Origin of the sequence: Microvirga makkahensis (genome assembly GCF_009830105.1) — a bacterium.
Taxonomy (GTDB): Bacteria; Pseudomonadota; Alphaproteobacteria; order Rhizobiales; family Beijerinckiaceae; genus Microvirga; species Microvirga makkahensis.
Window position 1 is genome coordinate 452,412 of sequence record NZ_WURB01000001.1, and the last position, 108,791, is coordinate 561,202.

119 protein-coding genes and 2 pseudogenes (2 of these 121 cut by a window edge) are annotated in these 108,791 nt (G+C 64.6%); 56 read left to right on the top strand and 65 right to left on the bottom strand.

All coding sequences use genetic code 11. The features are described from left to right. A protein-coding gene (locus GR328_RS02215) for a CAP domain-containing protein (RefSeq protein ID WP_160882875.1) crosses the window boundary here: on the top strand, positions 1 to 1,155 show its 3' portion. 12 nt of this gene lie to the left of the window's left edge; the window shows 1,155 of its 1,167 coding nt (coding positions 13-1,167); its start codon lies off the left edge, out of view; it ends in the stop codon at positions 1,153 to 1,155. Positions 1,156 to 1,273: 118 nt separating this feature from the next. Next, positions 1,274 to 2,347 (top strand): serine hydrolase domain-containing protein, encoded by a 1,074-nt coding sequence (locus GR328_RS02220; RefSeq protein WP_160882876.1) that lies wholly within the window; start codon positions 1,274 to 1,276, stop codon positions 2,345 to 2,347. Here the strand turns inward: GR328_RS02220 and GR328_RS02225 are convergent, their stop codons facing one another. Continuing rightward, positions 2,348 to 3,070 (bottom strand): LrgB family protein, encoded by a 723-nt coding sequence (locus GR328_RS02225; RefSeq protein WP_160882877.1) that lies wholly within the window; start codon positions 3,068 to 3,070, stop codon positions 2,348 to 2,350. Continuing rightward, a complete protein-coding gene (locus GR328_RS02230) occupies positions 3,067 to 3,474 on the bottom strand; it encodes a CidA/LrgA family protein (RefSeq protein WP_160882878.1) in 408 nt (135 codons plus the stop codon). Before GR328_RS02230 ends, GR328_RS02225 begins: the two co-directional genes overlap by 4 nt. A 215-nt stretch (positions 3,475 to 3,689) precedes the next feature. On the opposite strand from GR328_RS02230, the gene GR328_RS02235 reads away from it, so the two are divergent. Further along, positions 3,690 to 4,949, top strand: coding sequence for an MgtC/SapB family protein (locus GR328_RS02235; protein WP_160882879.1), 1,260 nt, complete (start codon positions 3,690 to 3,692; stop codon positions 4,947 to 4,949). Between the two features lie 399 nt (positions 4,950 to 5,348). On the opposite strand, the gene rpoD is transcribed toward GR328_RS02235, so the two are convergent. The 3 genes from rpoD to GR328_RS02250 form a co-directional block, all read right to left on the bottom strand. Continuing rightward, positions 5,349 to 7,340: an RNA polymerase sigma factor RpoD gene (gene rpoD, locus GR328_RS02240; protein WP_160882880.1), complete on the bottom strand. Its 1,992-nt coding sequence runs from the start codon at positions 7,338 to 7,340 to the stop codon at positions 5,349 to 5,351. A gap of 168 nt (positions 7,341 to 7,508) precedes the next feature. Then, positions 7,509 to 9,407, bottom strand: coding sequence for a DNA primase (gene dnaG, locus GR328_RS02245; RefSeq protein ID WP_160882881.1), 1,899 nt, complete (start codon positions 9,405 to 9,407; stop codon positions 7,509 to 7,511). A 379-nt stretch (positions 9,408 to 9,786) separates the two neighbouring features. Next, positions 9,787 to 10,218: an Lrp/AsnC family transcriptional regulator gene (locus GR328_RS02250; protein ID WP_160882882.1), complete on the bottom strand. Its 432-nt coding sequence runs from the start codon at positions 10,216 to 10,218 to the stop codon at positions 9,787 to 9,789. Positions 10,219 to 10,339: 121 nt separating this feature from the next. On the opposite strand from GR328_RS02250, the gene GR328_RS02255 reads away from it, so the two are divergent. Further along, positions 10,340 to 10,924, top strand: coding sequence for a cysteine hydrolase family protein (locus tag GR328_RS02255; RefSeq protein WP_160882883.1), 585 nt, complete (start codon positions 10,340 to 10,342; stop codon positions 10,922 to 10,924). Positions 10,925 to 11,053: 129 nt separating this feature from the next. Here GR328_RS02255 and GR328_RS02260 read toward each other — a convergent pair whose 3' ends face one another. Next, positions 11,054 to 11,641: a TetR/AcrR family transcriptional regulator gene (locus GR328_RS02260; protein ID WP_160882884.1), complete on the bottom strand. Its 588-nt coding sequence runs from the start codon at positions 11,639 to 11,641 to the stop codon at positions 11,054 to 11,056. A 147-nt stretch (positions 11,642 to 11,788) separates the two neighbouring features. Here GR328_RS02260 and GR328_RS02265 point away from each other — a divergent pair, with 147 nt between their 5' ends. Then, positions 11,789 to 12,544, top strand: a complete 756-nt coding sequence (locus GR328_RS02265; RefSeq protein ID WP_160882885.1) for an oxygen-binding di-iron domain-containing protein — start codon at positions 11,789 to 11,791, stop codon at positions 12,542 to 12,544. A 233-nt stretch (positions 12,545 to 12,777) separates the two neighbouring features. On the opposite strand, the gene GR328_RS02270 is transcribed toward GR328_RS02265, so the two are convergent. Further along, positions 12,778 to 13,236, bottom strand: coding sequence for a GatB/YqeY domain-containing protein (locus GR328_RS02270; protein WP_160882886.1), 459 nt, complete (start codon positions 13,234 to 13,236; stop codon positions 12,778 to 12,780). A 144-nt stretch (positions 13,237 to 13,380) separates the two neighbouring features. Between GR328_RS02270 and carA the strand changes: the two genes are divergently transcribed. From carA to GR328_RS02290, 4 genes are all read left to right on the top strand, one after another. Beyond that, entirely contained in the window at positions 13,381 to 14,580 is a 1,200-nt protein-coding gene (gene carA / locus GR328_RS02275; RefSeq protein WP_160882887.1) for a glutamine-hydrolyzing carbamoyl-phosphate synthase small subunit, read from the top strand. A gap of 319 nt (positions 14,581 to 14,899) precedes the next feature. Then, positions 14,900 to 15,274 (top strand): hypothetical protein, encoded by a 375-nt coding sequence (locus GR328_RS02280; RefSeq protein ID WP_160882888.1) that lies wholly within the window; start codon positions 14,900 to 14,902, stop codon positions 15,272 to 15,274. A gap of 74 nt (positions 15,275 to 15,348) precedes the next feature. Then, positions 15,349 to 15,897: a cupin domain-containing protein gene (locus GR328_RS02285; protein WP_160882889.1), complete on the top strand. Its 549-nt coding sequence runs from the start codon at positions 15,349 to 15,351 to the stop codon at positions 15,895 to 15,897. Between the two features lie 41 nt (positions 15,898 to 15,938). Beyond that, positions 15,939 to 16,640, top strand: a complete 702-nt coding sequence (locus GR328_RS02290) for a class I SAM-dependent methyltransferase (RefSeq protein WP_160882890.1) — start codon at positions 15,939 to 15,941, stop codon at positions 16,638 to 16,640. 57 nt (positions 16,641 to 16,697) lie between these two features. On the opposite strand, the gene GR328_RS02295 is transcribed toward GR328_RS02290, so the two are convergent. After that, on the bottom strand, positions 16,698 to 17,093 hold the full coding sequence (locus GR328_RS02295) for a GtrA family protein (RefSeq protein WP_343039257.1): 396 nt from the start codon (positions 17,091 to 17,093) through the stop codon (positions 16,698 to 16,700). Continuing rightward, positions 17,090 to 17,911, bottom strand: coding sequence for an SDR family NAD(P)-dependent oxidoreductase (locus tag GR328_RS02300; RefSeq protein WP_160882891.1), 822 nt, complete (start codon positions 17,909 to 17,911; stop codon positions 17,090 to 17,092). Before GR328_RS02300 ends, GR328_RS02295 begins: the two co-directional genes overlap by 4 nt. 203 nt (positions 17,912 to 18,114) lie before the next feature. On the opposite strand from GR328_RS02300, the gene carB reads away from it, so the two are divergent. The 3 genes from carB (at position 18,115) to GR328_RS02315 (ending at position 22,710) form a co-directional block, all read left to right on the top strand. Then, positions 18,115 to 21,585 carry a carbamoyl-phosphate synthase large subunit gene (carB, locus tag GR328_RS02305; protein ID WP_160882892.1) on the top strand — a complete coding sequence of 1,157 codons (3,471 nt, stop codon included), beginning with the start codon at positions 18,115 to 18,117 and terminating at the stop codon, positions 21,583 to 21,585. Between the two features lie 107 nt (positions 21,586 to 21,692). Beyond that, positions 21,693 to 22,169, top strand: a complete 477-nt coding sequence (gene greA, locus GR328_RS02310; protein WP_160882893.1) for a transcription elongation factor GreA — start codon at positions 21,693 to 21,695, stop codon at positions 22,167 to 22,169. Positions 22,170 to 22,203: 34 nt separating this feature from the next. Then, positions 22,204 to 22,710, top strand: coding sequence for a twin-arginine translocation signal domain-containing protein (locus tag GR328_RS02315; protein ID WP_205789667.1), 507 nt, complete (start codon positions 22,204 to 22,206; stop codon positions 22,708 to 22,710). Between the two features lie 13 nt (positions 22,711 to 22,723). On the opposite strand, the gene GR328_RS02320 is transcribed toward GR328_RS02315, so the two are convergent. Beyond that, positions 22,724 to 23,230 (bottom strand): Lrp/AsnC family transcriptional regulator, encoded by a 507-nt coding sequence (locus GR328_RS02320; RefSeq protein WP_205789668.1) that lies wholly within the window; start codon positions 23,228 to 23,230, stop codon positions 22,724 to 22,726. A 145-nt stretch (positions 23,231 to 23,375) separates the two neighbouring features. Here GR328_RS02320 and GR328_RS02325 point away from each other — a divergent pair, with 145 nt between their 5' ends. The 3 genes and pseudogenes from GR328_RS02325 to trxB all read left to right on the top strand — a co-directional run bounded on the left by GR328_RS02325 (position 23,376) and on the right by trxB (position 25,850). Further along, a complete protein-coding gene (locus tag GR328_RS02325; RefSeq protein ID WP_160882895.1) occupies positions 23,376 to 24,401 on the top strand; it encodes a mitochondrial fission ELM1 family protein in 1,026 nt (341 codons plus the stop codon). Continuing rightward, positions 24,401 to 24,580 (top strand): annotated as a pseudogene (locus tag GR328_RS27075) (thioredoxin-disulfide reductase); the annotation flags it as partial. The gene GR328_RS02325 and the pseudogene GR328_RS27075, both read left to right, overlap by 1 nt. A gap of 265 nt (positions 24,581 to 24,845) precedes the next feature. Then, a complete protein-coding gene (trxB, locus tag GR328_RS02335; RefSeq protein ID WP_160882897.1) occupies positions 24,846 to 25,850 on the top strand; it encodes a thioredoxin-disulfide reductase in 1,005 nt (334 codons plus the stop codon). Between the two features lie 342 nt (positions 25,851 to 26,192). Here the strand turns inward: trxB and GR328_RS27080 are convergent, their stop codons facing one another. Continuing rightward, positions 26,193 to 26,480 carry a hypothetical protein gene (locus GR328_RS27080; protein WP_246215627.1) on the bottom strand — a complete coding sequence of 96 codons (288 nt, stop codon included), beginning with the start codon at positions 26,478 to 26,480 and terminating at the stop codon, positions 26,193 to 26,195. 3 nt (positions 26,481 to 26,483) lie between these two features. Next, positions 26,484 to 26,894: a cytochrome c biogenesis protein CcdA gene (locus tag GR328_RS28725; protein WP_484502538.1), complete on the bottom strand. Its 411-nt coding sequence runs from the start codon at positions 26,892 to 26,894 to the stop codon at positions 26,484 to 26,486. Between GR328_RS28725 and GR328_RS26790 the strand changes: the two genes are divergently transcribed. Further along, positions 26,797 to 27,018, top strand: coding sequence for a hypothetical protein (locus tag GR328_RS26790; protein ID WP_205789669.1), 222 nt, complete (start codon positions 26,797 to 26,799; stop codon positions 27,016 to 27,018). The two genes, GR328_RS28725 and GR328_RS26790, sit on opposite strands and share 98 nt — an antisense overlap. 308 nt (positions 27,019 to 27,326) lie before the next feature. Here the strand turns inward: GR328_RS26790 and GR328_RS02350 are convergent, their stop codons facing one another. From GR328_RS02350 to GR328_RS02360, 3 genes are all read right to left on the bottom strand, one after another. Continuing rightward, positions 27,327 to 28,571 carry a MalY/PatB family protein gene (locus tag GR328_RS02350; RefSeq protein WP_343039258.1) on the bottom strand — a complete coding sequence of 415 codons (1,245 nt, stop codon included), beginning with the start codon at positions 28,569 to 28,571 and terminating at the stop codon, positions 27,327 to 27,329. Positions 28,572 to 28,674: 103 nt separating this feature from the next. Continuing rightward, positions 28,675 to 29,898 carry an MFS transporter gene (locus tag GR328_RS02355; protein WP_160882900.1) on the bottom strand — a complete coding sequence of 408 codons (1,224 nt, stop codon included), beginning with the start codon at positions 29,896 to 29,898 and terminating at the stop codon, positions 28,675 to 28,677. Positions 29,899 to 29,906: 8 nt separating this feature from the next. Further along, positions 29,907 to 31,226 (bottom strand): tetratricopeptide repeat protein, encoded by a 1,320-nt coding sequence (locus tag GR328_RS02360; RefSeq protein ID WP_160882901.1) that lies wholly within the window; start codon positions 31,224 to 31,226, stop codon positions 29,907 to 29,909. A gap of 145 nt (positions 31,227 to 31,371) precedes the next feature. Here GR328_RS02360 and GR328_RS02365 point away from each other — a divergent pair, with 145 nt between their 5' ends. Next, positions 31,372 to 32,169, top strand: coding sequence for an AraC family transcriptional regulator (locus GR328_RS02365; protein ID WP_160882902.1), 798 nt, complete (start codon positions 31,372 to 31,374; stop codon positions 32,167 to 32,169). Positions 32,170 to 32,764: 595 nt separating this feature from the next. Here the strand turns inward: GR328_RS02365 and GR328_RS02370 are convergent. Together GR328_RS02370 and GR328_RS02375 are read right to left on the bottom strand one after the other, a co-directional pair. Further along, on the bottom strand, positions 32,765 to 33,334 hold the full coding sequence (locus tag GR328_RS02370) for a pyridoxamine 5'-phosphate oxidase family protein (RefSeq protein WP_160882903.1): 570 nt from the start codon (positions 33,332 to 33,334) through the stop codon (positions 32,765 to 32,767). Between the two features lie 70 nt (positions 33,335 to 33,404). After that, complete coding sequence (locus GR328_RS02375) at positions 33,405 to 34,109, bottom strand: SDR family oxidoreductase (protein ID WP_160882904.1); 705 nt, start codon at positions 34,107 to 34,109, stop codon at positions 33,405 to 33,407. 129 nt (positions 34,110 to 34,238) lie between these two features. Here GR328_RS02375 and GR328_RS02380 point away from each other — a divergent pair, with 129 nt between their 5' ends. Beyond that, positions 34,239 to 35,156, top strand: a complete 918-nt coding sequence (locus GR328_RS02380) for a LysR substrate-binding domain-containing protein (protein WP_205789670.1) — start codon at positions 34,239 to 34,241, stop codon at positions 35,154 to 35,156. 261 nt (positions 35,157 to 35,417) lie between these two features. On the opposite strand, the gene map is transcribed toward GR328_RS02380, so the two are convergent. Continuing rightward, on the bottom strand, positions 35,418 to 36,167 hold the full coding sequence (map, locus tag GR328_RS02385) for a type I methionyl aminopeptidase (protein ID WP_160882905.1): 750 nt from the start codon (positions 36,165 to 36,167) through the stop codon (positions 35,418 to 35,420). A 1,085-nt stretch (positions 36,168 to 37,252) separates the two neighbouring features. On the opposite strand from map, the pseudogene GR328_RS02390 reads away from it, so the two are divergent. Next, positions 37,253 to 37,366 (top strand): annotated as a pseudogene (locus GR328_RS02390) (thioredoxin-disulfide reductase); the annotation flags it as partial. A gap of 129 nt (positions 37,367 to 37,495) precedes the next feature. Further along, a complete protein-coding gene (locus tag GR328_RS02395) occupies positions 37,496 to 38,386 on the top strand; it encodes a LysR substrate-binding domain-containing protein (RefSeq protein WP_160882907.1) in 891 nt (296 codons plus the stop codon). Between the two features lie 284 nt (positions 38,387 to 38,670). Here the strand turns inward: GR328_RS02395 and GR328_RS02400 are convergent, their stop codons facing one another. The 5 genes from GR328_RS02400 to GR328_RS02420 form a co-directional block, all read right to left on the bottom strand. After that, positions 38,671 to 40,395 (bottom strand): AMP-binding protein, encoded by a 1,725-nt coding sequence (locus GR328_RS02400; RefSeq protein WP_160882908.1) that lies wholly within the window; start codon positions 40,393 to 40,395, stop codon positions 38,671 to 38,673. Between the two features lie 143 nt (positions 40,396 to 40,538). Next, entirely contained in the window at positions 40,539 to 42,578 is a 2,040-nt protein-coding gene (locus GR328_RS02405) for an elongation factor G (protein ID WP_160882909.1), read from the bottom strand. Positions 42,579 to 42,729: 151 nt separating this feature from the next. Continuing rightward, complete coding sequence (locus GR328_RS02410; RefSeq protein ID WP_160882910.1) at positions 42,730 to 43,203, bottom strand: DUF992 domain-containing protein; 474 nt, start codon at positions 43,201 to 43,203, stop codon at positions 42,730 to 42,732. Between the two features lie 79 nt (positions 43,204 to 43,282). After that, positions 43,283 to 43,567 carry a hypothetical protein gene (locus tag GR328_RS02415; RefSeq protein ID WP_160882911.1) on the bottom strand — a complete coding sequence of 95 codons (285 nt, stop codon included), beginning with the start codon at positions 43,565 to 43,567 and terminating at the stop codon, positions 43,283 to 43,285. Beyond that, positions 43,567 to 44,769 (bottom strand): pyridoxal phosphate-dependent aminotransferase, encoded by a 1,203-nt coding sequence (locus GR328_RS02420; protein WP_160882912.1) that lies wholly within the window; start codon positions 44,767 to 44,769, stop codon positions 43,567 to 43,569. The genes GR328_RS02415 and GR328_RS02420 overlap by 1 nt, the downstream gene beginning before the upstream one ends. A 122-nt stretch (positions 44,770 to 44,891) precedes the next feature. Here GR328_RS02420 and GR328_RS02425 point away from each other — a divergent pair, with 122 nt between their 5' ends. From GR328_RS02425 to GR328_RS02435, 3 genes are all read left to right on the top strand, one after another. After that, on the top strand, positions 44,892 to 45,872 hold the full coding sequence (locus GR328_RS02425; protein WP_160882913.1) for a Bug family tripartite tricarboxylate transporter substrate binding protein: 981 nt from the start codon (positions 44,892 to 44,894) through the stop codon (positions 45,870 to 45,872). A 281-nt stretch (positions 45,873 to 46,153) separates the two neighbouring features. Beyond that, a complete protein-coding gene (locus GR328_RS02430) occupies positions 46,154 to 46,291 on the top strand; it encodes a hypothetical protein (RefSeq protein ID WP_160882914.1) in 138 nt (45 codons plus the stop codon). Between the two features lie 80 nt (positions 46,292 to 46,371). Next, positions 46,372 to 47,511 (top strand): PQQ-dependent sugar dehydrogenase, encoded by a 1,140-nt coding sequence (locus GR328_RS02435; RefSeq protein WP_160882915.1) that lies wholly within the window; start codon positions 46,372 to 46,374, stop codon positions 47,509 to 47,511. An 8-nt stretch (positions 47,512 to 47,519) separates the two neighbouring features. On the opposite strand, the gene GR328_RS02440 is transcribed toward GR328_RS02435, so the two are convergent. Both GR328_RS02440 and GR328_RS02445 read right to left on the bottom strand, forming a co-directional pair. Then, positions 47,520 to 47,840, bottom strand: a complete 321-nt coding sequence (locus GR328_RS02440) for a YnfA family protein (protein WP_160882916.1) — start codon at positions 47,838 to 47,840, stop codon at positions 47,520 to 47,522. Positions 47,841 to 47,859: 19 nt separating this feature from the next. After that, positions 47,860 to 48,201, bottom strand: a complete 342-nt coding sequence (locus GR328_RS02445) for a DMT family protein (protein WP_160882917.1) — start codon at positions 48,199 to 48,201, stop codon at positions 47,860 to 47,862. A gap of 183 nt (positions 48,202 to 48,384) precedes the next feature. Here GR328_RS02445 and GR328_RS02450 point away from each other — a divergent pair, with 183 nt between their 5' ends. The 3 genes from GR328_RS02450 to GR328_RS02460 all read left to right on the top strand — a co-directional run bounded on the left by GR328_RS02450 (position 48,385) and on the right by GR328_RS02460 (position 50,575). Further along, the gene (locus GR328_RS02450; RefSeq protein ID WP_160882918.1) at positions 48,385 to 48,774 is read left to right on the top strand and encodes a DUF3775 domain-containing protein; all 390 of its coding nucleotides are present in this window, start codon (positions 48,385 to 48,387) and stop codon (positions 48,772 to 48,774) included. A 221-nt stretch (positions 48,775 to 48,995) separates the two neighbouring features. Further along, complete coding sequence (locus GR328_RS02455) at positions 48,996 to 49,217, top strand: hypothetical protein (RefSeq protein ID WP_160882919.1); 222 nt, start codon at positions 48,996 to 48,998, stop codon at positions 49,215 to 49,217. A 302-nt stretch (positions 49,218 to 49,519) separates the two neighbouring features. Further along, positions 49,520 to 50,575 carry a DUF808 domain-containing protein gene (locus GR328_RS02460; protein ID WP_160882920.1) on the top strand — a complete coding sequence of 352 codons (1,056 nt, stop codon included), beginning with the start codon at positions 49,520 to 49,522 and terminating at the stop codon, positions 50,573 to 50,575. A gap of 62 nt (positions 50,576 to 50,637) precedes the next feature. Here the strand turns inward: GR328_RS02460 and GR328_RS02465 are convergent, their stop codons facing one another. Next, positions 50,638 to 52,821: an esterase-like activity of phytase family protein gene (locus GR328_RS02465; protein ID WP_160882921.1), complete on the bottom strand. Its 2,184-nt coding sequence runs from the start codon at positions 52,819 to 52,821 to the stop codon at positions 50,638 to 50,640. A 126-nt stretch (positions 52,822 to 52,947) separates the two neighbouring features. Here GR328_RS02465 and uvrB point away from each other — a divergent pair, with 126 nt between their 5' ends. Beyond that, positions 52,948 to 55,653: an excinuclease ABC subunit UvrB gene (gene uvrB, locus GR328_RS02470; protein ID WP_160882922.1), complete on the top strand. Its 2,706-nt coding sequence runs from the start codon at positions 52,948 to 52,950 to the stop codon at positions 55,651 to 55,653. Between the two features lie 32 nt (positions 55,654 to 55,685). Here uvrB and GR328_RS02475 read toward each other — a convergent pair whose 3' ends face one another. Both GR328_RS02475 and GR328_RS02480 read right to left on the bottom strand, forming a co-directional pair. Continuing rightward, complete coding sequence (locus tag GR328_RS02475) at positions 55,686 to 56,069, bottom strand: YbhB/YbcL family Raf kinase inhibitor-like protein (protein WP_246215628.1); 384 nt, start codon at positions 56,067 to 56,069, stop codon at positions 55,686 to 55,688. 677 nt (positions 56,070 to 56,746) lie between these two features. After that, entirely contained in the window at positions 56,747 to 56,905 is a 159-nt protein-coding gene (locus GR328_RS02480; protein ID WP_160882923.1) for a DUF3309 family protein, read from the bottom strand. Between the two features lie 303 nt (positions 56,906 to 57,208). Here GR328_RS02480 and GR328_RS02485 point away from each other — a divergent pair, with 303 nt between their 5' ends. Next, the gene (locus GR328_RS02485) at positions 57,209 to 57,412 is read left to right on the top strand and encodes a NepR family anti-sigma factor (RefSeq protein ID WP_160882924.1); all 204 of its coding nucleotides are present in this window, start codon (positions 57,209 to 57,211) and stop codon (positions 57,410 to 57,412) included. Next, on the top strand, positions 57,409 to 57,957 hold the full coding sequence (locus GR328_RS02490) for a sigma-70 family RNA polymerase sigma factor (protein WP_160882925.1): 549 nt from the start codon (positions 57,409 to 57,411) through the stop codon (positions 57,955 to 57,957). Before GR328_RS02485 ends, GR328_RS02490 begins: the two co-directional genes overlap by 4 nt. A 115-nt stretch (positions 57,958 to 58,072) precedes the next feature. On the opposite strand, the gene infA is transcribed toward GR328_RS02490, so the two are convergent. The 3 genes from infA to GR328_RS02505 form a co-directional block, all read right to left on the bottom strand. Next, positions 58,073 to 58,354 carry a translation initiation factor IF-1 gene (infA, locus tag GR328_RS02495; protein ID WP_009494617.1) on the bottom strand — a complete coding sequence of 94 codons (282 nt, stop codon included), beginning with the start codon at positions 58,352 to 58,354 and terminating at the stop codon, positions 58,073 to 58,075. Between the two features lie 92 nt (positions 58,355 to 58,446). After that, positions 58,447 to 58,656, bottom strand: coding sequence for a cold-shock protein (locus tag GR328_RS02500; protein ID WP_047188264.1), 210 nt, complete (start codon positions 58,654 to 58,656; stop codon positions 58,447 to 58,449). Positions 58,657 to 58,863: 207 nt separating this feature from the next. Then, the gene (locus GR328_RS02505; protein ID WP_160882926.1) at positions 58,864 to 59,124 is read right to left on the bottom strand and encodes an SMC-Scp complex subunit ScpB; all 261 of its coding nucleotides are present in this window, start codon (positions 59,122 to 59,124) and stop codon (positions 58,864 to 58,866) included. 173 nt (positions 59,125 to 59,297) lie between these two features. Between GR328_RS02505 and GR328_RS02510 the strand changes: the two genes are divergently transcribed. The 4 genes from GR328_RS02510 to GR328_RS02525 all read left to right on the top strand — a co-directional run bounded on the left by GR328_RS02510 (position 59,298) and on the right by GR328_RS02525 (position 62,315). Beyond that, a complete protein-coding gene (locus tag GR328_RS02510; RefSeq protein ID WP_160882927.1) occupies positions 59,298 to 60,101 on the top strand; it encodes a BON domain-containing protein in 804 nt (267 codons plus the stop codon). 163 nt (positions 60,102 to 60,264) lie between these two features. Beyond that, on the top strand, positions 60,265 to 60,639 hold the full coding sequence (locus tag GR328_RS02515) for a hypothetical protein (protein ID WP_160882928.1): 375 nt from the start codon (positions 60,265 to 60,267) through the stop codon (positions 60,637 to 60,639). A gap of 145 nt (positions 60,640 to 60,784) precedes the next feature. Next, on the top strand, positions 60,785 to 61,600 hold the full coding sequence (locus tag GR328_RS02520; RefSeq protein WP_246215629.1) for a nucleotidyltransferase family protein: 816 nt from the start codon (positions 60,785 to 60,787) through the stop codon (positions 61,598 to 61,600). Further along, the gene (locus GR328_RS02525) at positions 61,593 to 62,315 is read left to right on the top strand and encodes a metallophosphoesterase family protein (protein WP_160882929.1); all 723 of its coding nucleotides are present in this window, start codon (positions 61,593 to 61,595) and stop codon (positions 62,313 to 62,315) included. Before GR328_RS02520 ends, GR328_RS02525 begins: the two co-directional genes overlap by 8 nt. Positions 62,316 to 62,325: 10 nt before the next feature. Here GR328_RS02525 and GR328_RS02530 read toward each other — a convergent pair whose 3' ends face one another. After that, a complete protein-coding gene (locus GR328_RS02530) occupies positions 62,326 to 62,550 on the bottom strand; it encodes a hypothetical protein (RefSeq protein WP_160882930.1) in 225 nt (74 codons plus the stop codon). Positions 62,551 to 62,689: 139 nt separating this feature from the next. Between GR328_RS02530 and GR328_RS02535 the strand changes: the two genes are divergently transcribed. Beyond that, a complete protein-coding gene (locus tag GR328_RS02535; protein ID WP_160882931.1) occupies positions 62,690 to 63,271 on the top strand; it encodes a type 1 glutamine amidotransferase domain-containing protein in 582 nt (193 codons plus the stop codon). 76 nt (positions 63,272 to 63,347) lie between these two features. Here the strand turns inward: GR328_RS02535 and GR328_RS02540 are convergent, their stop codons facing one another. Both GR328_RS02540 and GR328_RS02545 read right to left on the bottom strand, forming a co-directional pair. Then, positions 63,348 to 64,388, bottom strand: a complete 1,041-nt coding sequence (locus GR328_RS02540) for a Tim44 domain-containing protein (protein ID WP_160882932.1) — start codon at positions 64,386 to 64,388, stop codon at positions 63,348 to 63,350. 121 nt (positions 64,389 to 64,509) lie between these two features. Next, positions 64,510 to 64,785, bottom strand: coding sequence for a DUF3072 domain-containing protein (locus GR328_RS02545; RefSeq protein ID WP_160882933.1), 276 nt, complete (start codon positions 64,783 to 64,785; stop codon positions 64,510 to 64,512). 185 nt (positions 64,786 to 64,970) lie between these two features. Here GR328_RS02545 and GR328_RS02550 point away from each other — a divergent pair, with 185 nt between their 5' ends. After that, a complete protein-coding gene (locus GR328_RS02550) occupies positions 64,971 to 65,369 on the top strand; it encodes a Y-family DNA polymerase (protein ID WP_160882934.1) in 399 nt (132 codons plus the stop codon). 486 nt (positions 65,370 to 65,855) lie between these two features. Here GR328_RS02550 and GR328_RS02555 read toward each other — a convergent pair whose 3' ends face one another. Continuing rightward, on the bottom strand, positions 65,856 to 66,743 hold the full coding sequence (locus tag GR328_RS02555; protein ID WP_160882935.1) for a branched-chain amino acid aminotransferase: 888 nt from the start codon (positions 66,741 to 66,743) through the stop codon (positions 65,856 to 65,858). 231 nt (positions 66,744 to 66,974) lie between these two features. Between GR328_RS02555 and GR328_RS02560 the strand changes: the two genes are divergently transcribed. From GR328_RS02560 to GR328_RS02570, 3 genes are read left to right on the top strand one after another with little or no spacing between them, the layout of a single operon-like run. Further along, complete coding sequence (locus GR328_RS02560; RefSeq protein WP_160883030.1) at positions 66,975 to 67,433, top strand: MarR family winged helix-turn-helix transcriptional regulator; 459 nt, start codon at positions 66,975 to 66,977, stop codon at positions 67,431 to 67,433. 40 nt (positions 67,434 to 67,473) lie between these two features. Beyond that, positions 67,474 to 68,193, top strand: coding sequence for a response regulator (locus tag GR328_RS02565; protein WP_160882936.1), 720 nt, complete (start codon positions 67,474 to 67,476; stop codon positions 68,191 to 68,193). After that, positions 68,190 to 69,557, top strand: a complete 1,368-nt coding sequence (locus GR328_RS02570) for an ATP-binding protein (protein ID WP_160882937.1) — start codon at positions 68,190 to 68,192, stop codon at positions 69,555 to 69,557. The genes GR328_RS02565 and GR328_RS02570 overlap by 4 nt, the downstream gene beginning before the upstream one ends. Before the next feature lie 148 nt (positions 69,558 to 69,705). Here GR328_RS02570 and GR328_RS02575 read toward each other — a convergent pair whose 3' ends face one another. The 5 genes from GR328_RS02575 to GR328_RS02595 form a co-directional block, all read right to left on the bottom strand. Next, positions 69,706 to 70,065: a tRNA-binding protein gene (locus GR328_RS02575; protein WP_160882938.1), complete on the bottom strand. Its 360-nt coding sequence runs from the start codon at positions 70,063 to 70,065 to the stop codon at positions 69,706 to 69,708. A gap of 19 nt (positions 70,066 to 70,084) precedes the next feature. Then, positions 70,085 to 70,786: a TetR/AcrR family transcriptional regulator gene (locus tag GR328_RS02580; RefSeq protein WP_160882939.1), complete on the bottom strand. Its 702-nt coding sequence runs from the start codon at positions 70,784 to 70,786 to the stop codon at positions 70,085 to 70,087. A gap of 118 nt (positions 70,787 to 70,904) precedes the next feature. Then, a complete protein-coding gene (gene proC / locus GR328_RS02585; protein ID WP_160882940.1) occupies positions 70,905 to 71,732 on the bottom strand; it encodes a pyrroline-5-carboxylate reductase in 828 nt (275 codons plus the stop codon). Between the two features lie 190 nt (positions 71,733 to 71,922). Then, positions 71,923 to 72,423, bottom strand: coding sequence for a type III secretion system chaperone family protein (locus GR328_RS02590; protein WP_160882941.1), 501 nt, complete (start codon positions 72,421 to 72,423; stop codon positions 71,923 to 71,925). Positions 72,424 to 72,669: 246 nt separating this feature from the next. Further along, positions 72,670 to 72,951, bottom strand: coding sequence for an accessory factor UbiK family protein (locus GR328_RS02595; protein WP_160882942.1), 282 nt, complete (start codon positions 72,949 to 72,951; stop codon positions 72,670 to 72,672). A gap of 137 nt (positions 72,952 to 73,088) precedes the next feature. Here GR328_RS02595 and lgt point away from each other — a divergent pair, with 137 nt between their 5' ends. From lgt to pgeF, 3 genes are read left to right on the top strand one after another with little or no spacing between them, the layout of a single operon-like run. Continuing rightward, on the top strand, positions 73,089 to 73,946 hold the full coding sequence (gene lgt, locus GR328_RS02600; RefSeq protein WP_160882943.1) for a prolipoprotein diacylglyceryl transferase: 858 nt from the start codon (positions 73,089 to 73,091) through the stop codon (positions 73,944 to 73,946). Continuing rightward, entirely contained in the window at positions 73,943 to 75,019 is a 1,077-nt protein-coding gene (locus GR328_RS02605) for a class I SAM-dependent methyltransferase (RefSeq protein ID WP_160882944.1), read from the top strand. The genes lgt and GR328_RS02605 overlap by 4 nt, the downstream gene beginning before the upstream one ends. Positions 75,020 to 75,031: 12 nt before the next feature. Further along, the gene (gene pgeF, locus GR328_RS02610) at positions 75,032 to 75,799 is read left to right on the top strand and encodes a peptidoglycan editing factor PgeF (protein WP_160882945.1); all 768 of its coding nucleotides are present in this window, start codon (positions 75,032 to 75,034) and stop codon (positions 75,797 to 75,799) included. Here the strand turns inward: pgeF and GR328_RS02615 are convergent. Continuing rightward, positions 75,789 to 76,547, bottom strand: a complete 759-nt coding sequence (locus tag GR328_RS02615; protein ID WP_160882946.1) for an SDR family oxidoreductase — start codon at positions 76,545 to 76,547, stop codon at positions 75,789 to 75,791. The genes pgeF and GR328_RS02615 overlap by 11 nt on opposite strands. Before the next feature lie 295 nt (positions 76,548 to 76,842). Here GR328_RS02615 and GR328_RS02620 point away from each other — a divergent pair, with 295 nt between their 5' ends. After that, positions 76,843 to 77,496, top strand: coding sequence for an outer membrane protein (locus tag GR328_RS02620; RefSeq protein ID WP_160882947.1), 654 nt, complete (start codon positions 76,843 to 76,845; stop codon positions 77,494 to 77,496). A 59-nt stretch (positions 77,497 to 77,555) separates the two neighbouring features. Here GR328_RS02620 and GR328_RS02625 read toward each other — a convergent pair whose 3' ends face one another. The 11 genes from GR328_RS02625 to uvrC form a co-directional block, all read right to left on the bottom strand. Then, complete coding sequence (locus GR328_RS02625) at positions 77,556 to 78,161, bottom strand: glutathione S-transferase family protein (protein ID WP_160882948.1); 606 nt, start codon at positions 78,159 to 78,161, stop codon at positions 77,556 to 77,558. 72 nt (positions 78,162 to 78,233) lie between these two features. Next, entirely contained in the window at positions 78,234 to 79,082 is an 849-nt protein-coding gene (locus GR328_RS02630) for a 23S rRNA (adenine(2030)-N(6))-methyltransferase RlmJ (RefSeq protein ID WP_160882949.1), read from the bottom strand. An 86-nt stretch (positions 79,083 to 79,168) separates the two neighbouring features. After that, positions 79,169 to 79,306, bottom strand: coding sequence for a hypothetical protein (locus tag GR328_RS02635; RefSeq protein ID WP_160882950.1), 138 nt, complete (start codon positions 79,304 to 79,306; stop codon positions 79,169 to 79,171). 99 nt (positions 79,307 to 79,405) lie between these two features. Next, complete coding sequence (locus GR328_RS02640) at positions 79,406 to 79,972, bottom strand: ribonuclease T2 family protein (protein ID WP_246215630.1); 567 nt, start codon at positions 79,970 to 79,972, stop codon at positions 79,406 to 79,408. Positions 79,973 to 80,058: 86 nt separating this feature from the next. Continuing rightward, complete coding sequence (locus tag GR328_RS27085) at positions 80,059 to 80,511, bottom strand: hypothetical protein (protein WP_246215631.1); 453 nt, start codon at positions 80,509 to 80,511, stop codon at positions 80,059 to 80,061. 83 nt (positions 80,512 to 80,594) lie between these two features. Next, positions 80,595 to 81,623, bottom strand: coding sequence for an extensin-like domain-containing protein (locus tag GR328_RS02645; RefSeq protein ID WP_160882952.1), 1,029 nt, complete (start codon positions 81,621 to 81,623; stop codon positions 80,595 to 80,597). A 440-nt stretch (positions 81,624 to 82,063) separates the two neighbouring features. Then, the gene (locus GR328_RS02650) at positions 82,064 to 82,297 is read right to left on the bottom strand and encodes a hypothetical protein (RefSeq protein ID WP_160882953.1); all 234 of its coding nucleotides are present in this window, start codon (positions 82,295 to 82,297) and stop codon (positions 82,064 to 82,066) included. A gap of 68 nt (positions 82,298 to 82,365) precedes the next feature. Beyond that, positions 82,366 to 82,824 (bottom strand): molybdenum cofactor biosynthesis protein MoaE, encoded by a 459-nt coding sequence (locus GR328_RS02655; RefSeq protein WP_160882954.1) that lies wholly within the window; start codon positions 82,822 to 82,824, stop codon positions 82,366 to 82,368. A gap of 3 nt (positions 82,825 to 82,827) precedes the next feature. Next, positions 82,828 to 83,079: a molybdopterin converting factor subunit 1 gene (gene moaD / locus GR328_RS02660; RefSeq protein ID WP_160882955.1), complete on the bottom strand. Its 252-nt coding sequence runs from the start codon at positions 83,077 to 83,079 to the stop codon at positions 82,828 to 82,830. Positions 83,080 to 83,083: 4 nt separating this feature from the next. Then, positions 83,084 to 83,662 (bottom strand): CDP-diacylglycerol--glycerol-3-phosphate 3-phosphatidyltransferase, encoded by a 579-nt coding sequence (gene pgsA / locus GR328_RS02665; protein ID WP_246215632.1) that lies wholly within the window; start codon positions 83,660 to 83,662, stop codon positions 83,084 to 83,086. 93 nt (positions 83,663 to 83,755) lie between these two features. Then, positions 83,756 to 85,771, bottom strand: coding sequence for an excinuclease ABC subunit UvrC (gene uvrC, locus GR328_RS02670; RefSeq protein WP_160882957.1), 2,016 nt, complete (start codon positions 85,769 to 85,771; stop codon positions 83,756 to 83,758). A 295-nt stretch (positions 85,772 to 86,066) separates the two neighbouring features. Between uvrC and GR328_RS02675 the strand changes: the two genes are divergently transcribed. The 3 genes from GR328_RS02675 (at position 86,067) to GR328_RS02685 (ending at position 88,891) form a co-directional block, all read left to right on the top strand. Continuing rightward, a complete protein-coding gene (locus GR328_RS02675) occupies positions 86,067 to 87,227 on the top strand; it encodes a benzoate/H(+) symporter BenE family transporter (RefSeq protein WP_160882958.1) in 1,161 nt (386 codons plus the stop codon). 62 nt (positions 87,228 to 87,289) lie between these two features. After that, on the top strand, positions 87,290 to 87,805 hold the full coding sequence (locus GR328_RS02680; protein WP_160882959.1) for a hypothetical protein: 516 nt from the start codon (positions 87,290 to 87,292) through the stop codon (positions 87,803 to 87,805). 153 nt (positions 87,806 to 87,958) lie between these two features. Further along, positions 87,959 to 88,891, top strand: coding sequence for a ribose-phosphate pyrophosphokinase (locus GR328_RS02685; RefSeq protein ID WP_160882960.1), 933 nt, complete (start codon positions 87,959 to 87,961; stop codon positions 88,889 to 88,891). Positions 88,892 to 88,918: 27 nt separating this feature from the next. On the opposite strand, the gene GR328_RS02690 is transcribed toward GR328_RS02685, so the two are convergent. Beyond that, positions 88,919 to 89,821, bottom strand: coding sequence for a DMT family transporter (locus GR328_RS02690; protein WP_246215633.1), 903 nt, complete (start codon positions 89,819 to 89,821; stop codon positions 88,919 to 88,921). Positions 89,822 to 89,957: 136 nt separating this feature from the next. Between GR328_RS02690 and GR328_RS02695 the strand changes: the two genes are divergently transcribed. From GR328_RS02695 to GR328_RS02725, 7 genes are all read left to right on the top strand, one after another. Further along, positions 89,958 to 90,497 (top strand): MarR family winged helix-turn-helix transcriptional regulator, encoded by a 540-nt coding sequence (locus GR328_RS02695; RefSeq protein WP_160882962.1) that lies wholly within the window; start codon positions 89,958 to 89,960, stop codon positions 90,495 to 90,497. Between the two features lie 158 nt (positions 90,498 to 90,655). Further along, complete coding sequence (locus GR328_RS02700) at positions 90,656 to 91,270, top strand: 50S ribosomal protein L25/general stress protein Ctc (protein WP_160882963.1); 615 nt, start codon at positions 90,656 to 90,658, stop codon at positions 91,268 to 91,270. 87 nt (positions 91,271 to 91,357) lie between these two features. Then, positions 91,358 to 91,981, top strand: a complete 624-nt coding sequence (gene pth / locus GR328_RS02705; RefSeq protein ID WP_160882964.1) for an aminoacyl-tRNA hydrolase — start codon at positions 91,358 to 91,360, stop codon at positions 91,979 to 91,981. 4 nt (positions 91,982 to 91,985) lie between these two features. After that, a complete protein-coding gene (gene ychF, locus GR328_RS02710) occupies positions 91,986 to 93,083 on the top strand; it encodes a redox-regulated ATPase YchF (protein ID WP_160882965.1) in 1,098 nt (365 codons plus the stop codon). A gap of 97 nt (positions 93,084 to 93,180) precedes the next feature. Further along, the gene (locus GR328_RS02715) at positions 93,181 to 93,345 is read left to right on the top strand and encodes a hypothetical protein (protein ID WP_160882966.1); all 165 of its coding nucleotides are present in this window, start codon (positions 93,181 to 93,183) and stop codon (positions 93,343 to 93,345) included. A 179-nt stretch (positions 93,346 to 93,524) separates the two neighbouring features. Beyond that, positions 93,525 to 94,202 (top strand): deoxyribonuclease V, encoded by a 678-nt coding sequence (gene nfi / locus GR328_RS02720; protein WP_160882967.1) that lies wholly within the window; start codon positions 93,525 to 93,527, stop codon positions 94,200 to 94,202. A gap of 37 nt (positions 94,203 to 94,239) precedes the next feature. After that, a complete protein-coding gene (locus GR328_RS02725; RefSeq protein ID WP_160882968.1) occupies positions 94,240 to 95,256 on the top strand; it encodes a MaoC family dehydratase in 1,017 nt (338 codons plus the stop codon). On the opposite strand, the gene GR328_RS02730 is transcribed toward GR328_RS02725, so the two are convergent. Next, on the bottom strand, positions 95,253 to 95,831 hold the full coding sequence (locus tag GR328_RS02730; RefSeq protein WP_160882969.1) for an HD domain-containing protein: 579 nt from the start codon (positions 95,829 to 95,831) through the stop codon (positions 95,253 to 95,255). The genes GR328_RS02725 and GR328_RS02730 overlap by 4 nt on opposite strands. A gap of 13 nt (positions 95,832 to 95,844) precedes the next feature. Further along, a complete protein-coding gene (locus tag GR328_RS02735) occupies positions 95,845 to 96,390 on the bottom strand; it encodes an adenine phosphoribosyltransferase (protein ID WP_160882970.1) in 546 nt (181 codons plus the stop codon). 52 nt (positions 96,391 to 96,442) lie between these two features. Here GR328_RS02735 and GR328_RS02740 point away from each other — a divergent pair, with 52 nt between their 5' ends. Then, a complete protein-coding gene (locus tag GR328_RS02740) occupies positions 96,443 to 96,634 on the top strand; it encodes a hypothetical protein (RefSeq protein WP_160882971.1) in 192 nt (63 codons plus the stop codon). Here GR328_RS02740 and GR328_RS02745 read toward each other — a convergent pair. The 6 genes from GR328_RS02745 to GR328_RS02770 form a co-directional block, all read right to left on the bottom strand. Then, the gene (locus GR328_RS02745; RefSeq protein ID WP_160882972.1) at positions 96,631 to 97,515 is read right to left on the bottom strand and encodes an S-methyl-5'-thioadenosine phosphorylase; all 885 of its coding nucleotides are present in this window, start codon (positions 97,513 to 97,515) and stop codon (positions 96,631 to 96,633) included. The two genes, GR328_RS02740 and GR328_RS02745, sit on opposite strands and share 4 nt — an antisense overlap. Before the next feature lie 287 nt (positions 97,516 to 97,802). Continuing rightward, a complete protein-coding gene (locus GR328_RS02750; RefSeq protein ID WP_160882973.1) occupies positions 97,803 to 98,411 on the bottom strand; it encodes a 2'-5' RNA ligase family protein in 609 nt (202 codons plus the stop codon). Between the two features lie 72 nt (positions 98,412 to 98,483). Then, entirely contained in the window at positions 98,484 to 99,368 is an 885-nt protein-coding gene (locus GR328_RS02755; protein WP_160882974.1) for a cytochrome c1, read from the bottom strand. Positions 99,369 to 99,391: 23 nt separating this feature from the next. Further along, a complete protein-coding gene (locus GR328_RS02760; RefSeq protein WP_160882975.1) occupies positions 99,392 to 100,672 on the bottom strand; it encodes a cytochrome b in 1,281 nt (426 codons plus the stop codon). A 24-nt stretch (positions 100,673 to 100,696) separates the two neighbouring features. Then, positions 100,697 to 101,260 carry a ubiquinol-cytochrome c reductase iron-sulfur subunit gene (gene petA, locus GR328_RS02765; protein WP_160882976.1) on the bottom strand — a complete coding sequence of 188 codons (564 nt, stop codon included), beginning with the start codon at positions 101,258 to 101,260 and terminating at the stop codon, positions 100,697 to 100,699. A 205-nt stretch (positions 101,261 to 101,465) separates the two neighbouring features. Then, complete coding sequence (locus GR328_RS02770; RefSeq protein WP_160882977.1) at positions 101,466 to 103,331, bottom strand: ABC transporter ATP-binding protein; 1,866 nt, start codon at positions 103,329 to 103,331, stop codon at positions 101,466 to 101,468. Positions 103,332 to 103,428: 97 nt separating this feature from the next. Here GR328_RS02770 and GR328_RS02775 point away from each other — a divergent pair, with 97 nt between their 5' ends. Together GR328_RS02775 and hemF are read left to right on the top strand one after the other, a co-directional pair. Then, a complete protein-coding gene (locus GR328_RS02775) occupies positions 103,429 to 103,908 on the top strand; it encodes a tRNA (cytidine(34)-2'-O)-methyltransferase (protein WP_160882978.1) in 480 nt (159 codons plus the stop codon). An 11-nt stretch (positions 103,909 to 103,919) separates the two neighbouring features. Next, entirely contained in the window at positions 103,920 to 104,816 is an 897-nt protein-coding gene (hemF, locus tag GR328_RS02780) for an oxygen-dependent coproporphyrinogen oxidase (protein ID WP_160882979.1), read from the top strand. A 113-nt stretch (positions 104,817 to 104,929) separates the two neighbouring features. Here hemF and GR328_RS02785 read toward each other — a convergent pair whose 3' ends face one another. The 4 genes from GR328_RS02785 to GR328_RS02800 are packed head-to-tail and all read right to left on the bottom strand — an operon-like array spanning position 104,930 to position 107,665. Continuing rightward, positions 104,930 to 106,177 (bottom strand): tRNA nucleotidyltransferase/poly(A) polymerase-related protein, encoded by a 1,248-nt coding sequence (locus GR328_RS02785; RefSeq protein WP_160882980.1) that lies wholly within the window; start codon positions 106,175 to 106,177, stop codon positions 104,930 to 104,932. Continuing rightward, on the bottom strand, positions 106,174 to 106,431 hold the full coding sequence (locus GR328_RS02790; protein WP_160882981.1) for a DUF6111 family protein: 258 nt from the start codon (positions 106,429 to 106,431) through the stop codon (positions 106,174 to 106,176). The genes GR328_RS02785 and GR328_RS02790 overlap by 4 nt, the downstream gene beginning before the upstream one ends. Next, complete coding sequence (locus GR328_RS02795) at positions 106,428 to 107,066, bottom strand: CoA pyrophosphatase (protein WP_160882982.1); 639 nt, start codon at positions 107,064 to 107,066, stop codon at positions 106,428 to 106,430. Before GR328_RS02795 ends, GR328_RS02790 begins: the two co-directional genes overlap by 4 nt. Beyond that, positions 107,063 to 107,665, bottom strand: a complete 603-nt coding sequence (locus GR328_RS02800) for a DUF1285 domain-containing protein (RefSeq protein WP_160882983.1) — start codon at positions 107,663 to 107,665, stop codon at positions 107,063 to 107,065. The genes GR328_RS02795 and GR328_RS02800 overlap by 4 nt, the downstream gene beginning before the upstream one ends. A 199-nt stretch (positions 107,666 to 107,864) precedes the next feature. On the opposite strand from GR328_RS02800, the gene GR328_RS02805 reads away from it, so the two are divergent. Continuing rightward, on the top strand, positions 107,865 to 108,791 hold the 5' portion of the coding sequence (locus GR328_RS02805) for an AAA family ATPase (protein WP_160882984.1). It continues 90 nt past the right edge of the window; the window shows 927 of its 1,017 coding nt (coding positions 1-927); the start codon lies at positions 107,865 to 107,867; its stop codon lies off the right edge, out of view.

Genomic DNA, 108,791 nt, shown 5'->3' on the forward strand with positions numbered 1-108,791 from the left:
ACGGCTTACGAGCAGCTCATGCTCGAACTTGTGAATTCCGCCCGGGCCAAGGCGGGCGTCCAGCCTCTGGCCTTCAACGGCTCTCTCAACAAATCTGCGGATGCTCACACGAATTGGATGATCGCGAGCGACACGTTCTCCCACACAGGCGTGAGCGGTTCGACGCCGACGGCCCGCATGAAGAGCGCGGGCTATATCTTCAGCGGCTCCTGGTCATCGGCGGAGAACATCGCCTGGGCCAGCACCCGCGGCCCCTCGGGATATCAGGACGAGGTGCAGCTTCTGCACACCAATCTCATGAACAGCCCAGGCCACAAGGCCAATATCCTGAACGGCACGTTCCGCGAGATCGGAATCGGTTTCAATACGGGCGATTATCGGGGCTGGAATGGCGCCTTCGTGACCGAGAACTTTGCGCGCTCCGGCACGAAGGCGTTCCTCACCGGCGTCACCATGGACGACAAGGACGGCGATCGCTTCTATGATGTGGGCGAGGCGCTGGGGAGCGTGACGGTTATTGCGGTGAGCTCCACCGGCGCGCGCTACACCACGGCCTCGGGGAGCGCGGGCGGCTACAGCCTCGCGCTGGCGGCCGGCACCTACAAGATCACTTACTCCGGGGGCGGCCTCGTCCCGGTCACGAAGCAGGTGACGATCGGCGCCAGCAACGTGAAGCTCGATCTCATCGATCCTGCCATGATCAAGACGGTCACCGGCACGACGGCTGCGAACATCCTTTATGGATCGTCGGGAGTGGACCTGATCAAGGCCGGCGCGGGGAACGACAAGCTCTATGGCAGATCCGGAAATGACACGCTGCGCGGCGATACCGGGAACGACACGCTCCACGGAGAAAGCGGCAGGGACAGGCTTGATGGAGGAGCCGGGAACGACTTTCTCATCGGTGGCGCCGACGCTGACGTCTTCCAATTCGCGGGACGATGGGGATCCGACAGGATCTCCGGCTTCCAGGACGGCATCGATCGCATCGACCTGCGCGGCAATTCCCTGAACTTCGGCGCCTTGTCGATCACACAGGTCAACGCCGACAGCGACGGGAGGGCGGACGACGTGATCGTCAAGGCCAATGGCCAATCGATCGCCCTGCTGAACATTCAGAAAGCCGTGATGGGCGTGACGGATTTCCTGTTTTAGAATCCTGCTCGGCGGTCTCGGAGCCCTTCTCACAATCCCGTGCAGGTCCAGCCGGAGGGAAACGCTCCGCGCCTGAAGCGTTTAACTGTCCGCACACGGAACGGATACCTGACGAAACATGCGGACATTCGATATCCTCCGGACGGGGGCTATTCTCCTCGTCCTGGCTTGGCCGTTGAACCTTGCGGCTCAGCCTTTGCAAAAGCCCAAGGCCGCCCCCGGGATCATGACGGCGACCCTCGAGCGCGCGAAGGAACTCGAGAACCTTCGCTCCCTCATCGTGTCGCGGCATGGGATCATCGTGGCGGAGCAGACCTTCGGCAACGCCAGCCTCGAGCGTCCGACCAACATCAAGTCTGCATCCAAGAGCATCCTCTCCGCGCTCGTCGGCATCGCCATCGAGCGCGGCATTTTCAAAGGTGTCGATCAGCCTGTCGCGGAACTTCTCGGCTCGAGCGTACCGCAGAACGCCGACGAGCGGGTCCGCCAGATCACCATCGGTCATCTCCTCTCCATGCAAGCGGGACTGGAGCGGACATCCGGACCCAATTACGGCGCATGGATCAGCAGCGACAACTGGGTTCGTTACGCTCTGACGAGGCCCTTCGTGGACGAGCCTGGCGGGCGCATGCTCTATTCGACCGGCAGCACGCACTTGCTCTCGGCCGCGCTCACGAAAGCCTCGAAGCGCAGCACCTTGGAGCTGGCGCGCGAATGGCTCGGCGAGCCTCTCGAAGTGATGGTGCCGCCATGGACCCGCGATCCGCAAGGCATCTATCTCGGCGGCAACGAAATGGCGCTGTCGCCGCGCGCCCTGCTGCGCTTCGGTGAGACCTATCGTCAGGGCGGCACCATCGAGGGCAAGCGCGTTCTGCCGGAAAGCTGGGTCAGGGAATCCTGGCAGCCCCGCACGTCCTCGCCGTTCACGGGCGACAGCTACGGCTATGGCTGGTACATGCGCGAGATGCGCGGACACATGGTCTACTATGCCTGGGGCTTCGGCGGGCAGATGGTCTACGTGGCGCCGAGCCTCGGGATGACGGCCGTCATGACCTCGGACCCGACGGAGCCCTCGCGAGAGGGCAATTACATCGGTCAGCTCCACGCCCTCGTGGCGGATTCGATCATTCCCGCCCTCGAAGCAGGGCCGGATGATCCGCAGGCCACGGGCAGCACCGTGCCGACGCCGTGATCATTCGACCATCCATTGCAGCACGAGCGGCAGCAGCAGGGCCGTGACAAGGGCGTTGAGCCCCATGGCGATGCCGGCAAAGGTGCCCGCGAGCGAGTTCACCTGAAAGGCCCGCGCGGTGCCGATGCCATGGGAGGCCAAGCCGACGGCGAAGCCGCGAGCCCGCCAATCCTTCATGCGTAGCGCATTCATGAGCGGCGTCACCATAACGGAGCCGACGACGCCGGTGAGCATGATGAGAATGGCCGTCAGCGCGGGATCGCCGCCCAACGTTTCCGCGATGCCCATGCCGACCGGCGCCGTCACGGATTTCGGCGCGAGCGAGACGAGAATCGAGCGGGGCATGTCGAACATTCGCGCCAAGGCCACCGCCGAGACGATGGCCGTGACGGAGCCCACGATCAGCGCCGCCGCCATCGGCACGATGGCGCGCAGCACGATGCGGCGGTTCTGGTAGAGCGGAATGGCGAGCGCGACGGTAGCGGGACCGAGCAGGAAATGCACGAATTTCGCGCCTTCGAAATAAACCGCATAGGACGTGTTCGTGGCCCAGAGCACGAGCGCGACCGCGATGACTGAGACCAGAACCGGGTTGCACAGGGGATGGCGGCCGAAGGCCTGGGAGATGCGGTCGGCGACCACGTAGGCGCCCAGCGTCACGACGAGCCAGAGCAGCGGCGTCTGCGAGAGATAAACCCAGAGGGAGAAGGCCTGATCCGTCATGGTTTCTCCTCTGCGCCGGTCGCGCCGGCATCATCCATCGACGAACCGCTCAAGCGCGACACGGCCACGAAAGTCACCACCGTGACGACGAGCGTGATGAAGGTGGAGACGACCAGGGCCGCGACGAGCCCCGCGCCGTACGCCGCCAGCACGTCGAGCCGCTGCACGACACCGACGCTCGCCGGGATGAACAGGAGCGACAGATGCGCAAGCAGTCCCTTGCTCGTGGAATCGAGGGCCCGTCCGAACTCGGGCACCGATTTCCTGATCCGGCCGCGCAGGCTCAACACGGCCAGCAGAATCAGCATCCCGAGGACAGGCCCTGGCACCGGCCAGCCGAATCCTCGCACGATCACCTCCCCGATGAGCTGGCATAGAAGGATCACGGTCAAACTGACGATCATGGGCGGTCCTTGGGGCGATACGCGAACGAAGGGATGGCAGGTCGTCCTATATACATTCCGCAGCATAGCCTGGCGGAAGGAATGAATACTAAGGTCGGGCTGACTGAGCCGCCCTCGGACTGTCTTCCAGAGCTTGGCTATGATACCTGCTCCATCGACGAGGCATGACGGCGCTCGTTCTGTAACGTCATGCTGGGCTGGGCGACGAATGTGGCATGAACGACACGTCCCTTCTCCTGCGTCTGGTGGTGGCCTTGGCCATCGGACTTCTCATCGGCCTCGAGCGCGGCTGGCGCCAGCGCGAGGAGGCCGAGGGCGAGCGCACGGCGGGGTTGCGGACCTATACGCTGACCGCCCTGCTCGGCGCTCTGTCGGCCCTCCTCTCGGCCGATACGAGTCCCGTTTTTCTCGGCCTCTCGTTCCTAGGCTTCGCGCTGGCGTTCGGCGCCTTCGCCTGGCTGGAGGCGAAGACCGAGCGGAACTTCAGCGTCACCAGTGTCGTCGCCGGTCTCATCACCTTCTCCCTGGGCGCCTACGCGGTGCTGGGCGATCTGCAGCTGGCGATCGCGGCCAGTGTAATCGTCACCCTCATCCTCGCCCTCAAGCAGCCTCTCCACACCTGGCTGAGACGCCTGACATGGCTTGAGATCAGGTCCGTTCTCATCCTGCTGGCGATGACGTTTCTCGCGTTGCCGCTTCTGCCGAACCGAACCATCGATCCTTGGGATACAGTCAACCCGTCCGAGATCTGGCTGCTTGCCATCATCATCGCGGCCATCTCGTTCGCCGGCTACGCGGCCGTTCGCGTCATGGGAAGCCAAGCGGGCGTCGCGCTCGCGGCACTCGCGGGCGGCCTGGCCTCCTCGACGGCGACGACCGTGACGCTCGCACGCATGGCGCGGGAGCACCCGGCGGCGAGTCCGCTGCTTGCCGGCGGCATACTCCTGTCGGGCGTAGTCATGGTCGCGCGCGTGCTAATCGTCGCGAGCGCCCTGAACCAGGCGCTCCTCATTCCCCTCGCGTGGCCGCTGGGCGCGGCGGGGCTGGTTCTGATCGCCGTGGCGGGGCTGCTCCTCCTTAGACACGGCAGAGGCAGCGAGGAGCATCCCCGGCTCAGCGTCAGAAACCCCTTCGATCTCGCCATGGCCCTGCAGCTCGCAGCGCTCATCGCGGTCATCAGCCTCCTGGCGAAGCTCGTCAGCGATGCCATGGGCGGCGCCGGTCTCACCCTCCTCGCGGCACTCTCGGGCATTGCGGACGTGGATGCGATCACGCTCTCGCTGGCGCGCCTGTCGCACGATGGCGTCACGATCACGACGGCGGCGCTGGGCATCGGCACCGCGACGGCGGTGAATACCCTGGTGAAGGCCGGAATGACGTTCAGTCTGGGAACGAAGAAGGCGGGATGGATCGTATCGGGAACGAGCATGGCTGCCATCGCGGCAGGCGGCCTGGCATTCGCCGTTTTCAACTGACGCGATGAAACATGACAGCAGGAGCAAGAACCCCTGCTCAGGCAATGCTCTCACAGCGCGGGCATGAAGCGGACCTGCGTGAGAAGTAGCGGACCCTGCACGGAGGACAATCCGCAATCAGATCCCTCTGATCCCAGAAGTTGTCCCAGTCCATCTTTTCCTCACGGAGTTCGACAGCAGCCTCAAGAGAATCGGCGTGAATGCGATGCAGGAACACTGGTTCCTTCAACCAACCTCCGACGGATTGCAGCCGATACACTTCGCTTGAGGAAGTGCAGGTCACACTGTCGTCGTCAAGATCGTACCATGCTTCAATAACCCTTTCCTCCAAGAGCAACTCCAGCGAACCCATTATCTCCAAGAAAAAGGCGGGCTCGAAGCCCGCCTTTTTCGATTGTCTCAGTTGTCGAGGAAGCTCCGCAGCTTGCGCGACCGTGAAGGGTGCTTCAGCTTGCGCAGCGCCTTCGCCTCGATCTGACGGATACGCTCGCGGGTCACCGAGAATTGCTGGCCGACCTCTTCGAGGGTGTGGTCCGTGTTCATGCCGATGCCGAAGCGCATGCGAAGCACGCGCTCCTCGCGGGGCGTGAGCGATGCGAGAACGCGCGTGGTGGTCTCGCGCAGGTTCGATTGGATCGCCGCGTCGATGGGCAGGATCGCGTTCTTGTCCTCGATGAAGTCGCCGAGGTGCGAATCCTCCTCGTCGCCGATCGGTGTCTCGAGGGAAATCGGCTCCTTGGCGATCTTCAGGACCTTGCGCACCTTCTCCAGCGGCATGGCGAGCTTCTCGGCCAGCTCCTCCGGGGTCGGCTCGCGGCCGATCTCGTGCAGCATCTGGCGCGAGGTGCGGACGATCTTGTTGATCGTCTCGATCATGTGCACCGGGATGCGGATCGTCCGGGCCTGATCCGCGATGGAGCGCGTGATCGCCTGCCTGATCCACCAGGTGGCGTAGGTCGAGAACTTGTAACCGCGCCGGTACTCGAACTTGTCGACCGCCTTCATGAGACCGATATTGCCCTCCTGGATCAGGTCCAGGAACTGGAGGCCGCGGTTCGTGTACTTCTTGGCGATGGAGATCACGAGGCGCAGGTTGGCCTCGATCATCTCTTTCTTCGCCTGACGGGCCTCGCGCTCGCCCTTCTGCACCATCATGACGATGCGACGGAACTCCTGGATTTCCAGGCCGGTCTCGCTCGCCAGATTGTGGATCTGCTCGCGCAGGTCATGGATGCCGTCCTTCGCGTTGGCGACGAAGTCCTTCCAGCCCCTTCCGCCGAGCTTGGAGACGCGCAGCACCCATTTCGGATCGAGTTCCCAGCCCTGGTAGTGCTTGAGGAACTCCTCGCGGGCGACGCCGTGGCTCTCGGCCAGGCGCATCAGGCGGCCCTCATGGGAGATGAGGCGCTTGTTGATATCGTAGAGCTGCTCGACCAGCGCCTCGATGCGGTTGTTGTTCAGCGAAAGCGACTTCACCGCAGTAACGATATCCGCCTTCAGCTCGCGGTACTTGCGTTCCTGAGCCGGGGTCAGCTGCTTGTTCTGCATGCGCTGCTCCACATGCTCGACCTGCAGGCGGCGCAGCTTCTTGTAGTTGTCGGCGATGGAGTCAAAGGTTTCGAGAACGCGTGGCTTCAGCTCGGCCTCCATGGCCGAGAGCGACACGTTGTTCTCCATGTCCTCGTCGTCCATCTCGCCTTCCGGCGGCGTGACCTCGTCGCCCTCGGGCGTCTCGTCCTCGCTCTCCTCGCCCAAGGCGTCGACCTTGGGCGCGCCCTTGCCGTCGGGACCGGCGTAAGTCGCCTCGAGATCGATGATGTCGCGCAGGAGCACCCGGCCCTCGACGAGCTCGTCGCGCCAGATGATGATCGCCTGGAACGTCAGCGGACTCTCGCAGAGGCCCGCGATCATCGCTTCGCGGCCGGCCTCGATGCGCTTGGCGATGGCGATCTCGCCCTCGCGGGAGAGAAGCTCCACCGAGCCCATCTCGCGCAGATACATGCGCACCGGATCGTCCGTGCGGTCGGTCGGCTCCTTGGCCGTTGTCTCGCGGACCGCGACGGCGCGGGTCTGGGACGCCTCGACGAGGTCGCCGCCATCGACTTCCTCCTCCTCGGCGTCGGCCTGAGCGCCCTCCTCCGTCTCCTCCGACTCGACGACGTTGATGCCCATCTCGGAAAGCTGGCCAAGCACGTCCTCGATCTGCTCCGAGGAGAACTCCTCCGGAGGCAGAACCTCGTTCAACTCATCATAGGTGACATAGCCGCGCTTCTTCGCGAGCTTGATCATCCGTTTAACGGCGGCATCGCTCAGGTCGAGCAGAGGCCCATCGCTCGTTTGCTCCGGAGCTGTCGTCTCGCCTTCGTCCCGTTCGGTTGCCTTCGTCGCCATGCTTCGCTCTACTCCGGCGCTCCATCAGCCTCCTCTGCGAGACTGACGATGCGCGAATGGGCAGCAAGGCCTTCGGCCCGGCCACCCGGAAATCCTCATCCATTCAACAGCAAGTCACTTGACTAACCGTTAACCATCTCCTGCCCGTATTGAGCCACATTCCGTCTCTTAGAAACCGGCTCCCCCAGCGGACCCGTTCTTGTCCAAGTCGGCCTCGGCACCCTCGACGGAGGACAACTGGTTCTGGACCTCTCGCAGCCAAGCGAGATTAGCCTCGTTGTCCTCTTCGGCGAGCGCACGCTCGGCGGCCCGAAGTTCGCTATGTAACGTGCGCGCACGGCGATGCAAGGTGATGGCTTGCCTCAATGCGTCCTCAAGCCGCAAGGAATCCGCATGCGGATCGAGCATCCAGCGGTCCCCGGGACGGACCAGGGAGCTGAGCCTGTCCGCCGCCTGGATCAGCCCGGCACGCTCCAGGCGAGCCAGCATCACGCTCGGATCGGCTGGCTCGCCGCTGGCGGCACCGTCCAGCAGGAGACTGCGCATCATTTGGGCGGCGCGCCCTTCAAGTTCAAGGCCTGCAAGGGTTTCCGCGTGATCCTGAATAAGGTTCGGATGCGCCAGAAAGGTGCAGAGGATCATCGCCTCCCGGGGACTTTCCGCCGTTCCGCCGGTGAAAAGGGGGCTTCGCGCCAGGAGCGGCGATACGCTCAGGCGAGCGCTCGGCGTCGTCGGTGCGGGCCCGCGAAAATCGCGCCGACCCGCGCCGCCGTGACGTTTGAACCGGCTGGCTCGAGAATCGGGACTCAAGGCCGCAAGGCGGCTTTCGATCTCCTCCCGGTAGTACCTTTTCAGGGTTTCGTCGCGAATCAGCGCAAGTGATTCGCGGAGCCGCTGGTCCAGGGCCGCCCGCCGCTCCGGGGTGTCCAATGGCGCGGCCTCGGTCTCCCGGGCCCAGAGGATATCGACCAGGGGCTTGGCCGCGGCCAGCACCCGCTCGACGGCCGTCCGGCCTCCGGACCGGACGAGATCGTCCGGGTCCTGGCCCTCGGGCAGGAGGGCGAAGCGCAGGGATTTCCCGGCGGTCAGGCTCGGCAGCGCCGTGTCGAGGGCGCGATAGGCGGCGCGCTGCCCGGCCCGGTCGCCGTCGAAGCACAGGACCGGCTCGTCGGAGAGGCGCCACAGCAGGCTGAGCTGATCCTCCGTGAGGGCCGTGCCCAGGGGCGCGACCGCATTGGGAAATCCCGCGACGGAGAGCGAGATCACGTCCACATAGCCTTCCACCGCGATCACGGTGCCCAGGTCGTGCGCGGGCTGCCGGGCGAGATGGTAGTTGTAGAGGAGCCGCCCCTTGTTGAAGAGCGGCGTATCCGGCGAGTTCAGATATTTCGCCGGCACGTCGGCGCTCATGGCGCGCCCGCCGAAGGCGATCACGCGGCCCCGAACGTCGCAGATCGGGAACATCACCCGGTCGCGGAAGCGGTCGTAGGGCACCTTCACGTCCTCGCCCGCGATCAGCAGGCCCGCCTCCGCCATCATCTCGATGGAGATGCCCTTGCCCGCCAGATGGTCGCGCAGGGCGAAGCGCTCCGGCGGCGCATAGCCGATCCGGAAGCGCTTCTGCGTCTCCGGGCCCAAGGACCGTCCCGCCAGATAATCGCGCGCCTTCAGGCCGAAGCGGCCCTGGAGCGAGGCTTCGAAGAACTCCGCCGCCATGTCCATGACGTCGTAGAGCGTCCTGCGCTTCACCTCCTCCGCCCGGTCCTCGTGCGTGAGCTTGGGCAGAGGCACTCCCGCTTCCCCGGCCAGCCGCTCGACGGCCTCGGGGAAGGAGAGCCCCTCCGTCTCCATCAGGAAGGTGAAGATGTCGCCGTGCTTGCCGGAGGAGAAGCAATGATAGAACTGCTTCTGGTCATTCACGTAGAAGGACGGCGTCTTCTCCGCATTGAAGGGCGACAGGCCCTTCCATTCCCGCCCCGCCTTCTTCAAGCGCACGCGCTTGCCCACGACGGCCGAAACCGGCAGCCGGGCGCGGATCTCCTCGAGGATTTGGGGCGGGTAGCGCACGAGGCGTGTATCTCCAAACTTGCTCCATAAACTAGGGCGTTCGCGCCGGAGGGAGAAACATCGCGGCCAAGCTGTTCTGTGCCCGCAATCCACAGGCTTGGCTGCGTTTACGGACCTTGGTTCCGGCTTTTCTCCTCATCCGGCCTCTCGAAGGACCGGGAGCCCCTGCCTTCGGCCCGCCCATGGGTCGTCGTCCCCGGCCTTGTACCGGCAATCCCGATCCTCCGAAGCGTCACGCTCTTCGCATCGGGAGGGCCAACCGATCCCCGGATCACGTCCGCAGACGGCCAGGGCGCCGAAAGGATGCGCCATCTGGAGGATATGAAGCCGCGATCAAGGGCAAGGCGGGCTCCTTCGACGGGAAGCCCGGAGGTGCGCCTCACTCGCGCGACCATTCGGTCGCCAGCACGATATGGGTCGTAGCGGTCGCCACCCCCTTCACCGCGGCGACCTGATCCCTGATCGCGTTGAGGATCGCATTGGAATCGCAGGCCACCATGACCATGAGATCGATGGAGCCCGTCAGGGAGTGGCAGGCCGTGATTTCGGGAATGCCGGACAGCACAGGCACCACCTGCTTGCAGCGGAAGCCCGGCTCGAAGGTCACGGCGATCATGGCCTTCACGGCGGGATCGTGCTCCAGGCCGAGATTCACTGTGTAGCCCTTGATGATGCCTTCGCGCTCCAGGCGGCGCATCCGCTCCTGGGTGGCGCTGCGGGACAGTCCTACGCTGCGGGCAAGACCCACGAGGCTCTCACGGGCGTTCTTCCGCAAGGCCGCAACGATGATCCTGTCCTTGTGGTCCAGCATGGCGCCCCGTCAGCCGCGAAAGTGAATGCGACCGGCATTTAGCCGGTCAGACCGTCATCTTGTCGAGTGAAACCGGCAGAGGATTCGTGGAAGCTCGGGCAGCATTCCACAGGAGTTCCCAATGTTCCCCGATCTCTTGAACGCAGTTCTTCTGCCCATCGACATGCAGAAGGCTTTCGACGATCCCTCCTGGCCACGCCGCTGGAACGGGGCCGTCGACGCCAACGGGCTGTCGCTGCTCGGTGCTTGGCGGGCGGCGAAGATGCCCGTCATCCATGTCAGGCACGATTCCGTCGAGCCCGGCTCGACCCTCGCGCCCGGCCGGCCGGGCAACGCGTTCCGGGACGGTTTCGGCCCGCAGGGAGATGAGCCGCTCGTCGCCAAGAGCGTGAACTCGGCCTTCATCGGCACCGATCTCGAGCAGCGTCTCCGGCGGCTCGGGACCGATACCATCTTTGCTTACGGCATCTCGACCGACATGTGCGTGTCGACCACCGTGCGGATGGGGGCCAATCTGGGCTACCGCATGATCCTGGTGGAGGACGCCTGCGACTGCTTCGACCTGCCCGACGGCCGGGGCGGCACCATTCCGGCCGAGGTTATCCATGCGGCCCATGTGGCGACGCTGGGCTTCGAGTTCGCCAGGGTCGTCACCACGCGGGACCTGGTTCGGGCGCTCGCGGGGACCAGGGCGGTTGCAACCTGAAGCCGCACGACCGCCGGACGATGTGCGCGGCCGGAGCGGAACCGGGCGCGGAGAAGGTGAATCCCTGGCGATCAACCCTCACCGAGCCGCGCCATTTCGCCTCGGCCCCACTCCACCGGGGGAACGGGATTAGCGCTTCTCGCCTCCCCTGGCGCAACGGATGGCTTGAACCATCGCTTCGACCGCGGCGTCTTGGTCGAGAGCGCTTTCGCGCACCAGGGTCCGCCACGTAAAGAAGCTGAGTGCGAGCCTGAGCACCGCACGCTGCTCCGCACTCAGCGACTCACCGAGAACGGTGCCGTAAGCCGCCATGTACGGCCCGAAGCGCAGCTCGGCGATTTCCCTTGTGAGGGGATGATACTCGGCATCACGCAGCACACACGCCGCCATATCGGCATTGCGCTCGTACCAGCCATAGATCGCGAGGAGGCCAACCCGGAGGCGCTCGCCCTGGTCCTCCACCCCGCTCCAGACTGCGGAATCGGGCAAAGGATCGCGCTCCATCGCCATCCCCGAGCAGGCCATGTGAAGACTGCGCTCGTCCGGAAAATGCGCATAGAACGTGTGCCGCTGAACGCCGGCCCGCTCAGCCACCATGCTGACGGTCGTAAGCGCCGGCCCGACAGTGCTGTGCAACTCCACCGCGGCCTCGACGATGCGGCGTCGGGTCTCCGCCTGCTGCTCTGCGCGCCGCTTGAGGGTGTATGTCCGTGCCATGGCCTATTTCGGTACACACGCATGTGCAATCATATTGACGGGGCCTCCGAATTTCAATACACACGCATGTACAATTAAAAACGTGCCGGCGTCCATCGTTCCCTTATGGCCGACGGTATCCATCCAGATGATTGCGTGGAGGAAGTCATGGAAACCAAGATCAGTGAAATTGCGAACGGCATCTACAGGCTCTCGACCTACGTGCCGCAGATCGCCCCGCCGGCCGGATTCACCTTCAACCAGTTCCTGATCCTGGGCGACGAGCCGCTCATGTTTCACACCGGCCTACGGAAGATGTTCCCGCTGAACCGGGACGCGGTGAGCCGCATCATTCCGCTCGAGCGTCTGCGCTGGATCACATGGGGCCATTATGAGGCCGACGAGTGCGGCGCGATGAACGAATGGCTCGCCGTCTCCCCGCAGGCGCAGCTCGCCCACGGCTACACGGGCTGCAACGTGTCGGTGAACGACATGGCGGATCGCACGCCCCGCGAGCTGAAGGACGGCGAAGTGATCGACCTGGGCGGCGGGAAGAGGGTCCGCTACATCGACACCCCGCATACGCCGCACGGCTGGGATGCGGGCGTCGTTTATGAAGAATCGACTGGGACCCTGCTGTGCGGCGACCTCTTCACCCAACTCGGCGATGGACCGGCCCTGACCGACGGAGACATCGTCGGTCCGGCGATCGCGGGCGAGGACCTGTTCAAATATTCCGGCCTCAGCCCGAACATGGGAGCGACGATCCGGGACCTCGCGAAGCTGGCGCCGCGCACCCTGGCCCTGATGCACGGCTCGTCCTTTTCGGGCGATTGTCAGGCCGCGCTTCACGCGCTCGCGGATGACTACGACCGTCGCACCGCCGACTTCAGGCAAGCGATCATGGAAGGCAAGAATGCCTAGACTATTGGCGAAGGGCTCTTGAGGATTCGGCGCACTCGCCCCCTAGGAAGATCAAGGTACGGAAAAAATACATGCTTCGATTTGCCTGGCTGGCCATTCTCTCGCGATTGCTCGCCGCCATTCATGTTCGGAAAGAGTCAGAAACCGCTCCGGTCGCGGTTCGCGCAAACTGGCGAACCGCGATCCTGGAAAAGCGGTGAGCGGACGAGCCGCCCCTCGGCAAGCAGGAGCGGTCACCCCTTCGGGAGCATCTCCTTGACCAGGCCGCTGGCTTTGGCGAAGTCCATGCGTCCCGCATACTTAGCGCGCAGCGCCCCCACGACCTTCCCCATGTCCTTCATGGAGGCGGCGCCCGTCTCGGCGATGGCGGCTTCGATCGCGGACTTCGTCTCGGCCTCGTCCATCTGCTTGGGAAGGTAGGAGGAGATGACCTCGACCTCGTTCTTCTCGGATTGAGCGAGCTCAGTGCGGCCGCCCTGCTCGTACATGGCGATCGATTCCTGGCGCTGCTTCACCATTTTCTGCAGCAAAGCCAGAATCTCTTCGTCCGACAGCGGCTCCTTGCCGGTGCCGCGGGCCTCAATGTCCTTGTCCTTCAGGGCGGCTTGGATCAGGCGGATCGCGCCTAGCCTGCCCTTGTCCCCGGCCTTCATGGCCTCCTTCATGTCGGCGGTGAAACGTTCGCGCAGCATTGCGGATCTCCTTTGAATTTAAAGCGGCTCAAGCGTTGACGGGACGCGAGCGGCCCCTTAAGTCACGGGGACAGTTCACGGCGGCCCGGTACGGGCCTGCTCAAGCACGGCCTGTCGGCCCCGGACTTACAAGAGATCATGACGATGCTGCAAGACAAAGACACGGCGGGTGGCTGGGAAGAGCCGCGCGCAACGGCCGTTCTCGTGCTTCAGGACGGCACGGTGCTGGAAGGCTTCGGCGTCGGCGCAGAGGGCGAGGCGACCGGCGAGGTCTGCTTCAACACGGCGATGACGGGCTACGAGGAGATTCTGACCGACCCCTCCTACGCCGGGCAGATCATCACCTTCACCTTCCCGCATATCGGAAACGTGGGCACGAACGAAGAGGACATCGAGAGCGTGAACGCCGCCTCGTCCTCGGGCGTGCGCGGCGTGGTGCTGGCAGCCTCCATCACCGAGCCCTCCAACTGGCGCGCCTCCCGCGACCTCGACGCCTGGCTCAAATCCCGCCAGATCGTCGGGCTCTCGGGCATCGACACCCGCGCGCTCACGGCTCTGATCCGCGACAAGGGCATGCCGAACGCCGTCATCGCCCACAACCCGAAAGGCGCGTTCGATCTCGAAGCCCTCAAGGCCAAGGCTGCCGCCCTCCCTTCGATGGACGGGCTGGATCTCGTGCCGCTGGTCACCAGCAACCAGCGTTTCCACTGGGACGAGACCACATGGACCAAAGGTGAAGGCTACGGCCATCAGCAGGCCGAGCCGAAACACCACGTCGTCGCGATCGATTACGGCGTGAAGCGCAACATCCTGCGCCTTCTCGCCCGCGCCGGCTGCAAGGTGACCGTCGTGCCCGCCACGGCAACCGCCGAGGACGTGCTGGCCCTCAACCCCGACGGCGTGTTCCTCTCCAACGGACCAGGCGACCCGGCCGCGACCGGCGAATATGCCGTGCCGGTGATCCGGAAGGTGCTCGAGAAGAGAATCCCAACCTTTGGCATCTGCCTTGGCCACCAGATGCTGAGCCTGGCCGTGGGCGCCAAGACCAAGAAGATGCACCAGGGGCATCACGGCGCGAACCATCCGGTGAAGGACAAGACCACGGGCAAGGTGGAGATCACCTCTATGAATCACGGCTTCGCGGTGGATCCGGGAACGCTCCCAACGAACGCCGTGGAAACCCATGTGTCCCTGTTCGACGGCTCGAATTGCGGCATCGCGCTGACCGACCGTCCCGCGTTTTCGGTGCAGTACCATCCCGAAGCGTCCCCCGGCCCTCAGGACAGCCACTACCTCTTCGATCGCTTCGTAAAGCTGATGGATGAGGGCAAGGCGAAAGAATAGTCCTGGCGTTTCCGGATAACGAACCGTCACATTTCGGAGGCCGGCCGAGAACCGAGCCGGCCTTCGGCGGCCCCATACAGGTAGAGGCGCTCCCTCGAACCGTTGCGCGGCAATCGCGAATTCCGCCGTTCTTCCTCTTGCGGCCGCATCCGGTTATATCTTATAACATATACGCTGCTTTGTCAGCGCTTTGCGTAAGCGGTCCAAGACGCCGATATACGCGACAAATGCGTATGTTGCCTCCGTCGCCTGGACCGCAGTAACAAACGGTTAACCATAAAAATCAATGATTCCAGGTCATGTTTCGGGGGTTTCACCGATGGATTTCGATTCCGATTCCGGCGAATTCAGCCGCTGGCACAATCTCTTCACCTTTCACCTCGGCGTTGCCGTCACCCTGTCCTGGCTGACCTCGCTCTATGCTGCCGCCTACGCTCCCTGGGTGCGCAACATCCGCCCGCTGATTGACCCTTCCAATGTAGGCCAGGTTGAGAGCACCTGGTCCTATCTCTTCGTCTTCCCCGTGGTGCTCACGACGGCATGGCTGATCTCGATCTTCGGCCAGAACGTCTTCGCCAAATTTCGTCTGCTGCGGAACCAAGCCGTCGAGTTCGGAATCGCGGGAGCGGTAGCCTTCGTCATGTTCTATCTCTCCATCGACCGCGCCGTCGCGGCGATGCTGCTCGGCATGTGAGCCTTACGTCACGGTCCAGCTCGATCTTTCGCCCGGGCCATGCGTTCCCCCTTGCAACGAAAAGGGAGATCCGCATGGCTCAGGCAAAAGGATATGGCGATCCGAGCGGCTACAACGCACCGCTCGGCACGGAGACATACGTCTTTCAAAGCAACGGCATCGTGCCCAACTCGTCCCTGCCGCTGATCGTCCGCCGCGGCGCCGTTTCGCCGGCCCAGGACGACCCGGCGAAGGCCTTCAAGGCCACCTTTGCCAAGAACGGCTGGACCAATGCGTGGTTGGACACCATCCACGATTACCACCACTATCACCCGAACACCCACGAGGTGCTGGGCATCGCCTCGGGCTCCGCCTCCGTGCGCTTCGGCGGGGAAGAGGGGGAACTCGTCGCCGTCTCCGCAGGTGACGTCGTCATCATCCCGGCAGGCGTGGCCCATGCCCTGATCAACGCGAGCGACGACTTCGCCGTAGTCGGCGCCTATCCGGACGGCCGGGACTACGACACGGTCCGGGATGATCCCGGAGCGCTGGCATCCTCCCAGCAGCGGATCGCACAGGTTCCGCTCCCCGCTGCCGATCCTGTTGACGGAGCGAACGGCCCGTTGACGAAGCTATGGTCCTGAGCGAGATGACGGAGGCTTGAGCATGGGCTAGAACCTAGCCCATGGCGAGCTGGCGGGACTACTGGAACCAAGACACCCCGATCTATTCGGGCGAGCGGCACAAGCTGTTGCATTACAGGCTCGTGGCGAACGACATCGTCGGTCTCGTCCCGTCGCCCGAGGCGAGCGTGCTCGATTACGGCTGCGGCGAGGCCCTCTTTGCCGATCAGGTCGCGGCCAAGTGCGCGAAGCTCTACCTGAGCGATGCCGCGCCCCTCGTCCGGGAGCGGCTGCAGGCCAGGTTCGGCGGGAACGAGCGCATCGCGATCCTGTCTCCCGCGCAGGTTGCCGGTCTCGCCGATGAATCCCTCGACCTCGTCGTGGTGAATTCGCTCCTGCAATACCTGTCCCTCGACGAGCTGCGCTCCTTGCTCAAGCTCTGGCGCGCGAAGCTGAAGAGTGACGGCAGGCTCGTCATCGCGGATGTGATCCCGCCGGACGTGAGTCCGGTCACGGATGCCAAGGCGCTTCTCTCATTCGCGTGGCATGGCGGTTTCCTGATAGCGGCCCTCACGGGCCTCGCCCGCACCGCTTTCTCCGAGTACCGCAAGCTCCGCGAGGAGATCGGCCTTGCGCAATACAGCGAGGACGAGGTGATCGACATCCTCCAGGATGCCGGGTTCGAGCCGCGCCGCGCCGCCCGCAATCTCGGTCACAACCAAGCGCGAATGACCTTCATCGGGCGGGCGGCCGACGCCGCCTGAGCCCAGGGCTGTTCCGCTTGCGCCGAATCATCTCTTTTCCGCTCGCCGAAGAATGCTCTAAGCGAACGTCCAGATCTTGTGAGCCAGAAAGCTCCAGAGCATCACCACGCCTGTGGTCGCCACCTGCGCCGGCAGGTAGGGACCTCCGAGCCATTCCACCAGAACATGCATGAGAAACCATGTCAGAAGGAACCCGACGAAGGCGACCGCCGCGAAGCGCCATGTCGCCTCCCGGTGCGGGCGGCTGCTTTTGTAAGTATGCCTGCGGTTCAGCGCATACGACACCGACCCGCCCGCCACGTAGCCGGCGAGCGTCGCAGGGACGGGATGGGCCCCTCCTCCCTCGACGAGAAGGATGAGCAAGCCGAAATGCACCAGAGCCGCCGCCAGCCCTACTCCGAAGAAGGCTGCGAACTGACGGGACAGGCGGTGGAAGGGAGAAAGCGCGTTCACCCCTCCTCGTTAGCGTCTCCCGCGGGCTTCGTCACCTCGCCGCGCTGAAGGGTCCCGGCAATCCGGCGGATGACGGCGCGTGGTAGGAGCTTGGCTCCCAGTGTCCCCAGCCGGTTGGACGCTCCCGCGACCACGATGGCCCTGCCCGCTTCGTAGCCGTCGATCCCGATCCGGGCCACCTGGGCCGCGGACATCGCGCCCTGGGTGAACCGCTTGGTATTCTCGAGGTCCGCCGTCGAGGAAAACTCGCTCTCCGTCGGCCCGGGACAGAGGGCCGTCACCGTCACGCCATGAGGCTTGGCCTCTTCGTGCAGCGCCTCGGACAAGGACAGCACATAGGCCTTGGTGGCGTAATAGACCCCCATGTAGGGCCCGGCCTGGAAGGCCGCGGTGGAGGCCACATTCAGGATGCCGCCTCGCCCGCGCTCCAGCATACCGGGCAAGAGCAGGCGGCAAAGGGCCGTCAGCGCCGTGACATTCACGTCGATCATGGCGATCTGCCGCTCGAACGGCATCGTCGCGAAGGTCCCCCTCAGGCCGAATCCCGCATTGTTCACGAGGGTATGAACCTGGATGCCCCGGTCCCTGAGCATCTCGACGAGATCCTGGGGCGCCTCGCGGTCCTCGAGGTCGAGGGCCATGACTTCCACGGGGATGTCATGGGCTCCCTGGATTTCCTCGGCCAAGGCTTCCAGGCGCTCGTGCCGTCGGGCCGCGACGACAAGGGAATAGCCTCTCGCGGCGAAAATCCGGGCAAGCTCCGCACCGATCCCGCTCGATGCCCCGGTAATCACCGCCCAGCGCGCGTCCTCAGCCATCCCTTATCTCCCTCGGGTTCCTGCCGCTCAACGGCCTGCGATCATGCCGCATGCGGGTACCTGTCGCCAAATGATGGCTCGGGCCTTTGAATTTGCAGCGTGTCCGTGTAAGAGCCTCACTCAACCTTCAATCTGACACATCCCGGCTGCGCTTGAAGTGCCGCATAGAGCGGCCGCGCGGCTGGACACGCCTGGGTGGGCCAATGCCGAAGCGGACAGACATCTCCTCCATTCTCATCATCGGCGCAGGGCCGATCATCATCGGTCAGGCCTGCGAGTTCGATTATTCGGGCACGCAGGCCGTCAAGGCCCTGAAGGAGGAAGGCTATCGCGTCGTCCTGGTGAATTCGAATCCCGCGACGATCATGACCGATCCCGATCTCGCGGACGCCACCTATGTGGAGCCGATCACGCCCGAGATCGTGGCCAAGATCATCGAGAAGGAACGCCCGGACGCGATCCTTCCCACGATGGGCGGCCAGACGGCGCTGAACTGCGCCCTCTCGCTGAAGAAGATGGGCGTCCTCGAGAAGTTCGGCGTCGAGATGATCGGCGCGACGGCGGAGGCCATCGACAAGGCCGAGGACCGCCAGCTCTTCCGCGAGGCCATGACCAAGATCGGCCTCGACACCCCGAAGTCCCGCTTGGCCAACGCATCGGCTCTCAAGAAGGCCGACAGGGATGCCTATCTGGCCGAGCTCGCGCGGCTCGAAGCCATGGATATGCACCCGGGCGACAAGAAGCGCATGATTGCCGCCTACAAGCTGAAGTGGGACGCGGGCGAGAACGACCGCCGCAAGCGCTACCAGGAGCACGCCATGGGCGAGGCCCTGCTCGCCCTCGCCGAAGTGGGTCTGCCCGCCATCATCCGTCCCTCATTCACCATGGGCGGCACCGGCGGAGGCATCGCCTACAACCGCGAGGAGTTCCTCGACATCGTCGAGCGCGGCCTGGATGCCTCCCCCACCAACGAGGTGCTGATCGAGGAGAGCGTGCTCGGCTGGAAGGAGTACGAGATGGAGGTCGTCCGCGACAAGGCGGACAACTGCATCATCATCTGCTCCATCGAGAACTTCGATCCGATGGGGGTCCACACGGGCGATTCGATCACGGTCGCGCCGGCACTGACGCTCACGGACAAAGAATACCAGATCATGCGTGACGCCTCGCTGGCTGTTCTGCGCGAGATCGGCGTCGAGACCGGCGGCTCAAACGTGCAGTTCGCGATCAACCCGGAGAACGGGCGCATGATCGTGATCGAGATGAACCCGCGCGTGTCGCGCTCCTCGGCGCTCGCCTCCAAGGCGACGGGCTTCCCCATCGCCAAGGTCGCGGCCAAGCTCGCCGTAGGCTATACGCTCGACGAGATCGCCAACGACATCACCGGCGGCGCGACGCCCGCATCGTTCGAGCCCACCATCGACTACGTGGTCACGAAGATCCCGCGCTTCGCCTTCGAGAAGTTCCCCGGTGCCGAGCCCACCCTCACGACGGCCATGAAGTCCGTGGGCGAGGCCATGGCCATCGGGCGCTCCTTCCCGGAATCCCTGCAGAAGGCCCTGCGCTCCCTCGAAACCGGCCTCACCGGCCTCGACGAGATCGAGATCGAGGGCCTCGGCAAGGGCGACGATAAAAACGCCATCAAGGCCGCCCTCGGCACCCCCACCCCGGACCGCATCCTGAAGGTGGCCCAGGCCCTTCGCCTCGGCATCAGCCACGACGAGGTCTACGAGTCCTGCAAGATCGACCGCTGGTTCCTGGAGCAGCTCCAGGACATCGTCGACATGGAAGCCAAGGTGAAGGCCCACGGCCTGCCGAAGACGCCGGGCGCCTTCCGCCAGATCAAGGCGCTGGGCTTCTCCGACGCGCGGCTCGCGGTGCTGGCCGGAACGACCGAGGCGGAGGTGCGCGAGGCGCGCCGCGCCCTCGGGGTACGCCCGGTATTCAAGCGCATCGATACCTGTGCGGCGGAGTTCGCCTCGCCCACCGCCTACATGTACTCGAGCTACACCGCTCCGTTCGCGGGCAACCCCGCGGACGAGGCCAATCCGTCGGACGCCAGAAAGGTGATCATCCTCGGCGGCGGCCCCAACCGGATCGGCCAGGGCATCGAGTTCGACTATTGCTGCTGCCACGCCTGCTTCGCGCTGAAAGACGCGGGCTTCGAGACCATCATGATCAACTGCAACCCGGAGACGGTCTCGACCGACTACGACACCTCCGACCGGCTCTATTTCGAGCCGCTGACGCAGGAGGACGTGCTGGAGATCATCGAGACCGAGCGCTCCAAGGGCACCCTCCACGGCGTGATCGTGCAGTTCGGCGGCCAGACGCCGCTCAAGCTCGCCCGCGCCCTGGAGGAGGCGGATGTGAGGATCCTCGGCACCTCCCCCGACGCCATCGACCTCGCCGAGGACCGGGACCGGTTCAAGCGCCTCCTGGACAAACTGCATCTGAAGCAGCCCAAGAACGGCATCGCCTATTCGGTGGAGCAGGCCCGCCTGATCGCCGCCGATCTCGGCCTGCCCTTCGTGGTGCGCCCGTCCTATGTGCTCGGCGGCCGCGCGATGGCGATCGTCCGGGACGAGACCCAGTTCGAGGATTACCTGCTCGGCACCCTGCCCAGCCTGATTCCCTCCGACATCAAGGCTCGCTACCCCAACGACAAGACGGGTCAGATCAACACGGTTCTCGGCAAGAACCCCCTGCTCTTCGACCGCTATCTCTCGGATGCCATCGAGGTCGACGTGGACTGCCTCTGCGACGGCAAGGAGGTGTTCATCGCCGGGATCATGGAGCATATCGAAGAGGCGGGCATCCACTCCGGCGATTCCGCCTGTTCCCTGCCACCGCGCTCGCTTTCGGAGGAGATCATCGCGGAGCTGGAGCGCCAGACGAAGGCCCTGGCCCTCGCTCTCGACGTGGGCGGCCTGATGAACGTGCAATACGCCATCAAGGACGGCACGATCCACGTTCTCGAGGTCAACCCCCGCGCCTCGCGCACGGTGCCCTTCGTGGCCAAGGTCATCGGCGAACCCATCGCCAAGATCGCGGCCCGGATCATGGCCGGCGAGCCCCTGGCCAGGTTTGCCCTGACCCCGAAGGAGCTGCCGCATATCGGCGTCAAGGAGGCCGTCTTCCCCTTCGCCCGCTTCCCGGGCGTGGACGTACTGCTCGGGCCGGAAATGCGCTCGACGGGCGAGGTCATCGGCCTCGACCGGAGCTTCGGCGTGGCCTTCGCCAAGAGCCAGCTCGGCGCCGGAAGCCAGCTGCCCAAGACGGGAACCCTGTTCGTGTCGGTCCGCGACTCGGACAAGCCCCGCATTCTTCCGGCGGTCCGGATGCTGGAAGAGGCCGGTTTCCAGGTCCTGGCGACCGCGGGCACCCAGAAGTATCTCGCGGAACAGGGCGTCAAGGCCAAGCGCATCAACAAGGTGCTCGAAGGCCGCCCCCACGTGGTCGATGCCATGAAGAACGGCGACATCCAGCTGGTGTTCAATACCACCGAAGGTGCGGGCGCCTTGTCAGATTCTCGCTCACTTCGGCAAGCTGCCCTCTTGCATAAGATACCTTACTACACCACTCTTGCAGGAGCGATCGCTGCAGCCGAGGGCATCAAGGCCTATCTCGGCGGCGATCTCGAGGTTCGAGCGCTTCAGGACTATTTCGCCTGAGGCCTCGGGCCTGCACAATGGAACTGCGAAGCTTCAGTGGAGTTTTCGTTGACTTGCGAGGGCGCTGGAAACAGCGGCCTCGTACCTCTTTTTGGACGAGATAAACGATGGACAAGGTCCCTCTGACGATCAAGGGTTTTGCGGCGCTCGAGGAAGAACTCAAGCATCGGCAACAGGTCGAGCGCCCGCGGATCATCCAGGCGATCGCGGAAGCGCGCGCGCTCGGCGACTTGTCGGAAAACGCCGAATACCATGCCGCCAAGGAAGCCCAGTCCCTCAACGAGGGCCGTATCCTTGAGCTGGAGAGCCTGATTTCCCGTGCGGAAGTCATTGATATCTCCAAGCTCTCGGGCGACCGGATCAAGTTCGGTGCGACCGTGAAGCTGGTGGACGAAGACACCGAGGAAGAAAAGACCTACCAGATCGTAGGCGAGCCCGAGGCCGACGTCCGTTCCGGCCGCGTCTCGGTCGCCTCCCCCATTGCCCGCGCCCTGATGGGCAAGACCATCGGCGATACGGTGGAGGTGTCGACCCCCGGGGGCGGCAAATCCTATGAGGTCGTCGGGGTTCAGTTCAGAGTCTGATGCGACGAGGGGGCAGCCAATGAGAGATCAGATCATGCCCCCTCCATCCCGCCGCTCATTTCTGAAAACCCTCGCCTGCACCGGTCTTGCGGGTGCGGGCCTGCTGGCGCACGCCCCGGCCCGGGCCCAGGCCTTTCCCCGGGCGTTCTCGTCGTTCTTCGTCGATGTCGAGCCGCTCAAGGCGAAAGGATGGGGTCCGTTCGCCGATCTCATCCGGCAGGCGGCCCTTGACGAGCTGCACCGCTCCTTTGCGGACCGGATCGACCCGCGCGGCCCACGTTTCGTCCTCCTCATCACTGACGTATTCCTGACAGCCTCTCCCGACCCCGGGTCGGGCTCGCGCGGCCGTGGCGGCGGGGGCGGAAACCACGACGGCATGGACGGGGAAGCCCTGGCGATCGGCCCGAGGGGCCAGATCCTGGCCCGCCATCCGCAGCACGCGGTGCTCGACGTGGCGAGGAGAAGCACCGACCCTGATGAACCGGGCCGCGCCGTCGCCTTGGCGCAGCATTATGTGCGCTGGCTGCGGCGCAGGCTCTGACCCGGGCCGGGGCTTACTCGGCTACTTCCGCAATGTCGTCGATCGGCACCAGCGGCTCGTCCTTGATCAGATCGAGGGTGAGCGCTGTCCGGACGTTGCGCACGTTGGGCAGGGACGTGAGTTCGGAGACGAGGCTCTGGAAGGAAGCGAGGTTCGGGGCCACGCATTTCATGATGAAATCGATGTCGCCCGACAGGGTCCAGCATTCGCGGACCATGGGCCAGTCCTTCACCCGCTGCTCGAATTCCTGAAGCTCTTTCTTGCCCTGGATATCGAGCTGCACCATGGCGAAGCACACGATCTCGAAGCCCAGACCCTTGGGGTCGAGAATGGCCCGGTAGGCCTTGATGATGCCGGCGCTTTCGAGCGCGCGCACACGGCGCAGACACGGGGGCGCCGACAGTCCGACACGGCGGGCCAGCTCAACATTGGTGATGCTGCCGTCGGCCTGCAGTTCCCTCAGAATAGCCCAGTCAATCGAATCGAGGCGTCCGCGCACGGTCACTCCAATGGAGCGCATATCGGACGGGCCTCACGGCCCGGATCATGCACCCCTCAAGCAAAAAACTCGTCTTGGCTGAGTAGACCGTGTAAAGGGTCTGCACAAGCGGGACGGGCGATTAAGTCGCAACGAACCATCTGAACTCCACAGGCTCGTTGATCGAATGTTGCGCGACATTTCCAGCCCCCTTACCTGGGTCCTGAGCGACGGCAAGGCCGGTGACGAGCTTCAGGGCCTGAGCGTGGCCGAGGCTCTGGGGATTCAGCCGGAAATCCGCCGCGTCAGGCCCCGTGCGCCCTTCACCTGGATGATGCCCTGGGGTCCCATCGATCCTCGGGAGAGGCCGAGCCGGCCTGGCAGTCCCATCGCCCCGCCCTATCCCGATCTCCTCCTCGCCTCCGGCCGCCGGGCGGTGCCTTATCTGCGCTTCGTCAAACGGGCCTCGGGAGGGCGGACCTATACGGTTTTTCTCAAGGACCCCCGCACGGGGCCGAACACGGCCGACCTCATCTGGGCACCGGATTACGACCGCCTGCGCGGGCCCAACGTGCTGACCACGCTGACCCCACCGCACCGCGTCTCCGCCCGGAAGATCGAGGAGGCGCGAGCGCATCCCGATCCGCGCCTCGCGGCCCTGCCCAGACCCCGCGTCGGAGTGCTCGTCGGCGGCGACAGCCGGCATCACCGGTTCACGGATCAGGATATCGGTCGCTTCGTCCAGCACCTGTCCACCCTCGCCCGATCGGGCGCCGGGCTGATGATCACGGCCTCCCGCCGCACTCCGACCCCCCTGCGGATGGCATTGATCGCCCTTGCCGCCCGTCATGGGGCCTTCTTTTGGGACGGGACCGGCGAGGCCCCCGGAGAGAATCCTTATGTGGCCCTGCTCGGTCTCGCCGATTTCATCGTGGCGACGGCAGATTCCTTCAACATGATCGGAGAAGCGGCCGCCTCGGGAAAGCCGATCCTGGTCTTCGAACCTTCCGGCGGACATCCGAAGCTCGGTATTTACATGGAGCGTCTGAGGGCCCATGGAATTGTGCATCCGTTCGAGGGCCATCTTGTAGGACAGGCCTACGAACCCCTAAATTCGACGCCTAGGATTGCTGCTGCCATTGTCCGGGGCTTCAGCCTTCACTGCCGCTCCCTTGGTTTGCCGGACATTGCGTTTTCACTGGAGACGTCCTGATGGCCCATTCTCACGCCAAGCTCATCGTCATCGGCTCGGAGCCCTCAGGCTACACGGCAGCGATCCATGCGGCGCGCGCTCTGCTCGAGCCCGCCATGATCTCGGGCCTCAAGCCCGGCGGAGAGCTCATGATCACCACGGATGTCGGGAACTATCCGGGTTTCGCCAAAGTGATCCGGGACTCCGCCACCGGTCACAAGCCTTCGACCGAACTGTTCGGTGGATGGCGCGACATGAAACCCGGCGGGTATCTCCAGGTGAAGCCGGGCTCGACCAGCACCAATATTCCCGGTGGCTTCGGGGCCTTCTCTGAACCAGATGACCTCACCGAGTGCGTGTATTCAAACCAGTCTGCCTTGAACGACAATGCTTTGAGCGCTGAGAATAAACACGCGGCGTAATGCACATTCATCCGATGCCCCTTTAGATTCCTGAGATTTCACTATGAACACGCATCACACCAAGGTCCTGATCATCGGGGCCGGACCGGCTGGATATACCGCCGCCATCTACGCTGCTCGTGCCAACCTGAAGCCGCTCCTTGTGACTGGCATGCAGCCCGGCGGCCAACTCACCATCACGACGGATGTCGAGAACTACCCTGGGTTCGCGGAACCCGTTCAGGGACCGTGGCTGATGGAGCAGATGAAGCAGCAGGCCGAAAATGTCGGCGCCAATCTGGTTTACGACACGATCGTCAATGTCGATCTCTCAAAGCGGCCGTTCCGGGCTGAGGGTGACTCGGGCGACGTCTACGTGGCCGATGCTCTCATCATCGCAACGGGAGCCCAGGCTCGATGGCTGGGACTGCCCTCGGAAGAGTTCTTTAATGGGTACGGGGTTTCAGCCTGTGCGACCTGCGATGGTTTCTTCTATCGCAACAAGAACGTTGTGGTTGTTGGCGGCGGCAACACTGCGGTCGAAGAAGCTCTCTATCTTTCGAACATCGCCGCCAAGGTCACTGTAGTCCATCGTCGTGACCGCTTCCGTGCGGAACCAATCCTTCAGGACCGTCTCCTGGCCAAGCCGAACGTCGAGGTGATCTGGAACCACGTCATCGACGAGGTTCTCGGAAAGCAGGAGCCTATGAAATCGGTGACGGGCGTTCGGATCCGTGATGCGAACACGGGCGAGACGAAGGAGCTCTCCACAGACGGCCTTTTCGTCGCCATTGGCCATGACCCCGCGACCAAGCTGTTCCGAGATCAGCTCGACATGGATGAAGCTGGCTACATCAAGGTTGGCTCGTGGTCGACGAAAACGTCCGTTTCCGGGTGCATGGCGGCCGGCGATGTTATCGACCCGGTGTTCCGGCAGGCCATTAGCTCCGCCGGTATGGGGTGCATGGCGGCCCTGGAAGCCGAAAAATTCCTGGCCGAGCATTCACCTGATCCGGTCACCCGCTCGATCGAGAAGCAAGAAGAGCAGATGATCGGCGCCTGGGATTAGAACTTCGGCAGGGCGTTCCCGTTTGCGAGCGCCCTTGCAGAGTGCGGAACCCACGGGCTTAGCATTTCGGTTACACAATCCAGAAGCACCAAAGCCGGGCCCAGGCCTGGCCTTGGAGCCGCGGAACGGCCGAAGCCGACGCGGGGCAAGAGGTCGTGCCCTCTCCTGTCTTGCGGGATTCGGGTTTAGCGGGATCCGCCCTCGAAGTCGAAGGTAGCCTCAGCAACTTGGCGTGGAAGGGTTACCGGTACCAATATGCGTGCAATATCACTGCCCTAACTGCGGCGAGAGGTTTGAGACTTCTGGTCTCACGGCCGAGGAGGCTTGTGATGCCGAAAGGCGTCACCAGCGCCTGAGTACCGTCCACTGCCCGAGGTGCCCCCGCACCGATCTGGCTAGGGGCTGGTCGCTGTTGGTCCAGATGAACAGGGTCGCGACCGGACTGGCGGCTTCGGGCCCGAACAGGTCGGCAAGCTGCTGGACGCGAGCCGTTATGATCGCGCCCTGTCCCACCGCGAGGCGCTGGTTCGCGGGAACGCCGACAAAGCCGAAGAGCGCCGCCTTCCCCTGATACGCGCGGCCAGGGCCACCTGCGCCCCATGAAGGGGTGAGGGCGTGATGGCGGGCCAATCCTTATTGACGAGCTGGATGCTGCCGCCGGTTCGGACGAAGCGTTCCAGGTCGGCGGGACCTTCTTGCAGAAGGGGCAGTTGTAGTCCGCGGCGGCAACGCCGAGCAGCCCGTTGGCGGCCGCCATGGCCACCACGTACTAGTCGAGAGAGCGAATCTCCTGCCCGCCGAAAGCTGTCCTCCGTTGCCGGTCAGCATGCCCGACAGGCTTGGGATCATCGGCCGCGCGCAGGGTGTGAAGGTGAGCAGGAGGACGAAGCCGAGGAACGCCGCCAGGGTCGCGAGGCCGACTGACTTTGTCACGGACAAGGAGCAGATGCCCAGCTTCTCGGCACATCCCTGGCAAGTGCCATGGATCGTGCGCGATGGAGCCGCGCCCCGAGTTCGGCGGCGGGAATCGTCACCCGGCGGCATCCAGGTAGACCCCGGTCTCGCCGAAGGTGGGATCGACCCTGCGCTTGCCGGACCGGTCCGGATCGAAAGCGGCCGCTCGCCCGAGGGCGTCGCGGTGACGGCTGTCCTGTTCCGGTCGAGATAGACATCCGGAGTGATGGACCCATCGAGGTGCAGGTTGCGGCCCGGCCCACTCGAGGCGCTCAGACCGAAGAGCTCGTCGGGTCGCAGCCCGTCAAACTACGCCCCTGCCCCGGCCGGGCCGACGAACAGGGCCATGAGCACGGCCACGGTGAATCGGTTTGAGCGACAGGGGGACCTCGCAACCGGAACGACTTTCCTCAGACTAGCGTCCGGCTCCCCCGTCCCGGGAAGAACGAGGTGCGAGGATATCGTGGATCGTCCTTCCTCAGTACAAGCGGAGTGACCAGGACAGCCGACTCCGTTCAGCCTTCAAGGATAAGAGGCCACGGCGCCCGTTATGCGGGTGATCGCCTCGTCGACCGTAGCCCTGGGACAGCCGAGATTGACCCGCATGAAGCCCTCACCGTCGGCTCCAAACTTGGAGCCATGGTCGAGCCACACCCCGGCCCTGGTGAGCATGAACGTCCGGAGCTCCGGGGCCGTCAGGCCAAGCCCCCGGCAGTCCATCCACGACAGGTAAAGCGAGTCCGACGGAAGGACCCTGATTCTCGTCGTGGCGTCGTTGATCGCGCGGGCGAAGTGTTCGCGGTTGGCTCGGACGTAGTCCAGCATGGCCTCGAGCCAGGGCTCCCCATGGGCGTAAGCGGCCTCAGCGGCGACCATCCCGAGCACGTTCACCTGACCGGAGCCGTTCCTCTCGAGCTGGCGGCGAAGCTCCCCGCGCAGCCGTGGGTTGGGCACGATGACGTTCGCCGTCTGAAGGCCGGCAAGATTGAAGGTCTTGCTCGGAGCCGTGCACGTGAAGCTGTTCTGCGCGAACGCATCGCCAAGGGACGCGAAAGGGACATGCCGCTTTTGCGGGTTCAGGACGAAGTCCTCGTGGATCTCGTCCGCAACGACCAGCACGCCATGACGCGCGCAGATCTCGCCCATCGCCCGGAGTTCCTCCTCGGACCAGACATTGCCTGTGGGATTGTGAGGGCTGCACAGGATGAAGATCTTCGTGTTGTCGCGGATCGCGGCTTCGAAGACCTTCTCGTCGAAACGGTATCCGCCCTCCGTGAGGACGAGCGGGGCGTAGGCCAGACGCCGGCCGTTCAGGACCGGATCGTCATGGAAGTGTGCATAGACTGGCGGCTGGATGAGGATCGTGTCGCCTGCTTGAGAGAATGCCTGGATGATCGTCTTCAATGCGGTGACGACACCCGGAGTTTGCAGGAGCCAGTCCGGCGAGACGTCCCAGCCGAAACGCCTGGCCTGCCAGTTGATGACGGCATCGACATAGGATTTCGGTACGCCGCCTGGATAGCCGAGGATGCCGTGCCGGACGGCATCCGTGAGGGCATCGAGGACGGTCTGGGGAGCCTTGAAGTCCATGTCCGCGACCCACATCGGCAGCGGGTCGGCAGCGCACTCCTCGGGCGTCAGCAGCTTGCCGGAGCATGCCCACTTCACCGAGTTCGAGGAGCGCCGGTCAATGATCTCATCGAAATCGAAATCCTTGTCGGCCCGCTCGGGACTGCGGCGATGGAGGATTGTCACAGGGCTGTTCACTTGCATGTCCTTTGATCGGGTGGTGAGGTCAGCGCGAATGGCAAGGGCAGTGTCACCCGGTTCGGCGCCAGCGCACTCGGGTCGGGTGGCGCACCGGGGATCGTCAGCCCGCCACCCGGCCGGCGCGGGATGACGCCGTCACGATGAGGGCCGCGACCGCCACCGCGAGCGGGACGAACGACACCCACAGGACCGTGTCCCAGCCGTAGGCCGTCAGCAGCCCACCGGACGAGAACGAGCCCACCGCCATGGTCCCGAACACCAGGAAATCGTTCAGCGGCTGCACCCGGGTCCGCTCCTCGGGACGGTGGCACTCCAGCACGAGAGCCGAGGCGCCAATAAAGCCGAAATTCCAGCCCACGCCCAGCAGGATCAGGGTCAGCCAGAAATGCGCCACATCTACCCCCGTCAGGCCGATGACGGCGGATGCGGCGGTCAGGGACAATCCAGCGGTCACCACGCGGGGCGCGCCGAAACGCGTGATCAGTCGCCCAGTGAAGAAACCCGGCCCGTACATCGCGATGATGTGCCATTGCAGGCCGAGATTCGATGATTCCTGCGACAGGCCGCACAGGCGCATCGCCAAAGGCGCGGCCGTCATCAGGAAGTTCATGAGCGTGTAGGAGACCACACCGCAGATCACGGCGGTGATGAAGAGGGGCTGGCGTACGATGATCCCGAGCGGGCGCCCCCCGGCCACCTCCGCCGCGGTCGGCATCGGCACCCGCACCCCGAGCAGGATGAGCGCGGAGACGGCCGAGATGGCGGCCTGTGCCAGATACGTTGCTGCGAACAGGTAGGGCTGCCACAGGTCCATGGTATAGGTGACGAGCTGGGGACCAATGACTCCGGCGAACACCCCGCCCGCCATCACCGCGGAAAGGGCGCGCGGGCGACGCGCTGCCGGAACGCAGTCGGCGGCGGCGAAGCGGAACGAGAGAGCCACTGCGGCGTAGGCTCCGCCGAAGAACATGCCTAAGCAGAACAGCCAGAACGAGCCCAGCACGACCGCAAGGGAAGCCAGCAGCCCGACGAGCACGCCAGATCCTGTCCCCGTCAGAAATGCCGCGCGGCGGCCATGGCGCCGGGCGATGGCCCCGGCCGGCAGGGTGCAGGCCGCCATCCCGACCACGAAGATGGAGATCGGCAGCGTCGCCAGCGCTGGGCTTGGAGCGAGCGTGCTGCCGACGATGGCGCCGGTGGCGTACACGACCGCCGAGTTGGCGCCGGCGAGGGCCTGCGCGACCGCGAGCCTCCCAACGTCCGCCTCCCCGGAGCGGACCGCGGGCACGATTCCGGTTGCCGCATTGGCGTTCACTTGCGACATGATGGCCCTCAGGCTGCGAGCAGGCCGTGCCAGCGCGTGTCGCGCGACGACGGGCGACGGTGCAGGCGGCGGTCGAGAAGCTCGGACGCCTTCACGGCCTCGCCACTGCGCATCAGGGCCAGGAGGAGCATGTCCTCGATCATCTCGCGCTGGGCGCCGCTGCCGCCGATGCGCACGACCTCGGCTGCGACCGGTTCCAGAATGCGGGCGCAGACCGCATAGTCCTCGTCCGCGAAGGCGAGCGCAGCGCGGCAGATCGCCGGCACCACGGGCCCTGCGGCCAGGCCTCCCGCCTCGATCAGCTCCATCTGGGCCCTGATGCGCTCTTCGACCGCGGCCTTGTCACCGGTTGCCGCCGCGATAAGGGCCATGTGGACATCGGCGAAGGCAAAGCCCGCCTTCTGGAAATAGTTTCCGGAATAAGCCGCCGCGTCCTGCCACAGCCCTGCCGGCACCGGGTAGCCGTAAGCCTTCAGCCGCCACAGCAGGGAGGCGGTGTCGCTGACTACGTTGACCGGCATGCCGGCCGTTACCGAGGGTTGGATGTAATCCGCGTAGATGGCGAGCGCCTGCTCCGGATCGCCCCGCTCCAGGGCGCCCAGCGCCGAGTGCCAGGCGATGTGGCCGTGGAGAATGCCGCTGCGATCGTAGCCCGGCAGCCAGTCCGCGATCAGCCGCTCCGCCTCGTCGTGCGCACCGCCCTCGTACATGGCGTGCGAGAGCGCGTGAGCCGCATTGGCGTTGTTTCTGCGCAGATCGTAGCCGCGCTGCGTGAGGGCCCGCCCATGCGCCACATTGCCGTTCTCGGCATGCGACCAGCCCCGGTAGGTGAGGAACCACCAATCGTCGTCATCGAAGTGCCGGGCGTGGCGCTCGCAGAGATCCACACGCGCCTGATCGTGGTCCGCCGTGCCGGAGAAGGCGAAGAGCCCGAAGGCGCCGAGCGGCAGCGACAGGATCAGCACATCCCGCGGCCAGGTGTCGAGGTGCGCGAGCGCCCGCGCGAGTGCCTTGGCCGAGAGGCCGTTGATGGCCAGCGACAGGATCGCCACATGGCTGCGCTCCCGTTCGGTCCCACGCCGGGCGACGATCTCTTCCGCGGCCGCGATCCGCGCCTTGGCCTTCGCCAGCTCGGTGCGGATGGCGTGCAGGCGGGCGCGGGCCGCATGGGCGAGAGCAAAATCCGGGTCGGCCACGATGGCCTCGTCCAGGACCTCCGCGGCTCCGGGCCAAGCCGAAAGGAGCAGATCGAGACCTTCCCGGTAGCGTTCGGCCGCGTGGTCGGACGTGGTCGAGAGGGGCAAGCCACGGCTGTCGAGGCGGGTCATGGCAGATTCCTCATGATTGGGATCGGGCGCATCGGCGCATATCTCCGAAACCTATACGCGATCTTCTCCTGTCAGTATTTTGATAGCTCGCCAATTTGTGTAGATTATCCGCCAAACTGGAGGTCGGGCAAACGGGAGATCGGGCATGACATGGGGGACGATCGAGGCGCCACCTGGGACGGTACCGCCCCAGCCGATCACCGTGCGAGCCCAGTTGATCCCGGCACGCCACTTCTTTCCGGAGCATGCCCACCGTTGGAACCAGATGGTGTACGCGATCTCGGGGGTGCTGACGGTGGCGGTGGAGGGGCGCTCCTTCGTGATCTCGCCGGAGCAGGCCGTCTGGCTGCCGACAGGTCTGCGGCACCGGGTCGGATCCCTGGTGGGAGCGGAGTTTCGCAGCCTCTGGATCGCCGACGAAGCTGGCCGTGACCTCCCGAAAATTGCGACCGTGTTCAGCGTGACGCCGCTGCTCAGGGCTCTCATCGTCGAGGTGACCGCTATCGAGGCCGAGGAGGATAGCGACGGCTATGCCGGCCGCGTGACCGACTTGATCCTGGATCAACTCCGTCGGGCGCAGCCCCTCCCAGGCGCACTCCCGTGGCCCCGGGGAGGATCATCCCTGACGGCGCTATGCGAGGCGCTCTACGCCGACCCCTCCGACCCGCGGGGACCGGAGGCCTGGAGCCGGGAGCTCGGGATGTCGGAACGGACGCTGGGTCGCCGCTTCGAGGCGGAGGTGGGCATGAGCCTGCGCTCCTGGCGGCGGCGCCTGCGGCTGTTCAAGGCGATCGAACTCATGGGCGGCGGCCTGGACGTGACCCGCACGGCCCTGGAGCTTGGATATGGCTCGACGTCCGCTTTCGTATATGCGTTCCGAACGGAGATGGGGCGCAGCCCTCAGGCTTACATGCGCGGACGCGGGGCGGATCGGCTTGAATGACCGCTTTGGGTCGATTGTGTTGAAAAACTCTCGGGCACTGCTTCTTGGATCTATGACTAGCGCCAGCGTACCGAGCGAGGCCTAGCATCCTGGGAGCCCCAATGGCCGCAGGCCTTCGCCAGGATATCCGCCACCTGTCAGGGCGGCAACTTGCCGATGTAGAACCGGGAATGCCGGTTCATCATGAAGGCAATGGCGCGCCGTGATCCATGATCCGTCTCCACGGTGATCCAGCGTGGACGTTGTTGGGCGGCCTCACGGTGATCTCGCGCCGGACCGGCTTTTGCAGTTGCCCTTCCAGATCAGGGAGCCGTAGGCAAACAGCTACGTGCCGGGCCCGCCGGGATGCGAGGCGACGAGATCTTGCACGCGCATCGTAGTCCTCGTTGGTGTGGCAGGCCCAATTTGGGTCCAGACCGGGATCCTCCAGAACTTGATGAACCAGCACCACATGCTCGGGTGTAAGCGCCATTCGACGAGTTCGCATCGGATCACCCCGCTGGAGATGGCTGTCCCCCCACGGGAGGACTGCTTCTCTCATACGCAGAAGTTTCCAAATGGAACGTCCGCGCGGTCCAGGCTTAGGAAGCAGGTGCTACGGTGCTATCCAGGTGCCGACCCATGACCCGGCCGTCCGCCGGAAGAAGCAGCGCTGATGTCCTTCCGGCGAAAGGTCGAGCCACTCCAAACGCTGGAGTTCGACCTCAACCACGCAGAAATTGCGGAAGGCCTGCTCGTTCCCCTCGCGGTGTTCCAGTGTGCCGCCCGCCCCGCGCGGTGAAGCGATTTCAGTCCCGGGCGCATCCGGGGTCTGGAACAGCGCGAGCGTGTGAGACCGGCACCTGTCCCAGATCGGCTTCTTGTCCTCTGGCTGGGCGAGAATGACCGCCCGGCCCTCCAGCCTGATCTGGATGCCTCCTTGCGGATCGTAGCCCACGAGCGAAACCCGCGGGTCTCGCCGGATCTCGGCAACCTTCGGGGACCGGAGATCGGTCACGAAGGACACGGTGGACCGCGCCTCATCCACCTGTCGGAGGACGACGGTGCGGACCTTTGGCGCGCCATCCGTACCGATGGTGGCCAACTGCATCGTCGTGAAGGGAGACCGCGACCGCGTCGCGGCCCCGAGGTTCTGCCAAAGTTCCTGATGGACGCTCGCGATCATAGGATTCCCTCTTGCAGAACGCGCCTGCCAGTCACGTGCAGGTGAAACCGATCTTGCTTCCTCATCGGGGTCATACCGCCCGCGTCACGCCCCCGTCGATACGAATGTTCTGGCCGGTGATGTAGGCCGCGCCCTGCGAGGCCAGGAATGCGATGGTCGCGGCGACCTCCTCGCTTGTGCCGTAGCGCTTCATCGGCACGCTGTCGCGGCGCTCTTCGGTGGCCGGCAGGCTGTCGATCCAGCCGGGCAGCACGTTGTTCATCCGCACATTGTCCGCCGCATACTGGTCGGCGAAGATCTTCGTGAAGGACGCCAAGCCAGCCCGGGCGACGGCGGAGGTCGGAAACATGGCACTCGGCTCGAAGGCCCAGGCCGTCGAGATGTTGACGATAGAACCAGCCTTCTGCTGCACCATGATCGGCGTCACCAGACGGGTCGGGCGCACCACGTTCAGGAAATAGACGTCGATGCCCTGATGCCACTGCTCGTCCGTGATCTCGAGAATGGGAGCGCGAGGACCATGGCCGGCGCTGTTGACCAGCACGTCGACCCGGCCCCAGCGTTCCATGGCCAGATCCACGAGACGCTTCAGGTCGTCGTTGGATTGGTTCGATCCGGTGACCCCGATTCCGCCAAGCTCCTGCGCCAGGGCCTCGCCCTTGCCGGAGGAGGACAGGACAGCGACCTTGAACCCGTCGGCTGCCAATTTGCGGGCCGTGGCGGCGCCCATGCCACTGCCGCCTGCGGTGATCAGCGCCACTTTTTCTACTGACATCCTCGTCTCCATCTCGTTGGCGTGGCGGCTGACCATGCCGCCTGTCTCGTATCTTCCAATTGTGATATCAGGGATAGGCTGGCCGCACGAACCAGTTTTGCGCTCATCTCCCAGTAGAAAATCTATTGCATGGCAGATAGTATCCGGCACCTCCCTTCCCTGAATGGCCTTCGTGTCTTCGAGGTCGTCACGCGGCACCTGAACTTCCGGCTCGCCGCCGAGGAGCTCGGCGTCACCCAGGGTGCGGTCGCCCAGCAGATACGCGGCCTGGAGGCGGAACTCGGGTTGAAGCTGTTCGAGCGGCACCCCCGGACCCTGGCCCTCACGGAGGCTGGCCGAGGCTATGTCGCCAACATCCGCCGCGCCTTCGAGCTGATCTCTGACGCCACCGAGATGCTCAGACCGGAGCCACAGCACCTGACGATCAGCGTCACGCCGACCTTTGCCTCGAAATGGCTGATCCCGCGCCTTCCGGACTTCACCGCAACCCATCCCGACATCGATCTCAGGATCCTGGCCAGCGACCGGATCTCCAATTTCCAGACCGACGCGGTCGACCTGGCGGTCCGCTACGGGCGGCCACCCTTCGGGCCGGGGCTGAACGCGGATCTCCTCTTCGAGCAGGTCGTGGTAGCCGTCGGGAGCCCGCTCCTGATCGAGAAGCTGGGACGGCCGGAAGAAGGCATGAACCTCGCGCGATACCCACTCCTCCATGATGCCCATGACTTCTGGCCGCAGTTCCTCGACCGGGCGTTCCCGCAAGGCATCTCAGCCCCCACCAAGAACATCCGCTTCAACCAGACATCGCTGGCCATAGAGGCGGCGATCGCCGGTCAGGGATTGGCGCTCACCAGTCAGTTCTTCGTCGAGGACGATCTCGCCGCCGAACGCCTCGTCCGCCTGTTCGCCACGGAACTGCGGGTCGGATCGGATTTCTACATCGTTTCTCCCCGCAAGCCGCGTCATGCCGGATCCGTGGCAGCAGTCAGGGCATGGCTCGCGTTCGCGGCTGGACAAGGTACTTGTGCAACGGCTCCCACCCGGTAGCGCAATGCTGACCCGTGACAATCGTCGAGCCCGCGCTGGCTGAAGCTCCGGAACGGGTCACTCTCGGCCGATCCCCTGCCCCTCGCGAGCGTCCGGCGCTCCTCTCTTCGGCAGACTCTTGGTCTATCTCAGCTCATTGCCGTTTCGAGACCTTCCGCGCGTGGAGACTGTCGCGTTCTATATCCATCAACGGCTCACGGCGAAAATTCGAGCAAGGCAGTTTACGGAACAGGGAAGCCTCGGGCTCTGGCCGAGTAGGCCTCAACCGGCCATCGTCACGATCAAAGGTCCGTTTCGGGTTGCGACAATTGTATGTTCGTACTGAACAGTCGGAGCTTTGGGGCTGCTGTAGAGCGTCCATGGATCATCACCATCCTCTGCCCACTCCGCGCCAAGGGACAGGAATGGCTCGACGGTGAAGACCAAGCCGTCGCTCATGAGGCGGCGTTCGGAAGAGTCGGGCCATGTTGCGATCTCCGTCGGCTCCTCATGGAGCGACAAGCCGACACCATGGCTGGCCAAGTTCCTGACGAGACTATAGCCATTTTTCCGCGCAAAGGTCCCGATGGCTTGACCGATGCCAGCAACCGGTTTGCCGGCTCCAACCTGCCGCAGGCCCGCCCACATGGCCCGTCGGCCATCCCTGCAAAGACGTTCAATCGAGCGGGTTACGGGTGGAACGGCGAACGAGGCTCCCGTGTCGGCAAAGAAGCCGTTCTTCTCGGCTGAAACGTCGATGTTGACCAGGTCGCCGCGCTCAATCCGTCGGGTCCCCGGGATGCCATGCGCGATCTCCTCGTTCACGCTGATGCAGGTCGCCCCAGGAAAGCCGTAGGCCAACTCCGGAGCCGGGCGCGCGCCGGCAGCCTCCAGGAGCTTTCGCCCGATCTGGTCGAGTTCAGAGGTGGTCATGCCCGGCTCAAGGGCCTTGCCCATCGCCTCAAGTGTATGGGCGACAATACGCCCGATTTCCTTCAGGCGGGTGAGGTCGTCTTCATTCGAGATTGTCATCTTAGTTTCTTCCGAAAGCCAGGACATAGCGCTAGCGAACCTGACTTACAAACCGAGAGAGCGCGCCAAAATCCGCAGAATTGCCCTTACGGAATCGGATGGGTGCCGTTTCGGCGTATGATCCTTGAACGGCCAGGTTCAGCTCTGGGTCGAAGTGTAACCCAGAACGGGAAAGCACCCTGGCCTTCTTCGGACATGGAGAATTTGTGCAGCCGACGGCTCACCGCCATCTGCCGCGGCCGAGGCCATCGCGAACGGAATTCCGCGGGCCTTGCCAGCGCTGGCGCACGCACGACCGGGACAACCTGGATATGGAATGGGTGAGCCCCAACTCGCATGCTCCAGCCGCGAGCAACCGTCACCCGCATCGAAGCCGGGCGCCAAGGCAAACGTTGAAGCGCGCGCGGCGGTCCAAAATGCCTTGGAGCGCAAAGGTGTCGTTTTCTTTCCGCAGACGGAGGAATGCCGCGAAGGCTTGCGCATGCCTCGTGACGCAAGCTTCAGGCCATACCCAGGAACCCGTCGGCAGGAAAGGCAACGCCGCAGGAAATACCGAGGATCCCGGCTCTCCGTGCCTCCAGACCTGCTCGACAGCCTCACGCCGCCGCAGAGGCGGAGCAGAGGCGGAGCAGCGACAGAGGCTTGTCCGCTCCGGCGCTTGGAACGGACTGGCCAACAGGCAGCGACAATATTGCCCGGCAAGCCCATCAAAGACGGAAGTGGCATGTCGGCCCTCGCCCGCTGATCTGTGGATCCTGACGCTATATTGGTCGCGGACACAGTCTCGGGCGGCCAGGGCGCGTGGGGGAAGGCTTGAGGGCCTGGGGCCTCAGGATGCCGGCAGCGAGGTGTCCTTCAGCTCCCAAGCACATTTCCCGCCACGAACCTCAAGCCCTTGCTCTTGTTCGAGCGACACCGACTGCCTCGGCTCGCCTCGAGATGGTACCTGATGAATTGCGCAGCGGTGCTTCCGGGGCCGTGAGGTGATTTGCGGGCCAAAAAGCCTTTTTAGCCTCTACACTTGTGACATGTAGCCCGGACCCGCTAGAGGAGATTGCATGCGCACCGCGCCTTGGTTCGGAGAAGCGGCTGGCGACGTCACGGACGACGTTGACCGGCTGGCGGTGACATCGGCAGGCATGGGTTGCATGGCTGCCCTGGGCGCCGAACGCTACCTAACAGCCCTTGAAGCGACCTAGGAAGCCGCAGAATAGGTTTTATTCACAATTGGTTGACCCTTGGGCAGGATTCCTATTGCATCCTGCCTCCAGCTCGGAAGAGATAGGGAGCCCTGCGCCAGAGGAATGCAGGGCATTCAGGGGAACGCCGTGGATTGGGATAAAATCCGGATTTTTTATACCGTCGCCGAAGCGGGCAGCTTCACTCGTGCCGGTGATGACCTGGGCCTGAGCCAATCCGCCGTCAGCCGCCAGATCAGCGCCCTCGAACGTGAGCTGAAGGCGCCCCTCTTCCACCGCCATGCGAGAGGTCTGATCCTCACCGAGCAAGGCGACCTGCTCTTCCGTGCCGCCCGAGACATGCGAATGCGCCTGGAGACGACCAAGGCGCGCCTTGTCGAGACGAGCGAACGCCCCTCCGGAGAGCTCAAGGTGACCACCACCGTAGGCCTCGGCTCCATCTGGCTCGCTCAGCGGATCGCGGAATTTCTGGACCTCTACCCGGACGTCCGGGTGGAGCTGATCCTCTCCAACGAGGAGCTGGATCTTGCGATGCGCGAGGCGGACGTTGCCATTCGCCTGCGGCGCCCAGCCCAGCCTGACCTCATCCAGCGGCGCCTCTTCACGATCCATTTTCACGTCTACGCTTCGGCCGACTACATCAAGCGCTTCGGAGAGCCGAAGACCTTGGAGGACCTCGACGAACACCGCATCGTCTCCTTCGGCGGCGATCAGCCGTCCTATCTGCTGGCGGTTCACTGGCTCGCGACGGCCGGACGCGAGGGCCGAGAGCCGCGCCAGTATCACTATGAAGTCAACAACATCACTGCCCTGAAGCTTGCCGTAGAAACCGGGGCAGGAATTGCCGTGCTGCCCGATTATGCGGTGGAGAGCAACTCAAGCCTGGTTCAGGTTCTGCGAGACGTCGAGATGCCGTCCCTCGACAGCTATCTGGTCTATGCGGAAGAAATGCGTTCGGTCGCCCGCGTTCAGGCCTTCCGCGATTTCCTGATTTCCAAGGCGCAGCGCTGGACCTATTAGGTTCCAGACTTTCGAATCCCCGCTTGCTACGAAAAGCGTGGCACTTTTACGTCAGCCTTTCGTCTAAGCCATGCAACGGGCGCAGCCCTTTTATGAGGCATGTTGCATTGCAAATAAGTCGAATGCAGCCGATATGAGCGGTGGCTGATTTCAACGCGGCACCGCTTTTCTTCCTCCCGGCGTTGCCGTGTCGGCCGTTCCCTCTGGAAGGTTTTGACTTCTTTGTCGAACCTCACTTTATGCCGGGCCTTTGGCCCGGCTTTTTTTTGTTGGTTCGGCCGAGCCTAATGATGAGTCGCGACCTCGTCCTTCAAGACGCGGCGCAGAACCTTCCCCACATTGGTCTTCGGCAATGTCTCCCGGAACTCGATCCGCCGCGGCACCTTGTAGCCGGTGAGATTCTCGCGGCAGAAATGGCGCAGTTCGTCAGGGTCGAGGTTCGGGTCCTTGCGTACCACATAGGCGACGACCACCTCGCCCGCCTGCTCGTCCGGCAAACCGATAACCGCGGCCTCCATGACGCCGGGATGCTTCACGAGCACCTCCTCGACCTCGTTCGGATAGACGTTAAAACCCGAAACCAGGATCATGTCCTTCATCCGGTCGACGATCTTCACCTGTCCGTCGGGGAGGAGCGTCGCGATATCGCCAGTGCGGAAATAGCCGTCCTGCGTCGTCGCCCGCGCGGTTTCATCCGGCCGCTTCCAATAGCCGGCCATGACCTGCGGCCCCTTGACGCACAACTCGCCGCGCTCGCCCGGAGGAAGGATGGTTCCGTCGCTCGCACGCACCGTCACGTCGGTGGACGGCAGCGGATAGCCGATGGTGCCGGTGAACTCCTCGATGTCGAGGCGGTTGGCGCAGACCACGGGCGAGGTCTCCGACAGCCCATAGCCCTCGACGATCGGCTGTCCCGAGATTTCCCTCCACTTCTTCGCAACCGTCTCCTGAGTCGCCATGCCGCCAGCGACGGCGAAGACCAGCTGCGAAAAGTCGACCTCCCGGATGCCCGGTGCATGGGCGAGCGCGTTGTAGAGCGTGTTCACTCCGGACATGAGGGTGAACCGGCTCCTCTGGAGCGTCTTCACGAATCCGGCGATGTCGCGGGGATTGGCGATGAGAAGCTGGCAGCCGCCGATCTTCGTCATGAAGAGCGAGCACACCGTGAGGCCGAAGATGTGATAGAGCGGCAGCGCAGTGACCATCACATGGTCCTGGCGCTCACCGAAGAACGGGCGCATCCACGCCTCGCATTGCAGAACATTGGCCGCGACATTGCGGTGGAGCAGAACCGCACCTTTCGAAATACCCGTCGTACCGCCCGTGTATTGAAGGAAGGCGGCGTCGTCCCGCGTGACAGGCACCCTCTCCGGCCTCTTTCGCGCGCCTTCGCTCAGGACCGCCTTGAAGGGCAGTGATTTCGGCAGGCTGAACGGCTTGACGGCCTTCTTCACATAGCGCGAGACGAGGTTGACGATAGCGCCCTTCGCACCCAGCAGATCGCCGGGCTTTACCACAACCACGCGGTCGAGCCTGAGATCGGGCAGCGCCTCCTCCACCGTCGCACCGAAGTTCTCCAGGACGAAGAGGAAGCGCGCCTCGGAATCCTCCAGCTGATAGGTCAGCTCGCGGGGAGTGTAGAGCGGGTTGACGTTCACCACCGTGCCGCCGGCCATCAGCACACCGTAGAGGATGACCGGATAGGCCATCACGTTCGGCAGCATGATCGCGACCCGATCCCCTTTCCTCAGGCCCTGCTGTTGCAGCCAGGAGGCCACCGCATCTCCGCTGTGGCCGAGTTCCGCATAGGTGATGCGCTTGCCGAAGCTCTCGGCAGCAGCCCGGTCCGGAAAATCGACTGTCGCCCTGGTGAAGATGTCGTTGAGGGTGCCGATGCTGGCGTCGTCGATCGCCTGTGGCACTTGCGCTGGATAGGATTTGAACCAGGGCCTGTCCGAGGGGGAAACTGCCGTACCCATGGATGCGGCCGGTTGGGGTGTGGCGTTCATTCTTTTCCTCCCGCGCTAGGGCGAGTTTGCTTCAGAGAAGATAGCATCTCCCTTAAAGCTTAACTTGGCGCGGAAGAACGGATTTGTCGATGGATTAGTTTAGACATGAACGATCTCCGGGGATCGTTCATGTCTGAGGTTTCTCAATGGGCCTTCTGCAGGACCATCTCGGCCGGCTTGCCGCTGAGCTCTGCCATATGATCGAACCGGGTCGAGAAGGTGCCGACGCCTGCCGTGACCGAGCGCAGCTCGACGATCAGGTCGCCGATCTCCGCTTCCGGAATGGTCGCGCTCAGCACATCCCAGCCCGCCCATCCTGGGCGCCCGTCATAGCCGAGGATCTGGCCGCGGCGGGCGGTGACGAGGCTCGTGGCCTTCGACAGGGCCTCCGTTGGGATCGTGATCTCCACGGAAAGGATCGGCTCCAGCAGCACAGGCTTCGCCTTCGGCAACGCCTCGGCCAAGGCGAGCCTCGCCGCCGCCTGAAAGGCGGCGTCGGACGAGTCCACCGTATGATAGGAACCATCCGTGAGGCTCACGGCGAGATCGACCACCGGAAAGCCCAGCGGTCCGCTTTTCAGGGCATCGCGCACGCCGGTCTCCACGGAAGGAATGTACTGGCGAGGAACGACGCCGCCGGTGATGCGGTCCTCGAAGGCGAACCCCTCCCCGCGGGGCAGCGGCTTGATCTCGATCATCACGTCGCCGTACTGGCCATGGCCGCCGGTCTGCTTGCGATGACGGCCCCGCGCCGATGCGGGCAGACGGATCGTTTCGCAATAGGCGACTCGTGGCTTGGCGATGTCGACGCCGACCTGGAAGCGCGAGGCGAGCTTCTCCACCGCCACGCGCAGGTGCATCTCGCCCTGTCCGAGCAGTCGGATCTCGCCCATCTCGGGTCGGCTCTGGACCACCAGGGACGGATCCTCCTCCGTGATCTTGGCGAGCGCGCTCGAAAGGCGCACATCGTCCTTGCGGTCTCGCACCTTGAGGGCCACCGCATAGACGGGCTCAGGAGGCGCCGGCGAGACGATGGTATCGGGGCGCGACTTGCCGGACGCGAAGCTGTCACCGGTCGCAATGCCCTCGAGACGGCCGAAGCCGACCGCATCGCCCGCACCCGCTTCGCCCCGCCGCGTGGTGTTGCTGCCGACCATCGTGAGCAGGCTGGCGACGCGGCTTTCCGCACCGCGAGACCCAAGCACCATGTCGCCTTCGTGAAACGTGCCGCGCATCACGCGAGCCACGGAAAGCTTGCCGCCCTGGCCCAAATGCATGGTCTTCATCACATGGGCGAGTGGTGCGCCCTCCTCCGGAATTCCGAGGCGGGCACGGGTTTCGGTCAGTGTCGGCGCCTCGTGGCGCAACGCCTTCAAAAGCCGCGTCACGCCATTGCCGCGCTCGGCGGAGCCGATGAGGGCGGGAACCACGTGGCGCTCGCGAAGCTCCTTGGAGAGGTCGTCGAAGATCCGGTCCCGCGGGGGCTCGATCTCGGAGATCAGATCCTCCATCAATTCGTCGTCGTAATCGGCCAGTCGCTCGAGCATGGCAAAGCGCGCCTCGCGCTCGCGCAGACCTTCGCCATCAGGCATCTCGACTACTTCGCTGGGCGCATGCTCGCGATAGATGAAGGCGCGCTCCAGGGCGAGATCGATGAAGCCGACCGCAATGCCGTCCTTCCAGAGCGGAATCTGGCGCAGCAGCAGCGGCGTGCGCGATGCCTGCTGGAGAAGGCTCAAGGTCTCGCGGACCCTCTTCGCCGCCGTATCGATCTTGTTGATGAAGAGGAAGCGCGGAATATCCGCCTCCTCCAGATCGCGCAGAAGGATCTCGAGCGCGGGAATCTTGCGCTCGTCGGACTCGCACACCACGATCGCCGCGTCGCAGACGGGAGTGATGTTGCGCATCTCGTGCAGGAATTCGGTGGAGCCGGGACAGTCGACGAAAGTCATCGTCTCGCCGAGGAATTCGACGGTGGCCACGTTGGGCTCGATGCTCATGCCGTGAGCGCGCGCCTCGGCGCTCGAGTCGCCGACGCTGTCGCCGTTGGTCACGCGGCCCGCGCGCGAGATGGTACCGGTGCGCTCCAGGATGGCTTCGAAGAGCGTGGTCTTGCCGCTCTGGAATGGGCCAACGATGGCGATGCATCGCGGGCCCCTGGGTCCTCTGCCGTTGGGTGCCATGGTAGTCTCCTCCCTGCCCCCGTCAGCGCGCTCTTGGCGGTCGCGTCAAGGGAATGCTCTGCCTGTCGGGAGGAGTTGGCAAGGGGTCATTTGCGCAAAGAGGGCGGCCGAGCTTTCGCCTGAGCTCTCCTCCGGCGCGCCCGATCGAGGCCTATGGGGCGGCGCTCAATTCGAAACTGCCGACCCCCAGAGCCAGATTGAGGCCTATTTGGCCGTTCACCGAAAGAGGCTGGAGGGAGATGGACCGGCGCGATCCGCCCACCAGAACATTGGCGCCGAGTCCCGCTCCAACCGTCGCTTCGGCAGTGGCGCCGACGTAGTTGCCGGCCAGCACGCCGGGAACCGCAGGCCCCGAGGCGAAGACGGCCCAGGTCAGAACCCCTCCGCCTGTCGCGCCGACATCCAGGCCGAATCGGCGGATGATGCCCAAGTAGTGCTCGCTATAGCCTTTCTGGGAATCGAAGGTGCAGGCCATGCCCTTCTCGGACGTCAAGATGAGGCCCAGGCCGCCCGAGAGATTGCAGGTCAGGACGCCGATCTGGGTCCGGCTTTGCGCCTGCGCAACGGGGGCGCTCATCCATGAGGCGACGGCAAGGGCTGCGGCGGGGAGTGCCGCGCGGAGCATGGTGATCTCCTGAGCTTGGGGATCGTTTGGCGATCAACAGCTCTGCCGATACTCCCGTTCCATGAACCGCCGCATCATTTCACGCGGGCGTGGAATCCTGATGTTCGCCGCGGCGCACGACCGCCATCGAGAAGATCGTGACCGGTCCAGCCCGGAGAAGGTTCATGGCCGAGACGATCATCTCGGCCAGACGCTCCGGAGTGACGGTGTCGCCTTCGATGTCGAGGAGAAAGTCCCTGGCCTCGACATAGCCGCCATTGGTGAAGTCGACCCTGAAGTCCGACTTCACCCGAAAGGCGGATTGCTGGTCGATCCGATAGGGCTCCGCCTCGGGATCCGGATGGAATGTCCGAGGCAGGCTCATCAGCGGAGCGATCCGCAGAACCGCTGGATGCGGTTGCAGGCATCCTCCAGTGCCGCATTGGACGTGGCGTAGGAGATGCGGAAGTTGGGGCCGAGACCGAAGGACGAGCCGTGCACAGCGGCCACACCCTCGGCTTCCAGCAGTTCGGAGACGAAATCCTCGTCCGTCTCGATCACCTTGCCCGACGGCGTGGTTTTGCCGATGGCCTCTGCGCAGGAGGGATAGACGTAGAACGCCCCTTCCGGCATCGGGCATTTCAGGTACTTCGTCTGGTTCAGCATGGAAACCACGAGATCACGCCGCTCCTCGAAGGCTCGTCTGAAGACCTTCAGATGATCCTGAGGGCCGTCGAGCGCCTCGACGGCGGCCCATTGGGAGATCGCGCTCGTGCCGGAGGTCTGCTGGCCCTGGACGAAGTCCATGGCTTTGATGAGATGCTCGGGGCCTGCGGCATAGCCGATGCGCCAGCCGGTCATGGCATAGGCCTTGGAAACGCCGTTCATTGTGAGCGTGCGGTCGTAGAGCCCCGGCTCGACCTGGGCTGGCGTCACGAACTCGAAATCGCCGTAGGTCAGGTGCTCGTACATGTCGTCGGTGAGAACCCACACATGCGGATGACGCATCAGCACGTCCGTGATCGCCTTCATCTCCTCGCGGGAATAGGCGGCGCCGGTCGGGTTCGACGGCGAGTTGAGGATAATCCACTTGGTTTTAGGCGTGATGGCGCGCTCCAGCGGCTCCGGCTGGAGCTTGAAGTTGTGCTCCATCGTGCAGTCCACGAAGACGGGCTTGCCGCCGCAGAGCACCACCATCTCGGGATAGGACACCCAGTACGGGGCCGGAATGATGACCTCGTCGCCTGGGTTCAGAGTGGCGAGGAGCGCGTTGTAGATGACGTGCTTGCCACCGGTTGAGACGATGGTCTGCGAGGGCTTGTAGTCCAAGCCGTTCTCCCGCTTGAACTTGCGGGCGATAGCCTCGCGCAGAGGCACGATGCCGGAGACGGGCGTGTATTTCGTCTCGCCGCGACGGATGGCGGCGATGGCCGCTTCCTTGATGTTGTCGGGCGTGTCGAAATCCGGCTCGCCGACGGAAAGGCTGATCACATCCCGGCCCTGGGCTTTGAGATCCCGCGCTTTCTGCGTGATCACGATCGTGGCAGACGGCTTGATGCGCGAGAGGGCGTCAGACAAAAAGCCCATGGGAATCCTCCGGTCGGGGCGTTAGGAAGGGAACGTGACGGGGCCGGACCCTAATCCGCCCAAGCTGTCCAAGCAAGCAAAACAGCCCCCCTTAAAACGGGATTCTCAGGAGGCGCCTTTTCATGACCTTTCCCCTCACCCGCCGCATGGCCCTTAGCCTGTTCGCAGGAGCCACCCTGCTCTCTCAGGCTGCCGTCGCGCAGCCCTATCCCAGCCATGTGATCAAAATGGTCGTGCCCTATCCGGCGGGTGGTCCGACGGACGTGATCGCCCGCATCGTGGCGGAGGAAATGGGCAAGGATCTCGGGCAGAACGTGATTGTCGAGAACCTGGCGGGCGCCTCCGGCGCCATTGGCACCCGCGCCGTCGCCCGGGCGGAGCCCGACGGCTACACCATCGTGTTCGGGAACAATCAGACCCACGGGAACAATATGTTCCTGCTGAAAGACCCCGGCTATGACGCCGTGAAGGACTTCGCTCCCCTCGCGGGCGCAGGTGCCTTCGAGCACGTCTTCGTGGTGAAGAACGACCTGCCGGTAAAATCGATTCCGGATCTCATCGAACTCGCCAAGAAGGATCCGGGCAAGCTCAATTACGGCTCGACGGGCGCCGGCTCCGGCTCGCATCTGGCGACCGAACTCTTCATGACCCGCACAGGCATCAAGATGACCCATGTGCCCTTCCGCGGCGCGGCGCCCCTCGTGACGGAGCTCATGGCCGGGCGCATCGACGTGTCGAACTCGACCCTGCCGAGCGTGCTCGCGCAGTTCCAGGCCGGTCAGATGCGCGCCATCGGCATTGCGAGCCCGCAGCGCAACCCCCTGGCTCCGGACGTGCCCACCCTGCGGGAGCAGGGCGTCACCGATGCGGACGCCGAATCCTGGGCAGCCTTCTTCGCTCCCGTGAACACGCCCAAGCCCATTCTCGATAAGCTCTCGAGCACGATCATCACGATCCTCAACAAACCCGACGTGAAAGAGCGGATCACGAAGCTCGGCTTCACTTTGAACGTGCGCGATCCCGAAGCCTTCAGACCTTATCTGGCCAAGGAGATCCAGACCTGGGCGGAGATCATCAAGGCGGCAAATATCAGCGTGGAATAAGAACGCTTAGAATGCCTGTTTTTGTTGGATGGCCGGGTTCGTCCCGGCCATCCTCTTTTCGGTGAATTCTTTGTCAGCACGCCATCCGGCGCGTTAATCTTAGTTAATAAGACGTTAACGCCTGCTCTTGGCAAGATACCCGAAAGAAAGACTTCAGAACACGCCGGAACTTTCTTGTAATAGATGGGTTTTTTTCTCCAAAGCCACTTTGGCACTTCATGGGGGAAGAACCAATGAAGACATTCGAGCCTAGAAACCGTGTTGCCTCCCGGGCTCATCGGATGAACCTTCGTCAGCAAACCCGCTGCTCGCTGGCGCTGATCATGCTGATGGGACTTGCCACCCTTGCCGTTCTGGCCACCACTCAGACCCTGTCGGCTCACGATACGAGCGCTGTCCACCTGTATCCCCTTCGATAACGCGCGAGTGAACGGCGCCGAGGTTGACGCCTCGTGCCGGGAGGTTAGCTCTTCGGCTCTGGACCGACGGAGAGCCTGCAATGACCAAACTTCGCCTCGCCCTCGCCTGTGCCGTGCTTCTCGCCGCAAGCCCGACCGCCCTGGCCCAGGACACCCAGCGCCTCCGGACCGACAAGGGCGAGGTGATCGTCGAAACCCTTGCCCGCAACCTTCAGCATCCCTGGAGCCTCGCCTTCCTGCCCGACAGCCGAATGCTCGTTACCGAGAGGCCCGGGCGGCTGCGCTTGGTGGATGCGCAAGGCAATCTCTCCGAGCCGATCAAGGGGTTGCCTCCTATTTCGGCGAGAGGCCAGGGCGGCCTCCTGGACGTGGCGCTCGACCCGAACTTCGCCCAGAATCGGCTGATCTACCTGAGCTTCGCGGAGGACAGGGGCGGAGGCCGCAACGGCACGAGCGTCGCACGCGGACGTCTCAGCCAGGACGGAACGCGGCTCGAGGACACTCAGATCATCTTCCGTCAGGAGCCCTCCTATGCGGGCACCTATCATTTCGGCTCGCGCCTGGTCTTCGGCCGGGACGGCAATCTCTTCGTGACCCTGGGCGAACGGAACGACCTGCGTGAGCAGGCCCAGAACCCGGGCAACCATCTCGGCACGATCGTCCGCATCAAGCCCACCGGCGGCGCGGCCCCGGGCAACCCCTTCGTCAACCGGGAGGACGCCCGCCCCGAGATCTGGTCCTACGGCCACCGGAACATTCAATCGGCCGCCCTTCACCCGACGACGGGCGAGCTCTGGATCGTCGATCACGGCGCGCGTGGGGGCGACGAGGTCAACATTCCGCAGAAGGGCAGGAATTACGGATGGCCCGTCATCTCGTACGGGGTGCATTACTCCGGCCAGAAGATCGGGGAAGGCACCCGTAAACCCGGTATGGAACAGCCGGTCTATTACTGGGACCCCTCCATAGCGCCCTCCGGCATGGCCTTCTACACGGGCGACAAATTCCCGGCCTGGCGCGGCAGCATTCTGATCGGAGCCCTAGCCGGCAGGCTCGTCTCGCGCCTCGAGACCAACGGCAGCAGGGTGACCGGGGAAGAGCGCATGCTGCAGAACCTCGGAGAACGCATCCGGGACGTGCGCCAAGGCCCGGATGGTCTGATCTATCTCCTGACGGATTCGCGGCAGGGACGCATTCTGCGGATGAGGCCTGCGGAGTGATCGATACGCTAGGCTCGCGGCCCGAAGGGAATAAGGGCCGCGCCCGCCAAGCAGATCGCTCCACCCGCCATATCCCACCTGTCGGGCCTGGTACCTTCCATGATCCAGAGCCACAGGATCGACGCGACGATGTAGATCCCGCCATAGGCGGCATAAGCCCGCCCGGCGGCATCACTCGGGGCAAGCGTCAGCAGATACGCGAAAACGGCCAGAGCCCCCATCCCTGGCACGACCCACAGGGGCGATCCGGCCAGACGCAGCCACACCCAGAAGGAAAAGCATCCCGCGATCTCGGCCAGCGCTGCGGCCGCATAAACGAGCAACGTCATCTCGCGAGGCCCTGTCTCTTTACCGTCCCTGAAAGATGAAGGCCGCCCCCGAAGCGATCAGAACGAAGCCGATGAGGTGGTTCCAGCCTAGAGGCTCCTTGAGGTAGAGCACCGAGAAGCCCGCGAAGACGATCAGCGTGATGACCTCCTGCATGGTCTTCAGTTCGGCCGCCGAATAGACGGCCGAACCGATGCGGTTGGCCGGAACCGCGAACCAGTATTCCACGAAGGCGATACTCCACGAGGCAAGCACCGCGATCCAGAGAGGCGAGGTCTTGAACTTCAAGTGGCCGTACCAGGCGAAGGTCATGAAGATGTTCGAGGCAATCAGAAGAAGAACCGGCGCGGTCTGAGGGTTCATGAGGACACAAGGGGATCGATGGGAACTGGCCCTCTGCCCTATTCCTCCCCGCGACGGTGTCAAGAACCCTGAACAGGGCGCGGGGTGATGGAGCTCGGGGAACTTGGCCGGAACCGAACCGAATGCCGTTTCAGGGGTTTTCCTGTCATCGATGGCAGCAAAGATCGTTTCAAGAGGACTTCGATGGATATCGCGCTCGACAAGGTCTGCGAACTCATTCTCCGGGCCAGGGCCATTGACGTGAAGGAGGGCCCCACAGATCCGGCTTCGGGTTCCAACCCTATCGACGATGGTGCGGTCGATGCCCTCACCGCCTCTCCGGACGATGCCACGGAAGCCGAGCTTCGCGACGTGATCGCCGGCCTCAACGACGATGAGCGCATGGATCTGATCGCTCTGGTCTATATCGGCCGGGGGGACATGGAGCCGGAAGAATGGGGCGACGCCGTGCGCCTCGCCCGTGAGCGAGAGGAAGCAAGCAGCCTTTCGACGGCCGACTGGCTGATCGGCATTCCGAATCTCGCCGATCTTCTGGACGAAGGCCTCAACGCCATGGGCCGCAGTTGCACATAGGCTGCGGCTCATGGAAAAGCGCCCCCGCTTCTGATCGGACGAATATCTGTCTGCCGAGCCCCGAGGCTTCCGCCGTGTTGCGATGCTGCGGTCACAAACCCGCGAAATGCGGCTTAGCAAGGAGGCGCAGCGCTCAGCGGACTGCGACGGTGCCCTATTTGCGACATGGATTGAGCGAAGAGTCCCTTTTGCCGAACGATTGATCGCTGAGGGAGGACGCCATGACTCCGCGCAATCCGGAAGACAGTTCGAAATCGGATGTGGAGAGCAGATCTCTGCAGGACCTCCATGATCCTCTCGACGGCCGGTCGCGCGCGGCGGCAGCTCCCGAGCCCGACAGCCCTCCTGTTCCAGCGCTCCGACAGGAAGAGAGCGTCGAGGCCAAGCTCACCCTTGATCGTCTCGAAGCCTATATGAAAGGGCCGACGGTTTTCTCTGCGTGAGGAACCGGAAGGCCTCCGGCACTTTTCCTGCCCGCCACCATTCACTCTTCGCTGTCATGCTGCACGGCCGACGCTTTCGCCCGGATCTGCTTCAAGGCGACAAACTGTCCATCAGCGGGTTCAGGCGCTGCCCGCTCGACGGCTGCGTGCCGATATCGCTCTCGCCGGAAGCGGTATAAACTCCCAACATGATCCCTTATGCACCGAAAGGTCAGCTCGGGCGTTGTCGATACCTGGAGAGGGCTTTTAGCTTCTCCTGACATGTTCGGCCCCCATTCAACCGCCATTCGACAGGACCCCCCATGAGCATTGGCCTCATCGCGCTGCTGGACGATATCGTAGGCTTGGCCAAGGTCGCGGCCGCATCCCTCGATGACGTGAGCGCGCAGGCAGCCAAGGCCGGTGCGAAGGCGGCGGGTGTCGTGATCGACGATGCAGCCGTCACGCCACGCTACGTGGTCGGCTTCTCGGCTTCCCGCGAGTTGCCGATCGTCGGCAGGATCGCGTTAGGCTCCCTCAAGAACAAGCTCATCTATCTTCTGCCGGCGGCGCTGCTTCTCAGCTTTGCGGCGCCCTGGGCGATCACCCCGCTGCTCATGATCGGAGGCGCTTATCTCTGCTACGAGGGTTCGGAAAAGGTTTTCGAGGCTCTCTTCCCCCATGGCGCCCATCAGCATGAGGCGGTGCTGGGTGAAGCGGTTCAGAGTGCCCGGAGTGTCGAGGACGAGAAGGTCAGCGGCGCCATCAAGACCGATTTCATTCTCTCCGCCGAGATCATGGCAATCACGCTCGGAACGGTTTCGGATGCCTCATCCTGGACGCAGGCGATGGTCCTGGCCGTGGTCGGAATCGGCATCACCGCCGTGGTCTATGGCGGTGTCGCCCTGATCGTGAAGGCGGATGATGCGGGCTTGGTGCTGGCCACCAGCGATCGTCCAATTTCAAGCCTCCTGAACCGCGGGGCACGGAACGCGCCGACCGGCGCCGATCGCGCCCTGGCGCCGCTGACGCAGGGCTTCGGGCGTGGTCTCGTGCATGCCATGCCGGTTCTGCTGCGCCTCCTCGGGATCGTGGGCACCGCTGCCATGGTTTGGGTCGGCGGTGGCATCATCATCCACAGCCTCGAAGGCTATGGCTTCACCTGGCTGGCCCACGTGATCCACGACGTCGCGGCCGCAGCGTCTCATGCGGTGCCGGCCTTCGGCGGCGCCGTGGAATGGCTCGTCACGGCTGCGGCCTCGGGCCTTTTTGGGCTCCTCCTGGGAGCCGTGCTGATCCCATTCCTCCACTACGTGGCCGTGCCGCTTGTGAAGACCTTAAGAGGCGGGAGCCGCAAGGCCGGAAAGCACACGGCCTGAAAGAGAAAAGGGCTGCTCTGCGAGCAGCCCTTTTGCTTCGTCATGCACATGGCAGCGGATGATCAGAGCTTCCCGAGTTTGAGAAACTGCGTCTCTCCGGAGGAACCGTCCACGCCGTCGCTGTCGGTGATGATATAGGCGTCACCCGCCGCATCGACGGCGAAGCTCTCCACCTTGTCGAGCACATAACCCTTCGGAGCCTGGAGATCGCGCAGCAGATCGCGAAGCTCGGACTTCTTCACGAGCGGCAGCTCTCCACCGAGAGCCCGCGGCTCCATCTCGGAGACTGCAACCGAATAGAGCTTCTTGATCTTGGCCTTCTCGGCAATCTGGTTGTCGCGCTCGATGACGATCATGCGATCCCCTGCGGCCGTGATCTCCGACAGGCCGACCCAGCCTGTTTCGGTCTTGCCGAGGGGATAGCGCACGGCGCCCCAGCTCTTGTCCGAGGGCTTGTAGGCGAGGAGCTTCACCGTCCCGTTGCCGTCATCCGCCCATTCGCGCTGCACGGCAAGCCACACGGTCTCGCTGTCGCCCGAGCCTGTGACGGTGACGCCCTCGTATCCGAAATTCTTGGCCCCCTCCTCGAGCCCTGCGGGCAAGGCGATCTCCTCCCGGATATCCCCCTTCGCGTCGACCTTGAGAAGGAGGTTTCTGAGACCCTTCCCGGGATTCCCTTCGGATGCCAGCCAGAATCCCCCGTCGCTCGCCAAGGCGATGCCTTCGAGGTCGAGCTTCTCGGCAGCCTGGCCGTTGCGCGTCACAAGCACCTCTTCCGTGATCAGCGCGGGTTTCCGAGTGGCGTCGATGACCAGAATGCGAGGCGCAGCCGGATAGGCGCTGTCGGTCACCGCATAGAGCTTGCCTGCCTGTGTCTTGTCTGCAGCAACTCCGGAAAGGGCTCCCCAAGCGATCGGCAGACCATCTGGCTTTCTGACCGAGCGGATCGTCGGATAAGCCGGCGCCGCGCGCTCGGCCCGCTGGTAGATCATCACATGAGGCGCGGCCCCTCCCTCTCCGTGCAGATCGGTCTCGCTGGTGGCAACGAACAGGTTGCGGGATGGAATAGCCAGCAAACCTTCAGGCCCGATACCTGTCGGCAGGATCTGGAGAAGCTCGGGAGCCGCGCCCGTGTCGCGGTACACAGCCACGATGGATCCACGCTCGGAACCCGCGAAGATCAGACGATCCTGCCCGAAGAGAGCTGTCTCGATCCCCTCGACCTCGATGCCCTTCTTGTTGCGTTTTTCGGGATAGTGGCCCAGAGAGACGACCTCGTGCTCCAGGCTCGCGCCGGACTCATACGCAACGGATCCATCCTTATCGAAGATGGTAAAGCCCCGCGAGCCTCCCTTCCAATCGCCTTCGTTGGCGGTGACGAAGCGGTTGGCGTCGAGCCAGCGCACGGCATCGGGCTCACGAGGAACGCCGTCCAGCGCGCCGGTCAGATCGATTTTTCCATCCTTCTTGACGTCGATGTTCTTCAGGTCGACCTTGCCGGCGGAGAAATGGGTCTCGACCTGGCCGGTCCTTCCGTCCACCACGACGATATGGTTGTTCTCCTGCAATGTCGCGACGATCTTGCCCTCACTCGACACGTCGACGAACTCGGGTTCGGGATCCTCGCCGACGACACTCGCAAGGTTCGCCATATCGACGGTCCTGAGGGCAGCGCAGTCGAGTTCGTCACCGTTGAGAGCACCGATCACCAGCGCACCGGCGGGCAATTGCGGCAGCGCGCCGTCATTGACCTCTTCGTTGCGCTCGTTCTCGATGGCGATGGCGAGAATCCCGGCATTCGCCGCAATCGAGTCGGGCTGTCCGGGCAATGCGCATTCGGCGGACACCTTCCGGCTCGCCAGATCCACCCGCACGAGCTTCCCGCTTGGATTGGTGAAGCTCTCGGATGTGTTGACGGCCACGTAGGCTGCTTTGCCCACCACCTTCACCGAAGTCGGCTCGCCGCCGAGGACCAGCATGCCACCGGCCTTGGGCTGCGCGGGATCGGCGATGTCGATGAAGCCCAGCGCCTTGCCTGGGCTATTCGTATAGACGAGGAGCCTGCCGTCCTCGCTCGCGGAAATGATCTCGGCCACGGTCTCCGCCTTGTTGTCGGCATCGGCCGGCAGGTTAGCGGTGATCGGGAAGCTTGCGATACGGTCGAAATATTCGGTGGCCGGAGCGCCGAGGGCGGTGCCCGACATCAGAATGGCGGTAAGCGCGCCGACGACAAGAGAACGGTGCATGATATCCCCGCGATATGGTTGAGCTTGGCAGGGCCGTTCTGCGTCAGTCCCATGACGGCGGGATGACGGTCAGGAAGAGAACTCCGCGCCCTTCCCATCGCCGCCCTCTTGTACCATATTCGTTCTATGGCCAAATCACCCAAGAAGCCCAAGCTTTCCACCGGGAAGGCGTCGAAACCTGAGCTGAAGCCGCTGGATCCCTATCTGGCCGATCTTCTCAATCCCGCCGTCAACCGGGAGCGGGAGGCCGCGGAAGGTTTTGCCGAGCGCGCCCAGGAGACCTTCGTCCATGGCGACGTCGCGGACGTGGACCCTGCGCTTGCGAAGAAGCTCGGCCTGAAAGGCCCCGACGACGGACCGGATGCCGCGAGCGAGCTTGGCGACGTGTCGCCCGGGTCAGGCGTGTCGGCGACGGTCGACGCGCTCACCAAACTGCTGACGGAGGGCGATCCGCGTTTCAAGAACGGCAAGCCCTGGGTGCCGCACCGTCCGCCGCGGCCCGAGAAGTCGGAGGGCGGCATCCCGTTCAGGATCAAATCCGATTTCACGCCCTCCGGCGACCAGCCGCAAGCGATCCGCGAACTCGTGGATGGTGTGCGCCGCAACGAGCGCGATCAGGTGCTGCTCGGCGTCACCGGCTCCGGGAAAACCTTCACCATGGCCAAGGTGATCGAGGAGACTCAGCGCCCCGCCCTCATCCTCGCGCCCAACAAGACTCTTGCGGCGCAGCTCTACGGCGAGTTCAAGTCGTTCTTCCCCGACAACGCGGTGGAATACTTCGTCTCGTATTACGACTATTACCAGCCCGAAGCCTATGTGCCGCGTTCGGATACCTTCATCGAGAAGGAATCCTCCATCAACGAGCAGATCGATCGCATGCGCCACTCCGCGACGCGCGCGCTGCTCGAGCGTGACGACGTGATCATCGTCGCGTCCGTATCCTGCATCTACGGTATCGGCTCGGTCGAAACCTATACCGCCATGACCTTCTCCGTGAAGGTGGGCGAGCGCATCGAGCAACGCCAGCTCATCGCAGATCTCGTAGCCCTGCAATACAAGCGCATTCAGAGCGATTTCGCCCGCGGCACCTTTCGCGTGCGCGGCGACGTGATCGAACTGTTCCCGGCCCACTTGGAGGACCGCGCCTGGCGCATCGGCCTGTTTGGAGACGAGATCGAGAGCATCGTCGAGTTCGATCCTCTCACGGGCAAGAAGACCAACGATCTCTCCTTCGTAAAGGTCTACGCGAACTCGCACTACGTGACGCCACGCCCGACCTTGCAGCAGGCCGTCAAGGGCATCCAGGACGAATTGCAGCACCGCCTGCAGGAGCTCGCCCGAATGGGCCGCCTGTTGGAAGCGCAGCGGCTGGAGCAACGCACACAGTTCGACCTCGAGATGATCGAAGCCACCGGCGTGTGCAACGGCATCGAGAACTATTCGCGCTATCTCACGGGCCGCAAGCCCGGCGAGCCGCCGCCGACGCTGTTCGAATACCTTCCAGACAACGCCCTCGTGTTCACGGACGAGAGCCACGTGACCGTGCCGCAGATCGGCGGCATGTATCGCGGCGACTTCCGCCGCAAGGCGACGCTCGCCGAATACGGCTTCCGCCTCCCCTCCTGCCTCGACAACCGTCCCCTGCGCTTCGAGGAATGGGACGCCATGCGCCCGCAATCGATCCATGTGTCGGCAACCCCGGGCAAGTGGGAGATGGAGCAGACCGGCGGCGTGTTCGTGGAGCAGGTCATTCGCCCCACGGGCCTCGTCGATCCGGTAGTGGAGATCCGCCCTGCGCGCAGCCAGGTCGACGATCTTCTGCACGAGGTGAAGGAGCTTTCCGCGAAGGGCTATCGCACGCTCGTGACCACGCTCACCAAGCGCATGGCGGAAGACCTCACGGAATATCTGCACGAAAACGGGGTGCGCGTGCGTTACATGCATTCCGACATTGACACGTTGGAGCGCATCGAGATCATCCGCGACCTGCGCCTGGGCGCCTTCGACGTGCTCATCGGCATCAACCTGCTGCGCGAAGGTCTCGATATTCCCGAATGTGCGCTCGTCGCCATTCTCGATGCGGACAAGGAAGGCTTCCTGCGCTCCGAGACCTCGCTCGTGCAGACCATCGGCCGCGCGGCTCGTAACGTGGAAGGCAAGGCCATCCTCTACGCGGATCAGATCACCGGGTCGATGGAGCGCGCGATCGCGGAGACGAACCGCCGCCGCGAGAAGCAGCTCGCCTACAACGTCGCGCACGGCATCACGCCGCAATCGGTCAAGAAGAACATCGCCGACATTCTGGAAAGCGTCTACGAGCGCGATCACGTCTCCGTCGATACGGGCCTCGCCGACAGAACGGTCGGCCACAACCTCAAGGCCGTCATCGCAGATATGGAAAAGCGCATGCGCGAAGCCGCCGCGAATCTCGAATTCGAGGAGGCCGCTCGGCTACGCGACGAGCTCAAGCGCCTTCAGGCGACCGAGCTGGCCATCAGCGACGATCCCATGGCGCGCCAGACCGACGTGGAGAAAGAGGCCGGCAAGTACGGTGGCTCGCGCAAGTACGGCCGCAACGCCAACCTGCCGCCCAAGGGCGTGCCTCCATCTGCGGAGGGCGCGAGCGGGGGCGACGAGGATGCGGGCTCCTACGGTCCCCTCGGCAAGGGTCGGTCGGACGAGGGCACCCGCATCCGCAAGCCAGGCCTCGACGAGATGGGACCCGGCACCGACCGGGAGATCCCGCTGAACTTCCGCGAGCGCCCGGCGGGACGCTCCACGCAGGGCTTCGCGGGTCAGAAGCCGAAATACAAGGGACGAAAAGGGCGGTGATGCCGCCCCTTCGTTTTCAGTCGAGAGCTGCCTTACTCAGGGAACTTGCGCTGCGTAACGGCTTCTCCCAACACGCCGCCCTTGGCGTCGAGTGCCCTGATGGTCCATCGGTAGGTGTGAACCTCACCTGACGGCGGGCTCGGCGGATTGTAACCCCACCCGGCCGAAATCGTGTTGCAGGGAATGATGTTTTTCCCGGCCTGATAGGCCGCCTTGCCCCCGCCGTGCGGATAGTTCGGAACGTTCAGATCGACCATTTTCAGGTCGAAGCTCGCGGTCCCCTTCGGCACGCCCGCGAGCTTGAATTCCGGAGAGGTGCCGCACCACCGCATGGTCGCACCGAATTTCGACTGCGCCAGCGCCTGGGTGCCCAGGACACCAAGGCCTAGTGCGGCGACGAGAATGACTTTTATCATGAGAGCCCCCACGTTCCGGATCCGCCCGGAACGGAGCACTCAATCAATCGCCGTTCAGGAGGCAGGTCAACACGAGCACAAGGGAAAGGTGAATATCATTCACCGGACATGCGCCTGAGACGTTTCCATTTGCGCGGAGCCATCACTTCCCTAGGGTCTGCCGTGTCTCCCGTGAAGAGCCCCATTCTCTTCACTCCGGGACCGGTCACCGCCAGGACGCGTCGGCGGGGCCTGCTCGGGCCCGCCGACGCGCAAGACCAAGATCCCCGGGACTGGCCGGAAATGACGAGGGTAAGGCGAGAACGATGCGAGACCAGCCGGACGAGCCGCTCTTGGGCGGCAAGTGTCACGCGCCGCGCCCCCGTCACCTGCTAAGGGGATACCAGATGACGGGGGCTTTCCCGGCACACGCGCTCCGGGAAGGAAGGCGGGCCCTCGTGAGAGGCAGGCATAGAAAAGGTCCATGCCCGCCGGTTTTGAAAGGTCTCCCGACAGCCGCCGACGATGGCGAACCTAGCGTGCCTCCCATCCCGCGGATGTGCGGCGGCGCACGGGCTTGGCCATCGATCAAGGGGTCAGACAATGATGTCCGTTCCCTGGATTGCTCCGGCGTTCGCCGGACAGCAAAAAGGCGGCACGGGAGGCCGCCTCTCCGCACCCCCTTGAAGCGCGCCTGCTCAGAGCCGTCCCATCAGCAGAAGGACGATGAGGATGAGCAGGATGACGCCGAGCAGGCCGCTCGGGCCATAGCCCCAGCCGCGGCTGTAGGGCCATGCGGGCACGGCGCCGATGAGCAGGAGAATGACGAGGATGAGCAGGATGGTGCTGACGCCCATGATGTACCTCCAAAAGGGGTGTGTCCGCCTCGATGCTGCCTCCCGTTCCATGGATCAACCACGAACGGAACCCGCAGCCCTCGGTCGAAACTGAGCTGTTGGAAGGAAAACTTGGCCGTTCGGATTTAGTTCCCAGGGGCGGGCGCGGGGGCCCGGGAGGAATCTCTGCCGTGACGGAACGATCGACACGGCTTGGCGTTACCTCAGCGGCGATTGGGTGCCGCCGCGAGCGCGACCCCTGCGGGAGGTCGCCGTCTCAAAACGGATCAGGACGACCCGATGCAAAAAAAGAATCCAAAGCACATGTCTCAATACGATCCAGAGCCTGTTCCGGGCCTCAGAAAATCATCGTCACCGGCACTCAGCCGCTCGGTCCAGACCCAGCTCGGCCAGCGCCTGCGGCAGTTCTACGAAGCGCTGGCGCTCGGCGAGCAGCCGGTTCCGGATCGCTTTATCGAGATCATCAATCGCCTGGACGAGCGGAAGCCGGAGAAGCAGCAATCATGAGCATCGACATCGATCTTCGCGACTCCATGCTCAAGGCGACGCCCAATCTGCGCGCCTTCGCCATCTCTCTGACGAACAACGTGGACCGCGCGGACGATCTCGTGCAGGAGACATTGATGCGGGCAATCGCCAATATCGAGCGCTTCCAGCCCGGCACCAACATGCAGGCGTGGCTCTTCACCATCCTGCGCAATCTCTTCCATTCCGAATACCGCAAGCGGCGGCGCGAGGTGGAGGATGCGGACGGCAAATATGCGGCTGCCCTTTCCGTGCAGCCCGACCAGTTGCCGCATCTCGATTTCGAGGACCTGCAGAAGGCGCTGGCGCGCCTGCCGCACGACCAGCGCGAGGCACTGCTGCTGGTGGGCGCCTCGGGCTTCTCCTACGAGCAGGCCGCCGAGATCTGCGGCTGCGCGGTCGGGACCATCAAGAGCCGCGTGAACCGGGCACGCAACCGCCTCGCGGAATTGATGCATTTCGACGATATGGACGAGGACATCGGCCCCGATCGCGTGACCCTCTCGGTGATGCACGCGGTCGCCTGACGAGACGCCTCTCGGCTCAACGCCGTAAGCCCGGCGAAGCGGCAGACCGCTTCCGGGCTTTCATTCATCGGATATCGCGGGACTGGCGTTCGCGGCATCGGGAGCCGCAACCGGATTACCGGCGCCGGAACTGCTGGTTACCGCGCTGCGGGGGACGCGGACCCGACGATGCACCCGAGTCCTTGTGGCGGAAGATGAGCCGGCCCTTCTCGAGGTCGTAGGGCGACATCTCGACAGTCACGCGGTCGCCCGCCAGGGTCTTGATGCGGTTCTTCTTCATCTTGCCGGCGGTGTAGGCGATGACCTCGTGGCCATTGTCGAGCTGCACGCGGTAGCGCGCATCCGGCAGAATTTCAGTCACAAGTCCTTCGAAGGTGATCAGCTCTTCCTTTGCCATGCAAAGCCTTCCTCGTAACAAAAAGGCCGCTCCTCAGGCGGAACGGCCGATAAGCAAGAGAGCGTGCCGGGCACGCTCTCCAGTATCAAACCTTACGCGTTCTGCAGGTTCACTGCAGAAGTACGGCCGGTGCGCTGATCCGTCTGAAGCTCGTAGGAGATCTTCTGACCCTCGCGCAGGCCACGCATACCGGCGCGCTCGAGCGCCGTTGCATGGACGAACACATCCTTGCCGCCGTTGTCGGGCTGGATGAAACCATAACCCTTGGTTTCATTGTACCACTTCACGGTTCCCTGTTCCATGGGAAATCCTTTCACTGTCGCTTGCACGTGGGCGAGGGCCGAAGCCAAGCCGCCCGTTAGTCGATATTGGTAGAGAGAAGGAACGTGCGCTCGGCAGTGCCAAAGCGAAGTAGCCCAGTCGTCCGGCCAAATGTCGATGCAAGAATAAGTAGGGGAAGGATTTGGCAATTGCAAGGCAGGACGGCTAAGCCTTGTTGGGTAGCTTCGTCAAGCGGATCGGCCACCACGAAGGCCGGAAATGAAGGCTTGCAGAGCCTGTTCCCCATCCTCCGTGAAGCGGATCTCGTCGCCATCCGCCTCGATGAGCCCCCGCTCCGTCAGCTCGGACACGGCCGCATCGCTGGCCTTGTGGCCGGCCCCGTCGCGCTGCACCACGCTCCTGACCATCTGGCCGCTGGACAATTGGTGATAGGCCGCGAAGGCGAAGACCGCCAGGGCCTCGTCGCTCAAATCGAATAATTGCGCCATGGAGCACCTCTGCCTTCAGGATCGCTGCGTCACCCGTCAATGCGCTCCCCGCGGACCCGTTCAAGCGGGGCATTGAAAATGTGGGGCGAGGAACGGCTTTTGCGGCCTCACGTTGTCGGAGCAAGGCCGCGCCCGGAGGCCGGCCCATTCCCAGCACAGGAAGGAGCGCTCCCATGGCGAACGATCGCTACCGCGACGATGACGACGGCTACATCGCCCGTCGAGGCTTCGGCAACGAACGCGCCGGCTACGACCGCAGCCGCGAGGCCAGCTACGAAAGGACGCCCAGGCGCGATTACGGGGATTCCGCAGGCTACGGCTCCGGCGGCTCCACCCGCGACTGGCACGACGTGGTCGGGGAGGACCGCGACTACGATTCCTCCTCGATCTTCCGCTCGGGGAGCAATCGGGACTGGGCCTCTCCCCGGTCCGGCGGCTCCTACGGACGCGACCGGGAAGGGTACGTTTCGGACACGTTCGGGCGCGGCTCGCGCGACTATGACGAGGACAGGAGTTTCCTCGACCGCGCCGGAGACGAGGTGCGCTCCTGGTTCGCCGACGATAACGCCGAGCGCCGCCGTGACAGGGACACGCGCCAAGCCGGTCAGTATCGCGGCCGCGGCCCGAAGGGCTACCAACGCTCCGATGCCCGAATCCTGGAGGACGTGAACGACCGCCTCACGGAGGATCCACATGTCGACGCCTCCGAGATCGAGGTGTCCGTGTCGAACCGCGAGGTCACCTTGAGTGGCATCGTGAACAGCCGCTTCGAGAAGCGGCACGCGGAGGACCTCGCGGAATCCGTCTCGGGAGTCACCCATGTGCAGAATAACCTGCGCGTCCAGCAGGCGGCCGAGATGGGCATGGGCGGCAGCATGCTCTCGGGCGCAGGCGCTGCGGGCGCCGGAACGGTCGGCCGTGCCGAGGCGAGTACCGCAAGCACCGGCGGCACCCGCGGCGGAAAACGCGGCGCCTGACCCGGCCCGCCCTCCAGGAGGACCGCTTTTCCCCTGGAAATCCGCTGTTCATCGGCCTGGATGCGCCCTGCCCTCTTGGGAGCGGGGCGCTCCTGTCGTACCAAGATCTTGCCTTTTCCCGCATGCGCACGAGGTCATAGTGACGGGAAGGATGAGGACGACCATGGCAGGAATCTCCGTCACGCTCGAAGGCGACAACATCCAGATCGCGTTCCAGAAGGATGAGCAATCGACCGCCGTGGTCATGGATCCTCATGCCGCCCGCTCTCTGGTCAAGGCTCTCAGCCAGCTCCTCATCGCCATCGGCGAAAGCAGCGAGGACCAGGAGGAGGCCCCGGAGGAGCTGGTGGAGGTCACCTCCTCCACCATCGACGTGGGAACCGACGAGCATGGGTTTGCGGTGGTGGGCCTGCAGGCCGGGATGATGCCGCCCTTCCTGTTGCGCCTCAAGGACGACGAGGCCCGGCACATCGCCAACAGCCTGCTCGAAATTCTGAACAGCCCGAGGGATGTGCGCATCTCTCACGGGGATCATTGATCGCAGCGATCCTCGCAAGCGTCCAGGCCGGGGCGGCGCGATCGAGGACTGCTTTCGCGGCGCCAGCGGAGCCGCTGCGGAACTTCATATCTGCCATACGGTTGTCGAACGCGGGTCATCATCGGCTCCGCTTTGGACAAAGCCTATGGCAGCTCACGACCCAGACCTCACCTCCAATGCTTTCCACAGCGTTCCCACCATGAATGCAAAGGCGGAGCCGACACTCAAACATCCGGAGTCCGAGGCCTTCTACGCCGAGGCTCTGCGAGAGCTGAACCAGCTCGGCCTCCCTTTTCTGCTCGCCGGCACCTACGCACTTTCGGCCTATACCGGCATCACCCGCCCCACCAAGGACCTCGACATCTTCTGCAAGGCCGGCGACTACACGCGGGTCCTGTCGCACTTCAAGAACCTCGGGTACTCCGTCGAGATCGAGGACGACCGCTGGCTCGGCAAGGTGTTCAAGGGCCAGTACTTCTTCGATGTGATCTTCGCCTCCTCGAACGGCACGATGCCGATCGGCGATCCCTGGTTCGAGCATGCGCGGCAGATCGAGGTGTTCGGCCATCCGGTCCGCATCGTCGGTCCGACAGAGCTCGTCTGGTCCAAGTGCTTCATCCAGCTCCGCCACCGCTATGACGGGGCGGATGTGGCACACACGATTTTGAAAGCGCACGATCAGATCGATTGGCACCGCCTGCTGGCCTACATGGAAGTTCATTGGGAAGTGCTGCTCATGCACCTGCTCAACTTCCGCTGGATCTATCCCTCCGAGCGCGACAAGGTCCCGCGCTGGGTCATGGACGAGTTGCTCGACAGATTGGCCAAGCAGCTCGACCTGCCGCCGCCGCAGATGAAGGTGTGTCGAGGGCGGATGTTCTCCCGGATCGATTACGAGATTGACGTGAAGCAATGGGGCTTCGCCGATGTCGGCGGCGAAGGTGAATGGCGGAATGAGTGATGTTGAGAAGACCTTGAAGATCGCGGCCATGGGCGACCTTCACGTGCGTGAAGACAATGGCATCTCCTATCGCGACTTGTTCAGCGACATCTCCAAGGAGGCGGATGTTCTCGTCCTTGCCGGCGACCTGACGGATCTGGGCAAGCCGAAGGAGGCGGAGATTCTCGCGCAGGACCTCAAGGCCTGCTCGATCCCGGTCGTGGGCGTGCTCGGAAATCACGATTACGAATGCGGTGCCCACGAAGAGGTGGCGCATATTCTTCGCAAAGCGGGCATGAAGTTGCTCGACGGGCAATCGGTGGAGATCGACGGTGTCGGCTTCGTCGGCGTGAAGGGATTTGCGGGCGGTTTCGGCCGGCGCATGCTGGGCTCTTTCGGCGAGCCGGCCATCAAGCAGTTCGTGAGCGAAACCATGAACGAGACGCTGCGGCTCGAGAACGCCATGCGCCAGGTGCGCGCCAAGCGCTCCGTCGTGATTCTGCATTACGCGCCGGTTGCCGACACCATCGAGAGCGAGCCGCTGGAGATCTATCCGTTCCTCGGCTCCTCGCGCCTGGCCGAGACCATCGACCGATTCAAGGTCAGCGCCATCGTGCACGGCCACGCGCATCGCGGCCGTTTCGAAGGGCGCACTCCGGGCGGACAGCCCGTCTACAACGTCGCCAAGCACATCGAGAAACCGACGGGCAAACCTTACGCAATCCTCGAAATCTGATCCTTGGTTCCTACAATCGCGTTCCCGGATCGGTCGGGTTCCCGGGCAGGTAGTCGGGTTCGGAGCCCGGCCCTTTGGGATCGGTGATTCCCGGATCGTTCACGGGATAGGGCGTGCGCGGACCGGTCGGCCCCGTATCCGGCAGATCGTCGGGATCGGAGCCGGGCGGCGGCATGTCGCTTGGAATGTTTCCACCCGGCAACGGCTCGTCTGTCGGCATTCCTGGATTGACCATCCTTATCGTCCCTGTCGAATTGTCCGTGATCAGGTCAACCGGCCCATGGAAATCGGGTTCCGAATGTTGAACCTTTCGGAACCCCTGCCCCACTCGTCCGTTCCACCGCCGTCCCCCTTTCAAGACAATGGAGAGCGTCATGCCTGACATTCAGCAGGCCAAGATCCTCATCATGGCGACCGATGGCTTCGAGCAATCGGAGCTCATGGTTCCGCGGCAGAAGCTTTCGGAGGCAGGCGCGACGGTCGAGGTGGCCGCGCCGAAGTCGCGCATGAATCAGGCCGAGATCCGCGGCTGGGACGAGAAGGACTGGGGCAAGAGCGTGAAGGTCGACAAGGATGTCGAGAGTGTCGATCCCTCTTCCTACGACGCGCTCGTACTGCCCGGAGGCCAAATCAATCCCGACAAGCTGCGCACCGAACAGAAAGCGATCGAGATCATCCGCGCCTTCTACTCGTCAGGCAAGGTGATCGCCGCTATCTGTCACGCTCCTTGGCTTCTCGTCGAGGCAGGCGTGATCAAGGACAAGAAATGCACCTCCTACCACTCCATCAAGACGGACATCGTGAACGCCGGCGGCGAGTGGCGCGATGAAACCGTCGTGGCGGATCAGGGCGTGATCACCAGCCGCAACCCGGGCGATCTCGAGGCCTTCGTCAGGAAGATCGTCGAGGAAGTTCGCGAGGGCTCGCACGCCGGTCGCCGCCAAGCTGCCGAGTAACCGTTCACGCACTCGCGCATACAAAAAGCGGCCGGTGGAAACCGGCCGCTTTCGTATTCAGGCGCAACGCGAAACTCTAAGCCTGCTGGATCGCGGAGATCTTCCAGGGGCCGCCCTGATCACGGCGGAACGTCCACAATTCCCTGGCTTCCTCCGACTTGGACGGATCTCCTTCAATCACCCGGCCTGTCGCCTTGTCGGTCAGCACGTCGATCAGCGAGAAGCGCATGGCGACGGTCGCATAGTCGGTCGCGCCTTCGCGCCACGCCTCGGACAGGTCTCCCTGAAGAAGACGCACGTCGGAGACCTTGTTCACGACGCCACGCGCGTTGTTGTCGTTGAGTTCCTCCTGGATGTAGCCCGCCATCTCAGGCGTGGCCATGCCCCAGAGCTTCTCGATGTCCTGGCGCGAATAGGCATCCTGCAACTCGACGAGGGAGCGCTCGAAGGCCGCGTAATCCTGCTCGCCGATGCCGATCTCGTCGCGCACGCCGGCGCGGCGGCGGGACGGGTTCATGCCGCCCAGGGCTCCGCCGAGAGCGCCGCCGCCCAAGCCGCCCAGGCTACCGAGACCGCCCGCCATGGGGCCGCCTGCGGTGGGACGGCTGCCTGCCGGAGGCACGCTGCCGCCCGTCATCGTGCGATGATGCCCCTGCGGCCCCGCATAGGATGGCTCCTGGCGCCGGCGGAACCACTTCATGGCGAAGGAGATCAGCAGCACGATCAGGCCGACCTGGAGCAGCAATCCCACGATGGAGGCGAGGCCCGCGAGGCCGCCGAAGAAGCCGTTGCCCATGAGCATGCCGAGCAGGCCCGCGCCGAAGAGGCCGGCCATGAGGCCTGTGCCGAAGCCGAAGCGGCGCGGCTGCGCTACGTTCGGTGCCGGAGCGCCGGGCCGGTTGAGGTTCTGGCCCTGGTTCGGAACCTGCGAGCGCTGGATGGGCGCGGCGGCATCGGGGGCCGTGCGGGTGGCCGGCGGCGGAGTATAGGTGCGCGCGCCGCGCGATCCGAAGCTGCCCCGCCCGCCGACGCGAGCCTCGGCAGCGCTGCCGGCCAGAACCAGGGCGGCGGCCAAAGCGACCATGACGCGGCTTCGGCGAGAAGCAAATTTCATCATCGTTTCGTTTCATCCCATCGGAGCACGACGCTCCTGCTTCCTATGTGGTGACGGCCCGGCCGCTGCAAAAGGGCCGAGCCATCGATTCCAGTGTCTCATCGACAGGAATGATCGGAAAGGGTTACCGATTCTTCCCCTGCTTGAGCGCGTCGATGCGCTTGGAGGCTTCGGCCTTGTCGAGCTGTGGGTCAAAGGCCTTTGGTTCGTGAGCCTGCTCGGACAGGGTCTTGAGATAAGAGGCCTGGGCGCCTGTCATCGGCTCGTGGCCCGTCACCCAATCCTCGGGATCCTTGATCCGGTTGTCCTCGGCATCCGGATCGACCTTCGGGTTGCCGGCCTCCTGAGCGTGCCGGCGCTCCTGGACCTCATGCTTGGAGGCTTTGCTGCGCGATGTCATGCGGGTCTCCTATTGTTCCTCATTTGTTCCGAGATGAGAACATCTGAATCAGGGCCTTGGTTCCGTTGCGGAAAGACGGACTACCTCCGCCGAATCGTCCCCATTATCCACAGGACGCGCGCTCGACTCCCGGCCGAGTCTGCGTTCTCAATTTGTTCGTATTCTCGACCTTGGATGCGGCAACCATGCGCAAGCCGGCTGGACTGGAGCGGCTCTATGTGGATTTCGATTCCTTCTTCGCCGGTGCCGAGCAGCACCTGCAACCCCCTCGTCGCGGCAGACCCATGGGGGTTCTTCCCGTCGATTCGGAGCATACGGCCCTGATCGCCGTCAGTCGCGAGGCGAAGGCGCTCGGCATCAGGCGGGGCGCCACTATACGCGAGGTGCGGCGGCAATTCCCGGATTTCGTCTTCGTCAATGCGCGGCACGGGCCCTATGTGCAGCTTCACCGCGCCATTGTCGAGATCATTGACGCCGTGGTTCCGATCAAGGCCGTCTGCTCCATCGGCGAGGTGGTCTGCGCGCGCCCCTGCCCTCCGAGCAGACGGCGGGGCTGGCGCTCGGCCGGCGCGTCAAGGATGTGATCGCCGCGAGGCTTGGCTCCACCCTCACCTGGTCCGTGGAGCTCGGCCCCAACGACCTCCTGGCGAAGATCGCCGCCGAGATGCACAAGCCGGACGGGCTCGCCGCCATTCATCCGTGCGATCTGCCCGGCCCCCTCCTCTCGCTGGGACTCACCGACATTCCCGGCATCGCGCGGGGCAATGCGGCCCGCCTCGCCCGCGCCGGGATCGCCGACATGACGGCCCTCTGGCGGCTCCAGCCGAAGGGGAGATGCGCCGCCTCTGGGGCAGCGTTGAGGGCGAGCGGATGTGATGGAGCTGCACGGCTACACGGTCGAGCGGCGTCATTCTCGGGCGCCGCTCCTGCGTCATCCTCATGGCAAGCCTTCCCATGGCAAGCCTTCCGCATTCCCACGTGCTGCGCGGAAAAAGGCCCGTCCCGGGACATCCGGGATGGGCGGAGCAGGACGAAACGGAGCGCCCCTCCGGAGAGGCCGTACGCAAGCCTTACGCGGCCTTGGCCTTGGGCTGCACCTCGGCGGTGTAGTCGTCCATCAGCATTTTGGTGATGCCGCCCGGGGTGTAGGTATAGGGGCCGACCTCCGACACGGGTGTCACCTCGGCCGCCGTGCCGGTGATGAAGCATTCCTGGAAGCCCGGGAGTTCCTCCGGCATGATCCGGCGCTCGGCCACTTCGATGCCGCGGCGCGTCGCGAGCTCGATCACCGTCTGGCGGGTGATGCCGTCGAGGAAGCAATCGGCGATGGGCGTATGGATCACGCCGTCCTTCACGAAGAACACGTTCGCGCCGGTGCACTCGGCGACGCGGCCCTGCCAGTCGAGCATGAGAGCATCGGCATAGCCCTTGCGCTCCGCCTTGTGCTTCGAGATGGTGCAGATCATGTAGAGGCCGGCCGCCTTCGCCGTGGACGGCGCGGTCGCCGGATCGGGACGGCGGTATTCCGCCATGTCGATGCGGATGCCCTTCATCTTCTGGGCCGGATCGAAATAGCTCGGCCACTCCCATGCGGCGATGGCGAGATGAATCCTGTTGGTCTGAGCGGCCACGCCCATCATTTCCGACCCGCGCCAGGCGACGGGGCGCAGATAGGCGTCCGTCATGCCGTTCTTCTCCAGCACGAGACGCTTGGCGGCATCGATCTCGGCCGCGGTGTAGGGGATCTCGAAATCGAGGATCTGGGCCGATTTCCTGAGACGCTCGGAATGCTGGGTCGACTTGAAGATCTCGCCCCCATAGGCGCGCTCGCCTTCGAACACGCTCGAGCCGTAGTGGAGACCGTGCGAGAGGACGTGGAGCTTGGCTTCCCTCCAGGGTACGAGCTGCCCGTCGTACCAGATCCATCCATCACGTTGATCGAAGGGGGTCGCGGACATCGTCTTCTCCTTAACTGCCGACCTTAAGCAAACCGGGGCCGTGAAATTTCCGGTCGCATTCGCGATCTTTAGGTTGCATTCATTTCACGAAAGCGACTTGACGAGTAACAATCGCCCTGAGATATGTCAACAAGGCTGACATAAAATCGGATAAGGACGGTGCCAGACGCGATCCCGGCTTTCAAGCGACACTCCCCCGACCAGAGCCGCAACGGGGAAATCCTGGCCGAAATGCCGGCCTATGATCTCATCGAGCTGCTCTTCTTCGCCTATCGCGACTTCGTCAGCGATCCGGACAGGATCCTCGGCGAGTATGGTTTCGGTCGGGCCCATCACCGGGTTCTGCACTTCGTCAGCCGCCAGCCGGGACTGACGATCGCCGAGCTTCTGGACATTCTCAGGATCACGAAGCAGAGCCTGAACCGCGTCCTCAAGGAACTGATCGAGAAGGGCTTCATCGAGAGCCGGACGGGCACCGCCGACCGCCGCCAGCGTCTGCTCTTCGCCACTCCGCAGGGCCATGACCTTGCCCTGAAGCTCGCCAAGCTCCAGACCCGCCGGATCATGCGGGCGCTGGCGGATGCTGAGCCCGCGGCCAAGGAGGCCGTGAGCCGGTATCTCCTGTGCCTCATCGATCCGGATGACCGCGAGCACGTCAAGCGTCTCGTATTCGGGCCCGGCAAAACCTGATAAAGCAGGCGGGTTCCTTACTTCAGCGCCCCCGGAGCCCATGGAAGCGACCCGTATCGATATCCCCGACCACGCCCCGCACGTTCTCGTGGTGGACGACGACCGGCGTCTTCGTGACCTCCTCACGCGGTTTCTGTCCGAGAACGGCTATCGCGTGACGGCGGCATCCAGCGCCGCAGAAGCCCGGTCCAAGACCGAGAACTTCCTGTTCGACGCCCTCGTCCTCGACGTGATGATGCCGGGCGAATCCGGCTTCGACTATGCCCGCAGCATCCGGCAGAGCTCACAGGTGCCGATCCTGATGCTCACCGCGAGGTCCGATACGTCCGACCGGGTGACGGGTCTCGAGATCGGCGCCGACGATTATCTCCCGAAGCCTTTCGAGCCCCGCGAGCTTCTGCTGCGACTCGGCAACATTCTCAGGCGCGCTGGTCCCGCGGCGGGCCTGCAAGGCGGGGATGTGCCCGAGATCATCCATTTCGGTCCGTTCTCCTACCGCTTCGACCGCGGCGAGCTGCGCCGCGGCGAGGAGGTCGTGCGCATCACCGAGCGGGAGCGCGAGATCCTGACGATCCTGGGCTCAGCGACCGGCGACAACGTCCCGCGCGAAGCCCTTACGGGCAACGGCGGCGGCGCCAACGAGCGCACGGTGGACGTGCAGATCAACCGTCTGCGCCGCAAGATCGAGAACGATCCCGCCAATCCGGTCTTCTTGCAGACCGTGCGCGGAATCGGCTACCGTCTTGTGATCGACCGATGAAGATCGGCGCTGCCCTCCATTACACGCCGCTCGATCATGCGGCGCGCTGGTTCGGCCGGATCCTGCCGAAGGGGCTCTATGCGCGCGCCCTCATCATCATCATCGCGCCGGTCATCCTGCTGCAATCCGTCGTCGCCTACGTGTTCATGGAGCGACACTACGAGCTGGTGACGCGCCGCCTGTCATCCGCCGTCACGGCAGATATCGCAGCCCTCATCCGCATCTACGAGAGCTATCCCCAGGACAGGGAAGCCTCGACGCTCTCGCGCATCGCCTCCGAGAGCCTGCAGCTCGACATGGACATCCTGCACAACACGGATCTCCCGCCGCCCGGTCCGAAGCCGTTCTTCTCGATTCTGGACGAGACCCTCTCCAACGAGCTGCGCCGCCAGATCGACCGGCCGTATTGGCTCGACACGGTCGGACGCTCCAATTTCGTGGAAGTGCGCATCAAGCTCGATCAGAACACCGTGATGCGCATCCTCGCGCGGCGCAGCCAGGCCTATGCGTCGAACTCCCACATCTTCCTGGTCTGGATGGGCGGCTCGTCCTTCGTGCTGCTCGGCATCGCCATCCTGTTCCTGCGCAACCAGATCCGACCGATCCTTCGGCTCGCGGAGGCCGCCGAGGCGCTCGGCAAGGGCCGCGAGATCGAGTTTCGCCCGCGCGGCGCGCGGGAGGTGCGCCAAGCCGGTTACGCCTTCCTCGAGATGAAGCGCCGCATCGAGCGCAACCTCGAACAGCGCACGACCATGCTCAACGGCGTCAGCCACGATCTGCGCACCATTCTCACGCGCTTTAAGCTTTCGCTCGCGCTCATGCAGGAAACGCCGGAGATCGAGGATCTCAAGCGTGACGTCGACGAGATGAGCCGGATGCTGGAGGGCTATCTTGCCTTCGCGCGGGGAGAAGGCGGCGACGCGGGCGAACAGGCAGGAGAGACGGACCTGCGCCAGCTCCTCGCGGAGGTGCAGGCGGATGCCGAGCGCCAGGGGCACGCCATGAAACTCGATATCGTGGGAGACCCCATCATCATCGTGCGCCCTGACGCCTTCCGGCGCCTGCTCTTCAATCTCGTCTCCAACGCCGCGCGCCACGGGGACCGCATCGCGATCACCGCCGATCACGAGACCCGCTGGCTCGTGCTGCACGTGGACGACGACGGCCCGGGCATTCCGGTGAGCATGCGCGAGGAGGTGTTCAAGCCCTTCGTGCGCCTGGACGAGGCACGCAATCAGGATGAAGGCGGTTCCGGCCTCGGCCTGTCCATCGCCCGCGACATCGCGCGCTCCCACGGCGGCGACATCAGCCTCGGCGACAGCCCGCTCGGAGGCCTGCGCGCGACGGTGCGGCTTCCGGCCTGACGGAGCCTCGCCACGTCCTGGTCATCCCCGGACTTGATCCGGGGATCGGTCCCGACCAACCCGATCGAAGAGGCGCGACGCTTCACGCGATCGGGATCACCGGCACAGGGCCGGTGATGATGTGGAGGTTATTCCGGCCCCCTCGCCCTCAATAGAGCCGCCCACCCACAGGAACATCCCTGTCGGGCCTGATCAGCATCACGTCGCCATTCGCATCCGGCACGCCGAGCGTGAGAACCTCCGACATGAAGGGTCCAATCTGCCGCGGCGGGAAATTGACCACCGCCAGCACCAGCGATCCGACGAGGTCGTCGATTGCGTGATTCACGGTGATCTGCGCGGACGAGCGCTTGGTGCCGATCTCCGGGCCGAAATCGATGGTGAGCTTGAAGGCGGGCTTGCGGGCCTGCGGAAAAGGCTCCGCGGCGACGATGCGGCCGACGCGGATGTCGACCTTCAGAAAGTCGTCGAACGTGATCGTCGGCGTGAATGCCTGTACCTGGTCCATGAGATGCCCCCTTCTGCGGTCAGATCGCGGCTGCGGGATTGTCCGCATCGCCTTCATTGGTGTCGCGCCTCTCGCGCCGCGTGGAGCGACGGCCCTCCCTCAGGGCACGCCCGAAGGCGCGGAACGGTGCGGTCAGGCGGCGCAGATCCTCTGCGCCTTCGAGCACGCGCTCGCCGCGCCGCAATTCGCGGTCGAGGCGCGCCATGGTCCTGGCGAGCGCCGGGTCGTCGTCGTCGAGCCAGGTTCGCATGGTGTTGGAATAGACCATAACCGCGCCCTGCAGCTTGAGGGTGCCGAGCGGCCCTTCCGTGCCGATCCGCGCCGCCGCCAGCATGAAGCGCATGGAATTGACCGCGACCTGATGGAGGGCCGCCATCGCGAGCGGATCGTACTGGACGTCGCGGAAGATGCGGCGGAGCGCCTCCTTGTAAGGCTCCAGGGCATCGAAACGGCGCATGAACACGTCGAAGATGCGCTCGCGCGCGGGTTCTCCGGCCAGATCGTCCGTGGTCTCCTCCAGCACCTTGCGGTCGATCCGGCGCGAGAGGCCGCCGAGCACCGCGCCTTTCGACGGGAAGAGATCGCGGAACTCCGCCAGCGAGACGCCCGCAGCCTGCGCGATGTCGCCGATCTCGATGTCGCTCCAGGCCCGCGTGGCGGCAAGCCCCAAGAGGGCGTCGATGATGGCGTTGCGCTTATCGGCCGGGGATTCCACCGTCATGGCATTCTCCTGAACATGCAATCGTCCCGTTGATCTAGAGCATCGGCCCCAGAAGTGGACTTGCACTTCTGGAATTGATCCGATGCTTCCTGTTTCAAGCTGGGCTCCCGTCCGTCTGTCAGCCCGCGAGTTCCTCCGCACGGCGCTTGGCCGCGGCCACGGCCTCGCGCATGAGGCCTTTGAGACCGTCCGGATCGCGCATGAGCACCTCCAGCGCCGCCGCCGTGGTGCCGCCCGGCGAGGTCACGTTCTGGCGCAGCGTCGCAGGCGGCAGATCGCTCTGGAACAGAAGCTCACCCGCCCCGGTCACGGTGGCGCGCGCCAGACGCTCCGCAAGATCAGCGGGCAATCCGGCGGCAGCGCCCGCCTCCGCCAGGCACTCGACCAGGTGGAACACATAGGCCGGGCCCGAACCGGACACGGCGGTCACCGCGTCGATGAGGCTCTCCGAGGGCAGCCACTCGACGATGCCGTTGCTGGACAGGAGCGCATCCGCCGTCAGCCGCTGCTCTTCGGAGACCTCCGCATTGACCGCGGCACCCGTCGCGCCGCGTCCGATGCTCGCCGGCAGGTTCGGCATGGCGCGCACGATGGCGGAAGCGGCGGGAAGCCTGCCCTTCAGGTCGCCGATCGTCTTGCCTGCCAGAATGGAGATGATGAGCGTCCGGGGCCCGAGATATCCGTTCAGGGCCGGCGCGGCCTCGTCCAGCATCTGCGGCTTGATGGCGAGCACGAGGACTTCGGGGGCGGAGACATGGGAGGGATTGAGAGCGGCGCCCTTCTCGATGCAGAAGCGCGCCATCTCGTCCGAGGGGCGAGGGTCGATGACCGTCACGCCGGACGGCTTCATGCCCACCTTCAGCCAGCCCTCCAGCATGGAGCCACCCATCTTGCCGGCACCGACGAGAACGAGGGACGAGGGCAAGCGGTCGGGATTGAGCGACATGAGGAACCTTCCGGCAGGTGAGAGATGCGCGAGGCCGCTACTATTCACAAGCCGCCCTGCTCTGTCGAGGCTCGTTCGGCCGTTGCGGATCGGACATGAATCCGATCTCACGCCCCATGCGGCAGGATTTGGATTCCGAGCATCATTTCACGCAAAACCGGCTCCCCACTTCTGCGCCCCATGCCCAGGCTCAGGCCTCGCCCTCGGTCTCGAACAGCACGCTGTCGAGCGCCTCGCGCGCCGACTTGCCTGCCCAGATGACAAACTGGAAGGCCTGGAAATAGCGCTCGCACGCCTCCACGGCCACGCGCAGCATGGTCTCGCATTGGCCCTGCGTCGGATCAGCGCCGCCTGCCAGCAGGAGAGAATGGCGGAACATCACCACGTTCTCCGTGCTCCACAGATCGAAATGACCGACCCAGAGCTGCTCGTTGATATAGGAGATGAGCTGGAGCACGTCCTGGCGGCGCCGCTCCGGCACCTTGAGGTCGAAGGCGCAGGCCACGTGAAGGGCCTCCACGTCCTCGATCCATGTGAAGGCGATATCATAATCGGCCCAGCGCCCGGCCACGGAAACCGACATTTCGTCAGCTTCCGCGCGATCGAAAATCCAATGACGCAGGGAAGCGAGCCGCTCGACAACGTCGAGGGGATGTTCCAGGCGATCGATTTCGATGTGATGCTGAGACATGTCGATCCAAAAAGCTGTTTTGCCTGCAATATGGTAAACACAAGCAGGCAATATGATTTCGTAAATTCGAACAATATTTGCAAAGAGCTTCTCGAATACACAGAAGCACCCGAGATTCTTGCCACGTCATGCCCGAATCAGCGCATGAATCACAGTCTTAGATTTTGCCCCTGCTCACAATGCGCCTTCAGGACCTGTCCACAACAGGAGGGATGCGCCAGAAGCAGGGGGCACTACCCCCAACGGCTAGGAGGCAGAGGAACCGGCCGGACCGCCGGATTGGGCGAGCTTTTCCTCCAGGACCTTCAGGCGGGACTCCAGTCGCTCGTTCTCGGCCCGGGTGGCCAGCACCATCTCGCGCAGCACCTCCACCTCCTCGCGGGTGGCGACGTCCATATCCTTGATCAGGCGCTCGAACTGGCTGCGGACCACGGTTTCGACCTCGCGCCTGACGCCCTGCGCGGCGCCCGCGGCATCAGTGGCCAAGCGGGCGATTTCATCGAAGATCCGGTTGGAGGATTGGGTCATGATCGAGGGTCCACACCATTGACGGGGGCATTTAAGCCCAGGAAAGCCAGATGTGGGCGTATTCGCCCGAATCTGCAACAGGGTTGACGATCCGTCCCCACCCGGTCCAATGGCACAGCGTTCACCGAAGGGCCGTCATGCCGCTGTCATTTCCCATCCTCGATCCCGTCGCCTTCTCGATCGGCCCCTTTGCGGTCCGCTGGTATGCGCTCGCCTATGTGGCGGGCCTTCTGGGCGGCTGGTTCTATGCCAAGCGCCTCGCGGCCAAGGCGGAACTCTGGGGACAGCTCCGCCAGCCGAAGCCCACGGACATCGACGACCTCATCGTCTGGGTCGCGCTCGGCGTCGTCCTCGGCGGGCGCACGGGCTATGTGCTGTTCTACAATCTCGAGGCCTATCTCCGGAACCCGCTCGAAGCGCTTGCCGTGTGGCGTGGCGGCATGTCGTTCCATGGCGGCTTCCTGGGCGCGGTACTGGCCCTCGTCCTCTTCGCCCGCTCGCGCGGGCTCAACGCGCTCGCCCTGCTCGACATGGCGGCCGTGGTGACCCCCATCGGCCTGTTCTTCGGGCGCATCGCCAACTTCATCAACGGCGAATTATGGGGCCGCCCCGCCCCGGACTTGCCCTTTGCGGTCGTGTTCCCCCACGCGGGGCCGGAGCCCCGGCACCCGAGCCAGCTCTATGAGGCTTTCGGCGAGGGCCTCCTGCTGTTCGTCGTCATGGGGATCGCCGCCCGCGCCTTCGGCTTCAGGCGTCCGGGCCTTCTCGGCGGCATTTTCGTGCTGGGTTACGCGACGGCCCGCATCGCGTCCGAGTTCTTCCGCGAGCCCGACGCGCAGCTCGGCTTCCTCTTCGGCTCGTCCGTGCAGGGCCTGGGAGGTGGCATCACCATGGGCATGCTGCTCTCGGTCCCCATGGCGATCGTGGGCATCGTCTTCATCGTCATGGCCCTGCGGGGCTACACCAGGCCCACGAAGACCGTCGAGGCTGCATGAAATCTCTCGGCGAGCATGTACGCGAACTCATCGCCCTCGAGGGGCCGATCACGGTCGAGCGCTACATGAGCCTTTGCCTGAGGCACTACTACGCCACCCGCGATCCGCTGGGCGCAGGCGGCGACTTCACCACGGCGCCCGAGATCAGTCAGATGTTCGGGGAGCTGATCGGCCTGTGGGTGTTGGAGGTCTGGAACGCCATGGGCCGCCCTCATCCGGTTCATCTCGTGGAGATGGGGCCGGGACGCGGCACCCTGATGGCGGATCTCCTGCGCGCCACGAAGCTGCTGCCGGATTTCCAGACCGCCGCGCAGGTTCATCTGGTGGAAACGAGCCCTGTCCTGCAGCGGCGGCAGCAGGCGGCGCTCGCATCCTCCGCGCTTGCCATCCATTGGCACGAGGGGCTGGAGGATGTGCCTGAAGGCCCGACGCTTCTCATCGCCAACGAGTTCTTCGACGCGCTGCCCGTGCGCCAGTTCATCGCGACGGAACGGGGCTGGTGCGAGCGCCTCGTAGGCCTCGACGGCGAGCGCCTGATTTTCGGCCTGCGCGCCGAAGCCGAGGAGCCTCTCGGCAAGCCGTTGCGGATTGGCGACGTGCTCGAATGGCCCTCCCTGTCCATCGACATCATGCGGGAACTCTCCCGCAGGCTCGCGCGGGACGGGGGCGCCGCCCTCATCGTCGATTACGGCTATTGGGGGCCCGCCTTCGGGGACACGCTGCAGGCCCTCAAGCAGCACGCCCATGTCGATCCGCTGGCCGAACCGGGCGAAGCGGACGTGACGGCCCATGTGGATTTTCACCGCCTGGCGCAGGCCGCCTCGGCACAGGATCTACGAGCCCACGGTCTCGGCACGCAGCGCGATTTCCTCCTGGCCCTCGGGATCGAGGCCCGCGCCTCCTCCCTCAGGAAGCGTGCGACGCCCGCCCAGTCCGCCGATATCGACGCCGCACTCGCGCGCCTGACGGAGCGCGGGGACACGGGCATGGGAGACCTCTTTAAGGTATTGGCCGTTACCCATAAGGGTCTCGAAGCCGTTCCCGGATTGCCGCCTCTTTCCTTTTCCCCTTGAAGTTCGAGCCGCATGTTCATCCAAGCCCCCGCTCTGTCCTCGCTGCCTGCGATCCGCCACGCCTTCTTCACCCGTCAGGGCGGCGTGTCGGAGGGCATATACGCCTCTCTCAACGGGGGCGTCGGCTCCTCCGACGAACCGGAGCGGGTGCAGGAGAACCGCCGCCGAATGGCGGAGACCCTGAATGTCGCGCCGGATGCGTTGATCAGCGTCTATCAGGTGCACTCGCCGGATGCGGTTCTCGTGGAAGGCCCCTGGGGGCCCGAGCGCCCGAAGGCCGACGCCATGGTCACGAGGGTGCCGGGCCTGGCTCTGGCCATCACCACGGCGGATTGCGGCCCTGTGCTCTTCGCGGATCCCCGAAGCGGCGTCATCGGTGCGGCCCATGCCGGCTGGCGCGGGGCGGTGACGGGTGTTCTCGAATCCACCCTCCAGGCCATGGAGCGCCTCGGCGCGGAGCGCAGCCGGATCGTCGCGGTGCTGGGCCCGACCATCAGCCATGCGGCCTACGAGGTCGGCCCCGAATTCGTCCAGCGCTTCGCCGAGGAGGCGCCCGGGCACGAGCGCTTCTTCCGGCCCGGCGAAACGCCGGGCCATGCCATGTTCGATCTTCCCGGCTTCATCGGTGCGCGCCTGGAGGCGGCGGGGATCGGCAGCTTCACCGATCTGGGCCTGTGCACCTATTCCGACGAGGAGCGGTTCTTCAGCTATCGCCGCACGACCCATCGCCGGGAGCCCGATTACGGCCGCCTGATCTCGGCGATTGCGCTCACTCCCTGATGCCCGCCACGTCCGGCGTCTCCCAGGCGAGATGCTGGCCGCCGTCGACGGCGATCATCTGACCGGTGACGCTGCGCGCGCCCGCAAGATAGACTACCGCCTCCGCAATCTCGTCCGGCGTGCCGCCGTGTCCGAGCAGCACCGCGCGGGCCTGCTTGTCGAAATCCTCGTCGCCCTGACGCTCGTTCGCCAATGTGGGCCCTGGACCGATGGCGTTCACGCGGATGCGCGGCGCGAGCGCCTGGGCCATGGTCCGCGTCGCCGTGAACAGGGCCGCTTTCGTCAGCGTATACGAGAAGAATTGCGGCGTGGGCTTCCAGACCCGCTGGTCGACAATGTTGACAATGGCGCCCTCGCGGTCGGGCGGCAGCTGGCGCGCGAAGTCCCGCGCGAGAAAGGCGGGCGCGCGAAGGTTCACGGCGAAGTGCCTGTCCCAGCGGTCCGGAGAGAGGGTCTCGACCTCGTCCGGCTCGAATTCCGATGCGTTGTTGACGAGCAGCGTCAACGGATGCCCGAGCGCCGCAACCGCATCGTCCACCAGGCGGTCGACCGCGGAAACCTCGGCGAGATCGCCCCGCACCACCGCTGCGCGGCCACCCTCCGCCTCGATCTGGGACGCCATCTCCTCCGCCACATCCGTGGACCGGCGGCAATGAATCGCGACCCCGTAACCCTCCCGTGCGAGGCGCTCGACGATGCTTCGTCCGATTCTCTTCGCCCCCCCGGTGACGAGCGCAACCTTAATCATTTTTAACCTCTTGAAACGATAGCACGTGGCGCTCCTTGGCAGCTTCGCCAAGAAAAAGACATTTTTCGTCCATGCCCGCGAACTTACGGCCGAGTTTTGCGTTGTGGAGTCCAGCGAGGCCATAAGGGGAAATCCAAAACACAACGCCACATTGCCGCCACAGTGCCTTTGGGGTGTTGTGGTTGTCATGTCACAGCCCTCGTCCGGTTGTCGCTCTATAAACGGATAGTGCTCCGCTCGAACCAAGCGACCCTTGGCTTGCGCGGAGTATGACATCGATAAGGAAAGAGAAACCATGAAGAAGATTCTTCTCGCCAGCGTCGCCTTGTTCGGCTTCGCCGGTGCTGCTTCGGCTGCGGACCTGCCCATGCGCGCCGCTCCTCCGGCTCCGATCGTGGCGGCTGCCCCGATCTTCACCTGGACCGGCTTCTACGTCGGTGTGAACGCCGGTTACGGCTGGAACGACGATGCCGAAGACATCGTGTTCGATCCCACCACGACCATCGTTGGCGACAGCGATGAGGACGGCGGCTTCATCGGCGGCGCCCAGATCGGCTACAACTACCAGATCGGCTCCTTCGTGGTCGGTCTCGAAGGCGACATCCAGTACGCAGACTTCGGCTCCGTGACCTATGCTTTCCCGACGGGCACCGTCACGCTCGATTCCGAGGACTGGTTCGGCACCGCCCGCGCTCGCGCCGGTGTGGCCTTCGACCGCGCCCTCATCTACGCCACCGGCGGTTTCGCCTTCACCGACAACCGCAGCGGCTGGACCCTCGGCGGCGGCCTCGAGTACGCCTTCACGAACAACCTCTCGGCCAAGATCGAAGGTCTGTACGTGAACCTCGACGAGGACGATTTCGATTTCGATGGTGTGACCTACAGCACCGGCGAAAGCGACTTCGGCGTTGTTCGCGCTGGTCTGAACTTCCGCTTCGGCACCTACTAAGATCCGTCGCAGCCGCGACAGAGAAGGCCCGGGAAAACCCGGGCCTTTTTTCGTGTGTCTTACGGAGCCACTCTCGTCTGGGCATAGGCCGGGACACGCGCCTCGAAATCGGCGAGCCAAGCCACGAGCTTCGGATGCGTCTCGCGCCAGCGGCCTGTGAACCGCAGGTCGAGATAGCCGAGCATGCAGGCCAGAGCGACATGGCCGATATGCAGATCGGCGGAGGGCGTCGACAGATGCGCCTCCGCATAGGCCAGCCCGCGCTCCACCTTGCCCACCTGATGATCCACCCATTTGGGCTCATGCCTGTCCTGCGGGCGGAAGCGGCCCTCGTAGACCTGCAGCAGCGCTGCATCCAGGATGCCGTCGGCGAGCGCCTGCTCGCGCAGGGCCGCGAAGCGAGCCTCCCCCGCCGGGATCATGCGTCCGCCGCCTGCCAGGAAATCGAGATATTCCACGATCACGCGCGAGTCGTAGAGCGTCTCGCCGTTCTCCAGAACCAGCGTGGGAATCTTCCCGAGCGGATTCTGCTGCCGGAGGTCGTCCTCCGGGTTCAACGTGTCCGCATCGACGATCTGGATGCGATCCGTGAGACCAAGAAGAGAGGCGGCGATCTTGACCTTGCGCCCGAAGGGCGATGCGGGAGAGGAACGAAGAACGAGCATGGATTGGGTCCTGTGGAAGGTGCCTGAAACGGCTGCCTTCATGCCCCCTCCCGGGCGGAGCCGCAATCCGCCTTAGGCAGGAGGACCGAAAGCCTCACAGCGATATGCGCCGTAACCGCCGCGGGAGAGGCGCTCCGCGAGCGCAGGCAGGAGGATCTCCGCCTCGCCCCTCAGCGGCCAGGGGGGATTGAGCACGAAGAGCCCGCTGCCGTTCAGGCGCGACGGGTCCCGGGGATCGTCCACGTAGAGTTCGAGGCGCAGCCCGGGGCGCGGACTCTCGGCATGCAGCCTCTTCGCCACCGCATCGACCGGCGCCACATCCTTGATCGGGTACCAGCCGGCATAGACGCCGGTCGGCCACTTCCTGAGCGCTGCCAAAAGCTCCGTGCCCATCCGCTCCAGTTCCCCCGTCTTCTCATAGGGCGGATCGATCAGCACGAGCCCACGCTTCTCCTTGGGAGGAACGAGCGCGTGAAGGGCGGTCCACCCGTCGAGGTGCATCACCTTGAGGTTCGACACCGCATTGAATGCCTCGCTCAGCACGGCGTGGTCGGCAGGATGCAGTTCGACGAACACGCCGCGATCCTGGCGCCGCAGCAACTCGCGCACGATGCCAGGAGAGCCGGGATAGATGGTCTCTCCGTGCCGGGCACGCACATCGGCCATCACTTTGCGATAAGGGGCGAGAATCTCCTCGACCTCTGCCGAGAAGGGCTCATCGAGGCGCCCGACGCCCTCGACCCATTCGCCCGTCCGCTCGGCCTCGTCGGCGGTCAGGTCGTAGAGACCGATTCCGGCATGGGTGTCGATGGCGCGGAGCGGCGTCTCCTTGCGCTGTAGATAAACGAGGATCCGCACCAGAAGAGCGTGTTTCATGACATCGGCGAAATTGCCGGCGTGAAAGGCATGACGGTAGTTCATGCATCGAATCCTAGAACAAGGGACCAAAAAGTGGACCCGTTTCGGGGGCCGTTGCTCCACTTCCGGAACGGCGCATCGGTCGTGAATCAGGGGAGCGGGAGCGGCATGGCGTCCTTCTCCGTCGTCACCGGCCTCGTGCCGGTGATCCAGATGGATCGGAGCGCCGCGCCTTTCGGGTCGAGATGGCCGGGCCTGATCCCCGGATCAAGTCCTGGGACGGCCATGACGAGGATCGGCGGATCGGAAAGAGATCCCGCCTTTCATCCGATGCTCTGGAGTATCCCCAAATCTGGATCGACACTATCGAGACTCTTCCCGATGCTTCAGCGCAGCGCGGGAACCGCGATCTCGCCGGCCCGGCACCCGTCGCGATCGACCTCGGGGCACCGGCGGAAGCCGCGCAGATCCTTGTCGAGACAGATCCGGACCTCCTGAAGGATGCGGCGGCGGCAGGACACGGCGATCATGTCGGGTCGAAGCCCCGGGTTGACGCTCATGAAGGCCCGCTCGATCTCGCTCGGGAGAACCTGCGAGCGGTCATGCAGCGCCTTGAAGCTGTCGGGGATGCGTACCAGGTCCCGGGCCTGCCGAACGGCCTTGAAATAGGCACTCGGGCTCTCCCCGGAGCAGCTCCCGTGCTTGCGCCATTGATAGCGGGCGAGATTGTCGTCCGGGAAGAGGCCCGACGCCTCCCCGATCGCCGTGCTCGGGACGAAACGCCCACTCGGCTCGCAGAAGCTGGGATAGCCCTGCTCCAGCTGAGGCCAAAGCCCATGCACGACGAAGCCGAGGCCGCTCCCGCTGCCGCATTGTCGGCTTTTCCGGCCGCTGGCCTCGCAATAGCCGGGCGACCAGGACAGGGCGAGCACGTAGAAGTCGAAGCGCCCCATCGGGGCTCCTCTCACCTCACGCGGCTGGGCCGCGCAAGGGAGAGCAAAAAGACAGGCGCCCGCCAGGGCGAGCCACCGTCCAAAGCTCAAGGCGCGGCCTGCTTGCAATGAGGGGCGTAGGCGTAGTGGCGGTCGAAGCCGTCCACGCAGGAATCGGTCCCCCAGCCGATGCCGAGAAAGCCCAGATCCTCCCGGATGGAGAAGTTCACCTTGTGCCTGTAGCCGTCGGACACGATGGCCGTGCCGGTGCAATAGCGGCGGGGGATGTAATCGAGGCCCCAGGGGCGCCATGCAACCTGCTCGATCCGCTCGAAGCCCAGGATCTTCAGGTCGGAGTTCCAGAACCGGCGCTCCTTGGTCTCGAATTTCGAGGCGATGTTGCCGAGGACCGCCGGATCGTTGCAGGCCGGCAGGCTGGCGTCGTACCCTCTCAAGGAAAGCTCGTGGGCCCTCTCCCGCCGCTCAGCCGGGGTTATCTCGCGAGCGAGCACGGGTGCGCTCACCGTCAGGCAAGAGATAAGAACCGCCAGCCACTTCATTTCCACTGCTCCAAAGGTCGACAGATTGACGTCACATCGACCATGTGGGCGGCGGCCCGGAAGGTCAAGGCTCCGCTTGCGGTTTAATAGGCGGCGTGTCCGTTCAGCACCAGGGGGCGTCCTGCGGCCGGTCCCCCGGACCTCGGCGGCGCATAAGTCTGCTGGGGCTGCCGATAGCCTTGCTGCGCGGGATATCCGCCATATCCGGGGGGCGGCGGAGGCGTATAGACCTCCGATCCCGCATGGCCGGAATAAAGCTGGGCGGGCGGCACGGGAGCAGAGATCACGGGAGGCGCCACGGGAGCACCCATCGGCGAATCGGAGGCGTAGCCGGCCGCGGAGCTCTCCTCCGGCACGTCCTGCTCCATGTCCGCGGACGGCAGATGGCCCTGCGCGCTCTGAAGGATCTGCTGGCTCCGTTCCGGGTCGATCCGCGGCGTGAACTTGAGAGCCGGCTTGCAGACGCGGCGGTCCCCGCGTGGATCGTGACGCGCCAGATCGATGTGAAAGTGATCGTAATGGTAGGCGTCCGAGCCCGGGCCCAGCACCGTAGTGAAGTAACGGCAGGCGCCCACGAAAGCCTCGCGGAGAAAGTTTTGCTCGGCGGGATCTCCCCGCCAGCCCTTGGCCACCTTGATCTCGCGCCCGTCGGCCAGGATGAAGGCCATCACGTCGAGCGCATTGCCGAAGGAATGTTCCGAGAGCTTGGCACCCCGCCGGTTGTTGCGCGGGCGGCAGGAATAGGAACCCGCCTTCAGGTCCACGATCGGGACGCCGAAATACAGCACAGCGGCAGGCTTCACGATCTCGTCGAGCCAGGTGTCGATGCGTGGAATGATCGGGCAGGCCAGGGTCACCTTGGATTTCAGGCCTACCTCCCCATTGTTGAAGGCGGCGACCTTGAAGGGATAATCCATGCCGCAGACGCCGGGGCCGTCGATCCTGGACGAGAGAGCCATATAGGCCGAAGGCTGAACCAGACGCTGCGATAGGCAGGCCTCCTCGGCCTGCGCCCGCCACGGCTCGCGCTGTTCGAACCGGAACAACCCGCAACCGCTCAATCCGAGCCCGACAAGTGACAGGGCAGCAAACGCAACTAACACACGACGCATGGACCGAGCTTGCCCCGTCCCGGTAAACATCCGGTCAACGCTCCCCCGCCCGTCCCTCGGCACACTCCCGCCGAGCCTTGTCCTCTTCGGGAGCAGAAATTTTTTGTCGCGGGGCCTTGTCGCTCGGCCTTCAATGAAGTCAAGGGGTTAATGATTTATTAACCATTTCGGCAGATCGTGTCGGCCGCCATCCGTCCTGCCGAGGCCTTTTCAGGCCCCCTCCATCCTGATAGGCTCCCCTCTATTCAGACAGGGGGTCTGTCATGAACATGACAACGAATTTCGACTGGGTCGGCACTCTCAACATCGCTGCCGCCTGCCTTTCCTTCTCGTTCATTTGCGCAACCGTCGCCGGCGTTCTTTAAGCTGGCAGCCGGCCATCGGCGGCTGGAGCAACGAGCTTCATTTCTTGACAGCGCTGCCGCTTCCGGCAGCGTTTTTTATGCCTCCGGGCAGGGACTGGCCGTGATGCTCCACGACATCACGTTGATCTCCATCCGGCACTGCGCGAGCCTGGGGCCCTCCGACGTCTTCAGACAGATGGTCTCCCCCGGAGCGAAGATCCGTCCTTGGGCACGGCAGTAACAGTCGAGAGGATCATGGCCGGCGGCCGGCGTCTGCTGGGCGGCGGCCGGACCGGCCAGGAGCGTGAGAAAGAGCAGGACGTTGGGCATGAGCGCCTCCGCATGTCGTCCACGCGGAATGGTCCTCCTGCTGGCAGAGCAGGTCAAGCGCCAAAGGATCAGCCGCTCCACCGCTCCGTCGCGGCATCGTCGCTGCCCTTGGCCTCAACCCAGGCGCCGACCGTGCCGTCCTTCAGGTGCTCCCGCTTCCAGAACGGGGCGCGGGTCTTCAGGTAATCCATCATGAACTCGGCCGCCTCGAATGCCGCGCGGCGGTGGGCGCTCGCCGCGAGCACCAGCACGATGGTCTCTCCGGGGCGGATCAGGCCGAAACGGTGAATGACCGTGAGCCCCATAAGCGGCCAGCGCGCCTCCGCCTCGTGGGCGATGCGGGCGATCTCCGCCTCCGCCATGCCGGGATAATGTTCGAGCTCCAGGGCGGAGAGCCTGCCGCCCTCGTCCCGGCAGAAGCCGGTGAAGGCGACCGTCGCACCAATGTCGCCGCGCCCTGCCGCAAGGACCGCCGTTTCGGCGGCGGCGTCGAAGGGCTCCGACTGGATTCGGATCGCGGCCACCATCCCCTACCCGCCGGTCATGGGCGGGAAGAAAGCGATCTCGCGCGCGCCGGCGAGCGGAGCTTCGGGCTTCACGTGCACATGGTCGATGGCGGCGCGGACGACGGCTTCATTCTCGAAGGCATACTCGTATTCCTCGCCCTTGCCCTTCAGCCAGCGCACGAGATCGGCGACCGTCGCGATTCCCTCGGGGGGTTCGACGGTTTCCTCCGTCTTGCCGATCCGCTCGCGAACCCAGGCGAAATAGACGAGCTTCATGGAGTCAGTCCTCATCGACGAGATGCTTGATGCCGGTCTTGAGATAATCCCACCCCGTATAGATCGTCAGCAGGGCGGAGATCCACAACAGGACTCGACCGATCGGAATGGTGCCGGGCAGCACCGTTTCGCCCGCCGGCCCCGCGATCAGGAAGCCGAGGGAGAGGAGCTGGAACGTGGTCTTCCACTTGGCGACCCGGCTCACCGGCACCCCCACCTTCAGCTCCGCCAGGAATTCGCGCAGGCCCGACACCAGGATCTCGCGGCAGAGGATGACGAGAGCGGCCCAGATGTCCCAGCTCTGGATCGTCTTGTCGGCGACCAGCATGAGCAGGCAGGCTGCGACCAGGAGCTTGTCGGCGATGGGGTCGAGCATGCGTCCCAGGGCCGATTGCTGCGAGAAGGCTCGGGCGATGTAACCGTCGAAATAGTCGGTAATCGCCGCCAGGGCGAAGACGGCGAGTGCGAACCAGCGCGACCAGTGATCCTCGGGCCAGAACATCAGGCCGACGACCGCCGGCACGGCCGCCAGCCGGCCATAGGTCAGCAGGTTGGCGAGATTGAAGGCTGAGGATCGGCGCATGGAACGTGCTGTGCTCATGAGTTAGGCAGGAAGCACGCCTCGGCTCGGTCCGTCAACCGAGAGGCTGCCCACAATGCCGCGAACGGAAGCTCTTTACCCCCGTTCGTGAAAGAAATCGTACACCGCACGTGCCGTGGCCGCATTCACGCCAGGGGCCTTCATGAGGTCCTCCAGAGCCGCGCGCTGGATCGCCTTCACGGTTCCGAAATGGTGCAGCAGCGCCCGTTTGCGAGTGGGGCCGATGCCGGGGATTTCGTCGAGCGGATTCTTGACCAGCTCGCGCTTGCGCTTGGCCCGGTGGGTGCCGATGGCGAAGCGGTGCGCCTCGTCCCGCAGACGCTGGACGAAATAGAGAGCCGGGTCGCGGGGCGGGAGCTTGAATGGCGGCTGGCCCGGCTTGAAGAAGGTTTCTCGGCCCGCGTCCCGGTCCCGTCCCTTGGCGATGCCGACCAGGGTCACGTCGTCCTCGCCCACGCCGACCTCCGCCAGGGCCCGGCGGGCGGCCTCGAGCTGGCCCTTGCCGCCGTCGATGAGGACGAGGTCGGGCCATGCGGGAAACGCGTCGTCCGGCCCGGAGGACCTGTCCGCCTCCTGCTGGTCGGGCGTCCTCGGCTCCTCCTTCACGAGCCGCGCGAAGCGCCGCTGGAGCATCTCGCGCATCATGCCGTAATCGTCGCCGGGCTTCAGGTCTTCCGACTTCATGTTGAAGGTGCGGTAATGCTGCTTCATGAAGCCGCTCGCCCCCGCCACCACCATGGCACCCACCGCGTTGGTGCCCATGATGTGGGAGTTGTCGTAGATCTCGACCCTCCTGGGCGTCCTGCCCATGCCGAAAGCCTGGCCCAGCGAGATGAGCAGCTTCTGCTGCGAGGCCGTGTCGGCCAGGCGCCGGCCGAGCGCCTCCTTGGCGTTGCGCAGTACGTAATCGATGAGCTGACGGCGCTCGCCGCGCTGCGGCGCGTGGATTTCCACCCGCGTCTCGCTCTTGGTCGAAAGAGCCGCCGCCATCAGCTCCGCGTCCTCGATCTCGTGGGAGAGCAGGATCAGGCGCGGCGCGGGCTTGTCGTCGTAGAACTGCGCCAGGAAGGAGCCGAGCACCTCGTCGCGCGTCATGGACTTGTCGGCCTTCGGAAAGTAGGCCCGGTTGCCCCAGTTCTGCCAGTTGCGGAAGAAGAACACCTCCACGCAGAACTGCCCCGCCTGCTCGTCCAGGGCGAAGACGTCGGCCTCCTCCACCGATTGCGTGTTGATGCCCTGCACACCCTGGATCGCGGAGAGCGCGGCGAGCCTGTCGCGGCAGCGCGCGGCGCGCTCGAACTCGAGCTCTTCCGCCGCCTGCTGCATCTCCTCGGTGATGCGCTGTTTCACGGCATTCGACTTGCCCGACAGGAAGGCGCGCGCTTCACTCACCAGCGAGGCATATTCCTCGGGCGAGATCTCGTTGGTGCAGGGACCCGAGCAGCGCTTGATTTGATAGAGCAGGCAAGGCCGCGTACGGTTCTCGAAATAGCTGTCGTTGCAGGAGCGCAGGAGAAACGCCCGCTGCAGGGCGTTGATGGTGCGGTTGACCGCCCACACGCTGGCGAAGGGGCCGTAATAATCGCCCTTGCGTTTGCGTGCGCCGCGGTGCTTCACGAGCTGCGGAGCCGCATGATCGGCGGTAAGCAGGATGTAGGGCAGAGACTTGTCGTCCCGCAGGAGCACGTTGTAGCGGGGCTTGAGCTGCTTGATGAGGTTGGCCTCCAGCAGCAGCGCCTCGGTCTCGGTCGCCGTGGTGACGAACTCCATGGAGGAGGTCTCGGCGATCATGCGGGCGATGCGGTTGGAATGCGCCTGGCCCCGCGCATAGGAGCCCACGCGGTTCTTCAGGCTCTTCGCCTTGCCGACATAAAGCACGTCGCCTTTCGCATCGAGCATGCGGTAGACGCCCGGCGCGTTGGGCAGCGTCGTCCAGAACCGGCGGATGACCTCCGTGCCCCGCTGGACGGAACTGGGGTTCACCTCCAGGTCGAACTCGACATCCGAGCCGCTTTCCACGGCTACGGTGTCCTCATCCTCTTCGTTGTCCAGGATGTCCGGCGGAACGTCGTTGTAGGTGTTGCGACTCATGGAGGAGATGTAAGCGCTGGCCGCTCCAGAGGAAAGTGCGGCGAACGCACCGGACCCGAACTGGAATGCGCCTCCGGATCGCTGCTTCTCCCTCTCGCCATGGCCGGGCCTGTCCCAACCGTCACGCGTCTGACGGGGCTGCGCTCTTCGGTCCGGGGATCACCGGCACAAGGCCGGTGATGACGTGGGAAGGACGCCATGGCATTCCTGATCCGCTCCCCAACGATGCGCCAGCGAACTGGCGCAGTCAGCCCATTCGGGATAAACGGCTAAGCCTGCTCAACCGGAGCCTCACATGCGCCTGTCGATCATCACCTCAGCCGTCGTCGCGGCCCTTGTTGGCTTCGGCAGTACGATCGCCATCATCATCGCGGCGGCGCAGGCCGTGGGAGCGGATGCGGCGCAGACGTCGTCCTGGGTGGCGGCCCTGTGCCTCTCCATGGCTGCCACGAGCGGTTACTTGAGCGTCCGCTACCGGATGCCGGTGGTCACCGCCTGGTCCACTCCCGGCGCCGCGCTGATCGCGGCCTCCAGCGGCATTTCCGTCCACGCGGCCGTCGGCTGCTTTCTGATGGCCGGGTTCCTCGTCCTGCTGGCCGCCTTCATCAAGCCGTTCGGGCGGCTCATCGAGAAGATCCCGACCTCCATCGCCGCCGCCATGCTCGCGGGCGTCCTGATCCAGTTCGTGATGGCGGTCTTCGCAAGCGCGCAGGGAGCACCGGCCCTCGTTCTGCCGCTGGTCGGCCTGTTCCTCGTGGCGAGGCTGTTCAACCCGGCGCTCGCGGTGCTGGCGGTGCTGTTCGTAGGCCTGCTCATGGCCTTCGGCGGCGGACTGGCCCGCCCCCTCTCCTCCGACTTCAGCCTCTCGACCCTCACCTTCATCGCACCGGCCTTCGAGCCTGCCGCCCTCATCGGCCTGGGACTGCCCCTGTTCCTGGTGACGATGGCCTCCCAGAACCTGCCAGGATTCGCCGTTCTGCGCGCATCCGGCTATGCGCCTCCCACCCGTCCGATCCTCGCCGTCACGGGCCTCGCCTCCATGGTTACCGCCCTGTTCGGAGCCCATACCAGCAACCTGGCGGCGATCTCGGCGGCGATCTGCACCGGGCCCGACACGCATCCCGATCCGGGCAAGCGCTGGATGGTCGGGCCGTTCTATACGTTGAGCTATCTGGTCTTCGCCGCCTTCAGCGCGGCGCTGATCGGCCTGATTGCCGCCCTGCCCCCGGAACTCATCAGGACCGTTGCGGGCTTGGCCCTCATGGGAGCTTTCGCGGGCGCCCTGGGATCCGCCCTTTCCGAGGAGGCCAAGAGGTTTCCTGCGGTGCTGACCCTGGCCGTGACGGCCTCGGGCCTCACCCTCGCCGGCATCGGCTCCGCATTCTGGGGCCTCGCCGCGGGAATCGTCGCCCTGGCTCTCGAAGCCGCCCTCCTCCGCTCCCGCAAGCTTGGCTGATCTGGACGGCGGCCTCCCTCGCGGTTAATATTTCGTTACCGGAACGAAAAACGGGAGCCTTCATGGCCGGGACGAAACGTCGGGGGCTGCTTGCCGCCATTGGGAAGGCGATGGCGTTGACGATGACTCTTGGCGCCTGCCAGACCTCCCGCCTCAGCGGTTCGCCCGAGGGCGTGCCGGTGGCAGTGGAGAGCATCGACGGCGCTTCCGCCCCGGTCCAGACGGCCCTCCTCGGAGAACTTGCCGCCGCGGCTTCCGAGCGCAAGGTCGAGCTTGTCGACTCCGGCGAGGACGCCCGTTACCGGGTTCGCGGCTATATCTCCACCGTCACGGAAGACGGGGAAACCAAGGTCTCCTACGTCTGGGACCTGTTCGACGCCCAGAAGCGACGCGCCAAGCGGCTCGAAGGCTCACAATCCGCCGCGTCGGGCTCCGGTTCGATCGCGCCGCTCGACGGGGAAACGCTGGCCAAGCTCGCCGAGGCGAGCATGGACGAGATCGCCGATTTCCTGAGCGCCTCCAAATCCATTCAAACCGCCGAGGTTACGGAGGATGATTCCCCTGTTGCCCTGCAGTGACCGCATGCCCCCAAACCGCAATTGCGGCACTTAAGCCGCACAAGTCGTATTGTGACGGTTTGATATCGCTGCTAAGAGCCTTGCGCCTGGTCGCGCATCCATCTCGGCATTGCGCAGTGGGCTCACAGGTCACACAAAGCTGAAGTTGCTTGCATGAAGCTCGTTGCGGGAAATTCCAACCGTCCCCTGGCCGAGGCCATCTCCGCCTATCTCAATGTTCCGCTCGCCAAGGCCCAGGTCAAGCGTTTCGCGGACATGGAAGTGTTCGTCGAGATCCAGGAGAATGTGCGCGGCGAGGACGTGTTCGTCATCCAGTCGACCTCGTTCCCCACGAACGACCACATCATGGAGCTCCTGATCATCACCGATGCGCTCCGCCGCGCCTCGGCGCGCCGCATCACGGCGGTGATCCCCTATTTCGGCTATGCCCGCCAGGACCGTAAGCCTGCCGCCCGCACGCCGATCTCGGCCAAGCTCGTGGCCAACCTGATCACCCATGCGGGGGTCGACCGCGTGCTGACCCTGGACCTGCACGCCGGGCAGATCCAAGGCTTCTTCGACATCCCGACCGACAACCTGTTCGCCGCGCCGACTCTCGCCCGAGACATCAAGGAACGGCTCGACGGCGGCAACCGCATGGTGGTTTCGCCCGACGTGGGCGGCGTGGTGCGCGCCCGCGCGCTCGCCAAGCGCATCGACGCCCAGCTCGCCATCGTGGACAAGCGCCGCGAGCGCCCCGGCGAGTCGGAGGTCATGAACATCATCGGCGACGTGTCCGGCCGCTCCTGCATCCTGGTCGACGACATCGTGGATTCCGGCGGCACCCTGGTGAACGCGGCCGAGGCCCTCCTCAAGAATGGCGCCAAGGAGGTCTACGCCTACATCACCCACGGCGTGCTCTCCGGGGGGGCGGTGTCCCGCATCGCCAGCTCCAAGCTCAAGGAACTGGTCATCACCGACTCGATCATGCCGACCGAGGCCGTGAAGGTCGCCCATAACATCCGGGTCATCAGCATCGCTCCCCTGATGGGCGAAGCCATCGGCCGCACGGCGACCGAGAGCTCGGTTTCGAGCCTGTTCGACTGAACAAGCGCATCGCCTTGGCGGGGAGCCTCAGGCCTCCCTGCCGCGGTTGGCCAGAATTCCGCCGCTGACGATGCAGGCGAGGCCCGCGAACGACACAGCGGTCAGCACGTCCCCGAACAGGATGGCGGCGAGCAGCACCCCGAAGCCCGTGCCCCAATATCCGATCTGGCTGAACACCACCGGACCCGCGATCTGCTGCAGGCGGAAGTTCATCACCTGAGACAGGGCGGACGCGGCGCTCAAGATCACGATCCACGAGAGAATTCCGGAATCGGCGAAGCGCCATTCCAGAGGCGCCTCGAAAACGGGTCCCATCAGCGCCACCATCATCCCCGAGCTGAGCGAAGCGCCGCATGAGAAGGCAAGCGCGGAGGTGCCCTTCGGCCACCAGGCCGAGCGGATGATGTTGCCGGTCGCCGCGCAGACCGGGATCGCCAGACCGATCGCCACCCACACGGGCTGGCCGATGTCGATCTGGAGGATCTGCTGCTGAACGAGCGCGATCATGCCTAGGAAACCGAGCACGATTCCGACGAAACGGCGCAGGAACATGCGCTCCATTCCGAGCCCGGCTGCGAAGGTCATGGTCAGCAGAGGAGACAGGCAGTACACGATCGAGGTGTAGGCGGGCCCCACCCGCTCGACGACGTAATAGGATAGAACCGTCGGCACCGCGAAGCTCACGATCCCGAGAACGGCATAGAGAAGCAGATGCTCCGGCTCCATCGGGATCCGCTGCCGTGCGGAGGCAAGCCACGGCAGCAGGAACAGGCCCGCGCCCAGATTGCCGAACACCCCGAGCTGGAACGGCTGAACGCCGGCGGCGAGCGCCATCTTGGACATCATGATCCGGCCGGCGAAGAGAAATCCGCACAAGCTCAGGAGAGCGATCGGCGAGCCCGAGGCGGCCAGGACGCGCAAAGAGATCATCGAACCCATCTTTTAGTGCCTCCTGGAGCAAGCCCCTGCGGCAGCGGCAGGCTCGCTGCGAAGTGGAGGCCGAGGACTTTACCTCGCCCCCTGCCCCGATTTATCTTGACGTCAAGTTAACGGCGGAATTATCTCGATGTCAAGACAACCTGAGGAAGCCCCGGCGATCCCGGGGCAGGACGGGATCGACCGTCGCCAAGCCCAGTGGCGGGCCGAACTGCCGGACGTGGACACGTCCGGCATGGCGATCCTCGGTCGGGCGCGCTGGATCACTCTGGCCGCGCGGCCGCCGATCGAAGCGGTGTTCAAGGCGCACGGACTCGACAGCGGAGAGGCGGACGTTCTCTTCACGCTGCTGCGGTCGGGCCCTCCCTACCGGCTGCGCCCGACGGAGCTGTTCCGGTCCCTGATGATTTCGTCGGGCGGTCTCACGGACCGTTTAAACCGGCTGACGAAGGCCGGCTTGGTGCGGCGGGCCGCCGCGGAGGGCGATGGCCGGAGCCTGCCCGTGGAGCTGACGCCGGAAGGCATCCGCCGCGCGACGGCCGCCTTTCGGGAGGACATGGCCATCGAGGCGGCCATGCTCTCGGGCCTGAGCCAGGATGAGCAGGGTGACCTCGCACGGCTTCTGCGCAAGCTCGCCCTGACGATCACGGGCACCCCTCCGTTCGATTGAGGGAGCGGCGAAACGGGGCGCTCTTTCTTGCATTGAAAGGCTTTATCGCCTATAAGCCGCCTCGCGCCCGCTCGACACCCTTGGAGGCACGGGCGCGGACCTCATGGCCGCCTTAAGGCGGCCATCGGTTTTTCAACCCATTTCATAGGACCACGACCATGAGCGAAGTAAAGCAAATCAAGGCCGTGGCGCGCGACCGGGCCGGCAAGGGGGCCGCCCGGGCCGTTCGTCGCCAAGGCCAAGTTCCAGCCGTCATCTACGGCGCCGGCCAGCCGGCCCAGGCGATCGCCCTCGACTTCAACCAGACCAAGCAGCTGATCTTCGCCGGTCACTTCCTGACGACGATCTTCGACATCGATGTGGACGGCCAGACGGTCCGCGCCATTCCGCGCGACTATCAGCTCGACCCGGTGAAGGACTTCCCCGTTCACGTGGACTTCCTGCGCGTTGCCGCCGGCCAGACCATCAAGGTCGTGGTTCCGGTGCACGTGGTCGGCCAGGACAAGTGCCCGGGTGTCAAGCGCGGCGGCACGCTCCAGATCGTCGAGCACTCGGTCGAGCTTCAGGTCTCGCCCGACTCGATCCCGGACTACGTGGAAGCCTCGGTCGAGGGCCTCGACATCGGCGCCACCGTCCACCTCGAGGACATCAAGCTGCCGAACGGCGCCAAGGCGACCTCCACCGAGAACCTCACCCTCGTCACCGTCGTGGCCCCGACCGGCATGAAGGAAGAGGAAGAGGCTCCGGCAGCAGCCGAAGGCACCGCCGCCTGATCGGCTTCATCGGGCGTTCAAGCCCATTGACCGGCTTCGACGCTCCGACCGCAAGGCCGGAGCGTTTCTTATGAGAATGCCTGAACGATGCGCCTTTTCGTCGGCCTTGGTAATCCCGGATCCCGCTACGCCAGAAACCGCCACAATATCGGTTTCATGGCCGTGGAGGAGATCGCGCGCGTGCACAATGCAAGCCCCTGGCGCAAGCGTTTTCAGGCCGAGGCCGCGGATGCGGTGATCGGCGGCGAGAAGGTGCTGCTCCTGAAGCCGCAGACCTTCATGAACCTGTCGGGCCAGGCGGTGAGAGAGGCGCAGGGCTTCTTCAAGATCCCGCTGAACGACGTCACGGTCTTCTACGACGAGCTCGATCTGCCGCCGGCCAAGCTGCGCGTGAAGATCGGCGGCGGCAATGCGGGCCACAACGGTCTGCGCTCGATTTCCGCTCATTGCGGCAACGATTACCGCCGCGTTCGGCTCGGCATCGGACATCCCGGCCACAAGGCACTCGTGCAGGGCCATGTGCTGGGCGATTTCGGCAAGGGCGAAGAGGCCTGGGTCGACGACCTGTGCCGCATCATCGCCGACAATGCCACCCTTCTCGCCAAGGGCGAGGACGGGAGCTTCCAGAACAAGGTCCACCTCGCCATGGAGGCGAGAGGCTGGACGGATGTGAAACGGCCTGGAGAGCGGGCCGAACAGAACAAGGAGTGAGGCCATGGGCTTCAAGATGGGCATCGTCGGCCTGCCGAACGTGGGCAAGTCCACCCTCTTCAACGCGCTGACGCAGACCGCCGCGGCGCAGGCCGCGAATTATCCGTTCTGCACCATCGAGCCCAATGTGGGCGACGTGGCGGTGCCGGACGAGCGCCTCGACCGGCTCGCCGCCATCGCGGGCTCGGCACAGATCATCCCGACCCGCCTCACCTTCGTGGACATCGCGGGCTTGGTGCGCGGCGCGTCGCGCGGCGAAGGCCTCGGCAACCAGTTCCTGGCCAACATCCGCGAAGTGGATGCGATCGCCCACGTGGTACGCTGCTTCGAGGATACGGACATCACCCATGTCGAGGGCAAGATCGACCCCATCGCCGATATCGAGACTATCGAGACCGAGCTGATGCTGGCCGATCTCGACAGCCTCGAGAAGCGCGTCACGGCGCTCGAGAAAAAGGCCAAGGGCAACGACAAGGAGGCGAAGGAGACGCTCGACCTCGTCAACCGCACCCTGCCGCTGCTGCGCGAAGGCAAGCCAGCCCGCATGGTGGAGCGCAAGCCCGAGGAGGAGCGCCTGTTCCAGATGCTCGGCCTCCTCTCCTCCAAGCCCGTCCTCTACGTGTGCAACGTGGAGGAGGCCTCCGCCGACAAGGGCAACGAATTCTCGGCCCGGGTCTTCGAGCGCGCTGGGCAAGAGGGCGCCAAAGCGGTCGTCGTCTCGGCCAAGATCGAGAGCGAGATTGCCGTTCTGCCGCCCGACGAGCAGAAGGACTATCTTGAAGCCGTTGGCCTCGAGGAGCCCGGCCTCAACCGCGTGATCCGCGCGGGCTACGAGCTGCTGGGCCTCATCACCTATTTCACCGTCGGCCCGAAGGAGGCCCGCGCCTGGACGATCACCAGGGGCACCCGGGCGCCCGCCGCGGCCGGCGTGATCCATACGGATTTCGAGAAGGGCTTCATTCGCGCCGAGACCATCGCCTATGCCGACTATGTCTCGCTCAAGGGCGAGGCGGGCGCGCGCGATGCCGGCAAGCTGCGTCTGGAAGGCAAGGATTACGTCGTCCAGGACGGCGACGTGATGCACTTCCGCTTCAACACCTGAACCCGAACCGCAACCAAATCTGTCAGAATCCTGAACGGGCTCTTTTCGGCCCGTTCAGGACGCTTCTGCTTTCATGTCCAGCGTGGAGGTTGGATCGATGCAGGACATTTTAGAGAAAGTCTTTTCGATCATCGTTTCGCCGGGCCTGGGCAGCGCCGAGTTCTTCGTCGCCGTCCTCGTGGCCTGCGGCCTTGCCATGATCGCCATTTCGTCCTTCCTGCCGAAGACGGCCGCCGACGATCTGGAGTGGTGGGAGCGTTGAGGCGTCGCTCCGCCATGCGGATGCCGGGTGGATTCGCCGGATTTCATTTCCGGATTTCATGGAACCCGTTCGAGGAGAATGCCACAGGCCCGCTCCTGTACGGATAGCCGTGCGCAACCGGGGCGGATCGATCCTCCACCTTGGGCGTTGAGTTCTACGGAACCCGTCGCAGTACCTTCATGCAACTCCATCGCCGCCATTCCTGGGATCTCTCCCCTTCCGAGGCCATTGCCCTTCAGCAGGAGCTGAGGCGGGAGGTCGTATCCGACCGTCCCATCGATCTCGACAAGGTCAGGCTCGTGGCCGGGGTCGACGTGAGCGTGAAGAACGAGCATTCGCAGGCCGCCGTCGTGGTGGTGACGTTTCCGGGCTTTCTCCTCGTCGAGGCCGTTCTCGCGCAGCGTCCGACGCCGTTTCCCTATGTGCCGGGCCTCCTCAGCTTCCGCGAGGGTCCGGTGCTGGAGGAGGCCTTCGAGAAACTCCAAACCGAACCCGACGCGTTCCTGTTCGACGGCATGGGCATCGCCCATCCCCGCCGCATCGGCATCGCCAGCCATATGGGCCTGTGGCTGCAACGCCCGACCATCGGCTGCGGCAAGACCCTGCTCTGCGGGCGCTACAAGGATCTCGCGGAGGAAAAGGGATCGGCTGCATCCCTCATCGACAGGAAGGAGACCATCGGCGTGGCCCTGCGCACCCGCACGGCCAAGAACCCGATGTTCATCTCCCCCGGGCACCTGGCCAATATTCCGACTGCGGCGGAGCTCGTCCTGCGCTGTTCGCCAAAGTATCGCTTGCCCGAACCGATCCGTCTGGCGCACAACGCGGCCGGACAGTTCAGCCCCCCTCCGGTCTGAGCTTCGGCAAAGCGAAGAACACCGCACAGATCGAGCCATGCCCCGTTACGCATTCGAAGATTTCACGCCCGGCCTCACGCAGATGCTCGGCCCCTTCACCGTCACGAAGGAGGCGCTGCTGGCCTTCGCGCAGGAATACGACGCGCAGCCCTTCCACGTGGACGAGGTCGCCGCCAAGGACAGCTTCATCGGCACGCTCATCGCCTCGGGCTGGCACACCTGCAGCATCAACATGCGCCTGTTCGCGGAGGGGCTGCTGCTCGATTCCACCTCCATGGGCGCTCCCGGCATTGAGGAGGTGAAGTGGCTCAAGCCCGTGAGGCCCGGCGATACGCTCCGCTCGCGCATATCCGTTCTCGAAACCCGGCCATCGAAAAGCCGCCCCTCCCTCGGGCTCGTGCGTTTCCAGTTCGAGATGCTCAATCAGGCGGACGAGATCGTGCTCACCCAGACGAACTGGGTCATGTTCGGCCGCCGCGATGCCGAGCCCCTCAAGGGCTCGGGCCCCAGCGTCCTCGCCGCCGCCGCTTCCGCCATGCCGGACCACACCCCGGCGCGGGAACTGCCGCACATCTCCTCCAATCCCTATTTCGAGGATCTCGTGATCGGCGAGAAGGAGGAGCTTGGCTCCTACACATTCGAGGCCGACGATATCATCGGGTTCGCCAGGCAGTTCGATCCGCAGCGTTTCCATGTGGATGCCGAGGCCGCCAGGGACAGCCTGTTCGGTGCGCTCTGCGCCTCCGGCTGGCACACGGCCGCCGTCTGGATGAAGCTGATGGTCGGCCATCGCAGCCGGATCCGCACCAATGCCCTGGCCCACGGCGCACGACCCGCGCGGCTCGGCCCCTCCCCAGGCTTCACGAACCTGAAATGGCTGAAGCCCGTCTATGCGGGCGATACACTCACCTACCGCTCGGCCGTGGCCCGCAAGCGCGTGTCGAACTCGCGTCCCGGCTGGGGCCTGGTCTTCCACCACAATTGTGCCACGAACCAGCATGGAGAGGAGGTCTTCTCCTTCGAGGGCATGGTATTCTGGGAGCGGCGGCCTTAAACGGCCCTTGAGCCTTCAGCCCGCGCGCGCGTCTCTTCGTCGAGAATGGTGCGGATCCTCGCAAGCAAGGGATGGGCGGATGTGTGCTTTTGCCCATAGCCGAGATTGAAAGCGTAGTCGAAATCCGCGGGGTTCCTGCCCTGAATGTGCTGGAGAATGGTCTCCAGCTTGTCGAGCCCCTTCGCGAGGATGGCTTCGGGCGTCTGAGCCGCCTCGTATTCCTCCCACAGCGATAGAATCTCGGCGCGTTTTTCTGAATGAAGCGATCTCGTGAGCACCGCCAGATCCGCTCGCTCCCGAGCCGACTTGCTGTTGCCTTCCGTCTGCATGATGGCGGGAACATCCCCGCTCAGAGCCTCGCCGAGATCGTGCACGATGCAGAGCTTGATGAGCCGCAGGACATCGATGTCCCCGAACTCGTCCGCGAAGACGAGGGCCATCAGGCACAGGCGCCATGTGTGTTCCGCCGTGCTCTCCGGCCGTCCGGTGGAAGTGAAGCCGCTGCGCAGGGTGCTCTTGAGCCTCTCGGCCTCGCGCAGGAATTCCAGCGCTCCCGGCAGGCGGTCGCCCGGCATCGCCGATTCTCCTCTAGTGTCCTTCGAAGCTCACGAGGCTGCGAACCTCCACGCCGAGATCGCGCAGCTTCTGCGCGCCGCCGAGATCGGGCAGGTCGATGATGAAGCAGGCGGCGACGATCTTTGCGCCCATCTGGCGCAGGAGCTGCGTCGCGGCCACCGCCGTGCCGCCGGTGGCGATGAGATCGTCTACCAGGATCACCCGCTCGTCCTGGCCGATCGCGTCCGTGTGGATCTCCATTTCGTCCACGCCGTATTCCAGCGAATAGGCGATGCGCACCGTCTCGTGGGGCAGCTTGCCCTTCTTGCGGATCGGCACGAAGCCCGACGAGAGCTGATGGGCAATGGCGCCGCCGAGGATGAACCCTCGCGCCTCGATTCCCGCCACCTTGTCCACCCGCCCGCCCGCAAAGGGATGCACAAGTTCGTCCACCGCGCGGCGGAAGGCCCGCGCATCGCCGAGCAGAGTCGTGATGTCGCGAAACACGATGCCGGGCTTTGGATAATCCGGGATCGAGCGGATCGCGGCTTTGAGATCAGTGAGGAGACGCTGGTCCATCTTTGAGCCTGCCATAGGTGAAGGAACCTGAGGTGATCAGAGGAGCTTAGCAATGGCCGAACAACCCTCTCGAACCGTTCTGACCAACATCGACATTCCCTTTGGAAGCCTTGTTCTGTTCTTCGTCAAGGCCTCCCTTGCCGTGATCCCAGCCGCCATCATCGTCAGCTTCATCCTGGCCTTCCTCGGCTGGATGTTCGGCGCGATCTTGGGTTTCGGTCACATGGGCTGGATGATGCGCTAGAGCCCCGAGGCTTTCAAAACCCTGCCCGCCACGGCATCAAGCCTCCTCAAAAGCTCGGGATCGCGCGCCGCGGGCGCTGTCATGATGGCCCCGTCGAGCGCCCGGTCGGACCCAACGGGGCACGGCTCGTGCTCGACCGGGAAGTCGCGGGCGATCCGGGCGATGAGGCCCGCCACCTTGGCGGCGTTCTGCCGGGCGACGGCAACCACGGCCGCCACGTCCACGTCGTCGTGCTCGGGATGCCAGCAATCGTAATCGGTCACCATGGCGATGGTGGCATAAGTGATCTCGGCCTCGCGGGCGAGCTTGGCCTCGGGCATCGCTGTCATGCCGATCACGTCGTAGCCGAGTTCCTTGTAGGTGATGGACTCGGCGTAGGTCGAGAATTGCGGCCCCTCGATGCACACGAGGGTGCCGCCGGACGCGTGCGGGATGTGCTCCGCCGCCGCGGCACGCGCGATCCGCCGCTGCAGCAACGGACCGACGGGATGAGCCATGGGCACGTGCGCCACGCAGCCCCTGCCGAAGAACGAGTTTTCGCGCTTGTGCGTGCGGTCCACATACTGATCCACCAGCACGAAGAAGCCGGGATGGTACTCCTGCCGGAAAGAGCCGCAGGCGGAGACGGAGATCAAATCCGTCACCCCTGCCCGCTTCATCACGTCGATATTGGCGCGGTAGTTGATGTCGGAGGGGGAGAGCCGGTGGCCGCGGCCGTGGCGAGGGAGGAAGGCCACCTCGGTCCCGCCGACCCTCCCCATGCGCAGCACGTCCGAGGGCTCGCCCCAGGGAGAATCGATAGGTACCTCCCGCACGTCCTCGATCCCCGGCAGGTCATAGACCCCCGATCCCCCGACGACCCCCAGAACCGCCTTTGCCACGCCTGTCCATCCTTCCGCCCGGTGTCTCGAAGGAAACCATAGCGGTTGTCGGGCCGGAATCCCAAGAGCCTCTCGCGCATCCTGCGGCCCTTCGGGTCCAGGCCGACCTATGCAATGTTCAAGGAGCAGAGCATCGGGTCACAAGAGCAAGGCCCCGTTCCACCTCCGACGTTCGAGAATCCTGGTCTCTGTAGGGCTCGAATTCCCCAAGTCATCACCGGCCCCGTGCCGGGGATTGCGATAGCAAGAGGCATAATGCTTTTCGGAGCGAGATGGCCAGCACAGGCTCAGCAAAGCGAGACCGAGAAGAGCTCGTCCGTCTCACGGCAGGGAAAGAGCGTTTCCCTGATGATCTTGAGGCGTTCCACGGGCGCGGCGACCGAAGCCGGAATCGCCTCCACGGCCGCGACCGCCGCCTCCGGCACCGCATCCGAGGTCCGGTAGCGCGCCAAGGTCGAGTGGATGAGATCATAGCGGATGGGCTCATGACCTGGAGGGGGAGGAATCTCAGCGGCGATGGCGTTGCGGACCCTGTCGATCAAACCCGTTTCATCGGTGGCGACGGCGATGATGGCCGTGTCCGTGACCTTCAGCCGGGTGAAGCGCAGTTCGAGCGGGCCATGGCCCCGACAAGATTCCTCGAGCAGGGACCGGCAGGGCTCGGCAATGCTGCTCCAATAGCCTTCCTTGTCGAAGATCCCCTTCACCTGAACCAACGCATAGAGCGTGACGTGGAGCGCCTCGGGCGGGGTGAGAAAGAGGGGAACGGTCCAGCGGCTGGCGACGGCCTCTTGAAGGCCCACGAGAGCGGACCGCGTCTCGGAGGCGAGGTGCGGCTGGACGTGATAGGCGAGGCACGGCCGGCCCCAGGTGTCGTCGGCGATGGTCTGGAACATCCGGCCGGCATAAATTTACCCCGGCAGGATGTCACCTGAAAAAAAGGCCCCGAAAACCGGGGCCTTTCATGATCAGGGATTGTGCGTCATCGGAGGCGTGGCGTGGCCTTCGACCTCGCCGCCCACCCGAGCCCAGATCTTCTTCTTCGTGAAGTAGAGCAGGCCCGAGAGCACCAGCAGGAACAGCATGACCTGGAAGCCCAGGCGTTTGCGGGCCTCGAGGTGCGGTTCGGCCGTCCAGGTCAGGAAGGCCGTGACGTCCTTGGCATATTGCTCGACCGTCTCCGGAGCCTGAGGCTGGCCGGCCTCGTTCTTCGGATACTCCACCTGGCCGTCGCTCAGCGGATTCGGCATCGCGATCACGTGGCCCGGGAAATAGTGGTTATAGTGCCCCCCCTCGGGAACCTGGAAGCCTGCCGGAGGCTCCTCATAGCCGGTCAGCAGCGCCACGAGGTAGTCGGCGCCGTTCTCCGAATACTGGCGGAACACGTCCGTGATGAACCAGGGGAAGCCGCGCTCGTAGGTGCGGGCCTTCGCGATCAGGGACAGATCCGGCGGAGCCTTGCCGCCGTTGGCCGCGGCCGCGGCGTTCTCGTTCGGGAACGGAGCCGGGAAGCGGTCGGCCGGACGGCCGGGACGCTCGAACATGTCGCCGGACTCGTTCGGACCGTCCGTAATCTGGTATTCCGCGGCCAGCGCCTTCACCTGCGCCTCGGAGAATTCCGGGCCACCCTCCTCCGCGAGGTTGCGGAAGGCGACGTAGGTCAGGCCATGGCAGGAGGCGCAAACCTCGCGGTAGACCTTGAAGCCGCGCTGGAGCTGGGCCCGGTCGAAGGTACCGAACGGACCCTGGAAGCTCCACTGCTGCTGAGGTGGGACCGGAGTCTCGCCGGCGGCGAAGACCGGAGCCGAGAGGCTGAAGATCGCTGCTGCGATGAGAAGAGTACGCTTCATCATTTTATCTTTCCCCGACTCTCGCATCAGCCCTTGGAGTGCGGCTCGGCATTGGCGCCGGCCGGCATCCCAGCTCCGCCCTTCTGCACGCCCATCACGGATTCGAGGATCGAATTCGGCAGCGGCAGCGGACGCTCGACGAAGCCGAGCACCGGCAGGACGATGAGGAAGTGGGCGAAGTAGTAGACCGTGCAGATCTGCGAGGCGATCACGTACCAGCCCTCCGCCGGACGGGAGCCGAGCCAGCCGAGCAGGACGCAGACCGCCACGAACAGCCAGAAGAACTGCTTGTAGAGCGGGCGGTAGGCCGTGGACCGCACCTTGGAGGTGTCGAGCCAGGGCATGAAACACCAGATCACGATGGCCGAAACCATGGCGATGACGCCGCCGAGCTTGTCGGGGATGGCGCGCAGGATCGCGTAGAAGGGCAGGAAGTACCACTCGGGCACGATGTGCGCGGGCGTCACGGCGGGGTTCGCCGGGATGTAGTTGTCCGCATGGCCGAGATAGTTCGGCATGTAGAACACCCAATACGCGAAGAAGAGCATGAACACCACGACCGCGAAGATGTCCTTGATCGTCGCATAGGGGGTGAACGGAACCGCGTCCTTGCCCGACTTGATCGGGATGCCGGTCGGGTTGTTCTGGCCCGGCACGTGCAGCGCCCAGATGTGCAGGGCGACGACGCCCACGATCATGAAAGGCAGCAGGTAGTGCAGGGAGAAGAAACGGTTGAGGGTCGGGTTGCCCACCGAGTAGCCGCCCCAGAGGTAACTGACGATGGTATCGCCGACGACCGGGATCGCCGAAAACAGGTTGGTGATCACGGTGGCGCCCCAGAAGCTCATCTGTCCCCAGGGAAGCACGTAGCCCATGAAGGCGGTGGCCATCATCAGGAGGAAGATGATCACGCCCAGGATGTAGAGCACTTCGCGCGGCGCCTTGTAGGAGCCGTAATAGAAGTTACGGAAGATGTGGATGTAGACGGCGACGAAGAACATCGACGCGCCGTTGGCGTGCAGATAGCGGATCAGCCAGCCGTAGTTCACGTCGCGCATGATGTGCTCGACGGACTGGAAGGCCATGGCCGCGTTCGGCGTGTAGTACATGGCGAGGAACACGCCCGTCACGATCTGCGAGACGAGCATGAAGACCAGGATCGCGCCGAAGGTCCAGAAATAGGTCAGATTCCGCGGCACCGGGAATGCGATGAACGAGGAATGGATGAGGCCTGCGAGCGGCAAGCGGCTTTCGAACCACTTACCGAAGGCGCTCTTGGGAACGTAAGTTGTGGGATGTTCGCTCATGATGGTCGCCTGATCGTCCCGGGGTTACGCCGTGGCTTCTTGGCCGATGATGATCTTCGTGTCGGACGCGAAGGAGTAGGGCGGGATCGGCAGGTTGATCGGCGCCGGACCGCCGCGAACGCGGCCGGACGTGTCGAACACCGAGCCGTGGCAGGGGCAGAACCAGCCGTTGTATTCACCCTGCTGGCCGAGCGGCACACAGCCCAGGTGGGTGCAGTTGCCATAGACGACCAGCCATTCGGGCTTGCCTTCCTTGACGCGCGCCGCGTCGGGCTGCGGGTCGCGCAGCGAAGCCACGTTCACGTCCTGGGCGGACTTGATCTCGTCGGCCGTGCGGTGGCGGATGAAGATCAGCTTGCCGCGCCAGAAGACCTTGACGATCTGTCCTTCCGCGATCGGGGCCAGGTCCACCTCGACAGGGGCGCCTGCAGCCACCGTCGCCGCGTCGGGCGCCAGGGACTGGATGAAGGGCCATACCAGGGTTGCTCCGCCGACAGCGGCGGCCGCGCCCGTGGCGATGTAAAGGAAATCGCGCCGTGTCGGCTCAGCGACATGAGTGGTGGTCTCGGCCACTTGGCTCTCCAGCATTGATTAAAAACGAGAACCGCGCATCGGCAACACCTTGCAAACCAAGGCATTCGGCACGCTGGTTCCGAGGTGAAGGAACAAGCATACGCGTCAACGCGCACGCAATGCGACTGGGAGTCGCCGCGCGGTGGCTCTTTGGCACGGTCAAGCCCGCCTGTCCATAGGCGGATTGGAGATGTTCCAACCTGTTCCCTGAGAAAGAGGCCTAGAACGAGACCGCCTCCGGGGCCTCCTCGCCGTCCCTCGCGCCCAGGAAGCCGCCCGATTGGCGCCGCCAGAGCCGGGCGTAGAGCCCGCCGGCCCGGAGAAGCTCCGCATGGGTACCCTCCTCCACGATCCGCCCCGCCTCGAGGACGACCAAGCGGTCGAGGGCCGCGATGGTGGAGAGGCGGTGGGCGATGGCGAGCACCGTCTTGCCCTTCATGAGGGTGGACAGGGATTCCTGGATCGCCGCCTCGATCTCGGAATCCAGAGCCGACGTCGCCTCATCCAGCACCAGGATCGGCGCGTTCTTCAGAATGACGCGGGCGATCGCGATGCGCTGGCGCTGCCCGCCGGAGAGCTTCACGCCCCGTTCGCCCACATGGGCGTCGTAGCCGCGCCGGCCCCGGTGATCCTCGAGTCCCATGATGAAATCATGGGCATGGGCGAGGCGCGCCGCCTCCATGATCTCCCTCTCAGTGGCCTCGGGCCGTCCATAGGCGATGTTGTCCCGGATCGAGCGGTGGAGGAGCGATGTGTCCTGGGTCACCACGGCAATGGAGGAGCGCAGGGAATCCTGCGAGACCCTGGCGATGTCGTGCCCGTCGATGAGGATGCGCCCACTCTCCACGTCGTGAAGGCGCAGGAGCAGCGAGGTGATGGTGGTCTTGCCCGCGCCGCTGGTGCCCACGAGCCCCACCTTCTCCCCGGCCCGGATCGTGAGGGTGAGCCCCTCGATGACACCCTCCTCCTTGCCGTAGTGGAAGGAGACGTTCTCGAAACGGATCTCTCCCCGCATGATCTTGAGGTGCGGCGCCTGGGGCGCATCCACGAGCCCGTGAGGGCGGGCAATGGTCTGCATGCTCTCCTGGACCGTTCCGATATTCTCGAAAACATCGCGTACCGTGTGCATGACCCAGCCGGACATGGCGAGGATCCGCATCACCAGGGCAAGTCCGGCGGCGACCTCGCCGCTCGTCATGGTGCCCCGGCTCCACAGGAGCACCGAGAGGGCCCCGGTCGCCGCCAGAAGCAGGCTGTTCATGACCGACAGGAGTCCTGCGACGACGGAATTGAGCCTCAGGGACCGGAGGAAGGCGTCCGTATTGGCCTGGACGGCCTCCTTGACGGCCGAACGCTCCTCGTCGGCCCGAGCGAAGAGCTTGACCGTGAGAATGTTGGTATAGCTGTCCACCACGCGCCCGACGAGCGCCGAGCGGGTATCGGCCACCTTCAGGGAGCGCTCCTTGGCCCGTGGGACGAAGAAGCGCAGGAGAACGGCATATCCGATGATCCAGAGCCCCATGGGCAGGGCAAGCCATGGGCTGACGCTGGAAAAGACGCCCAGGGCCGTGACCGCATAGATCGCGACGTAAAGCAGCGTGTCGATCAGGGTTACGGCGATGCTTCGGACGGCGCCTCCGCCCTGCATGATGCGGTTGGCGAGACGGCCCGCGAAATCGGCCTGGAAGTAGCTCACCGCATGGCCCAGCGTGTAAACATGCGTCCGCCAGCGGATCATGTTGGTGCTCTGCGGGATGATCACCTGATTGGAGACCAGCTCATGCGCGAAGTTCAGGGCCGGCCTGACGAAGAGGACGAGGGTCGCCATCACCAGGAGAGTGGTGCCGTGCTCGGCCCATATCCGGTCCGGCGTGGAACTCGCCAGGATGTCCACCAGCCGGCCCAGCAGGATGTAGAGGGACGATTCGAACAGGCCCGCGATCAGCGCCACGAGAAACAGGATGGCGAGCCAGAAGCGGATGGGCCTGAGATAATGCCAGATGAAGGCCCCCACCTTGTTCGGCGGCGTCTCGGTTTCATCGAACGGCGCGAACGGATCGACCCGCTTTTCCAGCCACCGGAACATTCCCTTCCCCGCCTTCTCCGTCCTGGTCCCTGCTTAACACGGGCGGGAGGGAAAGCGTTCACTTGACGTGGGCCGCTCCTGCACCGATGAGGGTGTCATGCCTCGTCTCGCCATATTCCAGCCGGACATTCCGCAGAACACCGGCACCATGCTGCGTCTTGCCGCCTGCCTCGGCGTTCCCGTGGAGATCATCGAGCCCGCGGCCTTCGACGTGTCGGACCGCAACCTTCGCCGCTCCGGCATGGATTATCTCAACCACGTGACGATCACGCGTCACATCTCCTGGCGCGCCTTCGAGGAATGGCGGCGCGGCGGCGGAGGCAGGCTGGTGCTCGCCACCACGAAGGGCGCCGTGCCCTACACGGATTTCCGTTACGAGCCCGAGGACATCGTCCTGGTCGGTCGAGAATCCGCCGGGGTGCCGGACGAGGTCCATGCGGCAGCGGATGCCAGGATCGTCGTGCCCATGCAGGCGGGCATGCGCTCGCTCAACGTGGCCGTGACGGCCGCCATGATCCTCGGCGAGGCCTTGCGGCAAACCGGGGCCTTTCCTATTCCCGCGCCAACCGACATGTGAGGCGACCACCCATGACTGATAAAGCCGACATCGAACGCCTGCAGATCGAAGCCCCTCTCTGGTTCGCCTCCCTCCGCGACCGGATCTGCGCCGCCTTGGAGGCGATCGAGGACGAAGTCGCGGCGCCCCTGCCCCCGGAGGCATCGGAGGCGGGGCGCTTCGAGCGCACCCCCTGGGAGCGCAAGGATCACAGCGGCGCCCCTGGCGGAGGCGGCGTGATGTCGATGATGTGCGGGCGCGTGTTCGAGAAGGTGGGCGTACATGTTTCGACGGTTCACGGCGAGTTCGCGCCGGAATTCCGCGGCCAGATCCCCGGCTCGGACCAGGACCCGCGCTTCTGGGCCGGCGGCATCTCGCTCATTGCCCATCCGTGGAACCCGAACGTGCCCACCGTCCACATGAACACGCGTTTCGTGGTGACGACGAAGGCTTGGTTCGGGGGCGGGGCGGACCTCACGCCCGTGCTCGACCGCCGCAGGACACAGGACGACCCCGACAGCATCAGCTTCCACGCGGCCATGGAAGAGGCCTGCCGCCGCCATGCGCCGCAAGGCTCCTACGAGAGGTACAAGGCGTGGTGCGACGAGTATTTCTACCTCAAGCACCGGCACGAGCCGCGCGGGATCGGCGGCATCTTCTACGATTATCACTGGACCGGGAATCCGGACGAGGATCTCGCCTTCACCAGGGACGTGGGCGAGGCCTTCCTGAGGATCTATCCCGAAATCGTGCGCCGCAACGTGACGAAGAGCTGGACGGAACAAGACCGTTTCGAGCAGCAGGTGCGCCGTGGACGCTACGTGGAGTTCAACCTGCTCTACGACCGCGGCACCATCTTCGGCCTCAAGACCGGCGGCAACATCGCCTCCATCCTCTCCTCGATGCCGCCGACGGTGCGGTGGCCCTAGGCTGCGCAGCCTCCATGTCATGGCCGGGCTCGTACCGGCCATCCCGGTGGGAAGAGCGCGGCGCTTGACGAAAGTGGGATCACCGGCACAAGGCCGGTGATGACGTGAAGTGCTCAGGTCCGCGCCAGAACCCGCTCAAGCAGCTCCTTCGCGTAGGCCTCGTCCGTGCGGCACCCTTCCGCGAGCCATGCCTGACGCGCCAGGCCGAGAATCTCGCCGATCCTCGGCCCCTTCGGAATCCCGCGCGCGACGAGATCGGCACCGCGCAGCGGAAAGGCCGGCACGGGCTCTGCGCCGCTCCCGAAGAGGTCGAGAGCATCCCGTGCCTGCTTCTCGATGCCGGGCGATGGCTCTCCATCGATCGCCGCCAAAACGACGCTCGACGTCTCGACCCCGTGGACGGCCACGAGACGGCGAATGGCGGCCGCGTCGATCGGCCGGGCCCAGGTCTTGAGAACGGCGAGCAGCCGCGCATAGGCCGCGAGCTTCTTGTGCTCGTCGTTGGACAGTCTCAGATGCTCGCGCAGGCGATCCGCATCCTCCTCGACCATGACGGCGAGCGCCGCGAGACGCCAGACCGGCACCGGATGCTCCCTGTCGAAGGTCGCAATCCTGCGGAACCGCCCGAACTCCGCTGCACCCGCGAGGAGCCAGATCAGGAAACCGTGACGGGCGAGCACGCCGAGCGTATCCTCCGCGCGCTGTGCCACGAGGAGCCTGAGAAGTTCGTGACGGATCCGCTCCTTGGAAAGGATCGACAGTCCCTGCCGCTCGGCACCGGATGCGGCGAGCCCCTCCGGATCGGGCTCGCCGTTTGCGTACTCCGCATGGAAACGGAAGAAGCGCATGATGCGCAGGTAATCCTCGCGAATGCGCGTGCGCGCATCGCCGATGAAGCGCACCCGTCGCGCCTGGAGATCTGCGGTCCCGTTCGTGTAGTCGTAAAGCCGCCCGTCAACGCCCAGCGACAGGGCGTTGATGGTGAAATCGCGCCGCCTGGCGTCGAGCACGAAGTCGCGCCCGAAATGCACGACGGCCTGACGCCCGTTCGTCTCCACATCGACACGCAGGGTGGTGACCTCGAAGGGCTCGCCATCGACGATCACCGTGACGGTGCCGTGCTCGATGCCGGTCGGAACGGACCTGAACCCGGCCTCGTTCGCGCACTTCACCATGGCTTCGGGCAGCATGGTGGTGGTGCAGTCCACTTCCGTCACGGGACGCCCGAGCAGGGCGTTGCGCACGGCTCCGCCGACGATGCGCGTCTCCTCGCCCTTGCCGTTGAAGGCTTCGAGAAGGCGGCGCAGCTGCGGGCGCTCGAGCAGGCCAAGAAGCGCCTTGTGATCGAGATGCTGGTTCACTGAAACTGCCCCGGGACGACTCGCCCGTTCTCGATATGCGTCGGCACGAAGGCGCCAGTCTGGCCATCCATCGTCATGCCCGTGACGACGATCGAGACGATGACCATAATCAGTCCGGCGATGGCGAGCCAGAGCGATTGGTCGCTCCACGAGGACCAAGCCAGAGCGTTGCGGCGACGGATCACGAGATACGCGGCAAAGAGAACGAAGGGCAGGAGAAACAGCACCAATCCCTGCAGGAACGCGCGTGTCACTGTGTGTAGAGCCTTTCATAAAGATTGCGGATGATCCCCGCCGTCACTCCCCAGATGTAACGTCCTTCGTAGGGCATCGCGTAATAGCGGCGCAGCCGGCCTTTCCACTCGCGGGAATGCAGCTCGTGACGGGCCGGGTCCATGAGGAAGCTCAGCGGCACCTCGAAGGCATCGGCCACCTCATGGGGGTTGAGGTTGAGCGTGTAGGACGGCGAGACGCGCGCCACGACGGGGATCACCAGGTAGTTGGTGGTGGAGAGATAGGCGTCGAGATAGCCGAGCAGGCCGATGAAGCGGCTGTCGAGCCCGATCTCCTCCTCGGCCTCGCGGCAGGCGGCCGCCAGGATCGAGTCGTCCGTCTGATCGACCCGGCCGCCCGGGAAGGCGATCTGCCCCGAATGCTGGCGAAGGGCCGCGGAACGCTCGGTCAGGAGCAGGGTCGGCTCCTCGCGCATTACGACGGGCACCAGAACGGCGGCGGGCTTCGGGTCGAGAGGAAACGTCAGGGGCACGTTGTCGAGGCTGTGGTCGCCACGGGGGTTGGAGAGCGCATCCCCAAGATGCGGCGGCTCGGGCCGCAGCCGCTCGGTGGCCAGCGTCAGGAAATCTGGCCTGTCCAGGGGGGCGGCCCTCATGAAAGTTCCTCCAGGTCCGCGGCGGAGGCAATGGCAAAGAACGCATCCTTCACCGCGATCCCGAAGAGGCTCTGTCCCCCGACCCGCCGCTCCTCGGCGAGTGCGATCAGGTCCATGGCGAGGGAACGGGTGACAAGGGCCCACAGATCTCCACGGACCTTCACATAGGGTTTCACGCCTCCATATTCATCCTCCGCGAAGCGCAGGGGATTGGCCGGCCCGACCTGCACCAGATCGTCGACATTGGTGCGCAATGCGATCTGGCGGGAATCCCCCTCTCCCTCGACCGCCATCTCGACCGCGAGAAAGGGGGCGTCCTCCACGACGATCCCCACCCGCTCGACGGGGGTGACGAGCACGTAGCGCTCGGGATCCTTGCGCAGGACGGAGGAAAACAGCCTGACGAGGGCAGGCCGTTTGATGGGCGAGCCCATGTAGTACCAGGAGCCGTCGGCAGCGATGCGCATGTCGATCTCGCCGCAATAGGGCGGATTCCAGCGCTCCACCGGCGGGGGACCCTTCCGCTTGGAATCGGAGCCGAGCGCCTCCGTCAGGCGGGCCAGTGCGCTACCGGGGGTCGGGATGTTGGAAACGGTCATGACGCGAGTGTGAACAAGAAAGTGAACTCCGAGGATCGACGAAGAGCTGTCGCAGGATAATTCCTAAGCATAGGGTCTCGAGCCGCTACATCCAATCCTTCGGCCCCGTCCTCTGCGGCGCATCGACCCTTGCCACTCGATAGGGATCGAAGGCAGACTAGATATCTGGGGCGTAGGAAACGAGAGGGAGAAAGACCTCATGACGGCCAGCATTTCTCAAGCGCCCACCGCCCTGGACGACGCGATCATCCGCAACGCGGAGGCAACGCTTGAGACTGTCGGTCGCGCCAGGGAGGCCATCCATTCCGTCATCTTCGGCCAGGAAGACGTGGTCGACCAGACCCTCATCACCCTGCTCGCGGGCGGCCACGGTCTGCTCGTGGGCGTCCCGGGCCTGGCCAAGACCAAGCTCGTCGAAACTCTCGGCACCGTCCTCGGACTGGATGCCCGCCGCATCCAGTTCACCCCCGACCTGATGCCGTCCGACATCCTGGGATCGGAAATCCTCGATGAAGGGGCCGACCGACGCCGGTCCTTCCGTTTCGTAAAGGGCCCTGTCTTCACCCAGCTTCTCATGGCGGACGAGATCAACCGCGCGAGTCCGCGCACCCAGTCCGCCCTGTTGCAGGCCATGCAGGAGCATCACGTCTCGGTGGGCGGCGAGCGGCACGACCTGCCCCAGCCCTTCCACGTGCTCGCCACGCAGAACCCGGTGGAGCAGGAGGGCACCTATCCCCTTCCCGAGGCCCAGTTGGACCGGTTTCTCCTGCAGATCGACGTGGGCTATCCGAGCCGGGACGCAGAGCGGCGCATCCTTATCGAGACGACCGGCGCGGAGGACCATAAGCCCGTCGCGGTGATGAACGCCGATGCGCTCATGAACGCCCAGCGGCTCGTGCGCCGCCTGCCTGTCGGCGAAAGCGTCGTCGAGGCGATCCTCGACCTCGTGCGCTCGGCCCGTCCCGAGAACGAGAGCATCGATGGCGTGAGCGACCGGATCCTGTGGGGTCCCGGCCCCCGCGCCAGCCAGGCGCTGATGCTGGCGGTGCGCGCGAGAGCCCTCATCGAAGGCCGCATCGCGCCCTCCATCGCCGACGTGGCGGCTCTGGCCGAGCCGATCCTCAAG

Coding starts and splice junctions, on each gene's coding strand:
- GR328_RS02220 (WP_160882876.1), top strand. CDS start 1,274: ATGCGGACATTCGATATCCTCCGGACGGGGGCTATTCTCCTCGTCCTG.
- GR328_RS02225 (WP_160882877.1), bottom strand. CDS start 3,070: ATGACGGATCAGGCCTTCTCCCTCTGGGTTTATCTCTCGCAGACGCCG.
- GR328_RS02230 (WP_160882878.1), bottom strand. CDS start 3,474: ATGATCGTCAGTTTGACCGTGATCCTTCTATGCCAGCTCATCGGGGAG.
- GR328_RS02235 (WP_160882879.1), top strand. CDS start 3,690: ATGAACGACACGTCCCTTCTCCTGCGTCTGGTGGTGGCCTTGGCCATC.
- rpoD (WP_160882880.1), bottom strand. CDS start 7,340: ATGGCGACGAAGGCAACCGAACGGGACGAAGGCGAGACGACAGCTCCG.
- GR328_RS02250 (WP_160882882.1), bottom strand. CDS start 10,218: ATGCTGGACCACAAGGACAGGATCATCGTTGCGGCCTTGCGGAAGAAC.
- GR328_RS02255 (WP_160882883.1), top strand. CDS start 10,340: ATGTTCCCCGATCTCTTGAACGCAGTTCTTCTGCCCATCGACATGCAG.
- GR328_RS02260 (WP_160882884.1), bottom strand. CDS start 11,641: ATGGCACGGACATACACCCTCAAGCGGCGCGCAGAGCAGCAGGCGGAG.
- GR328_RS02265 (WP_160882885.1), top strand. CDS start 11,789: ATGGAAACCAAGATCAGTGAAATTGCGAACGGCATCTACAGGCTCTCG.
- GR328_RS02270 (WP_160882886.1), bottom strand. CDS start 13,236: ATGCTGCGCGAACGTTTCACCGCCGACATGAAGGAGGCCATGAAGGCC.
- carA (WP_160882887.1), top strand. CDS start 13,381: ATGCTGCAAGACAAAGACACGGCGGGTGGCTGGGAAGAGCCGCGCGCA.
- GR328_RS02280 (WP_160882888.1), top strand. CDS start 14,900: ATGGATTTCGATTCCGATTCCGGCGAATTCAGCCGCTGGCACAATCTC.
- GR328_RS02285 (WP_160882889.1), top strand. CDS start 15,349: ATGGCTCAGGCAAAAGGATATGGCGATCCGAGCGGCTACAACGCACCG.
- GR328_RS02290 (WP_160882890.1), top strand. CDS start 15,939: ATGGCGAGCTGGCGGGACTACTGGAACCAAGACACCCCGATCTATTCG.
- GR328_RS02300 (WP_160882891.1), bottom strand. CDS start 17,911: ATGGCTGAGGACGCGCGCTGGGCGGTGATTACCGGGGCATCGAGCGGG.
- carB (WP_160882892.1), top strand. CDS start 18,115: ATGCCGAAGCGGACAGACATCTCCTCCATTCTCATCATCGGCGCAGGG.
- greA (WP_160882893.1), top strand. CDS start 21,693: ATGGACAAGGTCCCTCTGACGATCAAGGGTTTTGCGGCGCTCGAGGAA.
- GR328_RS02315 (WP_205789667.1), top strand. CDS start 22,204: ATGCCCCCTCCATCCCGCCGCTCATTTCTGAAAACCCTCGCCTGCACC.
- GR328_RS02320 (WP_205789668.1), bottom strand. CDS start 23,230: ATGCGCTCCATTGGAGTGACCGTGCGCGGACGCCTCGATTCGATTGAC.
- GR328_RS02325 (WP_160882895.1), top strand. CDS start 23,376: ATGTTGCGCGACATTTCCAGCCCCCTTACCTGGGTCCTGAGCGACGGC.
- trxB (WP_160882897.1), top strand. CDS start 24,846: ATGAACACGCATCACACCAAGGTCCTGATCATCGGGGCCGGACCGGCT.
- GR328_RS26790 (WP_205789669.1), top strand. CDS start 26,797: ATGCCCAGCTTCTCGGCACATCCCTGGCAAGTGCCATGGATCGTGCGC.
- GR328_RS28725 (WP_484502538.1), bottom strand. CDS start 26,894: ATGCCGCCGGGTGACGATTCCCGCCGCCGAACTCGGGGCGCGGCTCCA.
- GR328_RS02355 (WP_160882900.1), bottom strand. CDS start 29,898: ATGTCGCAAGTGAACGCCAATGCGGCAACCGGAATCGTGCCCGCGGTC.
- GR328_RS02360 (WP_160882901.1), bottom strand. CDS start 31,226: ATGACCCGCCTCGACAGCCGTGGCTTGCCCCTCTCGACCACGTCCGAC.
- GR328_RS02365 (WP_160882902.1), top strand. CDS start 31,372: ATGACATGGGGGACGATCGAGGCGCCACCTGGGACGGTACCGCCCCAG.
- GR328_RS02370 (WP_160882903.1), bottom strand. CDS start 33,334: ATGATCGCGAGCGTCCATCAGGAACTTTGGCAGAACCTCGGGGCCGCG.
- GR328_RS02375 (WP_160882904.1), bottom strand. CDS start 34,109: ATGTCAGTAGAAAAAGTGGCGCTGATCACCGCAGGCGGCAGTGGCATG.
- GR328_RS02380 (WP_205789670.1), top strand. CDS start 34,239: ATGGCAGATAGTATCCGGCACCTCCCTTCCCTGAATGGCCTTCGTGTC.
- map (WP_160882905.1), bottom strand. CDS start 36,167: ATGACAATCTCGAATGAAGACGACCTCACCCGCCTGAAGGAAATCGGG.
- GR328_RS02400 (WP_160882908.1), bottom strand. CDS start 40,395: ATGAACGCCACACCCCAACCGGCCGCATCCATGGGTACGGCAGTTTCC.
- GR328_RS02405 (WP_160882909.1), bottom strand. CDS start 42,578: ATGGCACCCAACGGCAGAGGACCCAGGGGCCCGCGATGCATCGCCATC.
- GR328_RS02410 (WP_160882910.1), bottom strand. CDS start 43,203: ATGCTCCGCGCGGCACTCCCCGCCGCAGCCCTTGCCGTCGCCTCATGG.
- GR328_RS02415 (WP_160882911.1), bottom strand. CDS start 43,567: ATGAGCCTGCCTCGGACATTCCATCCGGATCCCGAGGCGGAGCCCTAT.
- GR328_RS02420 (WP_160882912.1), bottom strand. CDS start 44,769: ATGGGCTTTTTGTCTGACGCCCTCTCGCGCATCAAGCCGTCTGCCACG.
- GR328_RS02425 (WP_160882913.1), top strand. CDS start 44,892: ATGACCTTTCCCCTCACCCGCCGCATGGCCCTTAGCCTGTTCGCAGGA.
- GR328_RS02430 (WP_160882914.1), top strand. CDS start 46,154: ATGAACCTTCGTCAGCAAACCCGCTGCTCGCTGGCGCTGATCATGCTG.
- GR328_RS02435 (WP_160882915.1), top strand. CDS start 46,372: ATGACCAAACTTCGCCTCGCCCTCGCCTGTGCCGTGCTTCTCGCCGCA.
- GR328_RS02440 (WP_160882916.1), bottom strand. CDS start 47,840: ATGACGTTGCTCGTTTATGCGGCCGCAGCGCTGGCCGAGATCGCGGGA.
- GR328_RS02445 (WP_160882917.1), bottom strand. CDS start 48,201: ATGAACCCTCAGACCGCGCCGGTTCTTCTTCTGATTGCCTCGAACATC.
- GR328_RS02450 (WP_160882918.1), top strand. CDS start 48,385: ATGGATATCGCGCTCGACAAGGTCTGCGAACTCATTCTCCGGGCCAGG.
- GR328_RS02455 (WP_160882919.1), top strand. CDS start 48,996: ATGACTCCGCGCAATCCGGAAGACAGTTCGAAATCGGATGTGGAGAGC.
- GR328_RS02460 (WP_160882920.1), top strand. CDS start 49,520: ATGAGCATTGGCCTCATCGCGCTGCTGGACGATATCGTAGGCTTGGCC.
- GR328_RS02465 (WP_160882921.1), bottom strand. CDS start 52,821: ATGCACCGTTCTCTTGTCGTCGGCGCGCTTACCGCCATTCTGATGTCG.
- uvrB (WP_160882922.1), top strand. CDS start 52,948: ATGGCCAAATCACCCAAGAAGCCCAAGCTTTCCACCGGGAAGGCGTCG.
- GR328_RS02475 (WP_246215628.1), bottom strand. CDS start 56,069: ATGATAAAAGTCATTCTCGTCGCCGCACTAGGCCTTGGTGTCCTGGGC.
- GR328_RS02480 (WP_160882923.1), bottom strand. CDS start 56,905: ATGGGCGTCAGCACCATCCTGCTCATCCTCGTCATTCTCCTGCTCATC.
- GR328_RS02485 (WP_160882924.1), top strand. CDS start 57,209: ATGTCTCAATACGATCCAGAGCCTGTTCCGGGCCTCAGAAAATCATCG.
- GR328_RS02490 (WP_160882925.1), top strand. CDS start 57,409: ATGAGCATCGACATCGATCTTCGCGACTCCATGCTCAAGGCGACGCCC.
- infA (WP_009494617.1), bottom strand. CDS start 58,354: ATGGCAAAGGAAGAGCTGATCACCTTCGAAGGACTTGTGACTGAAATT.
- GR328_RS02500 (WP_047188264.1), bottom strand. CDS start 58,656: ATGGAACAGGGAACCGTGAAGTGGTACAATGAAACCAAGGGTTATGGT.
- GR328_RS02505 (WP_160882926.1), bottom strand. CDS start 59,124: ATGGCGCAATTATTCGATTTGAGCGACGAGGCCCTGGCGGTCTTCGCC.
- GR328_RS02510 (WP_160882927.1), top strand. CDS start 59,298: ATGGCGAACGATCGCTACCGCGACGATGACGACGGCTACATCGCCCGT.
- GR328_RS02515 (WP_160882928.1), top strand. CDS start 60,265: ATGGCAGGAATCTCCGTCACGCTCGAAGGCGACAACATCCAGATCGCG.
- GR328_RS02520 (WP_246215629.1), top strand. CDS start 60,785: ATGGCAGCTCACGACCCAGACCTCACCTCCAATGCTTTCCACAGCGTT.
- GR328_RS02525 (WP_160882929.1), top strand. CDS start 61,593: ATGAGTGATGTTGAGAAGACCTTGAAGATCGCGGCCATGGGCGACCTT.
- GR328_RS02530 (WP_160882930.1), bottom strand. CDS start 62,550: ATGGTCAATCCAGGAATGCCGACAGACGAGCCGTTGCCGGGTGGAAAC.
- GR328_RS02535 (WP_160882931.1), top strand. CDS start 62,690: ATGCCTGACATTCAGCAGGCCAAGATCCTCATCATGGCGACCGATGGC.
- GR328_RS02540 (WP_160882932.1), bottom strand. CDS start 64,388: ATGATGAAATTTGCTTCTCGCCGAAGCCGCGTCATGGTCGCTTTGGCC.
- GR328_RS02545 (WP_160882933.1), bottom strand. CDS start 64,785: ATGACATCGCGCAGCAAAGCCTCCAAGCATGAGGTCCAGGAGCGCCGG.
- GR328_RS02550 (WP_160882934.1), top strand. CDS start 64,971: ATGCGCAAGCCGGCTGGACTGGAGCGGCTCTATGTGGATTTCGATTCC.
- GR328_RS02555 (WP_160882935.1), bottom strand. CDS start 66,743: ATGTCCGCGACCCCCTTCGATCAACGTGATGGATGGATCTGGTACGAC.
- GR328_RS02560 (WP_160883030.1), top strand. CDS start 66,975: ATGCCGGCCTATGATCTCATCGAGCTGCTCTTCTTCGCCTATCGCGAC.
- GR328_RS02565 (WP_160882936.1), top strand. CDS start 67,474: ATGGAAGCGACCCGTATCGATATCCCCGACCACGCCCCGCACGTTCTC.
- GR328_RS02570 (WP_160882937.1), top strand. CDS start 68,190: ATGAAGATCGGCGCTGCCCTCCATTACACGCCGCTCGATCATGCGGCG.
- GR328_RS02575 (WP_160882938.1), bottom strand. CDS start 70,065: ATGGACCAGGTACAGGCATTCACGCCGACGATCACGTTCGACGACTTT.
- GR328_RS02580 (WP_160882939.1), bottom strand. CDS start 70,786: ATGACGGTGGAATCCCCGGCCGATAAGCGCAACGCCATCATCGACGCC.
- proC (WP_160882940.1), bottom strand. CDS start 71,732: ATGTCGCTCAATCCCGACCGCTTGCCCTCGTCCCTCGTTCTCGTCGGT.
- GR328_RS02590 (WP_160882941.1), bottom strand. CDS start 72,423: ATGTCTCAGCATCACATCGAAATCGATCGCCTGGAACATCCCCTCGAC.
- GR328_RS02595 (WP_160882942.1), bottom strand. CDS start 72,951: ATGACCCAATCCTCCAACCGGATCTTCGATGAAATCGCCCGCTTGGCC.
- lgt (WP_160882943.1), top strand. CDS start 73,089: ATGCCGCTGTCATTTCCCATCCTCGATCCCGTCGCCTTCTCGATCGGC.
- GR328_RS02605 (WP_160882944.1), top strand. CDS start 73,943: ATGAAATCTCTCGGCGAGCATGTACGCGAACTCATCGCCCTCGAGGGG.
- pgeF (WP_160882945.1), top strand. CDS start 75,032: ATGTTCATCCAAGCCCCCGCTCTGTCCTCGCTGCCTGCGATCCGCCAC.
- GR328_RS02615 (WP_160882946.1), bottom strand. CDS start 76,547: ATGATTAAGGTTGCGCTCGTCACCGGGGGGGCGAAGAGAATCGGACGA.
- GR328_RS02620 (WP_160882947.1), top strand. CDS start 76,843: ATGAAGAAGATTCTTCTCGCCAGCGTCGCCTTGTTCGGCTTCGCCGGT.
- GR328_RS02625 (WP_160882948.1), bottom strand. CDS start 78,161: ATGCTCGTTCTTCGTTCCTCTCCCGCATCGCCCTTCGGGCGCAAGGTC.
- GR328_RS02630 (WP_160882949.1), bottom strand. CDS start 79,082: ATGAACTACCGTCATGCCTTTCACGCCGGCAATTTCGCCGATGTCATG.
- GR328_RS02635 (WP_160882950.1), bottom strand. CDS start 79,306: ATGGCCGTCCCAGGACTTGATCCGGGGATCAGGCCCGGCCATCTCGAC.
- GR328_RS02640 (WP_246215630.1), bottom strand. CDS start 79,972: ATGGGGCGCTTCGACTTCTACGTGCTCGCCCTGTCCTGGTCGCCCGGC.
- GR328_RS27085 (WP_246215631.1), bottom strand. CDS start 80,511: ATGAAGTGGCTGGCGGTTCTTATCTCTTGCCTGACGGTGAGCGCACCC.
- GR328_RS02645 (WP_160882952.1), bottom strand. CDS start 81,623: ATGCGTCGTGTGTTAGTTGCGTTTGCTGCCCTGTCACTTGTCGGGCTC.
- GR328_RS02650 (WP_160882953.1), bottom strand. CDS start 82,297: ATGCCCAACGTCCTGCTCTTTCTCACGCTCCTGGCCGGTCCGGCCGCC.
- GR328_RS02655 (WP_160882954.1), bottom strand. CDS start 82,824: ATGGTGGCCGCGATCCGAATCCAGTCGGAGCCCTTCGACGCCGCCGCC.
- moaD (WP_160882955.1), bottom strand. CDS start 83,079: ATGAAGCTCGTCTATTTCGCCTGGGTTCGCGAGCGGATCGGCAAGACG.
- pgsA (WP_246215632.1), bottom strand. CDS start 83,662: ATGCGCCGATCCTCAGCCTTCAATCTCGCCAACCTGCTGACCTATGGC.
- uvrC (WP_160882957.1), bottom strand. CDS start 85,771: ATGAGTCGCAACACCTACAACGACGTTCCGCCGGACATCCTGGACAAC.
- GR328_RS02675 (WP_160882958.1), top strand. CDS start 86,067: ATGCGCCTGTCGATCATCACCTCAGCCGTCGTCGCGGCCCTTGTTGGC.
- GR328_RS02680 (WP_160882959.1), top strand. CDS start 87,290: ATGGCCGGGACGAAACGTCGGGGGCTGCTTGCCGCCATTGGGAAGGCG.
- GR328_RS02685 (WP_160882960.1), top strand. CDS start 87,959: ATGAAGCTCGTTGCGGGAAATTCCAACCGTCCCCTGGCCGAGGCCATC.
- GR328_RS02690 (WP_246215633.1), bottom strand. CDS start 89,821: ATGATCTCTTTGCGCGTCCTGGCCGCCTCGGGCTCGCCGATCGCTCTC.
- GR328_RS02695 (WP_160882962.1), top strand. CDS start 89,958: ATGTCAAGACAACCTGAGGAAGCCCCGGCGATCCCGGGGCAGGACGGG.
- GR328_RS02700 (WP_160882963.1), top strand. CDS start 90,656: ATGAGCGAAGTAAAGCAAATCAAGGCCGTGGCGCGCGACCGGGCCGGC.
- pth (WP_160882964.1), top strand. CDS start 91,358: ATGCGCCTTTTCGTCGGCCTTGGTAATCCCGGATCCCGCTACGCCAGA.
- ychF (WP_160882965.1), top strand. CDS start 91,986: ATGGGCTTCAAGATGGGCATCGTCGGCCTGCCGAACGTGGGCAAGTCC.
- GR328_RS02715 (WP_160882966.1), top strand. CDS start 93,181: ATGCAGGACATTTTAGAGAAAGTCTTTTCGATCATCGTTTCGCCGGGC.
- nfi (WP_160882967.1), top strand. CDS start 93,525: ATGCAACTCCATCGCCGCCATTCCTGGGATCTCTCCCCTTCCGAGGCC.
- GR328_RS02725 (WP_160882968.1), top strand. CDS start 94,240: ATGCCCCGTTACGCATTCGAAGATTTCACGCCCGGCCTCACGCAGATG.
- GR328_RS02730 (WP_160882969.1), bottom strand. CDS start 95,831: ATGCCGGGCGACCGCCTGCCGGGAGCGCTGGAATTCCTGCGCGAGGCC.
- GR328_RS02735 (WP_160882970.1), bottom strand. CDS start 96,390: ATGGACCAGCGTCTCCTCACTGATCTCAAAGCCGCGATCCGCTCGATC.
- GR328_RS02740 (WP_160882971.1), top strand. CDS start 96,443: ATGGCCGAACAACCCTCTCGAACCGTTCTGACCAACATCGACATTCCC.
- GR328_RS02750 (WP_160882973.1), bottom strand. CDS start 98,411: ATGTTCCAGACCATCGCCGACGACACCTGGGGCCGGCCGTGCCTCGCC.
- GR328_RS02755 (WP_160882974.1), bottom strand. CDS start 99,368: ATGATGAAGCGTACTCTTCTCATCGCAGCAGCGATCTTCAGCCTCTCG.
- GR328_RS02760 (WP_160882975.1), bottom strand. CDS start 100,672: ATGAGCGAACATCCCACAACTTACGTTCCCAAGAGCGCCTTCGGTAAG.
- petA (WP_160882976.1), bottom strand. CDS start 101,260: ATGCTGGAGAGCCAAGTGGCCGAGACCACCACTCATGTCGCTGAGCCG.
- GR328_RS02770 (WP_160882977.1), bottom strand. CDS start 103,331: ATGTTCCGGTGGCTGGAAAAGCGGGTCGATCCGTTCGCGCCGTTCGAT.
- GR328_RS02775 (WP_160882978.1), top strand. CDS start 103,429: ATGCCTCGTCTCGCCATATTCCAGCCGGACATTCCGCAGAACACCGGC.
- hemF (WP_160882979.1), top strand. CDS start 103,920: ATGACTGATAAAGCCGACATCGAACGCCTGCAGATCGAAGCCCCTCTC.
- GR328_RS02795 (WP_160882982.1), bottom strand. CDS start 107,066: ATGAGGGCCGCCCCCCTGGACAGGCCAGATTTCCTGACGCTGGCCACC.
- GR328_RS02800 (WP_160882983.1), bottom strand. CDS start 107,665: ATGACCGTTTCCAACATCCCGACCCCCGGTAGCGCACTGGCCCGCCTG.